A 115,343-nucleotide genomic window follows, 5' to 3' on the forward strand; every position below is an offset into this window, starting at 1 on the left:
CCGTCATTACCACCATTACATTTAACATTTGTTACAGAAGGAGTGATTACAGCATTATTTGGTTGACTAATTGTAAAGGAACTATTCTTTGAGCATCCTTTAGCGTCTGTCACAGTAACAGAATAAGTATTTGCAGGAACTCCTGAAATATTTTGAGTAGTAGCCCCATTAGACCAAAGAAAAGTATAAGGCGCCGTGCCACCAGACACAGAAATATTTACAGCTCCATTATTAGTTGCATTACAATCTGTATTAATTACTGATCCGGTAACATTGATTAATGATGGATCTGTAATTGAGAATGATGAAGTTTGTGTACAGCCATTTGCATCTGTTATTTGAACTGAATAGCTTCCTGATGGTACTCCAGATAAATTTTGTGAAGTTGAACCGTTAGACCAAAGGAATGTATATGGCGGTGTAGCACCTGATAATGAAATGTTAACAGCTCCGTCATTTCCTCCATTACAGGAAGGCGAAATTGGTGTACCCGTTAATGCAAAATTACTCGGTTCAGTTACCGAGTATGAAGCTGTTTTTTTACAATTTTTACTGTCTGTAATTGTGACTGAATAATTACCTGCCGAGACCCCTGTAAGATTTTGATTAGTGGATCCATCACTCCATAAATAGGAATATGGAGGAGTGCCTCCGGTCACATTTAAATTAACTCCACCATCATTAGTACCTTTGCATTTAGGAGGGATTAATGTCCCTGTCATTACAATGTTTGTAGGAGCTGTTATTTTAATGCTGGGATATGCACAGGTTATTGTCGTATCGCCATCTTCATTAAGCTCAGGTAGTATAAATTGAATAACTACAAAATATGTTGTTCCTGCTGCGAGGTTAGAAAATGTATATTGGTTAGATGTTGAAGATGCTGTAATAGGAAGTGGTAACGGTCCTCCTAATAATGTGTATATATAACCAGGATAGCCAGGGGCACCTGATACAGTTATAGATCCAGTTTTTGAACCAAAACAGTCTATATTCTGTTTGGTAATGACCACCGATTCACATTGAGAATAAGATTTAATACTTATTAAAGTGAATAAAAAAACTATCCAGATCCTGATATTTTTAATAAATGTTCCCATTGGTAGTCTCATTTATTGTACGAAATTCTAACTGATTGCTGAGTGATATTTTCAGTACTATCCTTTATTACAAATAAGAAAGAACCAGGACGTAAATCTTTTAATTCTAGATTATAAATATTCTCTTTGAATTCTTGAATAAGTGGATCTCTAAAAATGCTAACATCATAGGGAGGTACACCACCCGTAATGCTTAGTTGTATATAACCATCACTAGCATCTTTAGCAGACGCATCTTTTGTTTTTACAGAAACGGACAAATCCGATTGGTCTTTAGAAACTACCTGAGCAGAAGCCTTATTGAGGCAGGCAAATGCACTAGTTAGTGTAAAAATCATGTAAAAATAAAAGCGTAACATGTTTAGAGTATATCTTAGTATTAGTGTGTTTATTTCTCTCTTTTACGCTACTGATTAATATAGGGTTTGATTTTTTAGCACTTTTGGGGGGAATTGTTCGTAACTTTTAATTTTACGCGTGGAATATAAAACTGGGTAATAATTCGTTAGGGCGTGATCAAAATTTAATGGATTTTTCAATAATTAATTACTCTATGTTTATATAGGGGTTTTTTGGTATTATTCTTTTTGTAAATTTGTCTTAACAGGGTGGCCAAGCAAGATGCAACTGCCCAGATTATATTTTGCAATTCATGCAGGTTGGTAAAGAATAAGGTGGTATTGCCAGCGACTGTTTTATAAATCCGCCTTTAACATTGAAAATACTTCTATTATGAACACTTATAAGGATTACATCAAGGAGATCGAAGAAAGAAAAGGTCAGGGACTTCATCCGAAGCCGATTGATGGTGCTGAATTACTTAGCGAAATCATTGCACAAATTAAAGATTCAGGTAACGTATATCGGGAAGATTCTCTTAAATTCTTTATTTACAATGTTTTACCTGGTACTACAAGTGCTGCTGGTGTGAAAGCTAAGTTTTTAAAGGAAATTATTCTTGGTAAATCCTTAGTAAAAGAGATCACACCTGCTTTTGCCTTTGAGCTATTATCCCACATGAAAGGTGGACCTTCAATTGAGGTTCTGCTTGATCTGGCCTTGGGTAATGATGACTCAATTGCGAAAGAAGCTGCAAACGTTCTAAAGACACAGGTTTTTCTATACGAGGCTGATACAGACCGTCTAAAGGAATCATTCAAAAGCGGTAACAAAATAGCTAAAGATATTATTGAAAGTTACGCAAAGGCTGAATTTTTCACTAAACTACCAGAAGTACCAGAAGAAATTAAAGTAGTTACTTTTATTGCTGGTGAAGGTGATATTTCGACTGACTTACTTTCTCCGGGCAATCAGGCTCACTCACGTTCAGACCGTGAACTTCACGGCAAATGTATGATTTCTCCTCAGGCACAAGAGGAAATCAAGGCATTGCAAGCAAAACACCCAGACAAAAGTGTGATGTTAATTGCTGAGAAGGGCACCATGGGAGTGGGTTCATCAAGAATGTCAGGTGTAAACAACGTGGCTCTTTGGACTGGTAAACAAGCAAGCCCATACGTTCCATTTGTTAATATTGCTCCGATCGTTGGAGGTACAAATGGTATTTCTCCTATTTTCCTCACAACTGTTGACGTTACTGGTGGTATTGGAATTGACCTAAAAAACTGGGTGAAAAAGCTGGATGCAAATGGTAAGCCTGTTCTCAATGAAAATGGTGAGCCGGTTCTCGAGCAAGCATACTCTGTAGCTACTGGTACTGTTCTTACGATCAATACGAAAAAGAAGAAACTTTATAATGGCGACAAAGAGCTGATTGACATTTCTAAGGCATTCACTCCTCAGAAAATGGAATTTATAAAGGCAGGAGGGTCATACGCAATTGTATTCGGTAAAAAGATCCAGACATTCGCCGCAAAGATACTAGGTGTCTCTATTCCTCCTGTATTTGCTCCATCAAAAGAGGTTTCTAATGAAGGACAAGGTCTTACTGCAGTAGAGAAAATATTCAATAGAAATGCTGTTGGTACGACTCCTGGGAAAGTATTGCATGCTGGTTCAGACGTTCGTGTAACAGTTAACATCGTAGGATCTCAAGACACGACTGGTCTTATGACTGCTCAGGAATTGGAATCTATGGCTGCTACAGTAATTTCTCCAATCGTTGATGGTGCATACCAATCAGGCTGTCATACGGCTTCAGTTTGGGATAAAAAAGCTCAGGCAAACATTCCAAAACTAATGAAGTTTATGAACGAATTCGGTCTAATCACTGCCCGTGATCCGAAAGGCGTTTATCATTCAATGACTGATGTAATTCACAAGGTTCTTAACGATATTACAGTGGATGAGTGGGCTATCATCATCGGTGGTGACTCGCATACAAGAATGTCTAAAGGTGTTGCTTTCGGTGCTGACTCAGGCACTGTTGCTCTTGCATTAGCTACAGGTGAAGCTTCAATGCCAATTCCTGAATCAGTGAAGGTAACATTCAAAGGAAACATGAAGGGGTATATGGATTTTCGTGATGTAGTTCATGCTACACAAGCCCAGATGCTTCAGAAGTTTGCCGGAGAAAACGTATTCCAAGGCAGAGTTATTGAAGTTCATATTGGAACTCTTACCGCTGACCAGGCATTTACATTTACAGACTGGACTGCAGAGATGAAAGCAAAAGCTTCTATCTGTATTTCTGAGGATGCTACATTAATTGAATCACTGGAGATCGCTAAGAGCAGAATCCAAATCATGATCGACAAGGGCATGGATAACAAGAACCAAGTTCTTCAGGGGTTGATTGATAAAGCTAATAAGAGAATCGCTGAGATTAAATCAGGTGAGAAACCAGCATTAACTCCGGATGCAAATGCTAAGTATTATGCTGAAGTTGTTGTTGATCTTGATCTGATCTCAGAGCCAATGATCGCTGACCCTGATGTTAATAACGCAGATGTTTCTAAACGTTATACTCACGATACAATCAGACCTCTATCATTCTATGGAGGAGATAAAAAAGTAGATCTTGGATTTATAGGTTCCTGCATGGTTCACAAAGGCGATATGAAAATTCTTGCCCAAATGCTAAAGAACTTAGAAGCACTAAAAGGTAAAGTTGAGTTTCAGGCACCCCTTGTTGTTGCTCCTCCTACTTATAACATTGTAGATGAATTGAAGGCTGAAGGTGATTGGGAAGTATTGCAGAAATACTCCGGTTTTGAATTTGATGATAATGCTCCTAAATCTGCTGCACGTACAAAATACGAGAATATGTTGTATCTAGAGCGTCCGGGATGTAACCTATGTATGGGTAACCAGGAAAAAGCAGAAAAAGGAGATACTGTAATGGCAACTTCTACTCGTCTTTTCCAAGGAAGGGTGGTTGAAGATGCTGATGGCAAGAAAGGTGAATCCTTGCTTTCGTCTACGCCTGTTGTAGTGCTTTCTACAGTTCTTGGTAGAACTCCTACAATTGATGAATATAAAGCCGCAGTGCAAGGAATCAATCTGACTAAATTTGCACCATCTAATAAGCAGTTAGTAAACTAGTTTTTACCAACTACCTTTAATAAAAACAAAAAACCATCCTGCAAAACAGGATGGTTTTTTGTTTATAGCATATCTTACTTCAAAATTTTGCTATAAGATTGTTGTTTTTAATAACTCTGTTTTAGTATTTTAACTTTTAGTGTGTTCAATTGTTAACCCTATTAGATATACGGAAATTATGGCTTTCGATTTAGAAATGATTAAAGCTGTTTACGCTCGTTTTGAAGAACGTATTGAAGCAGCAAAAAAGGTTGTAGGCAGACCACTCACATTGACAGAGAAAATTCTATATTCTCACCTTTATGACGGTAAAGCAGGTCAAGCTTTTGAAAGGGGGAAATCTTATGTAGATTTTGCTCCAGACCGCGTAGCGATGCAAGATGCTACAGCTCAGATGGCATTGCTTCAATTTATGTCTGCAGGTAAAAAGAAAGTCGCAGTTCCTTCAACTGTTCACTGTGATCACCTAATCCAGGCTGAAATAGGAGCTAAGAAGGATCTTGAAACTGCCAATAAAGTCAATAAGGAAGTTTATGATTTCCTTGCATCAGTTTCTAATAAATATGGAATTGGATTTTGGAAACCGGGTGCTGGTATTATTCATCAGGTTGTAATCGAAAATTATGCATTTCCCGGTGGAATGATGATAGGAACGGATTCTCATACTCCGAATGCGGGAGGACTAGGGATGATAGCAATCGGAGTCGGGGGAGCAGATGCTGTAGATGTTATGGCTGGTATGCCATGGGAACTGAAATTTCCTAAATTAATAGGAGTGAAGCTTACCGGAAAACTTAATGGTTGGACTTCTGCAAAAGACGTAATTCTTAAAGTTGCCGGTATTCTTACTGTAAGTGGTGGTACAGGTGCAATTCTTGAATATTTCGGAGAAGGTGCTGAAAGCTTAAGCTGTACAGGTAAAGGTACTATCTGTAATATGGGTGCTGAAATAGGAGCGACTACTTCTGTTTTTGGTTATGATGGAAAAATGAAAGCATATCTTGAGGCTACCGGTAGAAAAGATATAGCTTCGGAAGCTGATAAAATTGCGAAATATTTAAGAGCTGATGACGAAGTTTATCAAAATCCTTCAAAATTCTTTGATCAACTAATTGAAATCAATCTTTCAGAATTGGAGCCACATGTGAACGGTCCTTTCACCCCCGATTTAGCATGGCCACTTTCTAAATTCTCTGAAGCTGTTAAAGAAAAAGGATGGCCTGCGAAATTAGATGTAGGTTTGATAGGTAGCTGCACAAATTCTTCTTATGAAGATATTACCAGGGCAGCTTCTATTGCAAAACAGGCCGCTACCAAAAAATTGAAAACTAAATCTGAATACACTGTGACGCCTGGTTCTGAGTTGGTTAGGTATACCACTGAAAGAGATGGCCTCCTTAAAGTATTTGAAGATATAGGAGGTGTTGTATTGGCAAATGCTTGCGGCCCTTGTATCGGACAATGGGCAAGACATACCAATGATCCTAACAAGAAAAACTCTATCATTACTTCTTTCAACAGAAATTTTGCTAAGAGAAATGACGGAAACCCCAATACTCACGCATTTGTCGCATCTCCTGAAATTGTTACAGCACTTGCAATTGCAGGTGATCTTACTTTCAATCCCTTGAAAGATAAGTTGAAAAATGAAAATGGTGAAGAGGTAATGCTTGACGAGCCGCAAGGAATTGAACTTCCTATTAAAGGTTTTGCTGTTGAAGATGCCGGTTATATTGCTCCAGCATCTGATGGAGATAAAGTTCAAGTAATTGTTGATCCAAAATCTGACCGTCTTCAACTTCTTGATCCATTCTCAGCATGGGAAGGAACCGATCTTAAAGGATTGAAACTTCTTATTAAAGCAAAAGGAAAATGTACTACTGACCATATCTCTATGGCAGGTCCTTGGTTAAAATACAGAGGTCATTTAGATAATATATCCAATAACATGCTTATTGGAGCACTTAACTTTTTCAATGAAGCAACCAATAAAGTTAAAAATCAGTTAACTGGTCAATTTGGAGAGGTTCCCGCAACAGCTAGAGCATATAAAGCAAAAGGAATTGGTTCAATAGTAATTGGCGATAATAATTATGGTGAAGGTTCATCCAGAGAACATGCTGCAATGGAGCCACGTTTTCTTGGTGTTCGTGCAATCCTTGTAAAATCATTTGCCAGAATTCACGAAACAAACCTTAAAAAGCAAGGAATGCTAGGTTTGACTTTTGCAAATTCTGCAGATTATGATAAGGTCAGAGAAGATGATAACATTGATATTCTAGGATTACAAACATTTACTCCAGGAGTGCCTTTGACAATTGTATTAAATCACTCTGATGGTACAAAAGACGAATTTAAAGTTAACCATACTTATAATGAATCTCAGATCGAGTGGTTCAAAGCTGGTTCAGCATTAAATCTTATCGGTTTGAAAGAGAAAAGTGGTAAATAATTTCTGGAACGAAATAAATTAAAAGAGGCAATTCTTAGGAATGGCCTCTTTTGTATAATTATTGATTTAGTTGAATAACTGCAAAAGGAGCAACTATTTCATTTTATTCCGCTTAATAAGATAATTAATTAAAATCTGATCAAAGCCATTATTGATATCAGCTTTTATAAAATCAATTTTATACTGTCCTGCTTTTAATTTTATATCTTCAAAATATTGCTTAGTAGCTGAAAGATAAGCATCCTTAACTTGCGACGGATTGATTTTTATTTTTTGCCCTTTTTCAATATCTATAAACTCATATGGCCTTTCTTCAAAGTTAAATTCTTCTTCTGTTTTTGAATCAATTACATGGAAAAGTAAAACCTCATGATTGTTGTGTTTTAAATGTTGCAGAGCAGGGAAGATGCTATCTTTATCCTCTCTGTTTTCCAGCATATCGCTGAATATTATTACCAAAGATCTCTTGTTAATTTTATCAGCTATCTGGTGGACTACATTAGCCACTCCTGATTTTTTTTCATTGCGATTTTCCTTCAGAAGGTTTTCTAATTGAAGGAAGATAGAGTGAAGGTGACTAGGGGTTGATTTTATTGGGGTTAGAATTTCTATGTCTTCAGAAAAGGTACAAAGGCCTACCGCGTCTCTTTGATTTTGAAGTAAATACGCAAGGCAGGCTGCGGCCATAGTACTAAAAGTGATTTTACCTAAGTTTTTCTCTGGGTAAAACATTGAGGAAGATGTATCAATTAAGAGAAGACATCTTAAATTGGTCTCTTCTTCATATCTTTTTGTATATAAACGGTCTGTTTTTCCATAGACTTTCCAGTCGATATGTCGGGTGCTTTCTCCAGTATTATATAGTCTGTGTTCTGCAAATTCAACTGAAAAACCATGATAAGGAGATTTGTGTAAGCCAGTAATAAACCCTTCAACCATCTGTTTAGCCAGGAACTCAATATTCCCAAATTGCCTTATTGCATTTAAATCTAACTTCATTTATTAATAACTTTTTAAAAATCCCGAGATCCCATTTTTCTGAAGCGCAGCTATTTCAGCTTCTCCCTTCTTTTTTTCGTAAGGACCTATAAGTAGTCTGTTTATAATAGTGTTTTTGACTTTAATAACTTCAATATAAATATTATTTGGATCAATTTTTTCCTGAAGCCGGTTAATTTCTTCCGATAAAACTTCGGAATCTTTGTAGGCTCCTGTTTGAATATAATATCCCTTTAATTCAGTTTTATTAAAGTTAAAATCATATGATCCAGGAGAAGAAGGAATCGCCTTTTCAGCTTTATCTAGGATAGCTGTATTAGATTTAGAAACTGTATCCTGAATAATTAAACTGTCACTCAATATTTCAATTTTTACCTTAGTTACACCTTTTTTGATAAAATTTAGCTCCTTAGCAGCACAATAAGAAAGATCAATTATTTTTCCTTTCCCATAAGGTCCCCTATCATTAATGGTGACAATTACTGAACTGTCGTTAGATAGGTTTGTTACTTTAACTTTGGTGTGAAAGGGGAGGGTTCTGTGAGCTGCTGTAAGTTTATTTTTGTGATATTTATCTCCCGAAGCTGTCCTTCGACCATGAAATTTGTCAGCATAATAGCTGGCTAATCCTTCTTCAGAAGAATTAGTTTGGGCAAACAATACTACTTTCCAAGTGAAAAACAGAAAAAAGAAGAGTCGTTTTTTCATACAGCGGTTATAACGATCTGTTCTGTTAAAAATATACAAAAAAATAATAATGTAATTTTTTTTGTAGAATTTCACTTTTTTTTTTGAAAGAAAAGGAAAGTTTTATATTTTTACTTGTAAGTAAACAAAATTATCCAAGGACTGTGGAAGAGAATAAGGATCAAGAAAAAGTAGAAATTTACTCTCAGAGAGTAAGAGCAGGGAAAAGAACGTATTTCTTTGACATTAAGTCAACACGTTCAAACGATTATTATCTTACAATCACTGAGAGTAAGAGGAGGTTTAAAGATGATGGGTATTTTTATGAGAAACACAAAATTTTCCTTTACAAAGAAGATTTTGATAAGTTTCTTGAAGCTTTAAAAGGTACCATTGATCATGTGAAAACTGAATTAATGCCTGATGTGGATTTTTCAAAATTCGAAGATAACGGAGAGAGAGACAGGGACGAGGAAGGATCTACTCCTCCAAGTGATGAATTAACTTGGGATTAAATTAAAAGCTAAAACGATATTTTAGCTCCTTAATTATAAATTAAGGAGCTTTTTTTGTTTTTGGAACCTCCAAAAATGCATTTTGTTTATATATTTGCAATAAAAATAAATTTAAGATGGGACTTCAGTGTGGTATTGTAGGATTGCCCAATGTAGGGAAATCAACTTTGTTCAACGCACTTTCAAATGCTAAAGCAGAAGCGGCTAATTATCCTTTTTGTACAATTGAGCCAAATGTTGGGGTGATTACTGTTCCTGATGAACGTTTAATTGCGCTGGAACAACTAGTCAATCCGGAAAAGGTATTACCAACAGTAATAGAGTTTGTTGATATTGCAGGTCTTGTGAAAGGTGCAAGCAAAGGAGAGGGGTTGGGAAATAAATTTCTTGCCAATATCAGAGAGGTTGATGCTATTATTCACGTTGTCAGATGTTTTGAAGATGAGAACATAGTGCACGTTGGTGGTAAAGTGGATCCAATTTCTGATAAAGAAATTATAGATACAGAGCTTCAACTTAAAGATCTGGAATCGGTAGATAAAAAAATCCTTAAAGTAGAAAAAATAGCTAAAGCTGGTGATGCAAAAGCTAAAAAAGAATTAGCTATCCTAAATCTATTTAAACAAACTCTGGAGAGCGGAAAAAATGCAAGAAGTCTCCAATTAAACAGTGAAGATGAGCTAGAGGCCGTTGCTGATTTGCATTTGCTGACGATTAAGCCTGTTATTTATGTTGCAAATGTAGATGAGGGGTCTGTTATCAAAGGCAATAAATTTGTGGATACATTAAAAAATGGCGTAGCTGAAGAAAATGCTCAGGTAATCGTTGTTTGTGCAGCTATTGAATCTCAAATTGCTGAATTACAGGAAGCTGAAGAAAAGCAGATGTTTCTTCAGGAATATGGTCTTGATGAATCAGGTTTGAATAAACTAATTAAAGCTTCTTATAAATTACTCAATTTAATTACCTATTTTACAGCGGGTGTAAAAGAAGTGAGGGCTTGGACGATAAAGAGTGGTTGGAAAGCTCCTCAGGCAGCGGGTGTTATCCACTCTGATTTTGAAAAAGGATTTATTAAGGCTGAAGTAATTAAAATGTCTGATTACGAGAAGTTTAAAACGGAGTTGGCGTGTAAAGAAGCAGGTAAAATTTCAATTGAAGGAAAAGAATATGTGGTCGAAGACGGTGATATTATGCACTTCCGATTTAATGTTTAAAACAATTTTCCTTAACTTAGTGTTGTATCCAGGTAAAATAAAAAGTTTTTTATTAAACGATTTTTTAAAATTATTAAGATTTGAGAGTAAGAATAGTTTTCGGCTTAACAAACAAAGGGGCTTCGGTACCCTTTCACCATCAGTTTTTACTATCCGGGTTAGTAAATTCTGTGATGGACAGACACAGGATTGAGTTTCCTGATTTCGACTTATATAATTTCTCGGGCTTAAAAGGACAAACTAAAGTTGGTAAAGAAGGCTTGCACTTCTATTCTAACAAAGTGACTCTTGTCTTTTCAAGTCCAAATGAAAAATATATAGATGTTTTCGTCAAGGCGTTATTTAAAATGCCTCAGGTTGAAATCGGTAAGTTATTACTCGTTCCTCTCACCGTAGAAAGAGAAGCAGAACCTCAGCTTAGCACAGAGGTGAAGTTTATCTGTATTTCTCCATTGGTAATTATCAATCCGGAGGAAAAAGGAAGTGATCCTAAAAAATTCATTAGTCCTTCTACAGATATGTTTTCTGATATGCTTTATGAAAGTACGATGAGTAGAATGGAAAAATCTAAAAGATTTACTCCTGAAGAAATAGCGTCTTTCTACAAATTCCAGATTGTTCCAGATAAAGACTATCTTACAAAGATAAGAGAGGAAGAAAAGAAATTTGCACGTATTTTCCCTGTTTTTCATAAAGCTGAAAAATACGAAGTAAGAGGATATACGTTCCCTTTTACGTTATATGCAGATCCTAAAGTACAGCAGTTTGTATTTGATTGCGGTTTAGGATTCTATGCCTTTAAGGGCTTTGGAATGTTGGATATCGCTAATGCAGATCCGAACCAAAGAACTACTCCCTTCAATGTTAGTAATGATTAGTAATATAAACGGGAGAAATTACTTTCTTCCGTTTATATTAATTGATTTATAACCTACCACAACATCAGATCTCGCTCCCGGTGGTCTATAATAGACTATAAAATCGTACAAATTCTGGGTCGCGAAATGAGATCCTTCAAAAAAAACTTCATCACTGATTTTGCTTCCTTGTGGTACAAAAGCATATCTGTAATTGTAATAGCCTTGTTTTAATAAGGTTTTCAATTGATATGTGTTTGTTTCACTATTAAATAATAATTCAGAACCAGGCCCTAAGTCATAATTATTAAATGATCCTACCACAAATACCTTACCCGGTACAGGTTCTTTGGTATCCAGTAAGAAATTTGTAAATATATAATCAGGTTCCACTTCTTTTGTCTTTGTTTCGTAAAGCTCCACAACAAAACGCCCGTCAATATCAGGATAAAGTGCGTAAGCTTGGTTATTTGTGCTAAGATCTCTCTTTAAAAAAGCTTCCGCAAAATCTGGCTGAATAGATATTTTATCTACATTAATATCATTAAACTTTACACTCCTAGTACTGAATGTCCTGAATTCGTTTCCGCCAGGAAAATTATTTTCTAGGTTAAAGAAATTGTAATCAAGTTTATGGATATCCTCTTGGACATATAAGGGTTGCAAATTGTCTATTACTTTATCCCATCTATTGTTTTGCCGAATAACTACTTTTACAGAACCTCTGGGATTTATAATTTCCATATTAGGGTACAATATATTAAAATCCAGTTGTTGGTGGGTGAAGCGTTGATTAATTCCTGTAGAAGGTTTTTGCTCAGCTACTATAGCTACTTTGCTATCAAAAACAATAAACCTCTTGGTTAAAATTAAATCTGATTCATCACCACTTCTATAGATGACCGCAAGGTAATTGCCTGTTACTTTTACTTTAGGTAACGTTGTTTTGTAATGAGTATAAGGAATTCGTGTTCCTATTGATGACTTTCTATCCTCAATAAAATTTTCATTGTAGCCATCAAGGTATTGAACTGTGCTAAGGCTAGAGATCGTCCAGTCTGCATTGCAGTGAATGATTTTCAGGTATAAGCTCGATGTATTTTCTCCTAATTCATCAAATTCTAAAATCAGCGGCACATTCTGAATTAAAGGTACTATGGGAGTATTCAATTCATCATTGGTTCCTGAATTAGCAGGATATAGCAATACCGTTTTAAACGTTTCTTCATATACACAATCACGTGTAACTAGGGCTTTGTCTTGTGATTTTAAATTACTACTAAAAATCAGTTGGATAATGCCCGAAATAAATAGGAGACTAGAAAGTCTCCTTAAAAATTTAGATTTTATCATATTATTTTTTCTCTTCAAGCTCTTGGATTTTTTCTGCATATGCATCCCATTTCTGCTGTTCTTCTTCCAGTTGCTGACGAAGCTGCTCATATTTAGAGTTAATATCTGCAAGTTTTTGAACATTACTATAAACGTCAGGCTTTGCCAATTCTTCTTCTACTTTTACTTTTTTATTTTCCAGTTCCGTTATTCTTGCTTCAGTTTTATCCAGTTGATTTTGGAGGCTCTTTAGTTCTTTTTGGATATCCTTTCCTGGTTCAATATTATTTTTAACAGGCTTTTCTTCAGATTTCTTAGGTGAAGGGCTTGCAGGTGCAGCTGTCGGATTTTTAACTCTTTGTTCCTGCCAGTAACAGTATTCTTCGTAGGTTCCGGGATACTCTTTTATTTCATTGTCTTCTATAAACCAGATTTTATTAGCTACCTGAGACACAAAATGTCTGTCGTGCGAAATTACAATATAGGTTCCTTCATATTGTTGAAGAGCCTGTATCAGAATATTCACAGAGACAATATCCAGGTGGTTTGTTGGCTCATCCAGCAACAGAAAATTGGCTTCTGAAATCAGTGTTTTGGCAAGTGCTACTCTTGATTTTTCTCCTCCTGATAATACTTTGATTTTTTTGAAAACATCATCATTTGAAAAGAGGAAACAGCCCAGTACTGAGCGAAGCTCTAACTCTGATTTGTCGCTGCCAGCTTCTTTAAGCTCATCCAGCATAGAGTTGTTAACGTTTAGAGATTCAAGCTGGTGCTGTGCAAAAAATCCTTGAAGAACATTGTGTCCTTCTGTTCTTTCTCCTTCTATATTTTCAGTACCTGCTATGATTCTTAAAAGAGTAGATTTTCCTTTACCATTCGCGCCAATCAGGGCTATTTTATCTCCTCTTTCAATGATTGCATGTGTATTCCTTAAAATATTAAGGTCTGCATAAGACTTTGAAATATTTTTTAACGAGAGAATTGTTCTTCCTGGATTTTTGCTAAACTTAAATCTGAAGTTAACCCTTGCATTTTCCTCCACTACATCCTCAATCATATCCATACGTTCTAAAGATTTTACACGTGATTGGACTTGGCGTGCTTTAGATGCTTTTGCTTTGAAACGGTCTATAAAACGCTCCGTTTGGCGGATTTTGGATTGCTGATTTTCAAAGGCTCCTTTCTGAATCTCGGCCCTAAGGGCCTTTTCTTCAAGGTAAAATTGATAGTTACCAGCATATATGTGAAGATTCTGCTGAGTTACTTCCACAACCGTTTTTACAGTATTATCAAGAAAATACCGGTCGTGAGAAACTACAATAATAGCACCTTCATAACTTTCTAGATATTTCTCTATCCATTGAATGGATGGAAGGTCAAGGTGGTTGGTAGGCTCATCAAGAAGAAGGAGCGATGGTTTTGCTAAAAGGAGTTTAGCAAGCATCACCCGCATTCTCCATCCTCCGGAAAATGTTTTTAAAGGTTTCTCCAGATCTCTAGTGGAAAAGCCAAGTCCCTCTAGTATTTCTTCTGCTTTGGATTGAATCGAATAACCATCCAATGCTTCAAATCTTTCTTGTAGTTTAGTTAGTTTGTCAACTAGTGAGTCTTTATAATCGACCTCCATTTCTTTTAGAACTTCATCGATTTTCTTTTGAAGGGCCATTGCTTCTTCAAAAGCCTGCATCGCTACATGGAGTATGCTCTCCTGAGAATCATAGGAGAGAAGATCCTGATTAAGAAAACCAATAGTACATTCTCCGCTTCTGGAAATATCTCCTTTGTCTGGCTTATACTCTCCTGTAATAAGGCGAAGCAGCGTTGATTTGCCTGTTCCATTGGCACCTATTAGTCCAATTCTGTCTTTAGGCTTTATATGTAGGGAAACATCTTCGTAAAGTGGACGACTACCAAAATAGAAAGACAGATTGTTTATTGAGAGCATAATTTTAGAATAATAAAATAAAAGGCAAATTTAACCAATTAAGAGGAGTATGGAAAGTTTTATCAAATAATGAAGGCCAGGGAGTAAAAGTTCAATGCTATTTAATTAATTTTGGGTTAAAAATACTCCTATGCATAAACCCGCTTTTGATGATATTTATATGGAACTGGCTGTAAATCTTTCCAAAAGATCTCACTGTGTAAAAAGACAAGTAGGAGCAGTACTTACCAAAGATACCAGAATTATTTCAATTGGTTATAATGGACCTCCTGCTGGTACTCATAATTGCGATGAAGAATGGCCAGGAGAGGGGTGCCCGCGGGATTCAAAAGGAAGCTGTTCTCTTGCCTTGCATGCTGAACAAAATGCCATTATCTATGCAATAGATAATGGTGCAATAATTAAGGGATCAACTATATATGTTACACTCTCCCCCTGTATTGCCTGCGCCAGAGTTATTTTCAGTCTTGGAATTTCAAAAGTAATTTTCCTTCATTCATATGCTGAATATAAAGGTATTGCGAGTGATGAAGGCGTAGACTTTTTAAGGAAGTTTGGTGTCGAAGTTGAAAAATACAAGGGTGAGTTACCTCATTTTACCCCTAATGATGTAAGTCGAGGTTAATATTATAAAATATTAACCTCTGTTTCCAGCTCAATCCCGAATTTTTCAGTTACGGATTTTTTAATTTCTAAAGAAAGATTTTTGATTTCTTCTCCACTGGCTTTACCACAATTAATTAAAACCAGGGCCTGATTTTTATGAACACCTGCATTGCCGATAACTTTTCCTTTCCAGCCACACTGTTCATTTAACCAACCTGCCGGAACCTTTACCTTTCCAGGTTCGCAGGGGAAAAAAGGTATAGTCGGGTATTGAAGCTTTAGTTTTGCAAATTGCTCTTCCGGAATTTCAGGATTTTTAAAGAAACTTCCTGCGTTGCCAATTACCGAAGGATCAGGAAGTTTTGATTTTCTGATATGAATAACAGCATCACTTACATCTTTAACGGTTGGTTTAAATACATTCATCTCTTTTAATGTATCTGTAATAGCTCCATAGGAAATATTGAGATGAGGGTTTTTTTCCAGTTTAAAAAATACATTGGTGATGACAAATTTTCCTTTAAAGTGCTGTTTAAAAATGCTGTCTCTGTATCCGAATAAACAATCTTGGTTTGTAAATACAGCCTTATCACCAGTTGCAATATGGATAGCTTCAAGGCTTTCCATGCAATCTTTAATTTCTACTCCATAAGCTCCTATATTTTGGACTGGGGCAGCACCTACAGAACCGGGAATTAGAGATAAATTTTCTAACCCTCCAAAACCTCGAGTTACTGTATACAATACAAGATCATGCCATAGCTCTCCTGCACCTGCTTTGATGTAGACAGAAGTGTCATTTTGTCCAATAATTTCAATACCTTTTATTTGGTTATGCATGACAAGCCCATCAAAATCTTTTGTAAATAGGATGTTGCTGCCGCCACCAAGCACTAGTTTGGGTAAATTTTTATATTCTTCATTATTCAATATTTCTAATAACTCGCTCTCATTTTTAAACTGAGTATACCCTTTTGTATTGACATCTATCCCAAAAGTGTTGTATTTCTTTAAACTTACGTCTGATTTAATTTCCATTTAATATAAAAATTCTCCTATAAAAACCCCAAGTATTTTAATTCTGTTCAAAGTTAACTTTTCAAAAAAAGAAAAAGATGACGAAGATCAAATTTTACATTTTGAGCTAAAAAAACTTATTCACATTTTTTTAGAATCATGTAAGGAATAGGTAAGATTTTGAAGATGTTAACATCTGAAGTTAAAAATCATAATAGGTTGAAATCATGAGGTTTAGTTATTAAAAGTACTTGTTTTGGGGTAATTATTTGATTTATAAACTTTTAAAATGAATTGTCCACAAAGTTTAGTATTTTTTGTGGAAAAAAGTTATTTAAAATCATTCTAAATTATGACCATTTTTTGGGTTTTTAAAATGTAATTAATTGATATTCAGTGGTATTTTATTGGAAAGCTTGGTAAGGTTATATTTTCCCTAAAATTGCTCTAAAAACATTTTTGATAAATTCAATTCCCATACTAGATTTGTGCGACTTTATAAAGAGTATGCCCAAATTAACGGATAAAACTAATTTTAACATGTCCTTAACCAATACCATCAATCGCTCGGCGATTACTTTGTTATTACTTTTTCTTTCACTTTTTGTCAGTTTGCCATCGAATGGTCAGGAGAAACCGGCTGCGGGCGCAGCAGGAGCCGATCCAGCAAAGGTAGCTGAAGGTGCAAAGTTGTTTGAAGCAAATTGTAAGGCTTGTCACGCTGTCAATGACGTAGTTGTTGGGCCTGCGCTGAAAGATGTGAACAAAAGAAGACCAATCGCCTGGATTGTAAACTTCGTTCACAATTCACAGAAAGTAATTGCAAGTGGAGATCCGTATGCTGTTGAGCTTTTCAACAAATACAACAAAACTGAAATGAAATCTTTCCCTGAACTTTCAGAGGATCAGATTAAAAGTATTGTAGCATATATTGTAGATGAAGGTGGAAAAGCTAAAGTTACCCCTGGGCCAACGACAACTACAGATCCAAATCAGCCAGAGGATAAATCTAAAGGAGAAGGCGAATATTCTGGCATAATCCTTATCCTTATCATCATCGTTCTAGTTCTAGTTCTTGTAATGTTAGTTGTATTTCTTTCGGTATTGAAAAGATACCTGAAAGACAAAGAAGAAAAACTTGCAGAATCTGACAGAGAAATAGTAAATCAAAAATTTGATATACTAAAAGTAATAAAAAGCAAAGGATTCCTTTCTATAGTAGGTATCATCTTTGTTTCCTTAGCACTCAGAGCTTGCTGGAACAACATGTTCTATGTAGGTGTAGATCAAGGCTATGCTCCAATACAGCCAATACCATTCTCTCATAAACTTCACGCTGGTCAGTACAAAATCGATTGTAACTATTGCCACACTGGAGTAACTAAAGGTAAACAAGCAAACATCCCATCTTTGAATATCTGTATGAACTGCCACTCTCAAATTAAGAGCGGTCCAAGATTCGGTCAGGATGGAATTGCAAAAGTTATTGACGCTTACAATTCAAATAAGCCTGTGAAATGGGTAAGAGTACACAACCTTCCTGATCTTGCTTACTTCAACCATGCCCAACACGTGAAAGTGGGTGGTATAGAATGTAAGACATGTCACGGTCAGATCGATACCATGGAAGTTGTAAGACAGCACTCACCTTTAACAATGGGATGGTGCATCAATTGCCACAGAGAGACTGCGGTGAACGGAAAAGACAATGCTTATTATGACAAGCTCCTTGAGCTTCATTCTAAGAAAGGTCCGTTGAAAGTTGCTGAAAACGGAGGTCTTGAGTGTGCAAAATGTCACTATTAATCAATTTAGAAGCCTAATTCATTTTATATAGATTCTTATGAAAGATAACAATAAAAAATACTGGAAAGGAATTGAGGAATTATCCAACGATCCAGAATTTTTAAAGCATGCGCATAATGAGTTCCCTGAATTTTTATCTGTAAAGGAAAAAGGAAGCAGTGATGCTTCTGATGCTCCTGACAGAAGAGATTTTTTGAAACTATTAGGCTTTAGTGTTGCTGCAGTTTCCCTTGCTGCTTGCGAGGCTCCTGTAAAAAAAGTTATTCCATATGTAAATAAGCCTGTTGACGTTGATCCAGGAATAGCAAACTGGTATGCTTCTACATACCAAGAAGGTGGCGAATATTGCAGCATCTTAGTAAAAACAAGAGAAGGCAGACCTATTAAAATTGAAGGAAACAAACTTTCTCCAGTTACAATGGGCGGAACAAGTGCCAGAGTACAGGCTTCTGTTCTAAGTTTATACGATACTGAAAGATTAGAATTCTTTGTTGAGAATGGCAAAGCTGTAAAAGTTAAGTCTATAGCAGAATATGCTCCTCTTGACAGAAAAATAAAAGATAAATTAGCTGCAGCTCAGGCTTCAGGTAAATCAATTAAAATTGTATCTCAGACAATTTTAAGCCCTACAACTAAAAAAGTAATCGAAGAATTTAAGGCAAAATACCCTGCAACTGAACATGTTATGTATGATGTTCTTTCTGCAGAAGGTATCCTTAAAGCAAATGAAATATCTCTTGGTCAGAGAATAATCCCTTCTTATAATTTTGCTGCGGCAGATGTAATAGTAAGCTTTGGCGCCGATTTCCTTGGATCATGGATTTCTCCGATAGAATATGCTAAGCAATATTCTAAAACAAGAAAATTAAGTGCTCATAAGAAAACAATGAGTAAGCATTATCAAATCGAAAGCAATTTATCGCTTACCGGTTGTAATGCTGATACAAGATTACCTATCAAACCTTCTGAAGAAGGACTATATGTTGCAGCTTTATACAATGCACTTGGATTTGGTGGATTAAGCACTAAAGCTCCAAACCATGAAGTAATTAAAAAAGCAGCGGCAGATCTTTTAAAGGCAAAAGGAAAATCATTAGTTGTAAGCGGATCAAACGATCCATATGTGCAGCTTTTGGTAAATAAAATCAATAGTGAATTAGGCAATTACGGTAAAACTATTGATGTAACTACTCCATCTTTCCAAAAACAAGGAAGCGATGAAGCAATCCTTAAGTTTATTGATGATGCTAAATCAGGTCAAGTTGGAGCAGTTATTTTCTATGGAGCTAACCCTGTTTATGATCATCCAAAAGGAGAGGAGCTAAAAGAAGCATTAAAGAAAATTTCATTGAAAATTTCTTTTAATGATCGTATGGATGAGACTTCATCTGAAGTTGACTACGTTTGTCCAGATCTTCATTTCCTTGAGTCATGGAATGATGCTGAACCTAAAAAAGGATTTTTTAGCTTGACTCAGCCTACAATTACTCCGATATTCAAAGGTAACAGAGCTGCTCAGGAGTCGCTTCTGATCTGGTCAGGTAACAAAACGGATTACTATACTTACCTTGAAAATAGCTGGAAATCAAGATTAACAGGAGGCAACTTCCAGGAATTGTGGGATAAAACCTTACATGATGGTTTATATTCTGCAGGAAAAACTTCTGAATTGCATGTTACACCTGGTCATAGTGAAACAGAAGCTTATGCAGCTATCTCTGATACTGCAGCTGTCGGAGCATTTCACACAGGAGGATCATCTACTCCTAATGTTAATCTCAGTGAAGTAGAAGATAATATCAACAGAACTTATAAAACTAATTCAGGCATAGAGCTTAGTCTTTATTATAAAGTAGGATTAGGATCAGGTTCACTCTCAGCAGGAAATAATCCATGGCTACATGAATTACCGGATCCTGTTTCTAAAGCAACTTGGGATAACTATCTAGCCATTCCTAAAAAGATGGCTAACGAGATGGATATTACTCAAGGCGATGTAGTCGCACTTACAGTTGATGGAAAGAATACAGGAATTGAAGTTCCAGTATTGATTCAACCAGGTCAGGCAAACAATACTGCTTCTTTAGCTCTGGGATATGGAAGAACTAAAGCTGGAAAATGTGGAAACGAAGTAGGAAAGAATGCTTATCCTTTAATTAAAGTTAAAGGTGGCAGACTTGATTTGAATGCAGGTGTAGTAACATTCGCTAAAACCGGTGATGAGAGAAAAATAGCTCAAACCCAGACTCACCATACAGTTATGGCCCGTCCAATTATTCAGGACGCTAGCTTAGCTGAATATCAAAAAGATGCTGGTGCGGGAAGATTCAAGCCGATGATTCATACAAACCTGTATGGAGAAAAGAAACCTACCGAAATTACTACATGGTATGAGCATGAGAAGCCTAACCATTTATGGGGAATGAGTATTGACCTCAACTCATGTATTGGTTGTGGAGCTTGCGTTGTAGCTTGTCAGTCTGAAAATAACGTTCCTGTAGTTGGTAGAAAAGAGGTGTTGAACAGGAGAGAGATGCACTGGATTCGTATCGATCGTTACTACAGCAGTGATGCAGAAACAGATAAAACAGGTGAGTATTTTGAAAGTGAATCAGGAGTTAAAGACCTTGAAATAGCTGCCGAGAATCCGACTGTAACATTCCAGCCAATGTTATGTCAGCAGTGTAACCACGCACCTTGCGAGTCAGTTTGCCCTGTTGCTGCAACAACCCACAGCAGCGAAGGTCTGAATCAAATGACCTACAACAGATGTATCGGAACCAGATACTGTGCAAATAACTGCCCATATAAAGTAAGAAGATTTAACTGGTTTAAATATTTTGAAAACGAGGATTTTGACAAGAACGTCAGCATGAACAACTTCCTTGGTAGAATGGTGTTGAATCCTGATGTAACTGTAAGATCAAGAGGAGTTATGGAAAAATGCTCTTTCTGTGTACAGAGAATTCAAGAAGGAAAGCTTAAAGCTAAGATGGAGAAGAGAAGACCAATTGATGGAGAAATCGTTACTGCTTGTGCTTCAGCATGTCCTACAGATGCAATTATATTTGGAGACAGAAATGATTCTGAAAGCAGACTTCACAAAGACAATGTTGTGGAGAATGCAGAAAGATCATATGCAGTCCTTGAAGAGCTTAATGTTCAACCCAACATTTTGTATCTAACTAAAATCAGAAACTCTTAATTTAGAACCTATTACAGATTTTTAATATAAAAAATATGCAAGTTACTTCGCCCGTAAGACCGCCTCTGGTAACAGGGGGCAAAACTGTCTCTGATGTTACTCAGGATATAAGCAGGCACGTAGAAAATAAACCTACAAAATTGTGGATCATGGCGTTCACACTTTCTGTTATCACACTTTGTTATGGTTCATATTGTTTATGGACGACCTGGTATGAAGGAATTGGAATGTGGGGATTGAACAAAACTATTGGTTGGGCTTGGGATATCACCAACTTCGTATGGTGGGTTGGTATTGGTCACGCAGGAACATTGATTTCCGCGATCCTTTTGTTATTCAGACAAAAATGGAGAACCTCAATTAACAGAGCAGCAGAAGCTATGACAATTTTTGCAGTTATTTGTGCTGCAAGTTTTATTGTAGCGCACATGGGTAGACCATGGCTTGCATATTGGGCACTTCCTCTGCCTAATGCTTTTGGATCACTATGGGTAAACTTTAACTCACCACTTGTATGGGACGTGTTTGCAATCAGTACATATTTCACTGTTTCGCTTGTATTCTGGTACATCGGTCTGGTTCCTGATTTTGCTACAATCAGAGAAAGAGCAACAGGAGTTAGAAGAGTTGCTTATGGTGCTCTAAGTTTAGGATGGGACGGTTCTGCAAAAGCATGGCAAAGATATGAGGCTGTCAGCTTAGTGCTTGCAGGTTGTTCTACTCCGCTTGTATTATCGGTTCACACAATCGTTAGTATGGACTTTGCAACTTCAGTAATACCTGGTTGGCACGCAACAATTTTCCCTCCTTACTTCGTTGCTGGTGCAATCTTTTCAGGATTTGCAATGGTATTGACCCTTATGTTAATTACAAGAGTGGTATTCAGACTTGAAGATTACATTACTGTTGAGCATATGGAGTCAATGAATAAAGTTATTGTATTGACTGGATCAATCGTGGGTATTGCATATTTATCTGAGTTTTTTATTGCATGGTATTCTCACGTTCCATACGAAAGTTATACATTCATCAACAGAGCGTTCGGGGATGACTATTGGTGGGCATACTGGTCAATGATGACTTGTAACGTAATTTCTCCTCAGCTTTTCTGGTTCAGAACAGTAAGAAGAAGTATCGCATGGACATTCCTTCTCTCAATAGTAGTAAATATTGGAATGTGGTTCGAGCGTTTTGTAATCATAGCGACTTCACTCTCAAGAGACTTCATACCTTCTAGCTGGGCATATTTTTCACCTACTCTTTATGATATCGGTGATTACTTGTTCACTTTTGGTCTGTTCTTTACACTCTTCTTGTTATTTGCTAAGTTTTTCCCTGTTGTAAACATGGCTGAGGTAAAGGCAATAATTAAATCATCATCTGCAAAAAAAGATACTAAATAAGGAATATGTCAAAAAGCACAAACTATATAATAGGAGTATTTAACGACGAGGATGTACTGATGGATGCGGTTGGCACATTAAGATCATCTGGAGTTAAAATTCAGGAGGCTTATACACCATTTCCTGTACACGGTTTGGATGATGCTTTAGGTTATAAGCCATCTAACCTTCCGATTGCAGCGTTTCTATTTGGATTAACCGGAACAATCTGCGCTTTATTACTAACTATTGGAACTATGGGCTATGACTGGCCTATGGATATCGGAGGTAAACCATATATTCCACTTCCTCACTTTATACCAGTTACTTTTGAGCTAACAATACTTTTAGCATCATTAGGAATGGTAGCAACTTTCTTGATTATCAGCAATCTTAAACCTTGGGGGCATGACCCGTTCATGTTTGACGGAAGAAGTACAGATGATAAATTTCTTATTGTTATTGATCTGGATAAAAATAAGATGGATAAAGTCGCTCTTACCAATTTATTCAAACAGACAGGAGCATCTGAAGTAAATTCTAAAATTGTTGAAAATCATTAATATTATTTTCGGACATGAGAAACGCTTATAAATACACATATATATTTTTAATTCTTACTGTTATCTTCTCTTCTTGCGTTGATCAGAAGAAGTTTGAGAACATAGGAACGCATGAGAAACCCAATGTTGAGTTTGCACCAAACATGTATCATTCACTTGCTTATGAACCATTAACTCAGATCACTGATACCGAGGCTGGTTTATGGTTAAACTCTAATGATAGTGATACAGGAGAGTTTTTTAACTCTAACCCTTATAATCCTCATAAAATGAACATGAGAGACCCAGCTGCTCATACAGTTAGGTTTAATAATGATGGTTTTTTACCGTATCGTCTTCCTAAAGATTGTCTTGATTATGCTGCAAGGACACTTGTGAATCCATTAAAGGTTAATGATAAAACAATTGAAGACGGAAAAATTCTTTACGCTAAATTTTGCGCTCACTGTCATGGAGAAACAGGGCAGGGGGATGGACCTGTAAATGATGCTTTCAAAGGTGTAGCTAATTTAACTACGGGGTCTGTAAAGGATGCAACTCCAGGACACATTTTCCATGTGATCACTTGGGGTAAAGGTAGAATGGGAGCTCACGGTAGTCAGTTAAACCAGGAAGAACGTTGGAAAATTGTTTCTTACGTAAAAGAAAATTTACAAAAAGCTGAAGCGCAACAATAAACACATTAAATTTTTAACTCATGGTAGTCGAAGAAAAATTTGAATTTACAAGCGGGGCTAAAAAGAAAATTATAACAACCTTTGTGGTCGGTCTTGTATTGGCCCTAATAGGAATATTTGTAATAGGCTCAAGAAATCACGGGCATGAAGAAGCTCATGGAGCCAATCATTCTAAAGAAACAGTAGCAGCTTCAGCTCAACAGCATGGTGGACATGAAGCAACTGCACATGACCAAGCAGGAGCTGAGCATCATGAAGGTGGCGAGCATGCAGAAGGTGGACATCACGGTGCAACTGGTATTGCATTAAGAGTAATTAAAAACCTTTGGCATAACAGTGTTTTCTTTACTGGTATCGCTGTTATAGGTGTATTCTTTATCGCATTTAATTATATAGCTCAGGCGGGCTGGTCTGCAGCAATAAAGAGGGTTCCAGAGGCATTCGGATATTATATTCCATTTGCTGCAATATCTACAATTACTCTTTTCTTTTTATTCAAACAAGACTTGTTTCACTGGTATCATGATGGATTGTATAATCCTTTTTTAGCAGATGGTAAGACTCCAAATCCAGAGTATGATCCTATCATTGCAAGTAAAACCTGGTATTTAGGAAAAGGATTTTATATTTTCAGATTATTCGCATACTTCATTCTTTGGTTTTTAGTATGGTTTAAATTAAGAACTAATTCTTTAAATGAAGATTTAAATGCTGATTTGAAATATCATGACAGCAGTATATTCTGGTCTGCAATATTCCTTATCATCTGGGGAGTAACTTCATCAACTTCTGCTTGGGATTGGGTTATGTCTGCTGATCCTCACTTCTTCAGCACAATGTTTGGATGGTATGTACTTGCCAGCTGGTTTGTGACAGGTCTTGCCTTCATTACCTACATTACTGTATCGCTTAAAGAAGCGGGTTACCTATCATTCGTAAATGAAAATCATTTCCATGATTTAGGTAAGTTCATGTTTGCTTTCAGTATTTTCTGGACATATATCTGGTTCGCTCAGTTCTTGCTCATTTATTATGCAAACATTCCAGAAGAATCATATTATTATGTTGAAAGATTAAAGAATGATATTTATAGTCCTATATTCTTTATCAATTTAATAGTTAATTTCCTTTTCCCTTTCCTTGTTTTAATGACGAGAGATGCAAAAAGACAAAGGATAATACTAAAGGTAGTTGCAGTAGCAATTATTATAGGTCATTGGTTGGATTTCTATATAATGTTAACTCCTCCAATTTTAAAACATGAGGGTGGTTTGGATGCAAATTTCTTGTTTATAGAATTAGGATTGGCATTAGTATTCGGAAGTATATTTATTTTCTTGATAATGACTGGATTGTCAAAAGCATCGTTAGTTGCCAAAAACCATCCAATGCTTGAAGAAAGTATTCACCATCACGTAGTTTAATTAGGAATTTAACTGTAATTAATAAATTAAGATAAAATGTTAGGATTATATATAAGCATAGCTGCGGTTCTTATCCTTGCTATTCTTTTCCTGGTCTTCAGGATTCAGACCTTCATTGATATTGTCAGGGGAGCTAATTCCAGGAGAGTAGGAACAAGCAATAAAGTTAATGCATTTTTACTACTTGCTTTCTTCGTGGTTTCTACAGCATTGTTTATCTGGTATTCTGTACCAGCATCAAAGTTCTTCCTTCCAAAGGCAGTTTCTGAACATGGTGTAAGAACAGACCAAATGTTCTGGATTACAATGGCTATTCTGATAATTGCTTTTATTGGTACAAATATTTTCTTGTTTTCTTTTGTATTTAAATACCAATTCAAAGAAGAGAGAAAAGCATATTTCTATCCAGATAATCACAAATTAGAAATTATTTGGACTGTAATTCCTGCTATAGTAATGGCTATCCTGGTTTATTTTGGATGGAAAGAGTGGTCTTCAATTACAAGACCTGCACCTGAAAATGCAGAGGTGGTTGAAATCATGGGAAAACAATTTGCATGGCAAGTAAGGTATCCTGGTAAGGATAAAAAGTTTGGGGGTTACAATTTTAAATTAATAGATGCTACCAATGAAATGGGAATGAATTTGAATGATCCTAATACAAAGGATGATTTTTTACCGAGTGAAATTCATATTCCAAAAGGACAGCCAGTATTGTTTAAAATTAGAGCAAGAGATGTTATTCATAGTGTTTTTGCTCCACACTTTAGATTAAAAATGGATGCTGTTCCAGGGCTTCCGACTAAATTTTGGTTCACTCCAACTAAAACAACTCAGGAAATGAGGGATGAGCTTGGAAACCCTAAATTCAATTATGAAATCGCATGTACTGAGGTATGTGGAAGAGGCCACTTTGCAATGAGATATATTATTGTTGTAGAGGAGCCTGAGGAATATGAGACATGGTTTGCAGCTCAGAAGCCATGGTCTGAATCTAATCTTGAGTATATTTTAACCAAGGTTGATGAAAAAAGCAAAGGATTATATCCTGCACCTCCAGTACCTGCTGCTGCACCAAAAGCAGATACCACCTCTACTCCAGCTCCAGCTGCAGCAGATACAGTATCTAACAATACTAGCGTTTCATTAAATTCTCACTAAAATCGAAAAATATTTTCTAATAATATGTCTGTAGCCGAAAGTCATTTGCACGACCATCATGATGATCACGAACATGATCACCATGATTTACCTTGGATTAAAAAGTATGTATTTAGCGAAGATCACAAGGTTATTGCCAAACAATATCTGATTTCAGGTATTATCTGGGCAATTATCGGAGGCGGTTTATCATTACTTTTCAGACTTCAGTTAGCTTATCCGGATGCTAATTTTGACTGGTTGAAGCCTTTATTGGGCGGATGGATCCAAAATGGAAAATTAGACCCTGAATTCTACCTGGCACTTGTTACAATGCACGGAACTATAATGGTATTCTTTGTATTGACTGCAGGTTTGAGTGGTACTTTCAGTAACTTCCTTATTCCATTACAAATAGGAGCAAGAGATATGGCTTCAGGATTCCTGAACATGTTATCTTACTGGTTCTTCTTTGTTTCTGGTGTTATAATGTTGCTAAGTTTATTTATAGAAACTGGTCCTGCTGGTGGAGGATGGACTGTATATCCTCCTTTGAGTGCATTACCTCAGGCAATTTCTGGTTCTGGGCTTGGTATGACAATGTGGTTGATCAGTATGGCATTGTTTATAGTTTCAACTTTATTAGGAGGTTTGAACTATATCACAACTGTCATTAACTTAAGAACTAATGGTATGTCATTTTTAAGAATGCCGCTTACTATCTGGGCATTTTTCATTACTGCAATCATTGGTTTGTTATCTTTTCCTGTATTATTTTCTGCAGCTTTATTATTGATTTTCGATAGAACTTTCGGTACAAGCTTCTTCCTTTCTGATATTTATATTGCCGGTCAGGCTTTGTCTTTTGAAGGTGGTAGTCCTGTATTGTTCCAGCATTTATTCTGGTTCCTAGGTCACCCTGAAGTTTATATAGTATTGCTTCCGGCACTTGGTATCACTTCTGAGATTGTAGCTACAAATTCTAGAAAACCAATTTTCGGATATAAAGCTATGATTGGTTCTATGTTGGCTATCGCCTTCTTATCATTCATCGTTTGGGCACACCACATGTTTATTTCAGGTATGAATCCATTCCTGGGATCAATATTCATGTTCCTTACACTGATTATTGCAGTTCCTTCTGCAGTAAAGGCTTTTAACTATATTACAACACTTTGGAGAGGTAATATCATATTCACTCCTGCAATGTTGTTCTCAATTGGTCTGGTGTCATTCTTTATTTCCGGAGGTTTGACTGGTATTGTTTTAGGTAACTCTGCAGCAGATATTCAATTACACGATACTTATTTCGTAGTAGCTCACTTTCACATTGTAATGGGTAGCGCTTCTTTCTTTGGTATGCTAGCTGGTGTTTATCACTGGTTCCCTAAAATGTTCGGAAGAATGATGGATGAGAAACTAGGATATGTGCATTTCTGGATTACATTTATTGGTGTTTACATGGTGTTTTTCCCAATGCACTACATTGGTATTGCAGGTTTCCCAAGAAGATACTATTCATTCACTGGATTTGATTTTACTCAGAGCTTTACTGACTTGACTCAGATTATTACTATTGCTGCAATTGTAACTTTTGCGGCTCAGTTTATATTCTTATTCAATTTCTTCTTCAGCATATTCAAAGGTAGAAGAGCCACTGAAAATCCTTGGAGATCTAATACGCTTGAGTGGACTACACCGGTTGAACCAGGTCACGGTAACTGGCCAGGGGCTATACCTACAGTTTACAGATGGGCATACGATTATAGTAAGCCTGGAGCTGAAGATGATTTCATACCTCAGAACGTGCCATTCTCAGAAACAAAGGGATCTAATTTCCCTCATGAGAATGAGCAAATGGTAGCTGAGGCTGGGATTACCCATGGAAAATAATTCAGATTATAAAAGATTCGGTAAGGTAACTTTGGTTACTTTAATCTCGGTCTATTTATTGATATTGGCTGGAGGAATAGTGAGAAGTACAGGTTCAGGTATGGGATGTCCCGACTGGCCCAAATGTTTTGGAAATTATATTCCTCCAACCCATATCAGTGAACTTCCCTTAGATTATAAGGAGCGTTATAAAGTTCACGGTTTTGAAGCAGAGTTTAATCCGGTTAAAACCTGGATTGAGTATATAAATAGGCTAATGGGTGCTGTAGTTGGCTTTTTGATGCTGTTGGTTGTTAGCTTTTCTGTTCCATTGATAAAAAAAGACTGGAGCCTGTTTGCATTAAGTTTGTTGACCCTATTTCTGATCGGTTTCGAAGCCTGGCTCGGAAAGATGGTAGTATCATCAAATTTAGCTCCGATAATGGTTACAATACATATGGGCGGTTCTTTGATTATTGTAGGCTTACTGATTTGGATTTTAATAAAAACATTTCCACAACGCTTTACCTACTTTAAAGGTCCTGTACATTCCAAATTTAATTTTCTGGTTGTGTTTCTTTTGATTTTGACATTCCTACAGATTTCAGTAGGTACTCAGGTTAGAGAAGAAATTGATCTGATTATTGTGAAAAATAACAATTCGAATAGAGAACTTTGGATTGATAGTTTAGGGAAGGTGTTTTTGTTCCATAGAGTCATCGGTTATGTATTATTGCTCTTGTCAGCATATTTGTTCTTTGGATTTAAAAAGATTATTGAGAATAAAGTGATTATTAAGTCTGTGTCTGTGGTATTCTACTGTTTACTGGTAGAGACACTTGCAGGTATAGCATTAGCTGTTTTCAGCTTACCACCATACCTTCAACCATTACATTTATTATTAGCGACAATAGTTTTCGGTATACTGTTTTTCGTATTTACAATAATAAATGTGAATCTGGAAGGTTTTAAGATGAAAACGAAATTGAATTATTAAAATGCAGTCAGTAAGTAGATTAAATATTCTTCACCTGGTGGGATTTAAGTCTAAAGAATATTTTAGATTATTAAAATTCCGTCTTTCCCTTACAGTAGTTTTTTCTGCTGGTATGGGGTACATATTGGGTGGAGGAAAATCGATCGATTGGTCATTATTTGGGATATTTGCCCTTGCAGGAATGTGTCTTACAGGAGCAAGTAATATTCTGAATCAGGTCTATGAGAAGGACTCTGACAAATTAATGGATCGTACCAAAAGTCGTCCAGTCCCTACTGGTAATGTAAGTGTTCCTGAAGCAATATTTCTAGCATCAGTTTTGGGTGCCTTGTCAATTTTCCTCTTTAGTGAATTCTTCAATTTTAAAACCGCTATTTTAGGTTTTTCTTCATTAGTATTATATGCCTTTGCTTATACTCCTTTAAAAACTAAAACCCCACTTGCTGTTTTTGTTGGTGCCATTCCTGGAGCATTGCCTCCAATGATTGGCTGGATTGCAGCAACGGATAAGTTTGGTTGGGAGCCAGGCATCTTATTTGGAATTCAGTTTTTCTGGCAACTTCCACATTACTGGGCCATTGCCTGGGTTTTGGATGAAGATTATCAGAAAGCAGGTATCAGATTATTACCAAATGCAGGAGGAAGAACATCCGAGACTGCATTTCAAATAATGATTTATACTTTATTCTTAATCCCGTTAGGGTTTATGCCTTATTTTTTAGGTATGACTGGAATAACTTCAGCAATTGTAACTTTAATTGCGGGAATCTTATTTCTGGCTCAAACCTTTTATTTAATGAAGGAGTGTACCAAAAAAGCAGCATTGCTGATTATGTTTGGATCTTTCCTTTATTTGCCAATAGTACAAATTGCTTTTGTTTTGGATAAGGTATAGTTAAAAATATGAGTCAACACGAATTAAATTTACAATCGAGCGAGCCTCAGAAGCCGCTGTCAATGAATCCGAAAAAGTTCGCTTTCTGGCTTTTCCTTGTGACGGTATTGATGATATTCGCTGCATTAACAAGCGCGTATATTGTGAGGAGGGCAGATGGAGGTTGGTTGGAGTTTCAACTCCCTTCAATTTTCTGGCTTAACTCTGTTATTATAGTAGTTAGTTCAATAACAATGCAGTTTGCATATTTTGCTGCTAAAAAAGATAGCCTTGAGAATACTAAGTTATACTTGTTAATTACCAGTCTTTTAGGATTAGCCTTTTTGGTAGGCCAGTTTTATGCCTGGGGAGATCTAGTAGAAATTAATGTTTTCTTCGGAGGAAAGGGCAGTAACCCTTCTGGTTCATTTCTGTATGTATTGACAGGTTTGCATGGTTTGCACCTGATTTCTGCAGTAATCTTCCTTTGGGTTGTGTTTGCTCAAAGTTTCAAATATAAAGTTCATTCAAAGAGCATGCTTGTAATAGAATGCTGTACAACGTATTGGCATTTCCTTGGTGGACTTTGGATATATTTGTTTGGATTTTTATTACTTAACCATTAATTTTTCATAAAAATAACAACATGGCAACAACAGCAGTCATTGACGAAAAAGAAAAAAGAAGTTTGTGGGGTGGAGGTGCTGAACCCCTTAGAGCAAGTTACGGAAAGCTGATGATGTGGTTTTTCCTCCTTTCTGATGCTTTAAGCTTTTCAGGATTATTAATTACTTACGGTTTAAGTAGGTTTGCACATAATGCTTATACTGGGAAAATAGCTGATTTCGTACCATCAGGAAGTTATTGGCCAGTACCTGAAAAAGTGTTTACGCACATTCCTTTTACTCATAATCCATATCCTCTAGTATTTGTGGGAATTATGACATTTATCCTCATCATGAGTAGTGTTACAATGGTTCTTGCTGTTGAAGCTGGTCATAGAATGGATAAAGAAGAAGTATTAAAATGGATGCTTTGGACAATTATAGGTGGTGCTGCCTTTTTAGGTTGCCAGGCTTGGGAGTGGACAATTTTCATAGTTGGTGACAAAGGTAGAATGTTAGCAGACGGAACTACGTTCTTCGGAGCTAATCTTCACCATAACGAATATGGCCCTACTTTATTCGCTGATTTATTCTTCTTTATTACAGGCTTCCACGGTACTCACGTATTGAGCGGTGTTATCATCAATATGATAGTATTCTATAATGTGGCTATTGGAACTTATGAAAGAGTTGGACATTACGAAATGGTTGAGAAAGTTGGTCTTTACTGGCACTTTGTAGACCTTGTTTGGGTGTTTGTATTTACTTTCTTCTATCTGGTTTAATTTAAATATTTAAGTTGATATAAAATTATGGGACACGGTCATCATACTACAGCACATGCTCCTCAGGTTCTTCCAAAGGATAAAGAGAAAATCAAGAAAATCTGGATGACGGCTCTTATCCTTGCGGTTGTAACGGCTATAGAATTCTTACTGGCATTTACAATGGAAAGAGGTTCATTGCTTACTTCAATATTCGTTCTATTAACATTCGTAAAATCTTTCTACATCGTAGGAGAATTTATGCACCTTAAATATGAAGCGAAAACTTTAATCTGGTCAATTGTAATACCAACGCTTTTTATCGTTTGGTTAGTAGTAGCTCTATTAGTTGAAGGAAATGCAATATTGTATTTCAGAAATCTTTGGCAATGGTACGCTGGTTTAGCTAAATAATCAGATAATGAATAAAATTATTAAAACCGGTATACTAGTTTTACTTCTGGTAATACCGGTTTTTCTTTTTCAGTATTTTAAGTTCTTTGGGAAAAATCATTATAAACTACCTGTTTTTTTTGCAACAGACTCTGTTTTAAATGATAAAGGACAATATACTATAACAGAAGCGCATGAAATTCCTGATTTTTCATTTAGAAATCAGGATGGAGTGGAAATTAAAAGAGAGAAATTCAAAGGAAAGATTCTTGTTGTGGATTTTTTCTTTTCAAGGTGCCCTGGAATTTGCCCTCAAATGACCAACCAGTTGATCAGGGTTCAGGAAAAATTTAAACAAGAACCTCAATTTCAGATTCTATCCCTTACTGTAGATCCTGAATATGATACTGTATCTGTATTGAAGTCTTATGCACTGAAATATGGAGCAATTCCTGAAAAATGGAATTTCCTTACCGGACGTAAAGATTCTATTTATGCACTCGCTCAAAAGGGCTTTTTCATTACGGCTATGGAAGACCGAGACAGACCTCTTGAATTTATTCACAGTGAGAAACTCGTGCTGGTAGATAAAGATGGAAGGATCAGGGGCTATTATGATGGAACGGATTCTGAAGAAGTTGACCGCTTAATTACTGAAATACAAGTTCTGCAATATGAATACTCAAATTAATCCAGTTATTGAAAAAAAAGATAATCTCTATTTGATTATCATAGGCATATTGTCAGTAGCCGTACCTGTATTGGTTTCTGTGCTATTTTACCTACCCCAAACAGGTAAGCTGGGAGATTTGGATGTTTCTTTTTTACCCCACCTTAATGCAGTTTTAAACACTTGCACCACTATTGCTCTCTTATCAGGGTTTTACTTTATCAAATTTAAAAAAGATGCAAGGCTACACAGAATGGCGATGATGGTGGCATTTTGTCTTTCAAGTCTTTTTCTTATTTCGTATGTAATTTATCATTACCAAGGGCCTCATACTATTTATGGAGATATTAACCATGATGGTGTTTTGGATATTGCTGAAAAGTCTGCTGTAGGTATTTGGAGAACTATTTATATACTGATTCTTGTTCCTCATATTATATTGGCAGCTGTAGTTGTGCCCTTTGTTTTATTTGCTATATACTTTGGAATATCCAATCAGTTTTCAAAACATGTGAAAGTTGTAAAATGGACATTTCCAATCTGGTTGTATGTAGCAGTTACTGGGGTTATAGTTTATTTAATGATTAGTCCTTATTATGGAGCTTAATAATTCTGTCAATATGAAAAAGGTGATCTTTGTTTTGATGCTTGTTTTTGTAGTAATAATGGCCGGATCAACTGATCTATTGGCTCAATGTGCTATGTGTAAAGCTACAATTAAAGATAATGTGGAATCCGGACAAGGGATAGGGCAGGGATTGAATAAAGGAATTTTATACCTGATGAGTGTTCCATACATTATCGGAAGTTTTATCGCTTTTTTCTGGTATAAAAACAGCAAAAAGAATAGCGAAAAGCAGCAGTTACTTGACAAAATCAAATCAAAATTTGCCAAATAAATCTTCGTTATTTTAATGTATACCTCTTACGATTGATACCTTGAAAAATCTTTTAAGAAAGAACATATTTCTATTTTTATCCCTCCTGTTTTTTCTATTATCATTAGTAACCTGGAATTTTTTTAACAATAGCAGTGAAACAATCAACAAAAAGAAGATTGTAAAAGCTATTTCCGGACAAATTGATCTTTTCCTACAGAAGAACCAAAAATCATCAGAGCTGCTATTTAAAACACTTGAGAATAAGTCGAGATATTCATTTTCGAGCTTAAATATACCATCTGATTACCCTTATTACATTTTCAAAAATAAGCAACTTATTTACTGGTCTGACTTTAGGTTTGTTCCTGAATATGATCACGTGAAAGGGGAGTATTCGGAAAAAGTGTTATTTCAAAAGACAGGGAAATACCTTGTCTCACAAAAGAAATTAGTAACGGAAAAGGATGTTTTTGAAGTTTATTTTTTAACTCCTGTAAGGGCATATATCAATCAACCGGCGACATTCAATGATATGGTTGCATTTAAACCTATCATCAATGATAATAATGTCCGTGTTCTCGCAAATCCTGCCAGCGACCCTGATCTGAATATACATTCTCCTCAGAAAGAATTCCTGTTTTCTATTGAGTTTTTTGAAATCAATAAAATCAAGAGTAGTTCACTTTTATTTACGTATATAGTCCTTAGCTTTCTGGCTTTGGCTTCGCTTGTTACTGCCATTTACCGGGTGGCATTAAAAATTTCGGAAAAAAATTTTGATATTGCTACGATAATTCTTGTCTTCAACCTATTGGTGATAAGAATTGCAATGCTATTCTTAAATTATCCTTCATTTTTGTCGGATTTTGGCCTGTTCAATCCAAAGTACTTCGCTTCATCTATTTTGTCTCCTTCACTTGGTGACTTATTGCTGAATTTTATTTTCCTTTTTCTGACCGGGCTTTTTGTATTTATAAACTACCATCGTTCAAGATTTTTACAAAAGGCAAATAACCTTTCCGGAATTTTCAGAAAAGCATTTTCAGTAATATTAATCTTTATTGCATTATTGATTCAGCATCAGTTTTTTTTCATTTTAAGAGCAATATCATTGAACTCAACATGGTCGATTGATATTACTACAGATATTAATTTTGGCTTTTTCAGGATATCATCGATAGTTGCTTTCGTTTTTGCTTCGATAAACCTGTTTTTATTGCTGCATTTGCTTGTAAGGATATTACAGTTCTTCTGCGATAATCAGCTTTTGAAAATTATATGGGCTAGTATCATTGCCTGGGTTCTATTTTCAGTATTTTCCTATTTCATTCTTGGTGGGGTTTCTATATCGGTAAGCCTTGCTTGTCTAGTCTATATATTAGTTATTTCATTCCTTAAGTTACCAAGGCAATTTATCAGATTCCGTTACGGAACTTATATCTATCTGATATTTGCCGGATTGCTGTCTGCCTTTACTGCTGCAGTTTCTATCTATGTGACTCAGGAAGAGAAAGAGGTAATAAGAAAACAGAAATTTGCATCCCAGTTGGTCATAGATAATGATGTATTGGGTGAGTACCTTTTGTCAGATGCATCTAAAAAAATAAAGGAAGATATCTTTATCAAAAGCAGGCTTGTTACCCCTTTTTCCTCTAAAGAAATTATTGAGCAAAAGATCAAGAAGATCTACCTGTCCAATTATTTTGATAAATATGATGTATCAGTTTCTGTATTCGATGCGTCCGGCGACGTCTTTGAGAAAAAATCATATTATGCCAACTACTTTGAAGTGTTATCCGAATTGAAAAAAGGTCAGCACCGAACAGAGTACAAGAATATTTATTTTCAAAAGGAAAATCTGAAGGATGGGTTCAGAAGGTATATATGCTTTAATGAAATTGAGAAAAATGATATCATCATTGGGTATATCATTATTGAATTAAAGCACAGAAGGATCATTCCCAATAGCGTGTATCCTGAGCTTTTCCTTGACAAAAAAGTCTTTGAAAACTTTGATAACAAGAACTATCATTATGCGGTATTTTCTGACAGTGCCTTGTTATATAGTTCCGGTAATTTTAATTATGATAAAAACCTCTCTGTAATTAACCTTTCGAATAAAAGAATTTATAACGAGGGTGTTAAGCTAAAAGGCTTCCACCATTTGGCGTTCAGGCCGGGTAACGGAAAGATCATAGTGGTCTCTTCTCCGGAATATGCATATGCAGATATATTCTCTAATTTTTCATTTCTGTTCCTTACGCTTATTGTAAGTATACTTCTATTTATAGTGGGATATGCTGTTCTGTTCAGGTTTAAGAAAGATACCATGAGTTTATCGGCAAAAATCCAGATTTACCTGAATATTGCCTTTTTCCTGCCACTGTTTATTGTGAGTGTTATTACACTGAGTATTATCAGTAATACCTACAGAGAAAATCTTAATAAAGCTTTTATCAAAAAAGCTGAAAGCATAAGTGGTAATATTTCAGTTTACCTAGAGGGGTATAAAAAGGATATTTCAAAAAAGGAAAAACTGGAGAGTACTGTGCTACAGGTAGGTCAGTTTACTGAGTCTGATATCAATATTTTTAATAACGGGGGAAAATTACTTATATCCAGTCAGCCCGCTATCTATAATGCCGGAATTGTTTCTGAAATGATGAATCCGAAAGCGTATTCAGGAATCATAGAAACCAGGAAAAATGTGGTAATGCTTACTGAATCCGTCGGAAAGCTTAACTATAAAAATGTATATGTAGCTATCCGTTCTTTTGAAACCGGAAATTTATTGGGAATTCTGAGTATACCTTTCTTTGAATCAAAAGCAGAGTTAGAGAAGCAGGTAATTGAAGTATTGACAACTACTATCAACATATTTGTTACAATCTTTATTGTCTTTATTGCATTATCCTATTTCGTAAGCCACATTCTGACAAATCCTTTGAAAATTATTACGCACAGAATTCGTCGTACATCTTTTGGTGAAGAAAATGAACCTCTGGAATGGAAATCCAAGGATGAAATTGGTCTCCTGGTTGGTGAGTATAATGAAATGCTAGTAAAGCTGGAAGACAGTAAACGTTTACTTTCCAGAAGTGAAAAAGAGTCTGCCTGGAGAGAAATGGCAAAGCAGGTTGCACATGAAATTAAAAATCCGCTTACTCCAATGAAGCTTACGATTCAGCATCTTCAAAGGATGCTGAAGGATGAGGCGGATAATGGGAAGGCTGTTACACAGAAAAGTCTAAACACCCTTTTGGATCAGATAAACAATCTGAATGAAATAGCTACTTCATTTTCTTCATTTGCTAAAATGCCTAATCCTAAATCAGAAAGGATTGAAGTGTTCGGAATTGCAGAAAGTGTGGTAAACCTGTACAACAATAGCAAAGATGCCGTCGTTGAAATTTTTAAGGAGGCAGGGAAATACTATGTCATAGGTGATGAACAGGCAATGAATAGTATTTTTACTAACTTGATTCTGAATGGAATTCAGTCTGTGCCTTATGAGCGTAAACCTCATATTAAAGTGATTTTCAGTGAGGAGGATTCAAATCTTTTAATTGAAATCCGTGATAACGGTTCCGGAATTCCTGAATCTGTGAGAAGTAAAGTATTTATACCTAACTTTAGCACTAAATTCAGTGGATCGGGTATCGGTCTTGCGGTTGCAAAAAAAGGAGTCGAACATGCAGGAGGCAAAATCTGGTTTACAACTGAGGACGGAGTCGGGACTTCATTTTTTATTGAATTGCCATTAATTCATTGATCTGAAATTTTCAAGAGCATAGCTAACATGTTAATCAGTTTTGTAAGTTTGGTTAACTTTACATCAAGGTATATTCATTTGTCTCAAACATCATTTGAATAGCCAGGTGGAATGAATTATCAATACAGGATACTGGTACTTTATTTTTTTTTACTGTCAACTTCTGCTTTTAGTCAAATAGATAACAAAAGGTGCAAGTGGATCAAGTTCACGTCAGATCCTTTTGTGCTGGATTCATCAGCAATTTTTCCCGGATCGTTAAGAGTCGTTTATCCGGCAACCGGAACTGTCATAAGTTCGGAAGGGGAGGCTGTAAAGCTGCGATCGGACAATGCTCCCGACTCTGTATACATTTGTTATCAGATTTTTCCTTTCAGCATTAATAAGCCAGCATATAAAAGAGATCGAAACACATATGATTCGGGACTTTATTATCGGGAAGATTTTACCTATAAATATGGTGCCCCTCAGACAAAAGAAGAATTATTCTCATCTCCAGGTCTGAATAAATCCGGTAATATTAGCAGGGGGATATCTTTCGGAAATAATCAGAGTGTTTTTGTAAATTCTGTTTTGAACCTTCAGCTCGAAGGAAAGCTTTCTGAAGATGTATCTATCACAGCTGTGATATCGGATCAGAATATACCTTTTCAGCCAGATGGTAATACTCAGCAGATTCAGGAGTTCGACAAGGTGTATGTTCAACTTCAAAGCAAAAACGCCTCTCTCATTGCCGGTGATGTGGTAATGAAAAATAAAAATTCCAATTTCTTGCGGTACTACAGAAACGTACAGGGTGTGCAGGGAGATCTGTTTTATAAAAAGGATTCCACAAGTTCTTCGGTCACTTCTGTTGGGGCTGCACTTTCCAAAGGAAAGTTTGCCAGTATGCAGTTTGGTTATGGCTTGCCCAATGAGCTTTTGGAAGGAGTTCAGGGACCTTACAGGTTAAGAGGTCCCAATGGAGAAAGGTTCATTGTAATTATGGCCAACTCTGAAAGGATTTATCTGGATGGTAAATTACTTACCAGAGGGTTTGATTTCGATTATATCATAGATTATAATCAGGCTGAAATCACTTTTACCAATAACATTCTTATTACAAAGTTTTCGCGCATCAGGGTTGACTTTGAGTATTCTGATAAAAACTATTCCAGAAGTATCATCAATGCCAGCCACCATCAAACTTACAAGAAGGCTGATGTTTACTTTAATTTTTATCAGGAAAAAGACAATCCTCAAAAGCCGATCAATTATGAACTCTCTAATCAGGATAAATACTTTCTAAGTTTGATTGGCGATTCAATCAATAAATCCTTTATTCCAGGAGTAGATACTGTCTCTGAGTTCAGCACAACTAAAGTACTCTATAAAAATATAGGCACCCAGACTAATCCTGTTTATGCCTATAGCACAAATCCAGACAGTGCATTGTATCAGTTGAGTTTTACACAGGTGCCTACCGGTGCTGGTAGCTATGTGCAGGACATCAATACGGTAAATGGCAGAGTTTATAAGTATGTTGGAGTGGGCAATGGTACTTATGAACCTGTTTTATTGGTTGTAACTCCCAAGTTGAAGAATATGGCTACTATTGGTGGTGGTTATGCTATAACTAAAACGGATTATGTCTTCGGTGAGATTGGTTTTTCGAAAAGTGATCTTAATTTATATTCTCCATTGAATAGTGAAGATGATAAAGGAAAAGCCTACAAGATAGGCTATATCAATAAAGGCAGGACTTTTTCCGGATTACCATCCTACAAGCTTTCCGGAACAATAGATTACGAATATGATGAACAAGACTTCGCATTCATAGATAGAGTCAGAACAACAGATTTTGACAGGGACTGGAATGCTAATTCAGATCTGAAATCTTCAGATCATATATTCAACACTTTCTGGTCTTTGGCCAAAGATCCTGCAAATGCATTTACCTATAAATTCAGTCATAGAGACAGAGGGGGAGATGTAAAGGGAAGTCAGCATACAGCATCGGCAAACAAATCTTTTGGAAAACTGCAGCTGATGTCCAATGTCTTTTATATGAATAACAATACGGCTTCAAAAGAAGCTAATTGGAGAAGATTTAATCTGAATACTTTCTACACAACCAAATATTTTGTTCCTGGAATTTCCTATACAGAAGACAAGAATATCATTAAAGATACTACGGGCAGAATTATAGCTTCCAACATGTATTACGATGAACTGAAGATGTATGTTAAAAGCAGTGATACAACAAAGGTTACCTACTATGTTGATTATAGCGTCCGTAATAATGAAAGAAATTCAGACGGGCAACTTTACAGGGATAGTAAGTCTCAGACTACTAATGCGGGCCTTTCAGCAAGAATCAATGATAACAATCAGGTAAATCTTGTTTCTACATACAGGTATCTGAACAACTACATGGTAAGTGGTGTCAGGCTTCCTAATGAAGAAACGGTAATGGGCAGGCTAGACTGGAACTCTGATATATTGCAAAGACACATTCGTTCCGAACTGACTATTACCACTGGTACAGGACGGGAATTAAAAAGAGAGATAGCCTTTATTCCGGTTGTAACAGGGCAAGGAACACATGTTTGGGTAGATTTGAACAGCGATAAAATTCAGGATCTGAATGAGTTTTTTGAAAAGAAGTTTGATGATCCAAATGGAGAATTTATCAAGACTTTTGTACCTACAGATGAATATATAAAAGCTTATACCAATACATTCAACTATCGCCTTGATGCCAGTGCTCCAAGGAAATGGGCATCTAATCCCCATAAAGTAAAACAGTTTTTCTCCAGGTTCTCAAGCTTTTCCTCCTGGACTGTCAATAAAAAAATAACTGATGGTGATTTGATGAGAAGGTTCATTCCTGTAAGCAATAACATAGAGGATCAGAATATACTGAGTATCCAGGAAGCTATCCGCTCTACGTTGTTTTATAACAGATCGAATCCCAAATATGGTTTGGACCTGAGTTATCTCGTCAATGATAACAAACAATTTTTAGTGCAGGGTTTTGAACGTAAACAAAACTATGAATTGAAATTTGGTTCAAGAGTAAACATCAACAGTTTCTCAAGCTTTAAAATGCAGGCTGGATATGGTTTAAAGAAAAACAATTCAGATTTTCTCGCAAATAGAAATTATGAAATTCAGTCTTTCAAGATCAGTCCGGAAGCAGCTTATCAGCCTAAGAATAGTCTAAGGCTAACCGCTCTTTTGGGGTATACAAATAAAATGAACGTATTCTCTGAATCTCCGGGAGAAAATGTGCTGATCTATGAATCAGGTCTGGATGTCAGGTTTAACAAGGTATCCAAAAGGACTATCAATGCAGTGGTTAAATATCTGAATATAAAGAGTGATTTTAAATCCACAACAATGAATTCTCCATTGGGGTATGAAATGCTGGAGGCTTTGCAACCCGGAAATAACTTTACCTGGACTTTCAATTGGCAGGAACGTCTGGCAAATGGATTGCAACTATCTTTTAACTATGAGGGAAGAAAGGCAGGAGAAAATAAAATGGTACATATAGGCAGAATGCAGATTTCTGCCTTGTTTTGATTTGAAGAAAGACTATTTGTCTTTCTTCGCTTTCATATCTCTGATCAGTTTATTCGCAAAAATAAAATCCTGAAGTTCTTTTACTTCTGTGTCCAGAATATCTTTATTGCTTCCTTCCCAAATTTTCTGCCCTTTGTAAATGAACATAATACGTTCACCTATTTCAAGTACAGAGTTCATATCATGGGTTACAACAACTGTGGTGGTGTTATATTCTTCAGTAATATCTTTAATCAGGTTGTCAATCTTAATGCTGGTCTGAGGGTCAAGACCAGAATTTGGTTCATCACAAAAAAGGTATCTTGAGTTCATCACAATAGCTCTCGCGATCCCCACTCTTTTTTGCATTCCTCCGCTTATTTCTGATGGAAACAGTTTGTTTGCATTTTCCAGGCCCACTCTTTTAAGACATTCATTTGCCCTGTCCAGCTTTTCGTCACGTCTCATAGTAGTAAGCATGTCAAGGGGAAACATGACATTTTCCTCCACGGTTTTAGAATCAAACAGAGCACTTCCCTGAAAAAGCATTCCTATTTCTCTTCTTATGGATTGCTTTAATTCTGAGTCTGCCTGAGTAAAATCACGTCCGTCAAAAGCAATACTTCCTTCATCCGGTTTTACCAACCCAACTATACATTTAAGCAAAACGCTTTTACCCGTACCACTGGCTCCGATAATAAGATTGGTTTTACCCTTTTCGAATTGCCCGTTGACATCAAGAAGAACCTGTTTGTTATTAAAGGACTTTGATATATTATTTATTTCAATCATGATTTAAAGTAAAAGTTGAGCAAGAAGATAATCAGCACAAAGGACGGCAATACAGCTGTTTGTTACGGCTTCCGTGCTGGATTGTCCTACTTCCAGTGCTCCACCTTTGGTAAAGAATCCCTGATAAGATGAAATTGATGAGATTAGAAATGCAAATACCAATGATTTGATAATTGCAAAGGTGATGTTGTATCCGGAAAACTGATAACGAATTCCGTAGATATATTCTTTTTCGGTGATTACACCTGTTAGTACACCTGCAAGGTATCCTCCATATATGGATAGGAAGGCTGCCATAATCACCAGTAAAGGAAAGGTTAATATAGCAGCAATGATTTTAGGGAGAATTAGGTAAGAGGCTGAATTAATTCCCATAACCTCTAAAGCGTCCACTTGCTCAGTGATTCTCATTGTTCCCAATCCGCCTGCAATATTGGATCCCACTTTCCCGGCCAGAACCACGCATGTGATAGTAGGTGCCAGTTCAAGAACTGTCATGTCTCTAACGATAGTTCCGATAATATAAAGTGGAATAAGTGGGCTAACGAGATTGTAAGCAGTCTGAACCGCGGTAACTGCACCAATGAAAGTGGAGACAATTACGACTATAAATACAGAATCAATACCGATGAGAATGGCCTCATCTACAATTCTTTTAACATAAACATTAAAGCGCTCCCGGTTTACTAAAAGAGTGCTCAATAAAATAAGGTATTTGCCGAAGCTTTTCATCAGAAGCTTAATTTAGCCACGAAATTAATTATATTTCAAAAAAATAGTATAAAAAGCATAATTATAATATAAGTTGGATTATATGAAAAAGGTTATTGTGGTCTCTGGCGGGACCCGGGGAATAGGAAAAGCGATCGTTTTCAAATTTGCAGAAGAGGGGTTTGATGTCATTACTTGTTCACGTAAAGCAGATCAGCTTCAAACACTTGAAGCTGAGTTTGTAAAGAAATTTCCGGGTAGCAAATTGACTGGAGTACAAGCTGATTTATCTAAAAAAGAAGATGTGACTTCTTTTGTCAAAAAGATTAACGAAGTAACTAAAAGATTTGATGTACTCGTCAATAATACCGGCGTATTTCTTCCAGGACAAATACACAAGGAAGAAGAAGGAGCTCTTGAATTTCAGATTGAAACGAACCTTTATAGTGCCTATAACCTGACTCGAGGTCTTGTTCAGCGAATGATCAATGAAAAAAGTGGCTATATTTTTAATATTTGCTCCACTGCAAGTATCACAGCATATACAAATGGAGGTTCTTATTGCATTTCAAAATTTGCTATGTATGGAATGACAAAAGTGCTGAGAGAGGAAATGAAACCATACGGTATTAAAGTTACTGCTGTGTTGCCTGGAGCGACATTAACTTCCAGTTGGGAAGGAGCAGGGCTACCTGATGAACGTTTTATGAAACCAGAGGATGTTGCTGATGCGATCTTTTCAACCTACAGTTTATCGAAAAATACAGTAGTGGAAGAAATTCTTTTACGCCCTCAGGAAGGTGATATTGGATAGTAATTTACGATTGTAAATCTTTCTTTAATTTTATTTAGGGGAATAGTGATCTGAAATCAGATAGTTATTCCCCTTTACTTTTTACCTGTTTAAAATTGTAAATTCATTAAAGTAGATGAAGGATGGATTGTTTATTAATATATTGATTAACAGGTTAAATGTCAGATTTAGTTAACTTGCTCAAGAAGATAGTTTACAATTCTGAATAGGTGACATTTGTAAATCTTTACAATTGTAAATCGTGATAGTATTTAAATTATCCAATTATTACTTTTGAACTGGGATTTATGGGATTAGAGGATAGACAGAATTATCTTCCATTAATCCAGTCTATCCTAAACCTCGATTCTTACTTTTTCTATGAAGGATAATTCCTAAGGTTAGGTAACTATTTTTTATATTTGTCTTAAGCCGAAAACTGAATACGAAAAGCTTAAAGAAAAAAGTTTAAAGAGTAGACTTTTTGGAGTGAAATAGGCTGCGATAATTTTCCTGAGCTTGCGAAGGAAAATTGGAGTTCTGAACTCGAAAATTGGAGTTCTGAACTCGAAAATTGGAGTTCTGAACTCGAAAATTGGAGTTCTGAACTCGAAAATTGGAGTTCTGAACTCGAAAATTGGAGTTCTGAACTCGAAAATTGGAGTTCTGAACTCGAAAATTGGAGTTCTGAACTCGAAAATATAAACTCAAAGCACGGAAGCTTGAGCAAAAAGCTCGGAGGATTGAGCAAAAAGCTCGGAAGTTTAAGTTAATAGCTCGGGGATTTGAGTCAAAAGCTCGGATGGTCGAGATAAGAAGCTCGGAGGTTTGAGCAAAAAGCTCGAAGGTTTGAGCTAAAGAGCTCGGAAGTTTGAGTTGAAAGCTTCAAAATTGGAGATCCGCTCCCCGGCCTGTGTCTCACAGGACGGAATCTTTATAAGAGAGCGAGAAAGAAATTTTCAGAATAAAAATTAAATAAAACCACCGCCCCCAAGTCCTTCTCCTTCAGGAGAAGGATTTAGGATGAGGTAAAAATCATAAAAAATAAACATACATTCTCTCAATGGGATCAATTGCTCCTTTAATTAAAGCCGGTTCTTACAAATACAATGACAATCTGACCCAGTATTCGCGTCGAAAAACTATCGAGGTGAATATTGGCGATGTCCCGATGGGGGGAAACAACCCTATCCGAATCCAATCCATGACGACAGTCGATACAATGGATACTATGGGTTCGGTAGAACAGGCCATCCGAATGATCAACTCAGGATGTGAATACATCCGGATTACCGCTCCAAGCGTGAAGGAAGCCCAGAACCTGGAAAATATCAAAAAGGAGTTGAACCGCAGAGGATTTTTTGCGCCCATCGTTGCTGACATCCACTTTACTCCGAATGCAGCAGAACTAGCTGCCCGCATTGTAGAAAAGGTAAGGATCAACCCGGGTAATTATGCTGATAAAAAGAAGTTTGAGACTATCGAGTACAGCGAGACTTCTTACCAGGCAGAACTGGAGAGAATCAGAGAAAAATTCATTCCCCTTGTAAATATCTGCAAAGAGTATGGAACTGCTATGAGAGTTGGTACGAATCACGGTTCTCTTTCAGACAGAATCCTAAGCCGTTACGGAGATACCCCTCTGGGAATGGTGGAATCTGCTCTTGAGTTTGTGAGAATTTGCGAAGAGTTAAACTATTATAATATCGTCCTGTCCATGAAGGCCAGCAACACTCAGGTAATGGTGCAGGCGTATCGCCTTCTGGTGCAGAAGTTGAATGAAGAAGGTCTGAAACCTTACCCGCTTCATCTTGGAGTAACGGAAGCAGGTGAAGGAGAAGATGGAAGAATAAAATCTGCTGTTGGAATCGGTACATTGTTGGAAGATGGACTAGGAGACACTGTCAGAGTTTCTCTTACTGAAGATCCTGAATTTGAGGCACCAGTTGCCAAAATGCTTGTTGACCGATACAATATCAGAGCAGGACACAATTCGATTAAGCCGATTGCGCATGATGAAAGTCCTGTCAATCCATACATGTATCAGAGAAGAGATACAAGGGAAGTGATGAACATCGGTGGTGGCAATGTGCCAAGAGTGATCATTGATTTCAGCAAAGTCTCTGACAAGAAAATGGATGATTTAAAATCCATCGGGCATTTTTATATGCCTTTGCTGGATAAATGGAATATGAATGATCAGGGTGCAGATTTCATTTATACAGGAAATAACAAAGTGCCATTCATGCTGCCTAACGGTCTGAAAGAAATCCTGAACCACTCTGTATGGTTGAGAATGGACGACAGAACGAATATATTCCCGTTGATCACGTTGAAGGATTACTTCTCAGCAAAGCCAAAACATAAAACGCTGAATTTTATTCAGCTTACCATAGAAGACCTTGACGATGAGGTGATGGATAAACTGCGAGATGACCTTACTGCTGTTCTGATCATTGATACATTTAACCTCCACGCCCTTCCTGAGCAAAGAAGAGCCATATTCGAACTGATGATCAATGAGGTACCGGTGCCTGTGATCATTATGAGAAAATATCCATCTATGGAAGATGAGCAGTTGCAGTTATATGCAGCAACAGACTGCGGCGGATTATTGATCGATGGTCTTGGTGACGGAATTTTATTGAGTACAGAACTTGTTAATGTAAAGAGCAAGGATCTGCATCTGAAGCTTCTTAAAACACTTAATACTACTTCTTTCGGAATTCTTCAGGCGGCAAGAACCAGAATGTCGAAGACGGAATACATTTCTTGTCCATCTTGCGGAAGAACGCTTTTTGACCTTCAGGAAACAACAGCAATGATCCGTAAAAGAACAGATCACCTTAAAGGAATCAAGATCGGAATCATGGGCTGTATTGTAAATGGTCCTGGTGAAATGGCGGATGCAGATTACGGTTATGTAGGAGTAGGGAAAGGCAAGATCGCCTTGTACAGAGGACAAAATGTAATCAAGAAATCTGTGCCTTCTGAAAATGCAGTAGACGAGCTTATTGAATTGATCAGAGAAGATGGAAAATGGCTTGAGCCAAACGCAACAATATTAGAGTAGAATCATGAAATTAAAAGACTATTTTGCTTTGGGAGCAGTGTTTGGATATTTCTTCAGAAAGAAAGATCCGAACCGTCCGAAGAACTTCAACATAAAAGCAATGCATGCCGTCAACAGACTGGCCATGCTGATGTTCCTCATTTGTGTGATTGTAATTATCTGGAGAGCTTTATTCAGACAATAAGTGAATATAGAAGATTTCAGATCGTATTGCCTTGCCAAGAAAGGCGTCACAGAAGAGTTTCCTTTTGGGGGAGAGACGTTGGTATTTAAGGTAATGGGCAAAATGTTTGCTTTGACAGACGTAGATCTTTTTGCAGGTGTGAATCTGAAATGCGATCCTGAAGAGGCAGAGCAATTGAGAGAATCATATCCTGCCATTCAGCCGGGTTATCATATGAATAAAAAACATTGGAACACAGTAGACATGGATGGATCACTGGATGATAAATTCATATGCGGACTGATAGACCAATCCTACGACCTGGTGGTAAAAGGCCTTACCAAAACTCAGAAAGAATTATTAACTAAGCTTTGATAAATTTTAAGAAATGAAGAGAAGTACTCTTTTTTTAGCTGTTGGACTGCTTTTTTCACTTGCTGGCAACGCTCAACCGATTCCATTTAAACAAGGAGATAAATACGGATACAAAAATAAAGCAACTGGTCAGGTGGTGATCAATCCTATTTACGACAGGGTAGTGCCATTTTCAGAAGACAGAGCTTTGGTAAGAAGACAAAGCAAAAACTACTTCATAGATCAGGATGGTAAAATCAAAATTGTATTGGAGTATGATTCTGTACTTTCATTTTCTGAAGGCTTTGCAGCTGTAAAGAAAAATGGTACTTGGGGATATATAGATAAACTTGGTTTGGTGAAAATCAAATTGGAGTTTCCGGAAGCATCATCCTTCAGTCAGGGAATGGCAGTTGTGAAAAAGGAAGGCAGATACGGATATATTGACAAAACAGGAAAAGTTGTAATCGCTCCTGAATATGGCAATGCATTTGAATTCTCTAATGATCTCGCAGCTGTAAGTAAAGATGGCAAGTTCGGCTACATCAATCAGAAAGGAAAAGTGGTAATACCATATGCTTATCAGGAAGCCGGTAACTTTATGGAAGGTGCTGCTATAGTTAAGAAAGGCGATGCTTACGGAATGATTGATAAGACTGGGAAAACAATATTACCAGTAGAATACGAATGGGCTTCTGTATTCTCAGACGGATTGGTAAGAGTGCAGAAAAACAAGAAGTGGGGTTTTGCTGATAAGACTGGCTCAGTAGTAATTCCTCTGAACTTTGATTGGGCATCTGACTTCACAGACGGACTCGCTAAAGTGAAAGTCGGCAACAAATACGGCTTCATTAACAAAACCGGAGCAGAAGTGATCAAGCCAATCTATGATTGGGCGGAAGACTTTGATGGTAATGTAGTGATGGTGGTAAAGAACGGAACCTGGGGCGCACTGAATAAAACAGGAGAGACAGTATCTCCATTCAAATACAGAATTGTAAGACCATTCTCTGAAGAAAGAGCCATCGTTATTGAAGGTGGTAAATATGGTTATATAGACAACAAAGGAAAGCTTGTTATTCCTGCGGAGTATGACTATGCTTATGACTTTGTAAATGGTTGGGCAGAGGTAGTAAAAGATGGTAAGTCGACCTTCATAGATTTGAAGGGTACTTGTGTGAAGTATTGTAAGTAAGTTTAAAGTTAAAAGTAGAAAGCTCAAAGTTTTTTTAAAGATAGAAAGGCTTTGGGCTTTTTTTTATATAATAAAAGTTCTTTAAAAGAATGCAACAGTTTAAATCGCAATATTTTGAGAAGAGTTTCTTTCCCTTTTTACTCAAAGCATGGAGATGGAGATTGCTACTGATGGCAATATTATCAGTTATTTTTGTTGCTGGCTTTGTTAGTAAGTCGGGGAGAAAAGGATTTTGGTTGAATGGATTAAAGGGATTGGAGAACTATGGAATTACTCAGTTCTTCATTTCTCTTTTAGTATTCATAGTAATATGTTTTATTGCTTATACCATATTATACTATGATCAAAGAAGTCAGAAGGTGCTGGTAGGGATTGAAATAGATGAGAAGAAAGGAGTAGTAAAGTTTATAAGCAAGGATCTGTCAGATAAAAAATATATGAAAACTTCAAGGTTTTCTGATTTAGTATTGGAAGCAGAAGTTCAAAAAGATGTAATGTTGGAAAAAGAATTTGAATGTTATGTTTTCAAACGAAAAGGTGAAGATATAGGACGCTTTTTTCGTAATCATTTTACATGGGAAAATGAGGAAGCAATTAATGAAATTCGAAAAAGAGTTTAGGTGTAAGCTTTAATCGCATGGCAGGACTGTCGATTTTTCCTTGGTGTCAGGTCTTTCGACTTGACACAATAGCTCTTAAAACATGTCGGGTTGAAAGGCCCGAGACCCCAGAAAATTCAATTAAATTATAGCCTAGCTTAAAATGACTATATGCTTGTTTTAATATTTTTACCTTATTTAACTTAGTTGTTTACGGACTCTTGTCGTTGAAATTTTTAAACAGATATAAATGGACTTTTTATTTTATTTACCCGATTAGATTGATTTATCCATTTGTTCGAGATCTAACCATGAGGACTTCTGAATGTATTCGTACTGATTATGTTGAGTCAACTTGTGGATGTGCTTGGGATGTAACTTATTTTATTTATGACTTATACATATTAGCTATTGTATTAATCATTCAGGCTTTATTCAATAACTATTTGGGTAGGTTTATAAATGGAATAATCAGTAGATTACGTTACGATGGTCTTACTTGAAATTCTCTAGTGTAAGACTGTAATTAAAAATTAAAAAAATGCTCATCAAAGTTTTTCATTTTTTCATAGGTGTAATATTATCAATTGTTATCATAATTGGTGGTTTATTATTAACCAAATTGATTGAACATGGAGTAGGTATATTCATTTCAATTGTATTGGTTCCTATTATTGGATATTTGTTTTATATCGATAACTATAAAGCTATCGGGCTTGGAATGTTTATCAGTACAGTACCAATTATCATTGCTGGTATACTTTTTATGATATTGAGTAGTTTGCATTAAAATCAATGCACCTTTGATATTTGAAGTTATTTTCCACAAACAAGTTAAGAATATAATATATGGCCGCTTATGCAAGTTATTTCATTCACTTTAAAAACGGAGCACCTTCTTTTAAAGAGATTCAGTCCCGATTTTTTGATCAAACAGGTTTATGGATGACTATATCTGCAACATTAAATATTAATAGGATAGATCAGCCTTATGAACAGATGATTTCCCAAATTTTTCATGATGCAAAGCAATATTCAAATCTTGCTACTGAGTATAGGGCTTTATCTGACATTTATGCCAGAAAACACAGAAAGGAAGTGGATGAGATGCTTCAACAGATTCAAGAGAAGCAGGAGAATTTGAATCATATTGCTGAAATAAGATTTAGCATTGTAGGATTTTATGAAATTGAGATCGACTTCGGGTGTGAATTCATTGAAATTTTAGATCGCCCCGGATATTATGGCGTAAATTCTTTGATAAAGACTCTTATAGACTTAGGAGGTGAGTTCGAAGATGATAAAAAAAAGTATTCAGAAGAGTGGAAAGGATTGAAACATTGGCATAGCTATAAATGGTATAACAGGCCAAGGAAATGAGAGTGAAAAGGCTTCCTAATATCGAGATCAGCGAGTCTTACGTTTGTAACGCAATTTAATTGTGATAGACAGATATGAAATGACCAAATAAAACAATATGTCAAATATTAACTTAATTATATTTATCCTCTTGTTACCCTTTTCTCCAAATGTAATCGAAACGTATACAGGCAATATAATTGAGTTTGAATACGGATCAGATATTTTAACTCAAGAAAGCAAAGTCACACTGGATAGTATTGTTAGTTGGTTAAATAAGAATCCAAAAGAGCACTCCATTTAACCAGCTTGGCTGCGTTTGCTTGTTGTGTCAGGTCTTTCCTAACACTGGGCTATCGCGCGATTGTATCGCGTGAAATCTGTGATAGAGGAACTATTTAGATTGTTTAGATGCATGTTGTATAAAGCGCATTCGCATTTGTAATGCGAGTGTTTGAGAAAAGATATAGAAGTAGCCAGTTATTGGAGGAGCAGGCTATTTTTTTAAATAATATGAGTAATGAGGGTTGTTGTAGAAGACAGTGCAGTGGGACACGCGTTTTGAAAACGCGCGCCAGCCAGTTATCTGGCTCTATGATGACAATCTTAGGTCTAGTTGTCAGGATAGCGAGTCTGGTAAAATTACCTGAAGAATATTCTTATTCAAGCGCTATGTTTTATAACTGTAATAAACAACCTGGACTAACAATTTCTGATTATAAGATTTATTTTTAGTCAAGAGGTAATATAAAATGTGTCGGGTCGAAAGACACGACACCACATAAAATCTAGTTTCTTATGAGTAAATGTTTAATATCGCTTATTGTAGCATTTTCGACAATAATAATACCCGCCATTTTATTGGCGACATCTATGAAAAGGTATAAATGTGACGGTAATTCTTATTCTTTATATAGAGCAAAGAAATCTGTAATTTTAATAATTGGAGGAATTATAATTTTGTTATGTATGTGGTTGGGAGTTTGGGATGTCTAGGTTTAGATAACCAGCTTGGCTGCGTTTGCTCGTTGTGTCAGGTCTTTCCTGACACTCTATCTCTTAAAAAGTGTCGTGTCGAAAGATCCGACACCACAGGAATTGTCCAGTAAACCTTCCCTCCATTTTTACCCCATTTCCTTATTTATCTTTAAGTTTTTTAATAAATTCATGTTTATTAATTGAATTCAGTATTTTGAAAACTAGCCTAGAACACCTGCCGGAGCACAAAAGAGAAGAGTTAAAGCTCATCACGGATCATATTGCAGCGCAAATGCAGCCTGATTATGTTTTGCTGTTTGGCTCATATGCCCGTGGTAACTGGGTAGAGGATGAGTATACAGAAGATGGTATTCTTTATGGATATAAGAGTGACTATGATATTCTTGTCATAACTGAAACCAAGCTTGATAATGCCTTGTCGAATAAGTGGAGAGAGCTTGAAAAATATGTTGCTCAGTTACATACTACTGCTCCTGTAAATCTTATTCAGCATAGTTGGGGATATCTCAAAAGTGAACTTGCTCACGGAAGCTATTTTTTTACAGATGTTGTGAAAGATGGTGTCATCCTATATGATAACGGAAGAAATGTTGATTATCCCATAGCCGTTCCCGAGTTTATTGATCCTGAAAAAGTAAAGGCAAGAGCTAAGGAAGAGTATGATTTGTGGTTTGAAAGTGCCAATGATTTTTTGGAGACATTTAGATTCAATTTTGAAAAAGAGAAATATAAAATAGCTGCATTTCAGCTCCATCAGGCAACAGAAAGATATTATACTGCTCTGTTATTAGTCTTCACAGGATACAAAGAAAAGATTCACGACATAGAAGAACTCGGCAGTCAGGTAGAAGCTATAAATGCTGACTTTAAGAAAGTATTTCCTCGTCAATCACCTGAACAAGATGAACGATTTAAACTGCTCAAGAAAGCTTACATAGATGCCAGATATAAAAAGACATTTTCGATAAGCAAAGAAGACCTGGAGTATTTGAGTGAAAGAGTAGAGATGTTGCGAGATATGGTGAAGACAAAATGTGAGGAGAGGATTGGGGAGTAAAGAGTTAATGGAATGGTGGAATGTATTATAAACTGCATATAAGGAGGATATTATTGAGTTCGATAGCTTCATGCTATATTGTAACAGATCCTGTTATGAACTCTTTCAGAATGATTAATTTAATACACCAAAGTTTTGGCCAAAAAGCAAGTTTAAAATGATTGAAGTACTACTGGACCATATAAGTAAATATACTAAACTCAACAACGAAGCTACAGAGGAGATTGCGAAGTCGTTTGGTACATTTGAGCTACATAAAAGAAGACTTATACTTTCAGAAGGAGAATTGTGTTCCCGCATTTATTTTGTTGCAAAAGGATGTTTACGAATGTTTTATTTGGATGAAAAAGGAACAGAACAAACTATCCAATTTGCTCTTGAAAATTGGTGGATGACTGATATAGATGCTTTTAACAGAAAAGGCATTGCGACTTTTTCTATTCAGGCCGTGGAAAACACTACAGTATTGGGTATAAATAAAGATGATTGGGATTTATTACTGGAAAAGCATCCTGGTTTAGAAAAATATTTTCGGATTATCTACGAGAGAGCTTATGCTGCTTCATTGACCCGAATGAAGTTTTTTAGATTACCCAAAGACGAATTCTATAAGTTTTTTAGTTTGAAATATCCAGCATTTATTCAAAGAATACCTCAGAAGTTATTGGCTTCCTTTTTAGGTTTTACTCCGGAATATTTGAGTGAATTGCGGAAGAAGAAATAGCAGAAAAATTATAGTTACTTAAATATGGCAGATCAATTACTCAATCATATTATCAAACTAGTTCCTTCGTTTGAAAACGAGGTTAAAGGAGTACTTAGCTATTTTGAAAAGAAAAGATATCCTAAAGGTCACAATTTAATAGTTGAACAAACCTCAATAGACAGTTTTTATTTTGTCAATACCGGTTGTCTCCATCTTTATTATACAGATGAATCAGGCGGTCAGCATACCATTCATTTTGCTTTAGAAAATTGGTGGATTACTGAGTATAACTCTTTTTTGGGGCGTTCCTCTGCTCAGTTTGGTATAACTTCTTTGGAAGAAACAGAAGTTATGGTCATTAGTAAAACACAATTTGATAGATTGTTACTGGAATACCCTTTTATGGGAATATATTATAACTTGATTCATATGAAGGCATATGGAGCATCTTTGCTAAAGCAGAAAACATTTGCAACAATAAGTAAAAGAGACTTTTATAGTTATTTCACAAAGCAATATCCGGAATTGATAAAGCGAATTCCACATCAGATTTTAGCTTCTTATATTGGGGTTTCACCTGAAGAGCTCACTTTTTTCAAAGAACAAATACTTTCTTAAGCCAGCTTAAGTTTTTTTGACTGTACAATCCTGAATTTTGTAGTGTAGTTATTTTATAAAACTTTAAAATTCAGAGAAATGGGAAATCGAATTAAAATTCAGGATGTACAACCTGCTGCATGGAAAGCAATGTATAATTTGTCAGGATATCTTGGCAGCACTCAATTGACAAAATCTCAAATGGAGTTGATTAAAATCAGAGCTTCTCAAATCAATGGCTGTGCTTTTTGTATCGATATGCATACAAAGGATGCCTTAAAAAGCGGTGAAACAGGTCAACGCATATTTTTATTAAATGCCTGGAGAGAAACAGATATATTTTCAGAAGAAGAGAAAGTTCTATTGGCCATTACCGAAGAGATTACCTTAATAAGTCAACATGGTTTAACAGACGCAACTTATAAAAAAGCGAAAAACTTCTTTTCTGAAGAATTAATTGCTCAGGCAATTATGGCAGTTGTGATTATCAATGCCTGGAACCGTATCGCTATCAGCACTCAGATGCCTGTGGCCGGATAGTTTTAAGAGAGATAGAGGTAATGTAATTTTAAATCCCTTGTAGAGACGCCATGCATGGCGTCTCCTTTTTTATAATGTGTCAGAAAGACCTGACCACCACTATAAAATTGAAGCAGTTTATTTACTTGCCAACTCAAGCAAAACACCTGTTTCAAGTCCTATTCGATTGCTTTTAATATTATTACCAATCGTATAGGTAGAAGCTATGTTCTGAGAAAAACTTCCGCATATAAATACATTCAAAGATTTATTTAATGCATAGGATGCTCTTGTTTCGAAGATCAATATACCCTTAATCGACTTTAGCTGATTCTTACTTAATATGTTTAATTTACCTTCCTTCGAAATTGTTGCCCCTTCTGCTTTCAAAGGAATGGCAATGGAGTAGCTTACAATTGGAGTTAATGACCACTTTTTAAATTTAAAAGCATAACCCAATTTTAATCCGGCTTGCGTGTAGAGAATTTTATTGGTGAAATTGCCAGGTGTATAAGAAAAAGAAGTGTCAGATTCATTAATGATACGTTCTTTAATAACATATTTTGGCTCGGGAATTCCTGTGGTTTCATTTTCTATGAAATAGATATCAACCGTGTCCTTTTTGGTAATCTGATAAGTCTTTATTTGTAGGTCTGAAGCAGTATACCGGTATTTTTGTTTCAGATAAATCATTCCTGCATTAATCCCCCAAAGCCATTTATTGTTCTCCCTTTCTAATAGAATATGAAATGAAGTGGCGGGAGAGATTCGTGATTCTACTTCATGCATTTTTTCGGAGGGGATCTCGTTCACCAATGCAAGGCCATATCCGGCGCTGCCTCCAAGTTTATAACTTATGGACCTTTTAATGGGAGAGGGTGTTATAAAATATTCTTTACGAACTACATTTACTTTCCTATAGGTAATGATGGTATCCATCAATGAAGGATCAAGTTCATTTGGTTTATATATTGTATCCACCTTGTACTCCATTGATGTTTGTTTGTCACCTTGGGCATACAGAAATGAAGAAAGAATTAAACTGTAAAATAAAAAAATGAATCTCAACATTTCTTATCTCTTATTTTTTTTAGGCTTTTTGTTTGTTCGGATAGTATCTACTACGGTTACAACAGTATCGTCTGCAAAGATAATAATTTTTTTTCCTGATGGTTCTTTCACCACCTTTTGTTCAGGTGGCTTGATATGAGTAGCAGTTGTATCTGTTATCATACTTACAGAGTCTGCTTTATCGACGTTAGTATATATGTTATTATTATTGTTAAAATCATTGGTATTATTTGATGATGAATTTGCAATAGCCGGCTCATGACTGTCTGGTATTATTGTAGAATTATCTGAATTTACTGGTATTTGGTTTTGGTCCTTTCTAAGCTGTACATCTGCTGTATTAGTGAATTGGGTTGAAGGAGAATCAACCCTTTGTTCTTTTATTACCTGAGGGGAAGATGAAGATGTATCGTAGAATAGAAATAAGACAATTCCAGCCGCAATGATAGCTGAAAAGGTTAAATAAAAGACATTCCAATGAGACCAGCTAAATTTCCAAAAGCTTTTCACAAGCTTTACAGAAAGCACTTCCCAGGAAGTTTGAACAGGTGCTTCTGCCTGGCTCAGCCCTTCAAATAACTGGGTTAGTTGTTTTTCTTCTGAATCTTTCATTTTAGAAAATTTATTGACTTACTTTTTTAATACTTCTTTTATATAGTTCGGCCTGAATTTTTTTTCGGGCTCTTAGTAATCGCGTTCTCGAAGTGTTTTCATCGATTTGCAACATGGAGGCAATTTCAGCATGCTTAAAGTTGTCTATGAAATACAGGTTAAAGATTACCCTGAAGATTTCGTCCAGAGAAGAAACACAGGACAAAAGTTCTTCCTGGGTAAAATCTGCTTTTAAGATAATGTTGAAATCAATTTTATCCGGATTAATATCAGAGTAATCGATTTCTTCTTCCACCGGATGATCTTCATCTGCACACAAGTCTTCATGAATCGTGCTCATAGGAGAATTTTCATTTTTTCTCTTTTTCTCACGCAAAGCCATCAGTGCTATATTTACAAATATTCTCCTTATCCATCCATCAAATACTCCCCGTGCTTCATAAGTGTCGATACTTGCAAATACTTTAATAAATCCTTCCTGAACTGCATCTTCCGCATCTTCATTGCTGGAAAGATAGCGCAGGCAAACATATTTCATTTTGCCTGCGTAAAGATTGAAAAGCATCTTCTGATATTTTATATCTTTTTGCTTACAACCTTTTATTATTTTTTCTAACTCAGTCAAGTTGTTATTTTTTTAATATTTAATAATCTTGAGAGTCTTGTCTCCCTTGGTGTTGAGAAGGTAGATGCCGGAGTCAAGATGTTCCAGGTTAATTTCATTTTTCCCCTTAGAGAGTGTGAATTCATCAACCTTTTGTCCGATAAAATTATATAGTTCTGCCTGAAAATCAAATTGACAATCTATGATTATCTCTTGTTGAAATGGATTAGGATATACCTTGTATTCCACCTCTTCAGCTGGCGCAATCCCGGTTAGTAAAAAATTATTTGTTAATTCATCAGGGACACGTCCGAAGCTTGCTATTAAGAGCTGCTCATTTCCCGGGTCAGAAAAAGTATAATTATTATTCGCATCCATTTTTGTCCAGTCCACTATTTCGCCTCTATTATTGGTGAGAAAAATAATGGAAGGGAGAGTACCATGGAAAGATTCGAACAATGACTGATATTGAAGGGTCTTGCTGTCTTTTGGGAAAGATCCGTTTATCACTGAAGCAGGCGGCATAACTGAACGGCTATCAAGCATAAAATTTATTCCGGTTACATTTCCTGTTACAGGGATAGTATTCGCATTCGTCCTTAAACCTTCATCAAAATAATAAGCGGCTTTATAGGCTGATGTTGAAGGAATACCCAAAAGGACATAATTACCTTTTGCAAGATTTTCTATTTTGAATGAACCATTAGCATCTACAGTGTCTCTTCCTGCAGGATAGTAATTACCATCTTTGATAAGATAAGCGATAACTTCTCCATTAATACCTTTTCTTAAATCGTTTTCAAGAACTCCGGAAATAGAATAGAGACTTTCAGGAGAAACAGTTATCGTTGAGCAAGCTTTAGAGAAACATTCTTCTGTTCCACGAATCTGAAGACATATTTCCTGATTAGAACCTGGACCGTTATGACTGATGACAGGGTTCATCTCATTACTTGTAAGTGGGTTTAAAATACCATAGGTCCAGGTATACTTGCTGTTGGCAGATGAGTTATCAGGTTGAAGCTGATAAACCATAGGTATTCCTGGTACATCGTTTACGGTAAAGGTAGCATCTTCGGTATAAACCTCTCCAGGATATGCCAACTGTCTATTGCGATTATGAGTGGCGACAACAGCAGATCTCCCTTTTTTAAGTATTCTAAAATGTAAGAAATATAATGTGTCTCCAGGTTCATAAACGTTTTGATTGAGAACATTGTCTGATGCATACAATGTATTCATATTCTGTATTTGTACGGAAAATGCTTCCACTTTTTTACCTGGAATAACTTGTATAGGGAATAAAATTGTACTGTCAAAATTAATGAGACTAGCATAATTAGTCATATTATACTCGTTTGTAAGACCTTTAAATGTCGCTGGGAGAATAACTGTATCGCCTACACATCCTTGTACGGATCCGATTGATATACCTTCTTCATTTTTAACAGTGAATGTCCCTGATAACGGAATGATTCTTCCGTCGTGAAGGAATACCCTGCATTGACGTGTATAGGTTCCCGGAACTGTAAATCCGTAAGTTGAACCAGATTGATAGTAATTTCCATTATACCATGTGTATATTTCTGTATCCGTTTTCCATTCAGTGCCAAAGAATGGGGAATTAGGTTCATCTGTTTTCCATTGAACGCTGTCGAGCTGTTCCTGACCAGGCAATACAAATTCATAAAACTGAGAATCGTTATAGGCATATACAGAATTCAATATAACCATACCTTGTGCAGAAGAAGGAGCAACTTCAATATTACGGGTAAGGGAAGAAATAAATTTTCTATTCTGGTCTTTTAATGTAAATGTTACCTGGTATTTCCCCGGAGTAGATGCTTCAAGTGAATACGTTACTCTATCAGCATGGCTTACCTCTTTGACAAAAGAAGATGCCGAGCCTGAAATTTCAACCATATATCCTGAAAGGCTTTGGCTATTGTCTCCCAAAATTTCCAAAGTTTTTGGTTTGGTGGCAAATGCGTGGAGAGTTACTTCTTTTGTGTTTACAAGCATCGGGACTATATCGGTTTGGACGATATGCTGTTGAAGTATAATGCTAGTGCCATTTGCATCTGTAATCTTACAGAATATCTCAAATTCTTGTGAAGTAGCCGCTGTGCTTTTTACCAGAAGATAGCTATTAGATCTTGTCAGGTTTATATCAGAAGGAATGCTATACCAGCTGTAGGTATAGCCACTTGCTGGTTTTATACCTCCAAAGGCAACAGGTCTCAAAGTTCTGGTTTCTCCCTTTTCTAGAAAAATGGTGTCTCCTCCAGGTATAAAGCCTGATAGCGGAGTTTGTGCTATTGCTTTTAGATTTATAAGCAATAAGAGTAAAAAAAACAGGTATAATGGAGTCTTTTTCATATATAAGTTGGTAAAGTTAAACATTACCAAGGCGCCTTGTTGCTCTATAGATGCAGAATTCTTAAAACGTTCCCCAGGTTTTTAAAAGATTTTATAAATTTAATTTTGTCAACATTATGTTCTGTGAGCCACATTTTATCTTCTGCTAATGAGCTTTTTCTCTAAGCCAACTTCCTTTTTCCCTAAATCAAACTCCCTCTTCACTAAGTTGACCTTTTCCTGTCTGTATCTTTTTTCAATAATGGTATTATGATATTATACCATTATATCCTTCGTATGAATAAATTCGTAATTTTCTCTATACTGTTTTTTTTATGTTCCTTTTCTGGTCATGAAAATTCTCCTCTTGATATGAAGATGTATGATACAGTAAAAACAAATGTTCAGTCTCAAAGAAAGAAATTTAAAGCACGATATGAAGCGGTTACTTTGGCAGAAAAGAAGAAGGTACTTTCTGAAGCTGGAAAATATTTGCATAAAAGTTTAACGGATACTATTTTTTACTATTGGTATGGCACCAAATGGGATTTTAATGGCTACACTGATAAACCCGGAGAGGGCATTATTGCTTGTGGATATTTTGTGTCTACTCCGCTTAAGCATTGCGGATTTAATTTAAACCGGTTTAAGCTTGCTCAGCAATATTCTTTGGAGATTGTAAAGAGAATAAGTAGTGGCGATTCTGTTCTGACTTATAGAGGAATGAATGCGCAGCAATTTCTTCAGAGTACTAAAGGAAAAATAAAAGAGGGACTATATGTTGTAGGCCTCGACAACCATGTTGGATTTCTGAACTACGATGGTCTGGAAGTTTATTTTATTCATTCCAGTTATTTTGATCCTGGAACTGTTGTGCGCGAAAAAGCATCTGAATCAAAAGCCCTTGCAACCTCAAGGACGTTTGTGATGTGTAACATCAGCAGCAATGAAAAGCTTATAAAAAAATGGATATTGGGAGAGGAGATAGGTTAAATAATATCATTAAATCTACCAGATTCTTGAAATAATCTATTTCAATCGATCTTTGTAAAGAGGTTGCCATAAAAGCAACCTTTTTTTATTTTTATAGGGTAGAAGTATTGTTATAATAAACCTGAGTTCACAAGCCTGTTTAGGATAGATGGAGCTACAAAGCTTGTCAAAAATGTGAGTAGTATTTTAGAACTAAAGAAAATTTTAACCATCTGAAAAAATACAATGGTAACTATAAATGCTTTCAGAAAGTTAGCTCTTTCGTTTCCGGAGGTTACAGAAGAACCGCACTTTGAGAAAACATCTTTCAGAATTAAAAAGAAAATTTTTGCAACGTTTGATGAAAGAAATAAAAGAGCGATTATCAAATTATCGGAAATTGACCAGAATGTTTTTTCTACAGCTGCCAAATCCATAATCTATCCTGTTGACAATAAATGGGGCAAGCAAGGCTGGACTATTATTGAAATGGAAAAAGTAAACAGAAAATTATTTGATGATGCTTTGACTGTAGCTTATTGTACTGTTGCTCCTCAAAAACTTGCAGAGTTAGTAAATCGAAATAATAAAGATTATTAAAAAAGAATTTCATTTACTAAAAATCTAGATACTATTGTCCAAATTAAGATTTTTTTTGAATTGTAATTGCACATTCCTTTAAATTGTAACATAAAATAGGACAATACAAAATGCATTTATAAAATAGATTGAATGCGAGACCTTTCCATAGCTTTACAAAATATCCTAAATTAGGAGAAAAAATAGCCTATCCGGAGAGGTTCATGGAGTGCAAACATCTCCAACTTCCATTATTTAACCTTCAAATGAAAAATAAAAAGACATCAAATTATCAGACTAAACCAGTTAAATCATTAGCATTTAAGGTAACAGCGGAAACCGAACTTATGAAGTTCCTGATTGAAATGTTACCACATAAAAGCAGAACACACATCAAATCTTTGTTAACGCACAAACAGGTTTTTATTGATGGAAAGCCGGTAAGCCAGTTTAATAAGTCTTTAACTATCGGTCAGGAGGTAACCATTGGCAAGGGAAATAACAGAACAGAGGTCGATCTTCCAGGTATAAAAATTATGTATGAAGACAAAGACCTTATAGTAATCAATAAAGCAGAAGGACTTTTATCGATAGCTACGGAAAACGGCACTGATGATACTGCCTATAGTTTATTAAGCAAATACTTGAAGGCGCAGCATTACAGCAATCGTATTTTTGTGGTACATCGTCTTGATCGTGATACTTCAGGAGTAATGATGTATGCCAAAAGTCAGCAAGTACAGGAGCTGTTGCAGGAAGCCTGGAACACCAATGTAACAGAACGAACCTATCTTGCCATTGTGCATGGGGTTCCTGAAAAAGAAAAGGATACAATAAGCTCCTATTTGAGAGAAAGCAAAGCATATAAGGTTCACTCAAGCAAAGTTTCTGTTCCTGGTGGGGAAAAGGCTGTCACACACTATGAGACACTTATGAGTACAGCGGATTATAGCCTGGTTAAAGTGAATCTGGAAACAGGTAAAAAGAATCAAATCAGAGTCCATTTGCAGGATATTGGTCATCCTATTATAGGAGATAAAAAATATGGCTCAACTCTAAACCCAATCAAGCGGTTGGGGCTTCATGCATGGGTGCTGGCTTTTACTCATCCGATTACAAAAAAGGAATTGAGGTTTCAAACAGAACTTCCGGGAAAGTTTAGAAAAATTTTCCCAAATGCATTGAAAGATCAGGATCAACCCAAGGAGTAAGGTCTTAATAACTCAGGCGGGGCGGGGCCTATAGTCAGGCCCCTTGACTTAATAAAATTTAAGGATTCCTGCTACATTCTGTAAAAGAATGTCTGATAATTTTTTATAAAGTTAGAGCGCCATTTTACTTTTATTTATAGGAAATCAATTACTTAGATAATAAATGATAGAGGCTTCTTTTTATAAAAAAATCACAGTCGTTTAATTTTATGCTATACCTGGTGTCAAAGGATTTAAATATTTTCTTAACTCTTCTTCTATTATGCTGCAAGGCACAAAAAATGGCTTATCTGTTATTTCAAAAACCACAGCTCCTGTAATTACTTTATAGTTACCTTCTATTGCTCCTAACTTTGTTTGTATAGCGTAACTTCCACTCAATGTATCACCTGTAAATGTTCCCCCTTTTGCTGTAATACCCGTCCTTGCTTTTTCTATCAGACCTTCAATCAGTTCATTGAATTCAATATTAAAATTACACTTTGCCATGTTTTAATCTTTATAGTTTAGCCTTTACTAAAACATTCATGAATATGTCGAATGTTTTTACAAATTTAAGTATCTCTTTCTTTTTTGTATTATTTAAGTTGAAAATCAATAAAGTATCTTTCACAATTTAAAATTCTTTCAAAAGACTAAAAGACCTATAATTTTTGAATGAAGACAGAAGTATAATACTTCAATTACAAAACAAAGTTATTAGGGGGATTGGATGGAAATGGATAAATCACTTTATCGTACAACTATTTCAAAAGGATCATTAGCACTTTAATCATACAGATCTGTAGAAAAAGAGTGTAAATCCGAGAAGGGTTAAATAAAAAAGAAAATGATTCAACAAGTCTTGGTAATACCGGATCGAGTTAATCGCTTGAGAAAGCAGAGGCCCAAGAATTTGAACTTACAGTCTTATATCCATATACTTACTTAAAAATTTAATCAGTAAAAGGTCTCTAAACTTATTTTATTGTGGTTGTAAGGTTAAGAAAAAAATTAAGGGAAAATGACTTTCTGGAGGGGTAAAATACACTAATTCCCAAATACAAAGGTTATATTGTGGTAATTTTGTAATCCAAAGACTGAGAGGGTAAATTTTTTCAAGGTCTTTTTAAAAAAAATATTCATGGTAAATGTAGAAACTCCAAAAGCTGTCAGCAAGGAAAAATTGTGTTTTAGTAATATTTCGCGACCGGTTTTATTGGAGCTCAGAAAACAAACAAAGGGATACTTTGATGAAACAGGTAAGGAAACGACAGGCAATTCTGGATTATATTTAAAAGCCTTTTCATTTCTTGCAGTCTTTTTTATTTGCTATTTAACTATACTTTTCAGATCCAATTCATTTGGAGTAGCTCTATCCCTTTATGCAATAATGGGTTTTGCAGCCGCTGCTCTTGGTTTTAATCTCATGCATGATGGTGCACATGGAAGCTTCTCAAAAAAGAAATGGCTGAATACTCTTGCTGCTTATAGTATAAATCTTCTGGGAGGAGACGCTGTGCTATGGAAAAATAAACACAATATGATCCATCATACTTATACAAACATTGAAGGGTATGATCAGGATATTGCACAGATGCCAGTTTTCAGATTGAATACATTACAGAAAAAATCATACCTTCACAGATTTCAGCATTGGTATAGTTTTTTTATCTACGGACTTTCTTCTCTGCTTTGGGTATTCCTGCTTGATTATCAAAAATATTTTAGTGGTAAAATTGGTAATCTGAAAATCAGCAATTTTAAAACATCAGATCACATTGTTTTCTGGATTACAAAGGTGGGTTATTTAGTTGCGTACTTAATTGTACCTGCTATTTTTAATGGCTGGTTAATGACTCTGACAGGCTTTTTGGTATTTCATTTTGTGCTGGGTTTGGTGCTTTCAGTTGTATTTCAGTTAGCGCATGTAGTTGAAAACACTGAATTTTCAGAGCCTCCTACAGAAGGTAAAGTTGAAGATGAATGGGCAGTTCACCAATTAAAAACAACCTCTAACTTTGCAACCCGCAATAAATTTGTTACCTGGTATACCGGTGGTTTAAATTTCCAGGTAGAACATCATCTTTTTCCAAACATTAGCCATGTCCATTATCCGGAATTGAATAAAATTGTTAAGCGTGTCTGTTTTGAGCTTGATGTGCCTTATAATGAATTCCCATCTTTCTCATCAGCATTAGGATCTCATCTAGCGCATCTTAAAGAGACAGGCAGAGCATAACAGCCTGTCGGTAATGCATGATGATGATGGCAATTACTGCAAAGAAGAAATAGTATAAGAAATAAAAAGTTTAAAAGCCCGGAGGTAAGTAATACCTTCGGGCTTTTTTGTTTTGTTGGAACGGTTTGAATGTCAGTTTGAAAAGTAAACTGTGGTTTACCATGGCAATGTACTATCATGCATTTGTTAATGGGCGATCAAGCTATCTTCAAAACCACCTGAAAGAATAAAAATTTCACTTTTTAACCTTATTAAAGATTTGTGACCCATAGAAATGGAAAATCTGTAAACAACAAGAAGAAAACATTGTGTTTCGCCACCGGTTAATTAAGGGCACTTTGTACTTAAATGAAAAGTCCATGAAGAAATTTTACAATTTCAATTATCTGCCCATTTTAATATCTACTGTTTTATTTTTTCTTATTCTACCCGATAGTAAAGCGCAGTCTCCAATAAATGATGATTGCTCTGGTGCAATTAATCTTACAGTTGATGCACCTTTTGTAAGCGGCAATGTTCAGGGGGCCACTCAATCAATGTCGGGTTGCGTTGCTACTGCTGGACAGGCTGGTGGAAGCGCTAATGATGATGTATGGTATAAATTTCAGGCTCCCTCTCCATACCTTGTCATAGCAGCACAGGGATCAGAACAATTTAATGCCGTAGTTCAGGTGTTTTCAGGAGGATGCTCAAATCTGACACCAATGGATTGTGCCAGCGAGGGAAAAATAGGAAAAGTAGAAAAACTTCCGCTTAATTATTATACGCCAGGGAACACTTATTATGTGAGAGTCTATGATTTAGGTGTTGGAATGCCAGCAACAACAGACTTTCAAATAAGGGTTTATACTGCCATTCCTCCTGCCAATGATAATTGTGCCACAGCTAAACCAGTAACAGTAGGTGACCATTGCATGAATAGTACCGAAAATCAGGAGGGCGCTACTGGCTCTGGCATTACCCCAACCTGCGCCAATGGAGCGGCAAATAACGATGACATCTGGTATTCATTCCAGCCTACGAGCCAAAATGTCATTATTAGCGCCCATGCTTCTCACAATTATAGAGCAGTGATGGAAGTATATGACGGATGCGGTGGAAATGCTATCGGTTGCACTACGACAGTTAAACACAATCAGAAGCTGAAACTGGCCTTTCATAATTTAAATCCTGCCAATACTTATTATTTCAGAGTTTTTAACTACTACCAACCATTGTCTAAAAGCGAAACTTTCCAGCTTTGCGTTTATGATCCTCCTGCTCCTTCAAATGATGATTGTAATGGAGCAATAGAAATTGTCGGGAATGACACTATAAACGGAACAGTGGATGGTGCTACAGCCTCAATTGGTTACCCGGCTCCTTGTTCAGGCTACCCTGATGACGATCTCTGGTATAAATTTACTGCAGGTTCCAGTCAGGAAGCATTCAGTCTTTTCCCAACTCCTTATTTTGATGGAGTAATACAAGCCTTTGATGCTTGTAATGGTCAGGTAATCGGATGTGCTAATGCAGGCGGAAGAAATAAGGTGGAAACACTATCATTAAACAATCTTACTGCAGGGCAACAATATTTGATAAGAGTTTTTACGAGCGAAGATGTAGCATCAGTAACAGCAGATTTCAAAATTGCTCGTACATCAGGACCAACTGCAATTTCAAACGATGACTGTGCATATGCAATAAATATTCCTGTATCAGAGACTGTAAATAGTATGACAGGCTCTCTTGAAAATGCATCTCAATCCAAAGGACCTTGCAATGGGGAAGGGGAAGCAAATGATGTCTGGTATAAATTCATAGCTGCTTCAAATACTGGCACAGTTAAATTAACTCCATTGGATGGTGCTGATCTCGTTTTAAATATCGTTTCTGATTGTGCTGGTAATACGATTGCTTGCGTTGATGATAGTGGTGAAGGAGATGAGGAAATATGGCAAGCTGATAATCTGATAATACATCAGCCTTATTTTATCAGAATATATGATTCTAACGGAGGTAACCATAATTCTAATTTTATTGTAAGCTTTGAAAGTGATCTGGAGGTGCAGGCAATTAATGATAAAGATAAAGAAAGAGGCTTGCTTGTCTTCCCGATTCCAGTAGAAGACATTTTAAATATTCAGGTTAATAATATTCAAAAAGGAAATTTAACCTTATGTGATTTGCAAGGAAATGTTTTACTCAGTGAAAGTGGTGATTTGAAAAGTAACTACGATATATCAGCAATTAAACCTGGTGCATATATTCTAAAAATTATTTCTGATGACAGGGTAGATGCAATCAAGATCATCAAAAGATAGGATGCCTTTATAAATATTAAAGATTACATATAAAAACATGAGCCCCCCGACATGTCGGGGGGCTCATGTTTTTAGCTATGATAAAAAGGCTTCATATTATTTTTGCTTGTTGAAATCTGAACCTAATGAGTAGCACTGCCATTTCACACCGCCATCTGCCGTGTCACTGCAATCTTTATAATATCAGAAAACTCACTAGCCTGATCGTCTTTGGTTTTGTATATTATTAAAGACCTCACCCTAAATCCCTCTCCTGAAGGAGAGGGACTTTAGTGAGCATGTTAATATTTGGTTTTGTAGGTAAATTTATATTTAAATTATATATATATTATTGTTGGAGACTGTTCCCTTCTCCTTCAGGAGAAGGGCTAGGGATGAGGTATTTTTTTATACTCTCTAATACTTTGTCTATTTGAAGCTTGACATCATCGTTTGAAAACCTCAATACAGTTAAATTGTGTTCTTCAATTTCAAAAGTTCTTCCGGAATCATAATCCATTTGTTCTAATTCTGCATGATATTCACCATCAATCTCAATTATCAGACTACATTCATGGCAATAGAAATCTGCTATATAATTCTTTAAGGGGTGTTGTCTCCTGAATTTAAATCCTAATTGATTGTTTCTAAGTTTTTGCCATAACATTTCCTCTGTCGGGGTTTGTTTTAGCCTGTTTTGTTTAGCATACTCAAATAATTTTGAGGAGGCCCCTTTGTGTAAATTTTTGTCCATTTGCTTGCTGGTTGTTCATCTCACTTATATCGTTCCCTGAATAGAGGGATTTTAATGAGTATGTTAAATTTTGTTTTGTAGTTAAATTTATATCTATATCAAAATTACATATTTTATCTTTCGTAGACTGTTCCCTTCTCCTTCAGGAGAAGGGTTAGGGATGAGGTCCTTTAACCACCTCACACCGCCACCTGCCGTGTTACAACAATTTCTATAATATCAGAAAACTCACCCACCTGCTCATCTTTGATTCTGTAGATAGCTTTATAGGCCCATACAACCGTTCCTTTTTCTTCCGGAATAGGATTGGTATCTATATAATCAGGAGTATAGTCATTGGCAAGGAAAATGAATCCTTTGCCATCATTCCTGTCAACATAAATGTCTATAGAATCTGCGTGGCCCTTTTTCCATTTGATAAGAGGACGTCCGGCATCAAGTCCGCCGCTTAGTTTAGGCTTTAGGCTCATTTTATTATTAGTTGTTTTGGGAGCGATGATCCCCAGATCTCTTCCGATTGATTCATTGTAGTTGGGGTGAAACTTAATCCTTTGAACCAGTTTGGCAAGCCGTTTAAATATTCCGGGTTTTACTGGAATAGGAGGTTTGGTGATTACCGGAGTAATCTGAGGATAGGCCAATGGAGCGGTTCCATCTCCGGTTCCAAGTAACTTTTTAAAAGCCACATTTTGAGCTAGTGAACTTTTTAGGTTTTCCACCGCCTGAATTGAATAAATAAAAGAAGCTGCATCATTGGAAGTGCCTAAAATTTCATCAGGTAGTATACCAACATTTTCCCCATGGACTGCTAGTTTTAATGTGAAGTTTTTAAGCCAAATGGCCTTTTCATTATCTGTTCTTGGTAGATACTTATTATTGTTTTTCATAGCTGTTAAAAGTTTGAGAAGAAAAATGTCTTAATGGATTCAATATTAGTGTTTTGTAAAGTGTAAGGCAAGTTTTGCCAATTAATTTAGAGAGATACATTCAAAACTGTATTTGCGGTCCGGTAAATCGAATCTGGCGAACGGCAAAGTGAATTTGCTGAATGATTACTTAAAATTGCCGGTCTTCCGATTGAGTTATTTGTGCGGCAAATTGAATTTGCCGCACAAATAACTCAATTTGTCGAATGGCTAATTCAACGTTTCAATTAGATAATTTAGTTTGCCGTAAAGCTAATTCAATTCGCCAATTGGCAATTAAGATTCGCTATTCGGACAATTCAATTTGCTATATGGAAAACTGAATTTGTGGTTCGGCAAACTTCATAAGCCGGTGGGCGAATGAAATTATGCAAGCGGCAAATTGGAAAAGCGGACATACAATTGACATTGCAGAGCAGTAAATTGGATTTTCTGGTGTGTCGGATCTTTTGACAATACCTCTTATGGATATCATCTTCTTTTTAAACCAATAATATGGATATCATCTAACATTTGATATTGGCACTATTGGGCTCTTGTTGTTAATCTGTTAGAAAAAAATAATATTATGTTTAAAACTCATTCATCCCAATTACTACGGAGGTTTATAACCCAGTTTATTGCAAAGTATCTTTCAAAAACAATTCCTTGATTGAGCTCAATGACATTTAAATTATTGGTTTGTGACTGGTAGAAGGCCCAGTTAATTCTAAAGAGAAGGTCGGCCTGGTCCAGTATTTCGGAGGTAGGGCGAAGGGTTGCAGAAGTGATAAAGTCTTCTGTGTTATTCATAAATGGAGGAAGGTGTTCAAATATAGCATTGAAATTTACCTCCTTATTTGAAAAAATCAGTTGATCTGCTTTGTTTATTGCCCACAGTAACAACCATATTGATTCTGCTCGCCAAGCTATAATGGTTATATCATCTTCATTAAGTTCGGACTTTTCAAAAAATAATTTTTCCTGTGGAGATATTTTTTCCCATAATCCTTCTCCTTTCAGGAAGTCAGTTATATTATTCCTCAGGTCAGGATCAAAGGCCATACAATTCAAATAGGAGAGGATTAGAATGCGTTCTGCAATTTCCTGAGGTGTCCTTAGAGAAATTTCGTTTTCTTCTTCTAAAGGCGGCAAATTATCGAAAACAGGAAGCCCTTGATTGCTAAGGATATTCTCTGTATGTTTTTTTCTTTCTGATGCTGTCATCTTTATATACCTGAGAACTTTCTAATGGAACGGGATTTTCACTGGCAAGTTTTCCCATTAAGGCTTTTTTGATAATTTCAGGTAGATAATCTGAATACAGCATTGGGATCCATTTCAAGCAATTGCCTGGACTTAAAAATTTAATGATTATAAAATGAAGCTTAATACCATGCCATATATCAATTACGAAAAAGACTTGCCTCAGGAAGGTAACTTCATACTTGGACAAGTAAAGGAATCTTCCATTATCGTGTATCAGGCATTTAATGACAGGATCGCTAATTATGCAATAGCCAACCAGAAGTTTGGTGGTGCAGATTACAGCTTTTCAAGAATGACCTGGATTAAGCCTAATTTCCTTTGGATGATGTACAGAAGCGGTTGGGCCGAAAAGGAAAATCAAAACAGGATATTAGCTATTGAAATATCTATGGATGGATTTTCGGAATTGTTAGAGCTCGGGGTTGTCACCAGTTATGATAGTCGGTATGGTAATGAGCAGTCATGGAGAGAACAATTGAATAACAGTGAAGTAAGAATTCAATGGGATCCAGATCATGGTCCAAATGGAGATAAGCTCAAAAGACGTGCGGTTCAGATCGGAATGAAAGGAACTGCACTCGAAAGGTTTAATAATACCTTTATCAAATCTATTACTGATATCACTGATTTTGTAAAAGAACAAAAAGCTAACCTGGATCAGAATAAAGAATTTTTTTATGTGATGCATGAAAGTGTTGTAGAAGTAAGTGAGTCATTAAAGCAGAAATATTCTATACCAGGAGCATTTGCGAAGGGTAGGTTTTAATAAAAAGGATAAAAGCTTCAGTTATTTATTGAGATATGTCTTGACCGTTTTGAGCTAGGTACCTCATATAATTGATTGTTTCATTCCATCATTTGGATCTCCTTGTTCATAATGGCTTCCTGAATGCCGAATTTAAAATGTATATTCGATTATATAATAACTTTATTCTATTGCTATAAGGGAGTAAACTCAGTTTAGTATGTCTTCAGAAAAAACTCAAAAGGTCCCCGCTCTTCAAAGAAGTCATAACAATACTTCCCGTCCAACTCTGAGTTCAATGGAGTATGGATCACTAGCCAACACTGGATTGGAGCATTTACAGAATAATGGATATGGCAATAATGTAATGCAATCTATGAGTTTTCCTCAGGGAAACATTCAGATGAAGAAAGAAGAGGAGGAAGAAAACATACAGTTAAAGGAAAACAAGAATTTAACAAAAGAAAATAACACAGGTATGCCGGATAACCTAAAGTCCGGAATAGAAAATCTTTCAGGCATATCTATGAATGATGTGAAGGTTCATTACAATTCAGACAAACCCGCGCAGATGCAAGCTCATGCCTATGCTCAGGGGACAGACATTCACATGGCTCCCGGTCAGGAAAAACATTTGCCGCATGAGGCCTGGCATGTAGTGCAGCAGAAGCAGGGAAGGGTGCAGCCTACAATTCAGATGAAGGAAAAAGTGAGTATTAATGACGATAAGGGGTTGGAACAGGAAGCAGATGAAATGGGTATGAAAGCTTTACAAATTTCGAATGAAAGTGAGTTGCCAGTTCAACGGAAAAATAAAGATGTTCATTCAAATATTGTCCAGAGGAATGAAAAATCAGCTCAGGTGCTCAGTAGTAAAAACATGGCTGCACCAAAAGTAGGACAACAGGACATTAAACTGGCAAAAAATATTGAAAGCGATCTCGAAAAAATCTATAAGAAGGTAATGAAGATAGATAAGATGGATGATGTGAACAGGATGAAATATAATGCTGCTGTATGTCTTGGAGGCATTGTACTGCCCCCGTTACAGGGGTTTAAGAATTTAAAGGAACTCATCAACAGCTGTAATTTTGTGAACCTTGGAAAAGGAGCAGTAGGTTTCGGGATTTACGAATTATTAGGAAAAGATCTGAAGAGAAATATAATTGCTAATACTTTGAGTACTATGGAAGCTGCGGGGCAGTTTGATTATTTGGAGGAAAGTGATTTTGCGAACGGTGGCAATTCTGCCTGGAAAGTTGTGGTAGAAGTACATTATTATAGAGAAAGGTCTACCTTAGATAATGTTTTTCATAAAGACACGCTTGGAACAACGCTGTTTGTAAATTTAAATTATCTTAATGAAAAGAAGGTTATAGGACCAGAGTATGTTGTAAATCCAATGGAAAATGCAAAGCATATGTCGGACATTGCCAAAAGTTTGCCGGAAGAGTTTCTTCAGGATAGAAAGACAGTAATGGATCAGTTGAGAGAGCCGCAAATAATAGATGTTGTTGAGATTCCCCGATATGGTTTTGTTTCATTTGTGGATGAAGCGATCAATCACTCATCTCCTACAACAAGACATAGAAGGGCTCAAGGATTCGAAATACATGATTACCTGAAGGAAAAGGATAAAAAGAATTATTTTAAATATATAGAACGATTTGAGGCTCTGGATAAAGAAGAGGGAAAATCTGAAAGTATGCCAAATAAAGAGGAGGAGAAATCTGAAATTAAACCAAAGATTTCGAATAGAGGAAAGCGCTGGTTTAAGTTTTTTGAGAAAATTTCAAATGGAGGAAAGAGGTATGATAGAAATATGATGAGAGAAGCAGATCCCGGGAAAAAAATATTGACGGACGCTGATATAGACCTTTTGGTGCATAAAGGAGATCATGATGGTTTTGGAGTGGTTTCAATACCTAAGGCAGGTGGAAAAAGTAATATGACATCCGATGATCGGCCATTGCAACGAAGAATGAGCATGCTCCTGGATCAGAAAGATAATGATCTGTCATTGGATAAGGAAAGTGACGGGAAAAGATCATTTTTGAGAACTTGGGTACGTGCTGAAAAAGCAGAGACTGTAGATACTGACATTGTTAAAGATAGATGGGATTGGGAAGAAGGAAGAGTAAAACCAAATAATTTAGTTGGAATGGATGGAAAGAAAAAGGATACTCTTTGAGTACCTGGATAAAGTGGGAATGACTTGTGCTAAATAAAACGAGTACAAATAAAAGATCCTTCCATTATTGTATAAGCTAAATAAATACCATAAAATATGTCATTTGATCAAATACTTGCAGATAGAGTCAGGATTTATCTTTCCGAAGTTCCAGGGTTAAAAATTGAAGAAAAGAATATGTTTAGAGGATTGGCATTTATGATCAATGATAAGATGTGTGTAAATGTGAGTGGAGAAAATCTGATGTGCAGATTTGATCCTGAAAGGCAGAAGGAAATTGAAACGAAGGCGGGCTATTTACCATTGGTAATGAGAGGGAAAGAGCTTAAGGGATACTGCTATGTTAGTCCTAAAGGTATCCAAAAGGAGAAAGATTTTGAATTCTGGATCAAGCTGTGTTTGGAATTCAACAGCAAGGCTAAGGCTTCAAAAAAGAAGAAAAAGTAAAATGGCAATTATATTTTTTTTAATAAACCATATGCTTTCAGACAATTGGTGAAGTAAATTCTACTTTTGCTTATTTCCCAACAAGAACTCCATAAGCCACAGGAATTCTAATGCCTTTAAAGTAATCGGTCATTCCAGAAAAGATTAGAATTGTCACGAGAAGCCCCAGACCTAGTATTGCTCCAGCTTGCCCTTTCGGGCTAAGGCTCAGAAAATCACTTTTCATCCTTTTATTATGAGCAGCTGCAATATGCCCGAAGAAGGATAGTATTGCAAGTCCGTAGTAAGGCACAAAGAATAAGTTGAAAGGAAAGGTATTAATACCTGCTGCGCCGAAATAAAAATTGGTATCAAGATGAAGCAGATATCTTCCTGTCATAACAGCGCTGATATGGAAAAAAAAGAATACGGCAAGATAAAGCCCCGACCAGACCTGAATTCTTTCAAATGGAGTTTCGACTGTTTTTATTTTTGTCCTGAATAGTTTTAGACCAGAAATAGTCTGGAAAAGGATAGCTCCCAGTAGAATAGTTTCTATGAAAATATTTCGGTAAAGAAGCCTAAATGTTTCCATCAATTTGATGTGCTCCGGCACACCAGCCAAGCTTATGAGGTGGTTTAGTAAATGTATTGTAACAAAAACAGCTATGAATATTCCTGATAAGTAGTGTCCCTTTTTCATCTGATTGTAATTTTACCAAAGGTGAAATTACTTTTCCGATATTCATTTGATATAAATCAAATTCGGTTTTTAGGATTCCGGATTCTGCTAAGGGTTTCCAGCGTAATACCCAGATAAGATGCGATATGGGTAAGCGGTACCCTTTGGGTAATGTCCGGAGTGATTTTTAGAAGGTTCTCAAATTTTTGATGAGCAGTCTCAAACTGAATTGATACAATGCGCTGTTGCAGTTGAAGTAAAGTTTTGACTACTACTTTATTGATGAGTTTTTCAAAATCATGGTATTGATCGGATAGGGATTGTATATGGTCTCTTGAAAGTTCCAGTAATACAGCTGGTTCCAATGTTTCTATAGCATGTGGACTGGGTATATTTAAAAAGAAGCTGTTGATTGAACATATGAAATCACCTTCAAATGCGAACCAGTCTGAAATATCTTTTCCGTCCTTTAGATAAAAAGCCCTTGCACAACCTTTAATCAGGAAATATGCTTTGTCCGCAAATTGGCCTTCTTTAACAAGGATAGCAGGCTTTTCCAGTATTAAAACTTTGGCTTTTTTCTGGATATCAGTTTTGCAAGATTCAGAAAGGGGAGAGTAGTTTTCGCTGATAGCATTTATGATAGGGGTGATATCGGAAAGAGTATTCATATGAATCAATTATATAAGATGTCAAGGGATAACTTTGACGATGCCTAAGGTAACAATCAATATTATTGAGGGCAAATTATATTTTATTAGGATTTGAATAGATCAAATTTTTATCAGATATGAAAATATTTATACTTTCTGTTTACCAAGTCTTGATTGATGAGGATTTTTTTATCAGCCTAATGACACAATTTTCATATTGTTCTTACAGAGTAAAGTTAAGTTAATCTTCATTCATCAGTCTTCATCTCTGTTCTTCTAAACCCCTTATTACTTAATCAATTTCTTTCGTCTTTTACCTTTTGGTTTTTGGCTTTTAAACAATATTTTTTCTCTCCCCGTTAGTCTAATAAATGATTTACTAACTAATCGAAATGAATAAAATGGAAAAGGTAGTACAGAGAAGGGGATTACTTTCAAATCTAAAAGGAGTAGTAAAGTCAGTTGTGTTTTCAGGTCTGGTATTTCTAGGTCTGCAAAATGCAGATGCACAGGTGACTTTTTCTTTAGGTCCTAAAGGAGGAGCAACATTCTCGCATTTGTCAAAGGATAAAAGTAATCAGGATTCCAGAAAGGGATTCGTAGCCGGTGGTTTTGCTAACATCGGACTTGCACGTATAGTCGCTATTCAACCAGAGGTACTTTATAACCAATTTGGTACCAGAGGAGAGTTTGGTGGTACTAATACCAGACTTAATAGCAGTTACATTCAGGTGCCGGTGCTGTTAAAGCTAAGATTACCTCTTGGAGCAGTTTATCCTAATATTTTTGCAGGTCCATCTTGGGGATTTAGAAATAAAGCCAGCTATACTGTCAATAATACTGAAACAGGTGAGTCAATTGGATATGGCACTACAGCAATCAAAAAGCATGATTTCGGTGGAGTGGTAGGTGCAGGTATTGATATCAATGCCGGTCCTGTCTTCTTCACTGTTGACGGAAGATATGGGTTTGGATTTGATGAAATCAACAACGATATCTACGGGCTGAATGCTAAGAACCGTCAGTGGGCTGTTTCAGCTGGTATTGGTTTCTTGTTAGGCAAAAATAAGAGCTACTAAGACCTGAAGACGTTTAAATTAAAAAAGGCTGTCCGGTAAAGACAGCCTTTTTATTTTTATACATAGTGCAATTTTTATATTACAAGATTCACAATCTTGTTTGGTACTACGATTACTTTTTTAGGAGCCTTGCCTTCAAGCCATTTCTGTACTTGGTCATTGGAAAGTACCGTTTCTTCTATCTGCTGACTGGTAAGGTCAAGAGGAAGATCAAGTTTAACTCTCATTTTTCCATTGATGGAAATAGGATATTCAAAACTCGCCTCAGTCAGATATTCCTGTTTGAATGCAGGATATGTAGCTTTAAGTATACTATCCTTATTGCCGAACTCAGACCATAGCTCTTCTGCGATATGAGGTGCATAAGGAGAGAGGACTATAAGAAGATCACTAAGGATTTTCTTTTTGTTACATTTCAATGAACCAAGCTCATTTACACAAATCATGAAAGTACTTACAGAAGTATTGAATGAGAAGCGTTCAATATCTTCTTCTACTTTCTTAATTGTTTTATGAAGCGCTTTATATTCTTCCTTGGTTGGCTCGGCTTGTGAAATATTAAGCTTACCATTCTCATCATGACAAAGATTCCAAAGCTTTCTCAGGAATTTAAATACTCCTTCGATACCATTTGTATTCCATGGCTTGAATTGTTCCAAAGGTCCAAGAAACATTTCATATAAACGAAGTGTATCAGCTCCATATTTGGCAACAATGTCATCAGGGTTTACAACGTTGAACAACGACTTCGACATTTTTTCTACTTCGCTTCCGCAGATGTATTTACCATCTTCAAGAATAAATTCAGCTTCGGCAAAGTCTGGTCTCCATGCTTTAAATGCATCAGTATCGAGTACATCATTATTAACGATGTTTACGTCCACGTGCAATGGAGTTGTATCGTATTGCTTTCTTAGATTATAAGATACATATTTTTGGGTTCCCTTAACCCTGTACACAAAGTTCGATCTTCCCTGGATCATTCCCTGGTTGATAAGCTTTGCAAAAGGCTCTTCGCTGCTAACGTATCCGATATCTTTTAAGAACTTGTTCCAGAACCTTGAGTATAACAAGTGTCCCGTTGCATGTTCTGCACCACCAATATATAAATCTACCTGATTCCAGTATTTTTCTTCTTCTTTGCCTACCAGTCTATCGGAATTTTTAGGATCCATGTAACGCAGATAATACCAGCTTGACCCTGCCCAACCAGGCATTGTGCTTAGCTCAATATTCTTCGCAACAAAATCTTTGTTCCTTCCCAGCGGAGGATCACCGGCTTCTGTAGGTCTATATTCGTCAATAGGAGGGAGAATTAATGGTAATTCTGAATCTTTGAATATTACAGGCATTCCATCACTATCATAAGATACAGGAATTGGCTCGCCCCAATACCTTTGTCTTCCGAAAATAGAATCCCTCATTTTAAAGTTGATCTTGGCTTTGCCAATACCTTTTTGCTCGATGAATTCAATAGCTTTCTTAATTGCCTCAGGTACTGTAAGGCCATTCAGAAATGCACTGTTAATCATTGTACCTTTTTTCGGATCAAAATCATCTTTGGTAATATCCGAACCTTCACCTTCCTGAACAGGTATGATTGGCAAGTTGAAATGTTTTGCAAATCCGAAGTCTCTCGTATCTGAAGAAGGAACAGCCATTACAACTCCGGTACCATATCCGGAAAGTACATAGTCAGCTATATAAATTGGAATACGCTCTTCATTAAAAGGGTTGATCACATAGCTTCCTGTAAATTGTCCGGAAACAGTTTTTACATCGCTCATACGATCTCTTTCTGATCTGTTCTTAGCTGTTTCCACATACTTTTCTACTTCTGCCTTTTGATCAGGAGTAGTAAGCTCAGGGATTAGCTCATGCTCTGGAGCTATGGAAACAAAGGTTACACCGAATGTGGTATCAATCCTTGTGGTGAAAACTTTTAACTCAAGGTCCTTACCTTCTACTTTAAAAGTAAGTTCAGCGCCCAGAGATTTTCCAATCCAGTTACGCTGCATTTCTTTCATTGGCTCAGGCCAGTCAATGGTATCAAGTCCTGCAAGTAAACGTTCTGCATAAGCAGTGATACGCATGCTCCACTGAAGCATCTTTTTTCTGATTACAGGATATCCTCCGCGTTCAGAAACTCCATCCTTTACCTCTTCATTAGCAAGCACAGTTCCAAGCTCAGGACACCAGTTTACCATAGTTTCGGATAGATAAGTAAGACGATATTTCAAAAGCATCTCCTGCTTTGCCCTTTCTGAAAGTTTCTTCCAGTCTTCTGCAGTGAAAACAGGAGTATCTTCATCCCGAACCGCATTCACAGACTTGTTTCCTGAAGTTTCAAAGATCTTTACCAAATCTTCTATGGATTCAGCTTTTTCCTTGTCTTTGTTATACCAGTGCTTGAAAAGCTGGGTAAATATCCATTGAGTCCATTTGTAATAATCAGCGTTGCTGGTTCTTACTTCTCTTGACCAATCGTAAGAAAAGCCTATCTTTTTTAGCTGTTCTTTGTATCTTGTTATATTCTGTTCAGTTGTAATGGCAGGATGCTGGCCTGTTTGCATAGCATATTGTTCCGCAGGAAGACCGAAGGAGTCAAATCCCATTGGGTGCAATACGTTAAAGCCTTTGATTCTTTTGTATCTGGCAACAATATCTGTGGCAATGTAACCCAGTGGATGTCCAACGTGAAGTCCAGCCCCTGAAGGATAAGGGAACATGTCGAGGGCATAGTATTTTGGTTTACTCTGGTTGGTGTCCGCTTCGAAGATTTTGGAAGTCTCCCACTTATCCTGCCACTTTTTTTCTATCTCCTGAAAGTTATAATCTGCCATGGTAGTTATATCATTATTTTTTTGGACTGCAAAAATAGTTTTTTTAAGCAGTATTTTTCAATAACAGCTTACTGAAGTTTAAAATTCTACAAGAGAGCAACATAGGAATTATTCAATTAGGAGAAAATGCAACAGCAAAAATTGTATTCGGGAAAACTCAAATGATATTATACCGTATCATGCAGTGGTATTTAAAAATCTTATTATTTGGAATTGAATCAATATTTTTTTATATTTATCTAATATCTCTTGTTTTAAACCTTAATAATTGAAATTTTAATCTTATGAAAAAAGTAATTTTCAGCGTAATATTCTCAGTTCTTGTTGCTTTCGGTACTTCTTTCGCAGCAGTTGTAACAGATTCAAATATTTCTGTTGTCGTAAAGGATAAAGACAAGGATAAAAAGAAAAAGAAGAAAGAATGCGCTTCTAAATCAGGCTGTTCTTCTTCTAAAAAATCATGCTGCGCTTCAAAAGGAGCAGAAAATGCAGCTCCGGCTGAGCAGAAAGCTGCTGAGTAGTTTTTAAGACAAAAAGAATATTTAATTTAAAAAGGTCCCTTTTGGGACCTTTTTTTTGTATTTTCGGGGTAGCGACAAATAAAAGTTATGAAGCAGTATCATGAATTGATGACCCACATTCTTGAAAAAGGAGTGAGAAAGGAAGATAGAACCGGAACCGGAACAATCAGTGTATTTGGGTATCAGATGAGGTTTGATTTATCGGAAGGATTTCCAGTAGTGACGACTAAAAAGCTTCATCTAAAATCGATTATTCATGAGTTGCTTTGGTTTCTGAAAGGAGATACCAATATTAAATACCTAAAAGAAAATGGTGTAAGCATCTGGGACGAATGGGCTGACGAAAAGGGGAATCTTGGCCCTGTATATGGGTGTCAGTGGAGAAGCTGGCCAACTCCTGACGGCGGACACATCGATCAGATTTCAAAGGTGATTGAACAAATCAAAAAAACACCAGATTCAAGAAGACTTATCGTGAGTGCCTGGAATGTTTCTGATGTAGATAAAATGAAGTTGCCGCCTTGTCATGCATTTTTTCAGTTTTATGTAGCAGAAGGCAAGCTTTCATGCCAATTGTATCAGCGAAGTGCAGATGTTTTTCTAGGTGTGCCTTTTAATATCGCTTCATATGCATTGCTGACTTTGATGGTTGCGCAGGTTTGTGGCTTAGAACCGGGAGATTTTGTACATACATTGGGTGACGCTCATTTGTATTCAAATCACCTTGAGCAGACTAAGCTTCAGCTTTCAAGAGAATTAAGACCTCTTCCTCAGATGAAAATTAATCCTGCTGTAAAATCTATTTTTGATTTTACATATGAAGATTTTATTCTGGAAAATTATAATCCTCATCCTGCAATAAAGGCGGATGTAGCGGTTTAAGTATTAAGTTGTAAGTAATAAGTATTAAGTAAATTTTTAAATAAAATAGGCTTAAGTATTTTTAGCCTTGTTAAGAAACATCCTTTGAATATGATTCAATCAATTGATCATACAAAGGATGTTTTTCTTTAAACTGCTTTCCTTCAATACAAGCCAGCTGACTTATTCCTGCTGTGTTTGTAGTGAATACAAAGTCAGCATGTAATAGTTCTTCTTTAAAGTACTGGCCTTCCACAACTTTTATATGATGTTGTCTTGCGTAAGCCAAAATCTGTTTTCTAACAATTCCTTCAATGCAGCCTGTTTCAAGAGAAGGAGTACATAACGTTTCTCCTTTTAGCCAGAAGATGTTTGAAGCTGTGCATTCGGATACAAATCCATCAGTGTTAAATAAAATCATTTCATCAGCCTCAAGCTCCTTTCTTTTGATACTGGCAAGAATGTATGGGAGTGCATTACAGGTTTTATATCTGGAAATGGATGAATATGCTAAAGGAACTTCTTCAAAGAAAAAGCAGGATCTTTTCAATGAAGGAGCTACTGTAAATTCTGAGGCATTAATTAAATATTGAACTGAATTATCTGTCGGGGTGAACAATCCTCCGGGAGCGCGCCATAGTTGTATTCGTATCCTGGCTATTGGTAAAGAATTTTGTTCAGCAAGGTTAATAATCGAATCTCTTAAGTTATCCTCAGTTATTTTTGAACAATCCAGGGATAAAGCTTTTGCCCCGTTGACCATTCGATTGTAATGGTCTTCCCAGAATAACAAATTTTTATTCTGAAGCTTAATAGTTTCAAAAATTCCATCACCATATAAAAAAGCTCTGTTGCTAGTGGATAAAAGCTGGTTGCTATCTGTTGGGTAATATTCTCCGTTTAGAATGAGTTGGCTCATGGTAAGATTTTAATCAGTCAATAAAAATTATTTTGCTAATTTAGCAGGAATTTAAATTTAAAAAACTACATGGAAAAGCAGTTATCAGTTGCTGTAATAGGAGGGGGAAGCTGGGCTACAGCACTTGTGAAGATTCTGTCAGAGCAAAATATACTGATTCATTGGTGGGTAAGAAAGGAGGAGGATGTAGAACACATTCTCGCATATGAGTCAAATCCACGATATGCAAGCGATATTCATATTAATCTTACGAAAGTAAAGCCTATTTCAGACCTTAAAAGAGCTGTTGAATTATCTTCTGTCTTGATCCTTGCAGTTCCATCTGCTTTTGTAAAAGAAGTCCTTCTTTCGCTCGATAAAGAGAGTTATCAGAATAAAATCATTGTATCAGGAATAAAAGGGATGATTCCCCATGAAAATAAGCTCATCACTGATTTCCTTTCTTCTGAATTTGGAGTTAAACCTGAAAAGCTTTGCATCATTGCTGGTCCATGTCATTCTGAAGAAGTTGCCATGGAAAAGAAATCTTATCTTACTATTGGTGCATCAGATCTGGAAACCGGAAAGACAGTTGCCGGGCTCTTGTCTTGTCGATTTGTAAAATCATCTGTTTCTCTTGATCTGTATGGAATAGAGTATGCTGCAATTATGAAAAATATAATAGCTATTGCATGTGGCATAACTCATGGCTTAAATTATGGAGATAATTTTCAGGCAGTTTTGGTATCAAATGCAATGCAGGAAATCTCCAGATTTGTAAATGCTTTACATCCTTCTGACCATAGAATAGTTTGTTCTTCTGCATTTTTAGGCGATTTACTTGTAACTTCCTATTCTCAGTTTAGCAGGAACCGTACTTTTGGAAATATGATAGGAAGAGGATATTCTGTGAAATCTGCTCAGATAGAAATGAATATGGTTGCTGAAGGATATTATGCAGTGAAGGGGATCAATGAGATTAACAAAGATTTATCTATTGATATGCCCATTATAAAAGCTGTTTATAATATTCTTTATGAAAAAACTTCTCCTGTTACAGAAATAAGAATAATGGAAAGTAAACTTACTTAAATTCTTTAAGGCATTCATAAACTCTGTGAATCGGAAGTCCCATCACATTGAAGTATGAACCTTCAATCCCCGTAATTCCGATAAGTCCTATCCATTCCTGGATACCATAGCTTCCTGCTTTGTCAAATGGTTTGTAGGTCTCCACATAATGTTGAATTTCAGCTTCGGAAAGCTCTTTAAAATAGACTTTAGTGGTATCGGAAAATGATATTTTTTTGTCTTTATATAATAGACAGACCCCAGTAATTACCTCATGGTATTTTCCAGATAATTCCTTAAGCATTCTAGTTGCATCAGATTGATTAACAGGTTTCTCAAGGATCTTTCCATCTACGAGCACTGTTGTATCGGCAGCTATTATTAGGCTGTCTTTTGATTCATCACAAAATGATTCTGCTTTTTTTTCGGCAAGGTATTCAGAGATACTTCTTTTGGGTAGATCAGAAGGGTAATCTTCGGGAATATTTTTACTTTTTACCAAAAAAATAATCCCTGCTTCCTTAAGTATTTGTTGCCTTCTTGGCGAGTTGGAAGCAAGGATTATATTTAAATTCTTATTCAAATCTTACTGATATTTATTATTTGATCAGGTTTGGAGTGTTTCTGCCACAAACGCTTTTAATCATTTCTGTAGCTCTTACATCTCCAAGTTGTTCCGCTTGTTTCAGGTCAAGGCAGGCTTCGGAGTTTTTATTTAATTGAGCATAAGCAATCCCTCTGAAATAATAAGCTTCTTTATCTTTGGGATTTAACTCGATTGCTTTTGTTAAATCAGTAATAGCTTCTTTGCTTTTGTCTATTTCAGTAAGATAAGCACCTCTATTGAAATATGCGTCTTTGTGGTTAGGGAATAGTTCTACTGCTTTGTTGAATTTTTCCATTGCAGCTTTTGTGTTTCCGCTTGTTGCAAAAACCTCTGCCCACTGATAATATGCTTCTTCAAATTTAGGATCGATCTCTGTTGCTTTTTGATAATCTTTATCTGCACCATCAAAGTCCATCACCTGAAGCTTAGAATAGCCTCTGTTGTAATAAGAGAACTTATCATTTGGGTCCAGTTCAATTACTTTTGTATAATCTTCAATGGCACCTTTGTAGTCATCAATATGATTTTTTGCAAAACCTCTGTAGAAGTATGCATAGTTGTATTTAGGATATAATTCTATAACCCTTGAAAAATCAGCGATTGCTTCTTTAAATCTTCCATATTCATTACGAGCCAGACCTCTTTTGTAAAATGCCTCAAAGTTATTTGGCTGCGCAAGTTCAATTAGAGTTGTGTAATCTTTTATAGATCCTGCATAATCACTTAGAAGATATTTAATATTAGCTCTGTGGGATAGTGCGTCAGGATCTTTTGGAGAGTGAACCAAAGCTTTTGAGAAGTCATCGATTGCTCCTTTTTGATCGCCAAGTTGCTCTTTGGCAATCCCTCTTTTTATGAATGCCTTATAATGATTGTGGTTAAGTTCAAGTACATTGTTAAAGTCTTCTATAGCTGACTCATTATCTCCAATCTCAGTCCTGCATATTCCTCTATTAAAATACGCTTCTACATTCTTAGGATCTTTTGCCAATACTTTATCAAACTCTTCAATAGCGCCAAGAAAATCACCTTTTTTGTATTTTACATTTCCCTTTTCAAAGAAAGAGGTGTCAGCAGCGATTTCTGCAGAGGCATTTCCCACGAAGGAAACAAATGCCATCAGTAATAGCAATGATTTGAGAACAATATAGTTTTTCATATGACCTGAATGTATCGTAAAGATTTGTAAGTGTTTTCAATTTTGATCGATAAGGTCGTAAAAGACCAAACCAGCAAGCATTTTAGGGTAAAAGAATGTAGATTTCTCAGGCAATATTGAATTATTTAATACTGTTTTCCTGAGTGTTTTCATACTTACTCCTTTTAATATTAATCCAAAATCTGCATCTCCAGACTGCACTTTTTTAGTTAATTTAGTAAAGTTATAAGAAAATTTTAGATTAAACCAGTTTTTAGGTTGTTCTTTTTTGAAATTTTCTAAGTATTTTAATACTAAATAGTCAATTAGTGCCATTTTTTGTCCGGCCTCATTATAAGCGTTATTATTAATAAAATGTTTAACTTTTTCATTAATCGGCTTAAGAATAAATGATTGAGACTTCAGAATTAATCCCCATTCTCCCTCATCTTCCTGAGAGGTGAATGCCTCTACGTTTTCTGAGGAAACAGGTTGCAATTGAAAAAAACTCTTCAAAATCTTGAGTAATTTTTCTTCCTTAAATTCACTTAATTTTATTAATCTATGAAAGGGTAAAATAGTCGGGGGTTCATTCTCCATTAAACTAATATAAGCCGGAATAAGTGCATTTTGACCATACTTTTTATTATAAAGTATCATTGTCTGGTACCTATGATGACCATCTGCCAGGAATAGTGGATTGTTTTTGAACAGGCTGGTAATGTCCTTAATAGCATTCTCTTCAAATTTTTCAAGTTGATGAGTGGTCCCAAACGTATCCGTGAATTTTGCAACTAAATCAGTGGGATTTTTCAGATAGTTTTGAAGTGATTTTTCCGGATCAGAGTAAAGCAGATGAATAGGAGATGAATTAACTTGATATTTTTCAAGAAATTGAATCCCTTGCTCAACTACCTCTGAATTGATCCCTTCATGGGGCAATACACTTTCAGGTCCCCAGTCGTCTACTTTTAAAGCGGCCATTATTCCTATGCGTTTGAAGAGTTTTCCGCTTACTGGATGATTATATTCCTGAGTGTATTTATATACAGTTGGTTTTTCTTTTTTCAATACTCCATTTTTTTTCCATTCCTGAAAAGGGGAATCATCTTCCTGTGAAGTTTTGGGATAAGTAAGTAAAATACTATGGAATGGTATATTATACAGAGATTCCAAATCATTGCTGAACTCTTCCTTGGGCATTAGCGGAAAAGAAAGATTAGGAAGTGACTGTAAATCATTATACATATACACTTCCAAAGGAAACACTTCGGCCATAAAAAATTAACTGTATCTTCTTTTCCAAACTGAGTTTCCGGAAGTGCTTTGAAATTCTGACAAGGGTTGGGTATTATTTTTTTCGGTAAAAAACTTTCCTGCGAAGGCCATGGCAATTTCTTCAGTATCTTTATCCAAGTTGGTTTTTAAATTTTCTGGAGAAAAATGTTTTTTTACAAAATGGGTATCAAATCTGCCAGAAATAAATTCCTCGTGGTCCATCACATAGGCACCAAAAGGCAGAGTAGTCATAATTCCTGAAATTTTGTATTCCGAAATTGCCCTCTTCATTCTTTGAATGGCTTCAGTCCTGTTACTTCCATAGGCGATCAATTTAGCAATCATAGGATCATAGAATACAGGTATTTCCATTGATTCTTCAAAACCATCATCAACTCTTATTCCAGGGCCTTGAGGTCTTCTGTACGTTATTAGTTTTCCGATATCAGGAAGAAAGTTATTCGCTGGGTCTTCTGCATAAACCCTTAATTCAATTGCATGGCCTCTGATAGAGATATCTTCTTGTCTGAACGAAAGTGAATTACCCTCTGCTATATTAACCTGTTCCTTTACCAGATCTATTCCTGTAATCATTTCCGTAACGGGATGTTCTACTTGTAGCCTGGTATTCATTTCAAGAAAATAAAAGTTAAGCTGTTCATCTACAATAAACTCAACAGTGCCTGCCCCGTAGTAGTTACAAGACTTAGCTACTTTGACTGCTGCTTCTCCTATCGCCATTCTTTTCTCATGGTTTAAAACAGGAGAGGGGGCCTCTTCAACCACTTTCTGATAACGCCTCTGAATCGAGCATTCTCTTTCAAAAAGATGGATTAAATTACCGTGTTGATCTCCAAGAACCTGAACTTCTATGTGTTTAGGTGATGCAATGTATTTTTCAATAAAGACAGAACCATCGCCAAAGGCAGATTTGGCCTCGCTTGAAGCTCTTTCTAGTTGTTCCGCAAATTCTTCTGGATTTTCTACAATACGCATTCCTTTTCCTCCTCCTCCGGCACTTGCTTTAATAAGAACAGGATAGCCAATTTCCGAAGTTACTCTAAGCGCTTCATTAATATCGGTTACCGGTTTGTTTATTCCTGGCACCATTGGGATATTATAGGCAGATGCAGCATCTTTAGCTGCCAGTTTACTTCCCATTATTTTTATGGAATTGGCAGAAGGTCCTATAAAAATCAAACCTGATTCTTCCACCTGACGAGCAAAGGTCTCATTTTCACTTAGAAACCCATATCCTGGGTGTATTGCATCAGCTTTTAGTTTTAGAGCAGTTTCAATTATTTTCGAACTATTTAAATAGGAGGCGGAAGAAGGAGCAGGACCAATGCAAACAGCTTCATCAGAATACTGAACATGAGGAGAAAGGCGGTCTGCCTCACTAAAAACAGCAACAGTTTTTATGCCCATTTCTTTTAGCGATCTCATGATTCTCAAAGCAATTTCACCCCTGTTTGCTACCAATACCTTTTTGATTTTTTGCATTTTTCTGATCCTTAGTATGTGTCAATAATAAATAATTAAATCCATTAATTTTATTCTTTTTTTAAGAATATAGGAGGTATTTTATCGAAAACCATATTCAGGATCTGATTTTAATGATTACATTTGTACGATTTTTGGATCTGGATTTGATCAGAATAAGGTTTTGATTTGATTATTTTAAAAATTTACTACCTTGGATTTATTTGATAAATTAACAAATGACAAAGGACCGTTAGGAAAACACTCTTCGGTCGCACATGGATATTTTGCATTCCCAAAACTAGAAGGCGAAATTGGCCCCAGAATGAAGTTCAGAGGAAAAGAAGTTTTGAACTGGAGCTTAAATAATTACATTGGACTTGCAAATCATCCTGAAGTTCGTAAAGCTGATGCCGAAGGTGCTGCAAAATATGGTTTGGCTTTCCCAATGGGAGCAAGAATGATGTCTGGAAATTCAAATCTAATTGAAGAGTTCGAGTCTCAGATATCTGATTTTGTGAAAAAAGAAGATACAATGCTTCTTAACTTCGGATACCAAGGAATGGTGTCCATTATAGATGCAGTACTTTCCCGCCATGATGTAGTAATCTATGATAGTGAATCTCACGCTTGTATTGTTGACGGTGTAAGACTACACCAGGGAAAAAGATTTGTATTTCCTCACAACGATATTGAAAATCTTAAAAAACAACTTGAAAGAGCTACTAAAATAGTTCAGGAAACTAAAGGTGGAATCCTTGTAATTACTGAAGGTGTATTCGGTATGGCAGGTGACCTTGGTAAATTGAGAGAAATAGTAGATCTGAAAAAACAGTATCAATTCAGATTGCTGGTTGACGATGCTCACGGTTTTGGAACTATGGGACCTACTGGAGCCGGTGCAGGAGAGCATCTTGGAGTTCAGGATGGTATTGATATTTACTTCTCAACATTTGCCAAATCTATGGCAAGTATTGGTGCATTTGTTTCAAGTACAGAACAAGTGATAGGTTTTTTAAGATATAATACCAGATCTCAGATTTTTGCTAAAACATTACCAATGGCTTTGGTAGTGGGAGGGATGAAAAGACTTGAATTGCTTAGATCTCAGCCTCAATTAAGAGAAAACCTTTGGAATGTAGTTCGTAATTTACAACAAGGTTTGAAAGATGCAGGATTTGATATTGGTAAAACGGAATCTCCTGTAACTCCTGTTTATCTGAAAGGTGACGAGAGTGAGGCTGCTCAGCTGATAATAGATTTAAGAGAAAACTACAGCATTTTCTGTTCTATAGTTATTTATCCGGTAGTACCGAAAGGGGTTCTTGAACTTAGAATTATCCCTACTGCGATGCACACTTTTGAGGATGTTAAGCAGACAATCAAAGCTTTCCAGGAAGTTGCTTATAAACTTCAGAATAAGCTTTATACACAGAAACTGTCAAACATTTCAATTTAATCAAGCAAGATAAGAGTAAGGTTTTCTAATAATATAGAAAGAAAATCTTACTTTTCTTTTGAGTAGTATTTTTTAATTTATTAATTTAGAACGTTTTAATAACCTAAATTTTTATAATAATGAACAGATTCGAACAACTGAAAAATCTTGTGATGTCGCTGGAAGGTGATTTTGCGAAATTTTATGAAAAAGAAAATGCAGCAGCAGGGACCCGTGTAAGGAAAGGTATGCAGGATCTTAAAAATTTAGCTCAGGAGATTAGAGTTGAGGTTCAGGATAAGAAGAATACTGAAGAACAATAACAAAAAAAGAGGCTGAAATTCAGCCTCTTTTTTTGTTATTTATTAGTTAACTTCGTTTATCGCCTGTAAAATACGGTCTCTGAGATTTTGAGAAGCTTTTACCAACGGCAGTCTTACATTACTTTTGCAGATACCCTTACGCTCCAATACTTCTTTAATTCCTACTGGATTCCCTTCTTCATACATCAAAGGATTAATTTTCCCAAGTTTAGCAATCACTGCTTCAGCTTCGGTATGTTTCCCTTCAGAGGTATACTGAATTGATTTTTTGAAATGTGCTGGAAATGCATTGGCTAGCACTGAAATAACTCCAACACCACCAATGGCGCCGAAACTTGCTGTTGTCATATCATCACCGCTAATAAGCAGGAAGCCTTTAATGCTTTTATTAGCTATTTCTTCAGCTTGTTTCAAATCGCTGTTAGCCTCTTTGATCCCAATTACATTTTTAACATTGGAAAGTCTGATAGTTGTTTCCGCTGTCATATTGATTCCTGTTCTGCCAGGAACATTATAAAGAATTACTGGTACAGGAGATGCCTCAGCTATTTTTTTATAATGCTGATATATTCCTTCCTGAGAAGGTTTATTGTAATAAGGACAAACTGATAGGATCGCGCTAATTCCCTCGAAATTCGTATTCTTTATTCTCTCAAGAACTTCTTTAGTATTATTACCACCTATGCCGAAGACAACTGGAAGCTTGCCCTTGTTTTCTTTGAGTACAAAATCTAAGATTTGTTTTTTTTCATCCTGACTGGTTGTTGGAGATTCACCTGTGGTGCCATTTACCACTAAATAGTCTCCTCCATTCTGACTTACGTGATCGAGTAGTTTTTTTAATCCGTTAAAATCAATACTATCGTCATCACTAAACGGCGTTACAAGTGCTACTCCGGTCCCCGAAAAAATACTCATTTTTTAACTCCTGAATTTTTTTGTACAAACTTCCATTAATCTGATCAATGCTTCAATGCCTTCTCCTTTTTTTAATTCGGCCATTACTTCCAGAATATTTTTATTGTTTTCTGAAAAGATTCCGAACCGGCATTTTGCTTTGCTTGCAGATAAAATATTTTCGAAAGGCAAAAATGGTGAAATATTAATAGAATATAAATAGTCGAATTCGGTTTTTATAAAATTATTTATTTTCTCGTCCCGATAAGTACCATTCCATTTTATTTCACTAAATGAAATTCTTGTAAAAGGAAAATCAAAGGCACAATTATTGGTCATTGAATTGCAGATGATTACTACTTTTTTCCCCTCTTTAATCAGACTTTTCACAAATTGAGATATCAGCTCATTGCCTTTGGGGTTTTCGTTGCTGATAAGAATCCCGACCGTTGAAGATTCTTCATAACTCAGACTTTCCCTTTTGGCTTTGTTATTTTTTCTGTTGTAATAAGTTCTAACTCTTAAAAAAAGCTTTTTAATCATCTTTAACTATTTTAACATGTTTGTAAATTCATCTTCGGAAATCATTTGAATACCAAGTTTTTGTGCTTTTTCAAGCTTGGACGGCCCCATATTCTCTCCGGCAATCAGGAAGTTTAGCTTGGCTGAAATACTGGAGACTACCTTGCCACCATTTTTTTCTACTTTTTCCTTAATGCTGTCCCGGCTGAAATTTTGGAAGACTCCTGAAATAACAAATGTTTTTCCTTCAAAAATATTGCTTTCGAATTCAATTACTTTCTTTTGAGCTTCCATCTGAAGTCCGGCTTTTTTTAACCTTTCGATAAAAAGTCGGTGTTCTTCCTGTGCAAAATATTCTACTACTCCTTGTGCAATTTTCTCTCCTATTTCAGGAACTGCTCTCAGCTCTTCAAAAGAGGCATTTGCCAGTGCATCAATATTACTAAAATGATCTGCAAGTTTTTCCGCGACAGTATTCCCTACATATCTGATACCTATTCCAAACAATACGTTTTTGAAAGGAACTGTTTTGGATGTTTCTAAGCCTTTTATAATATTATTAGCAGACTTTTCACCAAATCTCTCAAGACTGCAAAGTTTTTCAAATGTTAAATCATATAAGTCTGCAGGATCCTTCACTAAGCCTTTGGCATAAAGCTGATCCACAGTCTCAGATCCAATCCCTTCTATATTCAGAGCTTTTCGTTGAATAAAATGTTCAAGTTTACCTTTAATCTGAGGAGAACATCCTTTCTCATTAGGACAGTAATGTACTGCTTCTCCTTCTTTTCTGATAAGTGGTGTACCGCATTCTGGGCAATTATTAATATATTCAATAGGGATACTATTTTCTGGCCTTAAACCCAGGTTTACTCCTGTAATCTTAGGTATAATTTCCCCACCTTTTTCTACAAATACGGTATCGCCGATGCGTAGATCAAGTCTTTTAATTTCATTGGCATTGTGTACTGAAGCTCTCTTTACTTTTGTACCTGCCAATTGTACGGGAAGTAGGTTCGCAACCGGCGTAACGGCTCCTGTTCTTCCCACCTGATATTCTATGGATTCAAGCAATGTACTTGCGGTATCTGCCTTATACTTATATGCTATTGCCCATCGCGGACTCTTTGCAGTGTAACCAAGTATCTCTTGCTGTTTATAATCATTTACTTTTATAACAATACCATCAGTGCCAAGCGGAAGTTTGAATCTTTCTTTTTCCCACTTGTTTATATAATTCATTACCTCGCCGATGTCTTTACAACGGGCATAAGAATCTGATACATTGAATCCCCATTCCTTAATTCTTATTAAGGCGTCGTGGTGAGATTTTATATTCAGATTTTCTCCTAATAAGCCATATACGAAACAGTCCAATTTTCTTTGCGCGACAACAGTTGAATCTTGCATTTTGATTGTACCTGAGGCTGCATTTCTGGGGTTTGCAAGTAGAGGTTCTCCAATATCTTCTCGCTCTTTATTGATTTTATTAAAGGAGTCAAGAGGAAGGAATACCTCACCTCGAACTTCAAAAAGGGGAGGTATATTGTCACCTTTTATTTTTAACGGAATGCTTCTTATTGTTTTAACATTGGCAGTAACGTCATCTCCACGAACTCCGTCTCCTCTTGTAGTTGCTTGTTTAAGGATGCCGTTTTCGTAAGTTATACTCATTGCCACTCCATCAAATTTAAGCTCAGCTATATATTCGAAATTTGTACCAATTGTCTTCTTGACCCTGTTATCAAATTCAATAAGTTCTTCCTCAGAATAGGTATTGCCTAAGGAGAGCATTGGATAAACATGGTAAACAGTTTTGAATTCTTTGGTAATAGTACCACCAACTCTTTGGCTGGGCGAATCTTCTTTTTTAAATTCGGGATGTAAATCCTCTAGTTTAATTAACTCTTCAAGTAATTTGTCAAATTCAAAATCTGAAATCGCAGAGGTGCTTTGCTGATAATATAAATCATTATAGTAATTGATCTTTTCTGTAAGCTCTTCTATTCGTAGTTTGGCTTCTTCTCTGGTCATCTATTATTAAATGAATTGTTTTTAAATTTTTCTAAGTTATAATTATACAAAAATAAACCGGGAATAGGCATTTTAAAAAAATATCACTGTTAATCAACTAATAGTTTTTCAGATAAGTAATTGATTATAGTGATTTAAAGGATTTTCAATGGTAATTGATATAATTAATATAAATAAAGTTACATTTTAAAATTTATTGTGATGGGAAATATTAAAGTACACGAGCTGATAGAAAATCGTTGGAGTCCAAGAGCTTATCTATCAAAAGAGGTGGAGAATGAAAAACTTCAAAGGATCTTTGAAGCTTCCAGGAGAGCGCCTTCGGCAATGAACGAACAGCCTTGGAGGTATGTCGTCGGATTAAAAAAAGATGTCAATGTATGGAAAAGCATAGCAGATAGTTTGAATGAAAGCAATCAGATTTGGGCTCAACATGCTCCGGTTTTAATTCTGACTTTAGTCAAAAAACATTATACCCGAAATGGTTCTGAAAATACCAGCAGACATTATGATCTTGGGCAATCAGTGGCATATCTTTCTATTCAGGCGACAAACGAAGGCCTATTTTTACATCAGATGGGAGGTTTTTCCCGTGAAAAAGCAATTGAAAATTTACAGATTCCAGAAGAATTCGAACCTGTGACTGTAATTGCTTTGGGCTATAAGGGAGATCTTAATTCTTTGCCTCCAAATTTGCAGGAACGTGAAAAGCAAATGGTAAATAGGTTTCCTATCAATGAGTTAGTCTTTTCCGGATGGGGCGAAAAGCTTTTTGAATAGGGAAGGCGGTTAACAAAATTAAAATCTCTCTTGTTATATTTTAAAAGTTCTTAAACAAAATCACAGGAGGGTAACGATGATTTTCGATATAAAGCATGATGGGAAGAGTCAGAAATTCTTTATCGTTATAAATGGAAAGGAATGCAATTTAAAGTATGAAAAACTTTCCGATCAGATTTTTGAGGTCAAACAAATGTTTGTTCCAAAAAATTTGAGAGGCCAGGGAATTGCAGGTAGAATTGTGGAATTTTCTCTAAATTTTGCCAAAAAAAATTTTATTAAGATAAGAACGTCTTGTTCCTATATTCACAATTTCATAGAAAAAAGAAGAGAGTTTAAGGAGTTGTTGGTAACAGCGTCCAAAGAGCCTGCCGTAATTTAATAACCCTGGTTAATCTTCAAAAATCAATCAACTTCATCCTGATTTTTCAATTCAGAAAATATTTATTAGTAATTTCGTTTAGATTACTAAAATATGGATTGACAAATCCGGATGAAGATGTTTTGGAAAAAGTGTGTTAGAATAATTAAACTGACTGTGATTTTTTTTCTGGTCAGTACCTTGTTTTCTGTTATTATGTTAAGATTTATTCCCCCAATAGCAACACCATTAATGATCATCAGGTGTGGTGAACAGATCTGGAATGGTAAATCTCTAAAACTTAAAAAAGACTGGGTATCTTTTGATCAAATCTCTCCTAATTTAAAAAGGGCTGTAATTGCATCAGAAGATCAGCGATTTATGGATCATTTTGGATTTGACTTTGATGCTATAAAAAAGGCTATGAAGTACAATAAAAAAGGGAAGAAAAAAGTAGTAGGTGCCAGTACAATTAGTCAGCAGGTTGCAAAAAATGTTTTTCTCTGGCCTTCCAGATCATGGTTAAGAAAAGGGTTTGAAGTTTATTTCACTGTTCTTATAGAAATATTCTGGAGTAAGGAAAGAATACTTGAAGTTTACCTTAATATTGTAGAGCTGGGTAATGGAATTTATGGCGCAGAGGCAGCTTCAAAATACTATTACAGTATCAATGCAAAAAAACTTTCAAAAGATCAGGCGGCCTTATTAGCAGCAATATTACCAAATCCCTTAAAATGGTCTCCAACCAAGCCTTCAATGTATATTTTAAAGAGAAGAAATTGGATTAGACAGAATATGGCAAGAATGGGAAAGGTCGAGTTTTCCTGATATAATGGCAAAATTCCTTTCAATAAAAAGGGTTCGAATATTTATCCGAACCCTTTTTTTTATTTTAGTATTTAATATCAATCTATTTTTTTCATAACCAAAGCTGTTCTGTTGGTCAGGTAAATACTTAATGACTGGAATTCATCAGTTTCATGGATAAAATCCGTATCAACTCTTCCAAATCCACCAAATTCCTTTTCATCTGAATTTAGGATGATTTTATACTTACCCATTTCTGGAGCTCTGAACCGATAACCAAAAATAGAATTTCCAATACTGAAGTTAAATATAAATACAAGGTTATTTCTTTCGAATATGATGACCTTATTCGCAGAGTCCATATTGATTTGTCTTCCGTTTAAAGCGGAAACAATATGGTTTTCTTTTATGCAATGAACCATTGCCCTATCAAAGTTTGCAAGGTATTGGTATTTCAGATTTTTGCTGTCAACCAATGTCCATTGTCTGCGAGCGTATTTGTAACTCCAGTTGTTTCCTTGTCTAGGAAAATCTATCCATTCTGGGTGACCGAATTCATTTCCCATAAAGTTGAGATATCCTTCTCCTCCCAATGATATGGTGAATAAACGGATCATTTTATGAAGGGCAATCCCTCTGTCAATAACTACATTAGGATCATCAACCAGCATATGGAAGTACATCTCCTTGTCCATAAGCCAGAATGCAAGTGTTTTGTCACCAACAAGCGCCTGATCATGAGATTCTGCATAAGCAATTGTTTTTTCCTTCCATCTACGGTTGCTTAATACTGACCACATTTCATTAATGTCCCAGTCTTCGTCAGATTTCTCCTTTAATATTTTTATCCAGTAATCCGGAATACCCATTGCAAGTCTGTAATCAAAACCAAGGCCACCTTCTTCTACTGTTCTGCAAAGGCCAGGCATTCCACTCACATCTTCTGCTATAGAAATTGCATTCGGATTTACTTCTTTAATTAATTCATTAGCTAGCTGCAGATAGGTGATGGCATCCCATTCTACATCATTTTTAAAATATTTGTCATAATGATCGAAGGAGGTAGAGCCATGATGAAAGTATAGCATTGATGTAACGCCATCAAATCTAAACCCATCAAACTTGTATTCTTCCAGCCAGAATTTAACATTGCTTAGCAGAAATTGCTTCACTTCCCATTTTCCATAATCAAAGATTTTGGAGTCCCATCCTTCATGATAACCTCTTCCTCCGGAATGGAAATACTGATGATCCGTTCCGTCGAATTCATTAAGTCCTTCAGAAAGATTTTTTACTGCATGAGAATGAACAATGTCCATAATAACGGCAATTCCCAACTCATGTGCTTTACCAATAAGGTATTTTAGATCCTCAGGATTTCCAAAGCGAGAGGAAGCTGCAAAAAAGTTAGATACGTGGTAGCCGAAAGACCCATAGTATGGGTGTTCCATTACTGCCATCAACTGAATTGCATTGTATCCATAGTCCTTAATTCTAGGAAGCACTTCATCGGCAAATTCGATATAAGTCCCAAGCCCTTCTTTTTCCTGAGCCATTCCTACATGGGCCTCGTAGATTAAAGGTTCATTGAGAACATCCTGAAGATTCAGGTTGTATGGCCCCCATTGGAATGGAAAAGACTCAAACCAAAGCTGTCCGCTAAAGTCATAAGTCTGGGGATCCTGAATGACCTTTTGCATATAGGCAGGAATTCTGTCCATCGCGCCATTATTGGCTACTATGTGAACTTTAATCCTGCTTCCATGAACAAAAGTATCTTTATATTGATCATAAGGAAGAAAAATTTCCCAATCTCCTCTAGGATTCCTAGTAAGAGAATGAGAACCTCTGTTCCAATGATTAAAGTCTCCGGTTAAGAACAGCTGATGAGCTTTAGGGGCCCATTCTCTGTACCACCATCCGTTTTTTTCATTATCAAAGTTAACCCCATAGTATTTATGAGCGTCAGCAAAATTGCTAAGGCTACCGTATGCCTTTTGAATTTCACTCAAAGCATTATGAAATCGTTCAAGACGAGCTTCAACGTCATGATTATAGGGTTCCAACCAGGGATCGTCCTGGATAAGAGGCAGTTTTTCTTTTTCCTTCACTGTGATATAAAAAAGTTATGTTAGCTTAATAATACACGCTATAACTCTAATATAAAAATTATTGTTTAGAGAATTTGATAACTTCTTTAATCAATAATATTTAACTCATCTTCTGAGGTGCCAATTCTAGCAATAAGTAATTGTTGAGTAATTGCTGAAGAAGCTACTAATGGTCTCTTGTGAAGATTGATAGATTTTCTGATATATCGGATATCTACCTTTTTGGTTGTCTCTTTATCTACGGTTTTTACACTGTCTGCATTCAGAGAGTCTTTTGGAGTAGGGTCTGGTATGGATCTTGAACTTAATGTGTCTGTTTTTTTCTCAGGCAATGGCCTGTTCACTTTATCTGTTTGTCCATTATATGGACTGCAGGCAAATACATTTCCCAAAAAGAAAATTAAAATGAAGATATTCAATTTAATATGTGACATAATTCCCTCCTTGAAATGGTGCTGTATTAGTTTAAAACAAAAACTATGCAGTTTGTTTAATCAAAAAGGGTTTCGAAAAATGCAAGTTGGATTTAACTAATATTTAATTAGGAAAATCAGTAAGTTATGTTAAGTGGTAATGAAATAATCAGTGAAAAAAATTATTCTACATCTTCAGATAAATTATTTAGGTGAAGCTCATTTACTGAAAGTGTCTCTGAATCTACATCCATTACAAAAGACTTGTATTTACCGTCTTGTTGTTTAAATCGAATAAGACAACGTTGGTTTGTTTCCCATTCAAAGTTGACAGTCTTTTCGTTTAGATCAGAAGAATAAATTTCAGTGGACGGAGCTTCAGATAATTCCATTCCTTTCAAACCAAAGCGCACCGTGAAAGGATCAACAAGATTGGGCTTTATACCTGAAATAAAAATAGAAAGCGAGCCATCGGGAGAGGATGAATAAATACTCATTTCTTTCTTGCCTGTGCAGGAATAAAGCGCAAGTGAGACTAGAAAAGAAATAAGAATCTGTTTCATTTAAGGAGGTGTGTAAATTGATAATCAAACCTAAATAAAATGGTAGTTAAACACAAGAATATAATAAAAAAAAAGATATGCATATCACTTACTTTCAGTGGTTAAATTTAGAATATAAAGATTGGGATAGTGAAGCTTCATTTTAAAGATAACTTCATTCAGATTTTGTTTTATCATCCTGGACTGTATCTTTAAATTTTAGAGATGAAAATGAACTTATTGGACACAAACCTTATTTAAATTCAAGTGCTATGAAAAAGATATTTTGGGTATTATTCTTTCCTGTCGTCCTTTTGTCAAGCTTCAAGCCAAAGGAAACGACTTTGGAAACTAACAAAGGAGTTAAGGAGGCGGCACCTGATTTTACCCTTACTGATATTAATGGTAAGAAAGTTTCATTGAGCGACTTTAAAGGAAAAGTAGTTTACATGGATGTCTGGGCTACCTGGTGCGGTCCTTGTATGGAGGCAATTGCGTTGTCACATGAGCCTAAACAGGAATTCCTCGAGAATCCCGATGTAGTTTTTTTGTATATTTCTATTGATCGTGAAAAAGATAAATGGAAAAAAGTCGTTAAGAGAAAAGGAATTGAAGGAATTCACGTTCATTCTTATGAAGGAAACGAGGGGGAAATCATTGCTAAATATGGAGTTGTTTCAATTCCCCGCTTTATCCTGATTGATAAAAATGGAAATATTGCGGATCCGAATGCCAAAGCTCCTTTCGAAGACGGTTGGTCAGAGGATATTAAAAAATTACTTACACAATAGTATTGGTATTGACTAAAAGACATTTTAAATTGGGTTCTTTTTAGAACCCTTTTTTGTATGATTAGCTTTAAAGACAAAAAGATTAAATTCCTTTGGGTAGGATTTTGGAGCTTGGCTCTATTCATTGCATTATTCATTTTCTCTATTTCCATAAACCTTTTCGGTTTGTTTGGTAAAATTCCTTCTCTGGAAATTCTTGAAAATCCAAAAAGTGATCTGTCATCAGAAGTTTATACTGAAGACCATGTGCTGATGGGAAAGTATTTTAAGTTTAATAGATCAAACGCAGATTACAAAGATCTTCCTGTTGATTTGGTTAATGCTCTGATTGCTACGGAAGACGTTCGTTTTTACAAGCATTCTGGGGTCGATTTTAAAGGTACTTTTGCTATTTTTCTCTATGCAGTTACATTTCAGAAAAGGGGCTCGAGCACTTTGAGTCAGCAGTTGGCCAAAAATCTTTTCCAAATGAGGCAGTCAAAAGAATATCAGGGCCCTCTGAGCAAGTTTATGCCAGTGGTGAAATTCAAAGAAATTATCACCGCGACCAGACTTGAAAGAGCCTACACAAAGCAGGAGATTTTGAATATGTATCTTAATACTGTGGAATTCGGCAATGGGACTTATGGAATTACATCTGCTGCTAAAAAGTATTTCAATAAAAAAACATCTAAACTTAAAACCGAAGAAGCAGCCATGCTTATAGGTTTGCTTAAAGGACCAAGTGTTTATGATCCAATCAGAAAGGAGGAAAAAGCACTGAATAGAAGGAATACGGTTCTAAGTCAGATGGTAAAATACAATTATCTAAGTAAGGATCAGTTTGAAAAGCTTAAGCAGACCCCTCTTGCATTAGATATTACCTATGAAAACCAGAATACTGGTCTCGCGCCATACTTCAGAGACTATGTAGAGGATTATCTCGTTAATTGGTGCGATGAGCACGGGTATAATCTGTATGCTGATGGTTTGAAAATTTATACTACCATTAATTCAAAAATGCAGACCTATGCAGAAGATGCTGTTTCAAATCATATGACAGCACTTCAAAAGGAGTTTTTTGCAGAATGGAAAGGCAAAACTCCCTGGGCTTCAAATAAACTTGATGATAAAAAGTTTGTAGAGAGATTTGCTAAAAGATCTGAAAGATATAGAGTTTTGAAAGCAGAGCTGGGTAATAATCCAGAGCTGATTTTCAAAGAAATGAACAAGAAGGTTAAAATGAAAATCTATACACTTAAAGGAACTCGGGATACTACTATGAGCCCAATGGATTCTGTTAGGTATTATCTTCATTTCCTTCATACAGGAATGGTTAGTATGGATCCTCATAACGGTCAGGTTAAAGCCTGGGTAGGAGATGTTAACTTCAGATATTTTAAATATGACCATGTTAAAAAAGGAGCAAGACAACCAGGTTCTACATTTAAGCCACTACTTTATGCCTATGCGATAGAGGAAAAGGGGTTAACTCCTTGCTCTAAAGTGCTGGACACACAGGTTCCATTCACAATGCCCGATGGAAAAGTATGGATTCCCAAAAACAGCAATAACAATTATTCTAATGACTATATGACTTTGCGTCTTGGAATGGCAAGGTCTGTAAATACTATCGCTGCATATCTTATGAAACTAAGCGGTCCGGATTCTATTGTTGCTTTTGCGAAACGTCTTGGTATATCTTCTCAATTGGAAGCAGTTCCTACACTTGCACTTGGAACTAGCGACGTATCTGTTTTTGATATGACTCAGGCCTATTGCGCTTTCGTAAATAATGGCTATAGATATGAACCATTGATGATTACGAGAATTGAAGATAAATATGGCAATGTTCTGGAAGAATTCAGAAATATTCCGCAGCAAGTTATATCTTCTGAAACCGCAGCCTCTATGGTTTATATGCTTAAGGGATCAGCTGAAGAAGATGGAGGTACAGCTAGGGACCTTGTAAGGAAATTTAATATAACAAGTGAAGTAGGAGGAAAAACCGGTACCACTCAAAACTCTGCAGATGGCTGGTTTATGGGAGTATCACCGGATTTGGTCTCGGGTGTGTGGGTTGGCGCTGATGATAAAAATATTCACTTCCCTGATATGAGATTTGGACAAGGAGCAAGAATGGCATTACCAATCTGGGGACTTTATATGCAAAAAGTATTTGCAGATAAGAATCTTGGAGTAAAAACGAAGTTTGAAATCCCCGAATCTCTCAATGCTTCTTTTGATTGTGAATCTGCTACCGATGAGGTGGATTCCACGATAGTAGATTTACCGTCTTCCTTTGATTAACAGAAGCACGAAACACTTTATTCCTTTGTTTTCTTGATAAGATAAAGGAATAAAGTTATGCCGGAATTACCAGATGTTTCTATCTTCAGAGATTATTTTGATAAGACAACTCTTAATAAAAAGATTGAAAGAGTTGAAGTTTTTGAAAAGCGTATTCTTAAAGGAATCTCCGAAAAAGAATTAAACAAGACCCTGAAGGGCAAATCATTTAAAAATTCAGATAGGTACGGAAAACATCTCTTTACAGAAATTGGCCCTGAAACCGGTCTCGATATTCATTTCGGTATGACAGGTGACCTGGAACTCATTGATGATCTTTCTAAAATTCCTCCATATACAAGATTACTTTTTATTTTCCAGGACGGAGAAGGGTTAGCTTTTGAAGATCAAAGAAAATTCGGACACATAAGTCTTGTCCGTAGCCTTGACGACCTGATATCCCAAAATAATTTAGGAAAAGACGCCCTAAATATTAAATCTGAAGAGTTTCATGACATAATTCATAAGAGGAAAGGAAAGATCAAATCTATCCTGATGGACCAGTCATTGATTTCGGGAATTGGAAATGTATACGCAGATGAAATACTTTTTCAGGCTGGTATTCATCCGGAATCAAAAGGAAGTCGAATACCTGAAGATAAAATAAAGAAGTTGTTTTCTACAATGAATAAAGTCTTGAAGACAGCTATAAAATATGAGGCTCACAGAGAAGATTTTCCAACTAAGTTTTTAATCAATCATAGAAGAGAAAATGAAGATTGTCCGAGTAAATGCGGTAAAATTAATGTAATTAAAATAAATGGCCGAACTACTTATTTTTGCGAGGCTTGTCAAGAGCTTTATTAGGTAACTTTCTTTGAACAATTAAATATTCAAGATTGCCAAAAGAAAATGTATCTGGTTGCTCTATACTTATATCATTGATCTTTCCTGACCAAGTTTCTATAACATCATGTTGGGTATTGAAAGGTCCTTTATCAAAATCAACAGCTCGAATAGTTATTTTATCATCGGGTGCGCACATAAAATAATTTGATTGGAAGGCCTTTGTATATTGAGTTACATTTTTTATTTCCGGACTGTGATAAATATAGTCATCACCGCATTGAATATCCCAGAAAAGATCAGGAAACCCTGTACCTCCAAAGGCATAGTCATATTTGGAAGGATCACAAACATTCGTATTCAGTTTAAATTTTAATACTTCAATAGAAGTGTTAATGAGCTCAGGGGCATTTATTTGAAATTTAATTTTCTTTGATGCTACAGGTTTATGCGAAAAATACTCAACTTCTTTAAGATCGCTTTTCAGGCTATCTTGTTTAAACCGGACTGGAATAGCTTCAAATTTCAGGTTAAGTTCATGTATTCCTTTTGACAGTTCCAGAGATCTAAGAGGAATAGAGTAATTGAGAATTCTATTACCTTCTTTAACAAGCAGAAATTCATCATGCAAGCTTAGAAATTTTTCTGAATAATAATTTATTGGAGATGTGTATGTCTTTTTACCTGAGCACGATAAGGAAATGTATAGAGCTTCAATTCCTTGATTTTTTACTTCTTTCCAAAACTGATCTGATAAATCAACTTTGAAGTCAACTTCTATCACTTTAGCCTTTTCATTTGTAACAGTGTCTAAACTCTGGATAAAAAAAATGAGGCCATTTTCAAGAGAATCTATTGTAGAATATTTAATACCAGAGGATTTCAACTGTGCGGGTATCTGGTTATCATTAGATTCATGGTGAGAAGCTTCCTTACAAGAAGGGGATATGAAAATAAAAAGTAAAGCTGTTAGGTTAAGTATTAAATTTTGTTTCATTGAGTGTTCCACTCTCTTTTATTGGTTAATTACTAATTTATTTTTGCTAATAAATTAATTTTCTAGAAAATTTTACTAAAAATATTAGCTTAGTTTAGTTTTATGATGTTTATTTGCTAAAAAACATCGTATTTATGTTAGTCTCTGCTAAAAAGGGTTTTAAATTAAAATATTTTTTACGTAAACCCATACCCAATTCGAGATTCATCCAAGTGAATTACCTATTAGAAGATAATACGGGATTTTTCATTCATGGTGAAAAACTGATCGAAAATAAAAGCAGTTTGAGCAGAATGATTAGCAATGTATTACAGGATATCAATATTTTGATTTAATTAGTGGATATAATTTGAAAAAACATGACTCTGATCAGTGACAATATTAAGCATTTAAGAAAACAAAAAGGATTTACACAGGAGCAATTGGCTGAAAAAGTGGGAATAAAAAGGTCTTTATTAGGTGCTTATGAAGAAGGACGGGCAGAACCTGGTTTGTACAATCTCATCATGTTTTCTAAAATACTTGAAGTGTCGGTAGATGCCCTTATTAGTGGGGATTTAAAAGATCCGGAAAGCTATAAGCAAGTGATGCAGAAAGATATTGAAGCAAAAAAATTAAGGGTGCTTTCAATAACTGTAGATAAAAACGACAATGAATCAGTTCCTATGGTTCCTCAAAAAGCGGCTGCTGGATACCTCAATGGTTACGCTGATCCGGAATACATTGGAGATCTTCCCAATTTTTATCTCCCGAATTTTAAAAATGGGACCTTTCGTGCTTTTGAAATTTCAGGCGATTCAATGTTGCCCCTTGTCTCAGGTACCATTATTATAGGTCAATATGTTGATAACTGGAATTATGTCAAAGATGATCAGACTTATATTGTTGTGACTTCAAAAGAGGGTATCGTCTACAAAAGAGTCCTTAACCAATTAAAAACTAAAGAGGTATTTCTATTATCATCAGATAATCCTGTTTATAGTCCTTATGAAGTACATCCAGATGACATACTTGAAGTATGGGAGGCAAAAGCATTCATCAGTACGGAGTTTCCCAAACCTGATATGTCAATAGAAAAGCTTGCTCATATGGTTGTAAATATGAAAGAAGAGCTTAAAAATTTGAAGAAGTAAGGTACCTTACTTCTTCGATATTTTTTCAAACATTTCTATTAGTTTTGAGACACTTTTATCTTTATCTGAAAGATTGATTACTCCCTCATTTGCTTTGAACCAAATACCTTCTCCAATATTAATATAATACCCCTCAGCTTTGCCGGGAGTAGGAAGGCTGTTCTCATAAACGTATTCAGGGAGATAAACTGTTTGAAGCGTATTTTTGAGGTCTTCCCATTTCAATTCCACAACCTTTTTCTGATTGTTTTTTTCTATTTCGGCTATAAATTTTCGAGTTTTAAATTCGGGTTTAAGATTGACCGTGACTAGATCCTGGGGGAAGTTCTTTATAAAGTTAATTTCTAAATTGGCTTCCTTACCTGATGTTTCATAAATGGCTTGTGTCACTTCTTGAATGAAATAAGCCCATTCATCAATATTCTCAGGAGATCCTGATATGATTTTGGGAGCTTCAATCAGTACTTTTATTTCTGATTCCTCTTTAGCGAATGTGGATTTGTTGATTAGAGTCTGAATTGGAGCAATCCACGCGGAACTTAAACTGCCATTCCAGTTATAATCATCGTTCAAACTGAATCCTTCATCTAAAATTTCATCTTCTGCGAGTTCTTCACGTCCAATATATTTAATATTAAATTCAACTTTGAGCAGATTATTTGCGTTAATAAATTTCAAATTAATGGTGTTGGCGTAAGGGGGGTAAAGTTCAGAAGGTGTAAAATTTATTTCAAAACTGTGAAAGTTATTCATATTTGATTTGTTTTTTTAAATTTTATAAATATTTTTCAACGCAAATTAGTACAAACGTAAATAATGAAAGGTTTAAAAAGTATTATCTGTGATACAATATTAGGTGAAACAGGTATTAAGTTGACAGCCAAGGATTTGGGTATTAAGTTCGAAGCTGATGGTGTTATAGTGAAGCTTTGGGATTTCGAAGTGCTTAAAATGGCTATTCATGGCCACAAAGATACAGATACTGCTGAATTTGCTGAAGATTTATTAGATGCTCTTTTTGAAGAATATTATGACTTCAGAGAGAAGGTAATAGAATTAAAGCTGGAAGATTTGAATCAGCGTTGGAGACCTTTGATTATTGAAACAATTACCCCAATTTTAAAGAAGAACAAGGTAAGTCAAAGTGTACTGGATGTGTTGGATTATGAGTTTGTAGATATGGGTTATGTAAAAACCCCTTATTCTAACCCAGATGAAGAGGAGTGGGGGTTCCCAATTTTTGCTCTGAGAATTACGGATTTTGAAGATCTTGAATATTTGCACACTATTGATGCTTATTCTGATTTACAAAAATTTGACTTTGATGGTCTTGTGAAAGATTTTCTGAAAAAGATAAGATAATATTAGGGTACAATAAAACTAAATAAACCTGTTCTGTGTAATCGGGGCAGGTTTATTTGTTACATTTAACTGTCTTTAGCTTGTCAATTTTTCCTGATGCTGTGTATTCAAAATTTTGACAAAATTTTAAATACCTTGGAACTTCATATTTGGGCAATTCTTTTTGTAATAATTGAAGTATTTCTGATTTTGAACTTTCAAAGCCTTCATAATAAAAGGCCAAGGCTTCTCCCAGCTTTTCATCAGATTGTTTAGCTAAAAAGAAATTTCCTCCAAAATTTCTCTCTTTCAGGATTCTGTTAATTTTATCTTCAATGGATTCTATCTGAAGTTTAATTCCACCTGAATTTATAATATTATCAATCCTCCCAAGCCATGTGAATTCTCTTTCAGAATGAAATTGAACAAGATCATTGGTCGTAATCCATTGATTCTTGGTTACAATACCTTTAATTTCCAAACAGCCCCTCAAATCTAATCTGGTCTCTATATCTTCAAATACATTAAAATAATCTGATTGCTGTGGACCATTTAATAATTTTAAAGCTATATGGCTTACCGTTTCTGTCATCCCATAAGTACTGTATATAGGCACATTTAAGGTTTGAAGCCGGGCTTTCAATGTTTCTGAAACTGCAGCTCCACCTACAATAACAGCTTTTAACTTATTTAGCCTTGCTGAGCTTTCAGGATTGTTCAAAATTGTTTCCAGCTGGAGCGGAACTATGGCTGTAAAATCAAATTCAAAATTATTGGGAATTGATTTAAAGGGATCTGAAACAGGAGGAATAATATAGGAATTAAACCCTTCTACCAATGTTCGGACAAGCATCATTTTACCACCAATCATATTCGTATTGATGCAAACTAGGGCCCTGTCGCCGGATTTCAGTTTAAGTGCTTTTATTGTGGCCCTTGCACTTGCTTCCATTTGTACTCTGCTTATTTCAATGATTTTAGGCTCTGAGGTAGAGCCTGAAGTTTGAAGAAAAAATATATCTTTATTATCCCACCAGTCCCTTAAAAAAGAGATTGTTGTGGATTCATATTCATCGGAGGAGGTGAAAAGATCCAGCTTTTCTAATTCAATTTTTCGATTATTCAGATAGATATCCACTTTGTCAGTACTAAAGTTTTTTAAAAGGATCTTGTTTACAAGTCTTTCAGTATATCTAAAATAAAATACCCGTTGTAAGTCAAAAAAAATTACAAGTACTTACTTCCCATATTTCTCTTTAATCTTCTGCTTAAAGAAATTGAAAATTTTAGTATTGTTATCTATACTGGTTTCTATTTCTAAAATCTTTGATTTACCAGAACTCGCTAATAGCTTTGGCAAGGTAGTCTTCAGAGATTCACTGTCGTTGCTGTATAGGTATTCAAGATTAAATTCTTTTGCAATATTATCAGCTTTCAGAGTTTGATTGGTAATAAAATAGTCAGACGCTTCTTTCAGATTTTTAGGGCCATCAATCATGTTAAAGATACCGCCACCATGATTATTTAGTAAAACAATCCTTAAATTATCAGGCATGTAGTTATTCCAAAAGGCATTTCTGTCATAAAAAAAAGCAAGGTCTCCAGTTATAAGAAATACCAGCTTTTCAGTTCCTAAAGCATTGCCAACAGCAGTGCTGAGCACTCCATCTATTCCGCTTGTACCTCTGTTTGCTCTTACAATAGTTCCCGATTTGATAAAGCTTCCAAAGTAATTCGCATATCTAACAGGCATACTGTTGGATAAATGAAGAATATTTTCACGAGATAATTTTTTTATGACTTCAAAAGCTGCTTCAAATTCGGAAAATTCAGTTGGTGAATGAAAGAAGTTTTTAAGAAGGGTCAAACCTTTCTTATCCATATCAATCCAATTCTTCAGCCATTCATCGTTTTTCAGGTCAGCTTTAAATGTATGAAAAAAAGATTTCGGTTCAACAGGAATAATATGCGAAAGACTTTGATAGGTGTCAGCACCTTCCCCGGAAGGATCTATATGCCAATGATGTTTGGGTTTGTATTTTCTTAGAAAAGATTTCAGACTTTTAGATAGTACTGATTGTCCAAATGTGATAAGCAAATCTGGTGATAGCTTTTCTAATGCAGGTTCTCCTGAAAGAATTATATCAATGTTTTGTATTGCATTCTTACAATGAAGATTGGCAATAGGTTCAGCCCATAGGGGAATTCTATGATATTCTGTAAATTCAGATACTGCAGTATTCAGTTCTGTATCATTATTGTTTTGGCCGCTTAGCAATACTACTTTCTCACTTTGATTAAATAATTGTGTAAGTTGTTGCAGACCTAATATGTCAATTTCAGATTGAGCCTTTACTTTTTCAATTATTCTAACAGCAGAATATTTTACATCACTGCTGTTTTTAGGATAAAATGGCTCGCGTAAAGGTATATTAATATGTACAGGGCCTTTAGGATAGGACTCAGCTAAGTTTATAGCCTCAGAAATACTTCTTTGAATATGCCAGGCCGAATCAGGGTTTTGATGATCTGTTGGAAGCTGGAAGAATCTTTTTACATGGCTTCCATAAATATTTTGCTGTCTGATAGTCTGTCCGTCTTGCTGATCCACCCATTCCGGAGGTCTATCAGCAGTCAGTATTATCAACGGTATTTGTTGGTAAAAAGCTTCAGCTACAGCAGGGGAATAATTAAGTGAAGCAGTACCGCTTGTACATAAAAGCCCAACTGGTTTTTGGGTTTCAAGAGATAAGCCTAATGCAATAAATGCTGCCGATCTTTCATCTGTAATTGTCCTGCTAGTCAAGCCGGGGTGGTTGACTATGGCTACAGTAAGCGGAGCACAGCGAGAGCCGGGTGATAATATAAAGTTATTAAGACCTTTTTTAGAGCAGATTTCTGCAATATTATAAATTGATTCCACAAGTATTATTGAAGATGATCAAAAAGCGATTCTAAAGTGTACATTTTATGATTGGTTTCTTCCAATTCATTGGCAGCCACTGAATCTTTTGTAATACCGGCACCTGCAAAGAAGGTCACTTTCCCTGATTGAATTTTGCAGCATCGGATATTTACATAAATACTAGTTTCGTTATTTATTTTGATTGGTCCAAGAAACCCTGTAAATAGTTCTCTGTCATAATTTTCCACTTCTTTTATGAAATTCATGGCAGGCTCTTTGGGAGTGCCACATACAGCAGAAGTAGGGTGAAGTAGTTTTAACATGCTGAATAAAAGATCAGGGAACGGAACTTCATTGATATTAACAGTAAAATCTGTTCTCAGATGAAAAAGATTCCCCGCCTGAACAGTCCTTGGTCCTTCATCATCATATTCCCGTAGTCGGATAGATTTAAAACAATTGATGATGTACCGACTTACTATTGCCTGCTCTTCAATTTCCTTTTGTGTCCAGACAACTTCATTAAGTTTTTGAATGCTGGTTACAGGTTTGGTTGCAGCTAAAGCTATTGTTTTGAAGATATTATCTTTGGAAACACTGATAAGCAATTCAGGAGTGGCTCCAATCCATGTTCCCAATGTCGGATGACTTACCAGGGAAGTGAACGCCTGAGGATGTTTTTGGCAAAGCTGAAGATAGAATTGAAAAGGATTAAATCCAGCAGGAAGTTCTTTCTCTTTTGATCTGGAAAGGACAATTTTCTTAAATTGTTCTTTTTGAATTTCTTCAACAGCTTTTTCTACCTGTGTTTTGAATTCCTGAGGCTGACTTGTATGTGACCTTTTCGAGGTAAGTTTTTCCTGATGGATAGACGTAAACTCATTGTAATGATATTCGAATTTATCAGCCAGATCAATATTGGGAATATTATTTACTTGTATTTCGCTTTCAGAAGAATTGAAATAAATGTCAGGTCTGATCAGAATAGTTTCTTTTAAGTCCGGGTTGATAAATGGACTTAAAAGAAATCCAGGTTCAATGTTTTCATTAAACTCAACTTTATTAAGAGTTTCTGAAAAGTCAATGATGATGGAAATATCATTCCTCCCTGGTTCTCTCCATACAGCGACAGCAAGTCCAAGGTTAAAAGAAGCGGTGAATAATCGCTCCAGTGTTTCTTCAACCCGATCAAAACTTTGAATAAAGTCAGTGCGGGTACTCAATCCCTTCATCCGATAAGTGTATTTTACTTTTTTGGTACTATGGCAACAGTTAGTCTGCTGATACAAACTAATTCTTTTTTTTCATTTTCAATTCTGATATCCCAGATGTGTGTATTTTTCCCAAAGTGAATAAGAGATGCTCTGCCATATACATAGCCGCTACGAACGCTTTTAACATGGTTTGCGTTGATCTCCAGGCCAAATGGAGAAAATTGTTCAAGATTCACACATGATGCCGAACCGATGGATCCTAGTGTTTCAGCAAGTACAACTGACGCTCCTCCGTGCAGAAATCCCATTGGTTGATGGGTACGGTTATCTACGGGCATTTTGCCAATGATATAGTCTGCACCGACTTCAATGTATTCAATCCCTAAATACTCTACCATTGTATTTTTAGATAGATTATTAAGGTCTTGAACAGTAATGTTGGGATTAATCATTATTTTGCAATACTATATTAAGTACAAAAGTAGAAGAAAATTGAAAACGAAAAAAATTTACCTTTTAAGACATGGCCAGACAGATTATAATCTGAAAGGAATTGTTCAGGGGAGTGGAGTAGATACAGATCTGAATGAGACGGGCCATAATCAGGCAAAGGCATTTTATAATTCATATAGAAATGTTCCGTTTGATAAAATTTATATTTCTGCGTTAAAACGAACCAAACAATCCGTTCAACCATTTATAAATCTGGGTATTTCTTTTGAAACATTGAAAGGACTCAACGAAATCAACTGGGGCAATAAAGATGGCCAGATGATAAGTGTTGATGAAAATACACAATACTGGCAGCTGGTAAAAGGTTGGAACTCCGGAAATTTTGACCTCAAAATGGACGGTGGCGAAAGTCCTCGTGAAGTCGAGAAAAGACTTTTAGATGCATGGAATCACATTATTTCTAACGATAAAGAAGAAAATGTTTTAATATGCATGCACGGACGGGCTTTGAGGATTTTACTTGCATCCATACTGCACAATGATTTGAGTAAAATGGAAACATTTGAACATCATAATCTTGGCTTATATATCCTGACTTATTCCGGCGATACAGGGCTTGTGATTGAAAAATCAAATTGCATGGAACATTTGAAAAATTTATTTTGTTAAAAAAATCTGATATACATATATTTCCAAAATATGACTATTCGTTCATGTAATGTTTTTCATTCATGAATAGAATTTTTTCGTATTAGCAAAGAAAAGATTGAAATTATAATACCTAAATACCATAAATGTTAGCAAAAGTAAAATTCATCGACGTTAAGAAAACTGGTTTTTTTTCTACCGTCAGAGAAAGAGTAGATAATTATTTTACAGAGAATAATATCTCGAAGACAGGTAACACTGCAATGTATTTTAAAACAGTGTTTTTTTTGGGAGGGTTAATGCTTTTCTATGGATTAATAATCTCAAATCAATTCGGACTTATCACTATGTGGGTGCTTAGCGCACTGCTAGGGATGTTTGCTGCATTTATCGGATTTAATATTTGCCATGATGCCATTCATGGGTCTTATTCTACCAATACCACGCTTAATAAGGTTTTAGGTTATTTATTTAACCTCATAGGTGCCAATGCTTATTTGTGGAGTATAGCACACAATGTAGTGCATCATACCTATACCAATATTCACGGTCATGATGAAGATATCGAAATCGCTCCCGGCCTTATCAGATTAAATCCTGAAGAAAAAGCGAGTAAGATACAAAGATATCAGCATTACTATGCCTTTTTTCTTTATAGTCTTGCAAGTCTTTCATGGGTAATGAGAAAAGATTATATCAAATTCTTTAAAAAGAATATTGGAACTCACGTGAATGACCATCCCAAAAAAGAATATGTAAAGCTGTTTTTGTTTAAGTTTTTATATTATGTTGCCTTTATAGTTCTTCCACTTGTATTGGTTGATATTACGTGGTGGCAGTTCATTATAGGGTTCTTAACTATGCACTTTGCAGAAGGACTTGTACTAGGTCTTGTATTTCAACTTGCTCACGTGGTTGAATTAACAGAGTTCCCTGATCCAAATGAAGATGGAAATATTGAAGAAGCCTGGGCAGTTCATCAAATGCGTACAACTGCGAATTTTGCAAGAAAAAGCCCTATAGCTTCATTCTTGTGCGGTGGATTGAATATGCAGGTTGAGCATCATTTATTTCCTAAAATTTGTCATATTCATTATCCGATAATTTCTGAGATAGTTAGAGAAACAGCTATTGAATTCGGTATTCCTTATCACGAATATCCAACTTTTGGAGAAGCTTTGGTGTCACATTTTAAGGTTCTGAAACGATTTAGCAGGCCGGAAATGGAAACAGCGGTCTAAAAGAATGAGGTTAAATCCCTAAGAAATATTGATTTTAAGAAAAATATCCCCACTCCTTTATATTTTCAGGGTGGGGATAGTACTTTTTGCGTTTTATTTTTAAATTTGGTCCGTTAAAAACTTGTTTTGAAAGGTAGTTTTACCCTATAATTACAGTTTAAGTTAATTTCTAAGCATTAATTAAACAATTGCATTTAGTACAATGGCTGAAGTGATCAGAATGCCCAAGATGAGTGATACCATGACAGACGGTGTTATTGCTACGTGGCATAAAAAAGTAGGAGACAAAGTAAAGTCCGGAGACGTACTTGCTGAGGTTGAAACTGACAAGGCTACAATGGAGCTGGAATCTTACGAGGATGGTACACTTTTATTTATAGGTGTAAAAGAAAAAGAATCAGCTCCTGTGGATGGAGTAATTGCTATCATTGGAAAAGATGGAGAGAATATCGACGGGCTACTCAGCAGCGTGGGTAAAGGTGGTGCAGCTCCTGCATCAGCTCCTTCAGAAACAAAAACTGAGCCTGCTCCTCAGAAAGCAGCAGCTAAAGTTGATACATCAAATATTAATGCTGAAATAATCAGGATGCCTAAAATGAGTGATACCATGACAGAGGGTACCATCGTTGCTTGGCATAAAAAAGTAGGTGATAAAGTTAAATCCGGTGACCTACTTGCAGAGGTAGCTACAGATAAAGCTACAATGGAGTTGGAATCATATAATGACGGCATATTATTATATGTAGGCGTTAAAGATGGAGAAGCAGTTGTTGTTGATGGTGTACTTGCCATCATAGGAGAGCAGGGCGCTGATTATCAGACATTACTTTCAGCTTCGGCTTCAGGTGCATCTTCAGCTGCTCCTGCAGCAAAAGAAGAGAAGAAAGAGAGTGCAGCTCCTCAGGCAACAGCACAGACATCTTCAGTTTCCAGTGGAGATCACAGATTGAAAGCTTCTCCTTTGGCTAGAAAAATTGCAAAAGACAAAGGTATTGATCTTAAGCAGGTTCACGGTTCAGGAGAGTTTGGCAGAATAGTTAAAAAAGACATTGAGAGCTTTAAAACTCCTGCAGCTGCACCACAAGCTACAGAAACTAAAACTGTTTCTGCTCCTGCATATGTAGGTCAGGAAAGTTTTGATGAGGTTCCTGTTTCTCAAATGAGAAAAACGATAGCCAAGAGACTTGGCGAAAGTAAATTTGGTGCTCCTCACTTCTACCTGACCATGGAAGTAAACATGGATAAGGCTATCGAAGCCAGAGCAAGCATCAACGAAGTCGCTCCTGTTAAAATTTCCTTCAATGACATGGTAATTAAAGCTACGGCAGCGGCTTTAAGAAAACATCCTAAAGTAAATTCATCATGGTTAGGAGATAAAATAAGATACAATCACCATATTCATATTGGTGTTGCGGTTGCGGTAGAAGAAGGTCTTTTAGTACCTGTTCTAAGATTTGCGGATAATAAATCATTATCTCAAATTGGAACAGAAGTAAAAGAGTTAGGTGGAAAAGCTAAGAATAAAAAACTATCACCAGCTGAAATGTCTGGGAATACTTTCACTATTTCTAATCTGGGAATGTTTGGTATTGAAGAGTTTACAGCAATCATCAATCCTCCTGATGCAGCAATTTTAGCAGTAGGAGGTATTAAGCAACTTCCAATTGTTAAGAATGGTGAAATAAAAATTGGTAACGTGATGAAACTTACATTATCATGCGACCACAGAGCATTAGACGGAGCAGTTGGTTCTGCTTTCCTTCAAACTCTAAAAGAATTCTTAGAAGATCCGGTCAGAATTCTGGTTTAGTAAAAAATAATAGAATAAGCCTCTCAACAACCGGGAGGCTTATTTGTTTATAAGAGTGTAGTGCGTTTAAATTTTTTAAAGATTTTTAAGTAAAATGGAAAAAATTAAATCAACAACTGTAATTTCTGTAATTCATAAAGGGGAAGTTGCAATCGGAGCTGATGGACAGGCAACACTTGGTAATACAATAGCCAAAAGTAATGTTAAGAAAATCAGAAGGTTATTTGATGGAAAGATTGTTTGTGGCTTTGCAGGCAGCACTGCGGATGCTTTTACATTACTTGAAAGATTGGAGGAAAAGCTAAATTCCTATGGGGGAAATCTTAAAAGAGGGGCAATAGAGCTTGCAAAAGATTGGAGAACTGATAGATACCTTAGAAAATTAGAAGCAATGCTTATTGCAGCTGATAAAGATGAAATTTTGATTATCTCTGGAACTGGGGATGTAATTGAACCTGACAATCAGATTGCTGCAATTGGTTCAGGGGCAATGTATGCTCAATCTGCAGCATTGGCTTTAAAAAAACATGCTGCTCATTTATCTGCAGAGGAAATAGTAAGAGAAAGTCTGAATATTGCAGGTGATATTTGTATTTATACCAATCATAACTTAATAATCGAGACGATTAAGCAATGATTCAAATGTTGCACAATCCCAGATGTACCAAGAGCAGACAGGCTTTGACTATTCTAACTGAATCCGGTGAAAATCCTCAAATAATAGAATACCTGAAAAATCCTCCTACAATCGAGGAACTGCAGGATATTATAATCAAGCTTAAAATAAAACCTGAAGAGTTGATTAGAAAAAAGGAACCTCTTTATATTGAAAATTATAAAGGAAAGTCCTTCACCGATAAGCAGTGGATTAAAATTTTATCAGAAAACCCTGTCCTTATAGAGCGTCCAATTTTAATAAAAGGTAATAAAGCTGTGATCGGCAGGGAAGAAGCTAAAGTGAGAGAACTACTGTAAAATCTTTCATTCCATGCGATATCAAATGAGTTAATGTCTATATTAAATCCTCATTTTTTACTATATTCAGTAAAATTTGAGTATTAATGAGAGTACGCGTAGCATTGACAATTTTATGTCTTCTGTCATGTTTCAATACCTTTGGACAGATTGTCCCTCCCGAAAAAAAGAAATTTAATATAGGAATTTATGATGGAATAGGAGGCGTTAATTTTTCCCCTATTCCAGCTGCTGATTTTCATGCTTTCAATACTACTCTAAGATTGGCTCCTGGGAACGACTATTGGGCAATTGGTATTTATCAGGAAATTTTACCATTATCTAAAGTGTTTTACAACTGGAAATGGATTGTCAGTGCAGGGTATGGATCAAGAAAGGAAGAGGGGCTTTTCTATGGAGGAGGCCCAACAGTAATTTCTAAAGGTAATTCTCTTATTCTGCTTACAGGATTAAAGGCTTATATCGGATCCAGATTTTATTCCCAATTTCAGTTGGGATACATTAATACACACTATAAAACTGAAAATTTTCCTGATAAACGAGAAAATGGAATGTATTTCGAATTTGGACTTGGGGTAAACATTTTCAAAAGCTTTAAGAAAAAGGCTGTTTAAATGAATTTTCTAGGGCATTTATATTTGTCAAGGAGACATTCTGATGAAATTATTATAGGGAATTTTATCGCGGATGGAGTTAGGGGAAAGGAATTAAAAGGGCTCCCTCCCACGGTTTTTCAAGGTATAAAGCTTCACAGAAGTATTGATGACTTTACTGATAAGAATTTCTGGGTAAAAAAGAGCAAACAAAGACTTTACAGTGAGTATGGAAAATATTCTCCTGTAATTGTTGATATTTATTATGACCATTTTTTAGCAATAAGCTGGGAAAAGTATTCCCCCGAAATCTCCCTCAAAGACTTTGCTCAGGCTTCTTATGATTTGCTAGAAAGCTATCCTCAGTATCTGACGAATAATGTTAAATTCCTGCTGACTCATATGAGAAATCAAAACTGGCTTTACAATTATTCAGAAATAGAATCGCTAGAGAAAACTTTTGAGGGAATGTCCAGACGCGCCACATTTAAATCCAAGATGGAGACTGCCTGCAATGCTCTTGTAAAGGATTATGAATTTTATAAGGAAGAGTTTGCTGCTTTTTTTCCGGAGATTATAAGGTTTGTCGAAGAAATGGAAGTTCAGGAATAATACTGAATTTTTGAATGTTTAGAATTTTTTGAGTCAATATTTGTTTTACATCCATAACCGCTCATTTAAACCGGATCTTTCTGATCCAATTTAAATTAACCATTATGGGATTTCTTTTAAACACTTATTTATTCCTTACCGAATCAAAAGATATCATGGTAGGAAGTTTTATTGGCTCAAATGTAAAACCGAACAAAGTCGACAATTATGGGGCTGAGATTAGAAAAGGAATTCTATCAAATCATCTTATTACAAACTTTAAAAGGTCACATTTGAGTTACCTTGCGAGCCAAAAACGTTTAAGTCCCAAGTTTTCAAAATACACAGAGGATGTCGTGGATCTCTTGTATGACCACCTTCTAGCATCTACCTGGAAAGAAAGAAATGAATACCCTTTTGTTGATTTTATCCAAAATCTTTATCAGGATTTGCTGGAATTTCATTCTGTATTTCCTTATAAAATGAACAGGCTTTTGCCTTTCATAATCTCAAATAATCTATTTGGTCTACTTGAGACTATGAATGGGGTTCATAAATACATAAAACTAATGGCCAAACGAGATACGTTGAAAGGAAATTTCGAATATGCTATCACAGACTTTCTTGAAAACTATGTTGAATTCAGAAATGATTTTAAAGTTGTCTTGAATGACCTATCTGATTTTGTCCAGACAGATTGTAAAAAGAATCTTGAAGAGATTTTTCAGGGTAATACTCCTCAGTTTATCAAAACTTATAAGTAAAGGATACTATTCCTGTTTGGTTATAATATGTTGGAATGATAGAAATATTTGCGTCTTTCTTTCTTTTATGAATTTCCGGAATTAAAATTCCTAAGGCAACGCCAATTGGAAGGCCAGCAATAATATCAGTTGGGAAATGCTGACCGTTTTGGTATCTGAAGTATGCGACAAGTGCAGGAGGAATCGACGCTGCTGTCCATATGATCCATTCATTTTTCATATCAGGGTAATAATCATGAAGGACTTTTGCTGCAAAAAAAGTGGAAGCCGCCGCCGCCGCCGGATGTCCTGCAAAGAATGAGTTTAATGCACCTTTGCCTGTCCTTTTCTCCATTTCCACCTCTGAATTGTAAACATAAGGACGTTTTCTTCTAGTCTGACTGACTCCCCAGGTGTATATGACGCCCATTGCGCCCATTGTTTCAAGGTAGAGCGTTACTATTTTTAGTCCATCATGCCTTATATTTTTGTCTGCGAGTGTTAAAAAAGGAAGGGCTATAGCTGTATATAAAGCAGCATCTGAATATGTTCCAGCAATACTTTGATTGTTGCGTGCAGCTCCTCTGTCAAATGCATTGACATCTTCAGGACTAAGAGTAACCACATAAGCACTGTCCAGTCTTGGTTTGGCTCTCAACTCTTTTAATCCTAGATAGCTAAGTCCGCCTGCTACAGGAATTGAAATAACATCAATTGCTCTGACTCTGTAAGGACAGGTCTGTGAGAGGCAAACATTAAAAATATTTAATAATATAAGTATCCCGGTTAGTACTACCTTTATCATTTTCAAAAAACTTGCAGTGATTAAGATTTAACCTCTTTAGTATTGAAAATGTTAGTCCGGGTATTTATTCTTCATTAAAATTGATGTTTTTTCCTAAGGTACCTTTCCAACGTTTCCAGAAACTTTCTCTTTCGGTTATACTAATAAAATTTTGAACTTGAGCCGTTGAGTCTATGATCTTTGGATCAATTTTGTTGATCTGTTTTAGTGTGTCGAATACAATAGGAATATGGGCTACATCAAGTTTAAACTTCTTGCCAAACCTTCTTAATAGTTTATCCTGATAAGGATCTGTTGCCAGTGCTATTCTTTTAAACCCCATTTTTTTTGCCAATTTATAAGAGTAATAAAGATTTTCAGTACTATGCTCAGCTTTGGTTTCTGCAAAAATATTCTCTTTGGGAATACCAAGGGCTTCACCATATAGTGCCATGATTTTACTCTCTACATAGGGTGTGTATACAGCACTTCCAGAATAAATAATGTTTTTGGCGATACCTTTCTTGTAAAGATATTCAGACCAATAGACCCTTATTTTCATTACCGGGTGCCAATTGCCATTGTCATATGGATAGGGAATTCCAGGCACAATTATGACATCATATGGTTCTGATTTCATCGCCTGATTAAGGTATCTCTCAGGTTTTCGTGTTGCACAAGAAGTTAGAATTGCTAAAAAATATAATAAGCCTAATGGGAAAAAATACTTTTTCATAATAATAAGCA

At 35.9% G+C, this 115,343-nt stretch carries 106 protein-coding genes; 66 read left to right on the forward strand and 40 right to left on the reverse strand.

Translation table 11 applies throughout. The annotated features are described in order from the left end of the window. Nucleotides 1–1,100, reverse strand: a 1,100-nt coding sequence (locus K350_RS31425; RefSeq protein ID WP_028980915.1) for a SprB repeat-containing protein, incomplete at its 3' end; no start/stop codon positions are given. 8 nt (nt 1,101–1,108) lie between these two features. Then, nucleotides 1,109–1,438, reverse strand: coding sequence for a SprB repeat-containing protein (locus tag K350_RS0116910; protein WP_028980916.1), 330 nt, complete (start codon nt 1,436–1,438; stop codon nt 1,109–1,111). Between the two features lie 394 nt (nt 1,439–1,832). Between K350_RS0116910 and K350_RS0116915 the strand changes: the two genes are divergently transcribed. Both K350_RS0116915 and K350_RS0116920 read left to right on the forward strand, forming a co-directional pair. Beyond that, nucleotides 1,833–4,604, forward strand: coding sequence for a bifunctional aconitate hydratase 2/2-methylisocitrate dehydratase (locus K350_RS0116915; protein ID WP_028980917.1), 2,772 nt, complete (start codon nt 1,833–1,835; stop codon nt 4,602–4,604). A 178-nt stretch (nt 4,605–4,782) separates the two neighbouring features. Next, the gene (locus tag K350_RS0116920; RefSeq protein WP_028980918.1) at nt 4,783–7,056 is read left to right on the forward strand and encodes an aconitate hydratase; all 2,274 of its coding nucleotides are present in this window, start codon (nt 4,783–4,785) and stop codon (nt 7,054–7,056) included. A 93-nt stretch (nt 7,057–7,149) separates the two neighbouring features. On the opposite strand, the gene K350_RS0116925 is transcribed toward K350_RS0116920, so the two are convergent. Further along, on the reverse strand, nt 7,150–8,055 hold the full coding sequence (locus K350_RS0116925; protein WP_028980919.1) for a DUF58 domain-containing protein: 906 nt from the start codon (nt 8,053–8,055) through the stop codon (nt 7,150–7,152). Nucleotides 8,056–8,058: 3 nt separating this feature from the next. Next, on the reverse strand, nt 8,059–8,763 hold the full coding sequence (locus tag K350_RS31430) for a septal ring lytic transglycosylase RlpA family protein (protein ID WP_051313237.1): 705 nt from the start codon (nt 8,761–8,763) through the stop codon (nt 8,059–8,061). Between the two features lie 143 nt (nt 8,764–8,906). Here K350_RS31430 and K350_RS29280 point away from each other — a divergent pair, with 143 nt between their 5' ends. The 3 genes from K350_RS29280 (at nt 8,907) to cas6 (ending at nt 11,352) form a co-directional block, all read left to right on the forward strand. Next, nucleotides 8,907–9,257 (forward strand): DUF3276 family protein, encoded by a 351-nt coding sequence (locus tag K350_RS29280; protein ID WP_037576209.1) that lies wholly within the window; start codon nt 8,907–8,909, stop codon nt 9,255–9,257. Between the two features lie 116 nt (nt 9,258–9,373). Further along, nucleotides 9,374–10,474 carry a redox-regulated ATPase YchF gene (ychF, locus tag K350_RS0116940; RefSeq protein WP_028980920.1) on the forward strand — a complete coding sequence of 367 codons (1,101 nt, stop codon included), beginning with the start codon at nt 9,374–9,376 and terminating at the stop codon, nt 10,472–10,474. A gap of 80 nt (nt 10,475–10,554) precedes the next feature. After that, the gene (gene cas6, locus K350_RS0116945) at nt 10,555–11,352 is read left to right on the forward strand and encodes a CRISPR-associated endoribonuclease Cas6 (RefSeq protein ID WP_028980921.1); all 798 of its coding nucleotides are present in this window, start codon (nt 10,555–10,557) and stop codon (nt 11,350–11,352) included. 18 nt (nt 11,353–11,370) lie between these two features. Here cas6 and K350_RS0116950 read toward each other — a convergent pair whose 3' ends face one another. Together K350_RS0116950 and abc-f are read right to left on the reverse strand one after the other, a co-directional pair. Then, a complete protein-coding gene (locus tag K350_RS0116950) occupies nt 11,371–12,684 on the reverse strand; it encodes a type IX secretion system plug protein (RefSeq protein WP_037576211.1) in 1,314 nt (437 codons plus the stop codon). 1 nt (nt 12,685) lies between these two features. Next, complete coding sequence (abc-f, locus tag K350_RS0116955) at nt 12,686–14,611, reverse strand: ribosomal protection-like ABC-F family protein (RefSeq protein ID WP_028980923.1); 1,926 nt, start codon at nt 14,609–14,611, stop codon at nt 12,686–12,688. 130 nt (nt 14,612–14,741) lie between these two features. Between abc-f and K350_RS0116960 the strand changes: the two genes are divergently transcribed. Next, nucleotides 14,742–15,236, forward strand: a complete 495-nt coding sequence (locus K350_RS0116960) for a deoxycytidylate deaminase (protein ID WP_028980924.1) — start codon at nt 14,742–14,744, stop codon at nt 15,234–15,236. Between the two features lie 2 nt (nt 15,237–15,238). Here K350_RS0116960 and murB read toward each other — a convergent pair whose 3' ends face one another. Continuing rightward, complete coding sequence (gene murB, locus K350_RS0116965) at nt 15,239–16,255, reverse strand: UDP-N-acetylmuramate dehydrogenase (protein ID WP_028980925.1); 1,017 nt, start codon at nt 16,253–16,255, stop codon at nt 15,239–15,241. A 519-nt stretch (nt 16,256–16,774) separates the two neighbouring features. Between murB and K350_RS0116970 the strand changes: the two genes are divergently transcribed. The 18 genes from K350_RS0116970 (at nt 16,775) to K350_RS0117055 (ending at nt 40,826) form a co-directional block, all read left to right on the forward strand. Next, nucleotides 16,775–18,040, forward strand: a complete 1,266-nt coding sequence (locus tag K350_RS0116970; RefSeq protein WP_245598669.1) for a c-type cytochrome — start codon at nt 16,775–16,777, stop codon at nt 18,038–18,040. A 37-nt stretch (nt 18,041–18,077) separates the two neighbouring features. Then, the gene (locus K350_RS0116975; RefSeq protein WP_028980927.1) at nt 18,078–21,245 is read left to right on the forward strand and encodes a TAT-variant-translocated molybdopterin oxidoreductase; all 3,168 of its coding nucleotides are present in this window, start codon (nt 18,078–18,080) and stop codon (nt 21,243–21,245) included. A 35-nt stretch (nt 21,246–21,280) separates the two neighbouring features. Further along, nucleotides 21,281–22,648: an NrfD/PsrC family molybdoenzyme membrane anchor subunit gene (nrfD, locus tag K350_RS0116980; protein ID WP_028980928.1), complete on the forward strand. Its 1,368-nt coding sequence runs from the start codon at nt 21,281–21,283 to the stop codon at nt 22,646–22,648. Between the two features lie 5 nt (nt 22,649–22,653). Then, nucleotides 22,654–23,190 (forward strand): DUF3341 domain-containing protein, encoded by a 537-nt coding sequence (locus K350_RS0116985; protein WP_028980929.1) that lies wholly within the window; start codon nt 22,654–22,656, stop codon nt 23,188–23,190. A gap of 14 nt (nt 23,191–23,204) precedes the next feature. Then, entirely contained in the window at nt 23,205–23,867 is a 663-nt protein-coding gene (locus K350_RS29285; protein WP_081671047.1) for a c-type cytochrome, read from the forward strand. Between the two features lie 20 nt (nt 23,868–23,887). Then, the gene (locus tag K350_RS0116995; protein WP_028980930.1) at nt 23,888–25,291 is read left to right on the forward strand and encodes a DUF4779 domain-containing protein; all 1,404 of its coding nucleotides are present in this window, start codon (nt 23,888–23,890) and stop codon (nt 25,289–25,291) included. 36 nt (nt 25,292–25,327) lie between these two features. Continuing rightward, a complete protein-coding gene (locus K350_RS29290; protein ID WP_081671048.1) occupies nt 25,328–26,452 on the forward strand; it encodes a cytochrome c oxidase subunit II in 1,125 nt (374 codons plus the stop codon). A gap of 24 nt (nt 26,453–26,476) precedes the next feature. Beyond that, nucleotides 26,477–28,324, forward strand: a complete 1,848-nt coding sequence (locus tag K350_RS29295; RefSeq protein ID WP_037576188.1) for a cytochrome c oxidase subunit I — start codon at nt 26,477–26,479, stop codon at nt 28,322–28,324. Next, nucleotides 28,314–29,300, forward strand: coding sequence for a COX15/CtaA family protein (locus K350_RS29300; protein ID WP_051313241.1), 987 nt, complete (start codon nt 28,314–28,316; stop codon nt 29,298–29,300). The genes K350_RS29295 and K350_RS29300 overlap by 11 nt, the downstream gene beginning before the upstream one ends. 1 nt (nt 29,301) lies before the next feature. Further along, complete coding sequence (gene cyoE / locus K350_RS0117015) at nt 29,302–30,195, forward strand: heme o synthase (RefSeq protein ID WP_051313243.1); 894 nt, start codon at nt 29,302–29,304, stop codon at nt 30,193–30,195. A gap of 8 nt (nt 30,196–30,203) precedes the next feature. Next, nucleotides 30,204–30,800 carry a cytochrome c oxidase subunit 3 gene (locus K350_RS0117020; RefSeq protein ID WP_028980932.1) on the forward strand — a complete coding sequence of 199 codons (597 nt, stop codon included), beginning with the start codon at nt 30,204–30,206 and terminating at the stop codon, nt 30,798–30,800. A gap of 20 nt (nt 30,801–30,820) precedes the next feature. Further along, nucleotides 30,821–31,564 (forward strand): cytochrome c oxidase subunit 3, encoded by a 744-nt coding sequence (locus K350_RS0117025; protein ID WP_028980933.1) that lies wholly within the window; start codon nt 30,821–30,823, stop codon nt 31,562–31,564. A 27-nt stretch (nt 31,565–31,591) separates the two neighbouring features. Further along, on the forward strand, nt 31,592–31,957 hold the full coding sequence (locus K350_RS0117030; protein WP_028980934.1) for a cytochrome C oxidase subunit IV family protein: 366 nt from the start codon (nt 31,592–31,594) through the stop codon (nt 31,955–31,957). Nucleotides 31,958–31,964: 7 nt separating this feature from the next. Next, nucleotides 31,965–32,627 (forward strand): SCO family protein, encoded by a 663-nt coding sequence (locus tag K350_RS0117035; protein WP_028980935.1) that lies wholly within the window; start codon nt 31,965–31,967, stop codon nt 32,625–32,627. Further along, nucleotides 32,611–33,213, forward strand: a complete 603-nt coding sequence (locus K350_RS0117040) for a DUF420 domain-containing protein (protein WP_028980936.1) — start codon at nt 32,611–32,613, stop codon at nt 33,211–33,213. Before K350_RS0117035 ends, K350_RS0117040 begins: the two co-directional genes overlap by 17 nt. A gap of 13 nt (nt 33,214–33,226) precedes the next feature. Then, on the forward strand, nt 33,227–33,505 hold the full coding sequence (locus tag K350_RS29305; RefSeq protein WP_037576222.1) for a hypothetical protein: 279 nt from the start codon (nt 33,227–33,229) through the stop codon (nt 33,503–33,505). A 40-nt stretch (nt 33,506–33,545) separates the two neighbouring features. After that, nucleotides 33,546–37,259: a sensor histidine kinase gene (locus K350_RS29310; protein WP_028980937.1), complete on the forward strand. Its 3,714-nt coding sequence runs from the start codon at nt 33,546–33,548 to the stop codon at nt 37,257–37,259. A gap of 111 nt (nt 37,260–37,370) precedes the next feature. Further along, a complete protein-coding gene (locus K350_RS0117055) occupies nt 37,371–40,826 on the forward strand; it encodes a hypothetical protein (RefSeq protein ID WP_028980938.1) in 3,456 nt (1,151 codons plus the stop codon). 12 nt (nt 40,827–40,838) lie between these two features. On the opposite strand, the gene K350_RS0117060 is transcribed toward K350_RS0117055, so the two are convergent. Together K350_RS0117060 and K350_RS0117065 are read right to left on the reverse strand one after the other, a co-directional pair. Continuing rightward, nucleotides 40,839–41,597: an ABC transporter ATP-binding protein gene (locus K350_RS0117060; protein ID WP_028980939.1), complete on the reverse strand. Its 759-nt coding sequence runs from the start codon at nt 41,595–41,597 to the stop codon at nt 40,839–40,841. A 3-nt stretch (nt 41,598–41,600) separates the two neighbouring features. Beyond that, nucleotides 41,601–42,329 (reverse strand): MlaE family ABC transporter permease, encoded by a 729-nt coding sequence (locus tag K350_RS0117065; RefSeq protein WP_028980940.1) that lies wholly within the window; start codon nt 42,327–42,329, stop codon nt 41,601–41,603. An 82-nt stretch (nt 42,330–42,411) separates the two neighbouring features. Between K350_RS0117065 and K350_RS0117070 the strand changes: the two genes are divergently transcribed. The 12 genes from K350_RS0117070 to K350_RS0117130 all read left to right on the forward strand — a co-directional run bounded on the left by K350_RS0117070 (nt 42,412) and on the right by K350_RS0117130 (nt 53,743). Continuing rightward, the gene (locus tag K350_RS0117070) at nt 42,412–43,122 is read left to right on the forward strand and encodes an SDR family oxidoreductase (protein ID WP_028980941.1); all 711 of its coding nucleotides are present in this window, start codon (nt 42,412–42,414) and stop codon (nt 43,120–43,122) included. A gap of 1,042 nt (nt 43,123–44,164) precedes the next feature. Continuing rightward, nucleotides 44,165–46,174, forward strand: a complete 2,010-nt coding sequence (gene ispG / locus K350_RS0117080) for a (E)-4-hydroxy-3-methylbut-2-enyl-diphosphate synthase (protein ID WP_051313245.1) — start codon at nt 44,165–44,167, stop codon at nt 46,172–46,174. Nucleotides 46,175–46,178: 4 nt separating this feature from the next. Further along, a complete protein-coding gene (locus tag K350_RS0117085; protein ID WP_037576191.1) occupies nt 46,179–46,358 on the forward strand; it encodes a DUF6728 family protein in 180 nt (59 codons plus the stop codon). After that, a complete protein-coding gene (locus tag K350_RS0117090; protein ID WP_028980944.1) occupies nt 46,359–46,712 on the forward strand; it encodes an MmcQ/YjbR family DNA-binding protein in 354 nt (117 codons plus the stop codon). 13 nt (nt 46,713–46,725) lie between these two features. After that, entirely contained in the window at nt 46,726–47,886 is a 1,161-nt protein-coding gene (locus K350_RS29315; protein WP_051313247.1) for a WG repeat-containing protein, read from the forward strand. A gap of 89 nt (nt 47,887–47,975) precedes the next feature. After that, nucleotides 47,976–48,506: a hypothetical protein gene (locus K350_RS0117100; RefSeq protein WP_156027078.1), complete on the forward strand. Its 531-nt coding sequence runs from the start codon at nt 47,976–47,978 to the stop codon at nt 48,504–48,506. 520 nt (nt 48,507–49,026) lie between these two features. Continuing rightward, the gene (locus tag K350_RS0117105) at nt 49,027–49,275 is read left to right on the forward strand and encodes a hypothetical protein (RefSeq protein ID WP_028980946.1); all 249 of its coding nucleotides are present in this window, start codon (nt 49,027–49,029) and stop codon (nt 49,273–49,275) included. Nucleotides 49,276–49,334: 59 nt separating this feature from the next. Further along, a complete protein-coding gene (locus K350_RS0117110) occupies nt 49,335–49,865 on the forward strand; it encodes a hypothetical protein (protein WP_028980947.1) in 531 nt (176 codons plus the stop codon). Nucleotides 49,866–51,036: 1,171 nt separating this feature from the next. Beyond that, nucleotides 51,037–51,900 (forward strand): HEPN domain-containing protein, encoded by an 864-nt coding sequence (locus tag K350_RS29320; RefSeq protein ID WP_051313248.1) that lies wholly within the window; start codon nt 51,037–51,039, stop codon nt 51,898–51,900. Nucleotides 51,901–52,057: 157 nt separating this feature from the next. Then, nucleotides 52,058–52,624, forward strand: a complete 567-nt coding sequence (locus tag K350_RS0117120) for a Crp/Fnr family transcriptional regulator (protein ID WP_028980948.1) — start codon at nt 52,058–52,060, stop codon at nt 52,622–52,624. Between the two features lie 24 nt (nt 52,625–52,648). Beyond that, nucleotides 52,649–53,224, forward strand: a complete 576-nt coding sequence (locus tag K350_RS0117125; protein WP_028980949.1) for a Crp/Fnr family transcriptional regulator — start codon at nt 52,649–52,651, stop codon at nt 53,222–53,224. Nucleotides 53,225–53,302: 78 nt separating this feature from the next. After that, a complete protein-coding gene (locus tag K350_RS0117130) occupies nt 53,303–53,743 on the forward strand; it encodes a carboxymuconolactone decarboxylase family protein (protein WP_028980950.1) in 441 nt (146 codons plus the stop codon). Between the two features lie 117 nt (nt 53,744–53,860). Here K350_RS0117130 and K350_RS0117135 read toward each other — a convergent pair whose 3' ends face one another. The 4 genes from K350_RS0117135 to K350_RS0117150 form a co-directional block, all read right to left on the reverse strand. Continuing rightward, nucleotides 53,861–54,715, reverse strand: coding sequence for a hypothetical protein (locus K350_RS0117135; RefSeq protein ID WP_028980951.1), 855 nt, complete (start codon nt 54,713–54,715; stop codon nt 53,861–53,863). 81 nt (nt 54,716–54,796) lie between these two features. Continuing rightward, nucleotides 54,797–55,405 carry a hypothetical protein gene (locus tag K350_RS0117140; RefSeq protein WP_028980952.1) on the reverse strand — a complete coding sequence of 203 codons (609 nt, stop codon included), beginning with the start codon at nt 55,403–55,405 and terminating at the stop codon, nt 54,797–54,799. A 10-nt stretch (nt 55,406–55,415) separates the two neighbouring features. Continuing rightward, complete coding sequence (locus K350_RS0117145; RefSeq protein WP_028980953.1) at nt 55,416–56,030, reverse strand: RNA polymerase sigma factor; 615 nt, start codon at nt 56,028–56,030, stop codon at nt 55,416–55,418. Nucleotides 56,031–56,042: 12 nt separating this feature from the next. Further along, nucleotides 56,043–58,388 carry a T9SS type A sorting domain-containing protein gene (locus K350_RS0117150; RefSeq protein WP_028980954.1) on the reverse strand — a complete coding sequence of 782 codons (2,346 nt, stop codon included), beginning with the start codon at nt 58,386–58,388 and terminating at the stop codon, nt 56,043–56,045. A gap of 276 nt (nt 58,389–58,664) precedes the next feature. Here K350_RS0117150 and K350_RS31435 point away from each other — a divergent pair, with 276 nt between their 5' ends. From K350_RS31435 to K350_RS29330, 3 genes are all read left to right on the forward strand, one after another. Next, complete coding sequence (locus K350_RS31435; RefSeq protein WP_156027079.1) at nt 58,665–59,360, forward strand: hypothetical protein; 696 nt, start codon at nt 58,665–58,667, stop codon at nt 59,358–59,360. A 225-nt stretch (nt 59,361–59,585) separates the two neighbouring features. Continuing rightward, on the forward strand, nt 59,586–59,939 hold the full coding sequence (locus K350_RS0117160) for an MmcQ/YjbR family DNA-binding protein (RefSeq protein WP_028980955.1): 354 nt from the start codon (nt 59,586–59,588) through the stop codon (nt 59,937–59,939). Between the two features lie 245 nt (nt 59,940–60,184). Further along, on the forward strand, nt 60,185–61,129 hold the full coding sequence (locus K350_RS29330; RefSeq protein ID WP_051313270.1) for an RluA family pseudouridine synthase: 945 nt from the start codon (nt 60,185–60,187) through the stop codon (nt 61,127–61,129). Nucleotides 61,130–61,336: 207 nt separating this feature from the next. On the opposite strand, the gene K350_RS0117170 is transcribed toward K350_RS29330, so the two are convergent. Continuing rightward, nucleotides 61,337–61,618: a hypothetical protein gene (locus K350_RS0117170; RefSeq protein ID WP_028980956.1), complete on the reverse strand. Its 282-nt coding sequence runs from the start codon at nt 61,616–61,618 to the stop codon at nt 61,337–61,339. A gap of 634 nt (nt 61,619–62,252) precedes the next feature. Between K350_RS0117170 and K350_RS0117175 the strand changes: the two genes are divergently transcribed. Both K350_RS0117175 and K350_RS0117180 read left to right on the forward strand, forming a co-directional pair. After that, nucleotides 62,253–63,350, forward strand: a complete 1,098-nt coding sequence (locus K350_RS0117175; RefSeq protein WP_081671051.1) for a fatty acid desaturase family protein — start codon at nt 62,253–62,255, stop codon at nt 63,348–63,350. A 359-nt stretch (nt 63,351–63,709) separates the two neighbouring features. Further along, nucleotides 63,710–65,653 (forward strand): T9SS type A sorting domain-containing protein, encoded by a 1,944-nt coding sequence (locus tag K350_RS0117180; protein WP_028980958.1) that lies wholly within the window; start codon nt 63,710–63,712, stop codon nt 65,651–65,653. A gap of 328 nt (nt 65,654–65,981) precedes the next feature. On the opposite strand, the gene K350_RS29335 is transcribed toward K350_RS0117180, so the two are convergent. The 4 genes from K350_RS29335 to K350_RS32555 form a co-directional block, all read right to left on the reverse strand. Next, nucleotides 65,982–66,386, reverse strand: coding sequence for an endonuclease domain-containing protein (locus K350_RS29335; RefSeq protein ID WP_051313252.1), 405 nt, complete (start codon nt 66,384–66,386; stop codon nt 65,982–65,984). Between the two features lie 179 nt (nt 66,387–66,565). Further along, a complete protein-coding gene (locus tag K350_RS0117190; protein ID WP_028980959.1) occupies nt 66,566–67,273 on the reverse strand; it encodes a hypothetical protein in 708 nt (235 codons plus the stop codon). A 618-nt stretch (nt 67,274–67,891) separates the two neighbouring features. Continuing rightward, nucleotides 67,892–68,518: a DUF4272 domain-containing protein gene (locus tag K350_RS0117195; RefSeq protein ID WP_028980960.1), complete on the reverse strand. Its 627-nt coding sequence runs from the start codon at nt 68,516–68,518 to the stop codon at nt 67,892–67,894. Further along, nucleotides 68,475–68,621, reverse strand: coding sequence for a hypothetical protein (locus K350_RS32555; RefSeq protein WP_162144188.1), 147 nt, complete (start codon nt 68,619–68,621; stop codon nt 68,475–68,477). Before K350_RS32555 ends, K350_RS0117195 begins: the two co-directional genes overlap by 44 nt. 51 nt (nt 68,622–68,672) lie before the next feature. Here K350_RS32555 and K350_RS29340 point away from each other — a divergent pair, with 51 nt between their 5' ends. The 3 genes from K350_RS29340 to K350_RS0117215 all read left to right on the forward strand — a co-directional run bounded on the left by K350_RS29340 (nt 68,673) and on the right by K350_RS0117215 (nt 71,943). Then, entirely contained in the window at nt 68,673–69,326 is a 654-nt protein-coding gene (locus K350_RS29340; RefSeq protein ID WP_051313254.1) for a DUF4291 domain-containing protein, read from the forward strand. 199 nt (nt 69,327–69,525) lie between these two features. After that, nucleotides 69,526–71,496 carry an eCIS core domain-containing protein gene (locus K350_RS32050; RefSeq protein WP_156027080.1) on the forward strand — a complete coding sequence of 657 codons (1,971 nt, stop codon included), beginning with the start codon at nt 69,526–69,528 and terminating at the stop codon, nt 71,494–71,496. Between the two features lie 96 nt (nt 71,497–71,592). Next, complete coding sequence (locus K350_RS0117215) at nt 71,593–71,943, forward strand: TfoX/Sxy family protein (protein WP_028980961.1); 351 nt, start codon at nt 71,593–71,595, stop codon at nt 71,941–71,943. Nucleotides 71,944–72,013: 70 nt separating this feature from the next. Here the strand turns inward: K350_RS0117215 and K350_RS0117220 are convergent, their stop codons facing one another. Then, entirely contained in the window at nt 72,014–72,625 is a 612-nt protein-coding gene (locus K350_RS0117220; protein WP_028980962.1) for a hypothetical protein, read from the reverse strand. 56 nt (nt 72,626–72,681) lie between these two features. Then, a complete protein-coding gene (locus K350_RS0117225; protein WP_028980963.1) occupies nt 72,682–73,275 on the reverse strand; it encodes a Crp/Fnr family transcriptional regulator in 594 nt (197 codons plus the stop codon). Nucleotides 73,276–73,658: 383 nt separating this feature from the next. Here K350_RS0117225 and K350_RS31440 point away from each other — a divergent pair, with 383 nt between their 5' ends. Then, the gene (locus K350_RS31440; protein WP_162144189.1) at nt 73,659–74,336 is read left to right on the forward strand and encodes a porin family protein; all 678 of its coding nucleotides are present in this window, start codon (nt 73,659–73,661) and stop codon (nt 74,334–74,336) included. Between the two features lie 74 nt (nt 74,337–74,410). On the opposite strand, the gene leuS is transcribed toward K350_RS31440, so the two are convergent. Next, on the reverse strand, nt 74,411–77,179 hold the full coding sequence (leuS, locus tag K350_RS0117235) for a leucine--tRNA ligase (RefSeq protein WP_028980964.1): 2,769 nt from the start codon (nt 77,177–77,179) through the stop codon (nt 74,411–74,413). Between the two features lie 284 nt (nt 77,180–77,463). Here leuS and K350_RS0117240 point away from each other — a divergent pair, with 284 nt between their 5' ends. Beyond that, a complete protein-coding gene (locus K350_RS0117240; RefSeq protein WP_028980965.1) occupies nt 77,464–77,700 on the forward strand; it encodes a hypothetical protein in 237 nt (78 codons plus the stop codon). Nucleotides 77,701–77,787: 87 nt separating this feature from the next. Beyond that, on the forward strand, nt 77,788–78,582 hold the full coding sequence (locus K350_RS0117245; protein WP_028980966.1) for a thymidylate synthase: 795 nt from the start codon (nt 77,788–77,790) through the stop codon (nt 78,580–78,582). Between the two features lie 70 nt (nt 78,583–78,652). Here the strand turns inward: K350_RS0117245 and K350_RS0117250 are convergent, their stop codons facing one another. Further along, nucleotides 78,653–79,480: an aminotransferase class IV gene (locus K350_RS0117250; RefSeq protein ID WP_028980967.1), complete on the reverse strand. Its 828-nt coding sequence runs from the start codon at nt 79,478–79,480 to the stop codon at nt 78,653–78,655. 69 nt (nt 79,481–79,549) lie between these two features. Between K350_RS0117250 and K350_RS0117255 the strand changes: the two genes are divergently transcribed. Next, the gene (locus K350_RS0117255) at nt 79,550–80,551 is read left to right on the forward strand and encodes an NAD(P)H-dependent glycerol-3-phosphate dehydrogenase (RefSeq protein WP_028980968.1); all 1,002 of its coding nucleotides are present in this window, start codon (nt 79,550–79,552) and stop codon (nt 80,549–80,551) included. Here K350_RS0117255 and K350_RS0117260 read toward each other — a convergent pair. Genes K350_RS0117260 through accC form a run of 4 tightly spaced genes read right to left on the reverse strand, consistent with a single transcriptional unit; the run spans nt 80,544 to nt 85,056 of the window. Beyond that, entirely contained in the window at nt 80,544–81,113 is a 570-nt protein-coding gene (locus K350_RS0117260) for a Maf family nucleotide pyrophosphatase (protein WP_028980969.1), read from the reverse strand. The genes K350_RS0117255 and K350_RS0117260 overlap by 8 nt on opposite strands. 16 nt (nt 81,114–81,129) lie before the next feature. Continuing rightward, complete coding sequence (locus K350_RS29355; RefSeq protein ID WP_051313258.1) at nt 81,130–82,296, reverse strand: tetratricopeptide repeat protein; 1,167 nt, start codon at nt 82,294–82,296, stop codon at nt 81,130–81,132. 36 nt (nt 82,297–82,332) lie between these two features. Then, the gene (locus tag K350_RS0117270) at nt 82,333–83,553 is read right to left on the reverse strand and encodes a DUF1015 family protein (protein ID WP_028980970.1); all 1,221 of its coding nucleotides are present in this window, start codon (nt 83,551–83,553) and stop codon (nt 82,333–82,335) included. A 6-nt stretch (nt 83,554–83,559) separates the two neighbouring features. Next, nucleotides 83,560–85,056, reverse strand: coding sequence for an acetyl-CoA carboxylase biotin carboxylase subunit (gene accC / locus K350_RS0117275; protein ID WP_028980971.1), 1,497 nt, complete (start codon nt 85,054–85,056; stop codon nt 83,560–83,562). A 193-nt stretch (nt 85,057–85,249) separates the two neighbouring features. On the opposite strand from accC, the gene K350_RS0117280 reads away from it, so the two are divergent. Beyond that, the gene (locus K350_RS0117280; protein ID WP_028980972.1) at nt 85,250–86,494 is read left to right on the forward strand and encodes an aminotransferase class I/II-fold pyridoxal phosphate-dependent enzyme; all 1,245 of its coding nucleotides are present in this window, start codon (nt 85,250–85,252) and stop codon (nt 86,492–86,494) included. A 119-nt stretch (nt 86,495–86,613) separates the two neighbouring features. Next, on the forward strand, nt 86,614–86,796 hold the full coding sequence (locus tag K350_RS0117285) for a hypothetical protein (protein ID WP_028980973.1): 183 nt from the start codon (nt 86,614–86,616) through the stop codon (nt 86,794–86,796). Between the two features lie 42 nt (nt 86,797–86,838). Here the strand turns inward: K350_RS0117285 and dapA are convergent, their stop codons facing one another. The 3 genes from dapA to ligA are packed head-to-tail and all read right to left on the reverse strand — an operon-like array spanning nt 86,839 to nt 90,249. Further along, complete coding sequence (dapA, locus tag K350_RS0117290; protein WP_028980974.1) at nt 86,839–87,714, reverse strand: 4-hydroxy-tetrahydrodipicolinate synthase; 876 nt, start codon at nt 87,712–87,714, stop codon at nt 86,839–86,841. Between the two features lie 3 nt (nt 87,715–87,717). Next, entirely contained in the window at nt 87,718–88,236 is a 519-nt protein-coding gene (locus K350_RS0117295) for a DUF6913 domain-containing protein (RefSeq protein WP_028980975.1), read from the reverse strand. Between the two features lie 6 nt (nt 88,237–88,242). Then, nucleotides 88,243–90,249: an NAD-dependent DNA ligase LigA gene (gene ligA, locus K350_RS0117300; RefSeq protein WP_028980976.1), complete on the reverse strand. Its 2,007-nt coding sequence runs from the start codon at nt 90,247–90,249 to the stop codon at nt 88,243–88,245. 201 nt (nt 90,250–90,450) lie between these two features. Between ligA and K350_RS0117305 the strand changes: the two genes are divergently transcribed. The 3 genes from K350_RS0117305 to mtgA all read left to right on the forward strand — a co-directional run bounded on the left by K350_RS0117305 (nt 90,451) and on the right by mtgA (nt 92,218). Further along, a complete protein-coding gene (locus K350_RS0117305; protein WP_037576194.1) occupies nt 90,451–91,029 on the forward strand; it encodes a nitroreductase family protein in 579 nt (192 codons plus the stop codon). Between the two features lie 76 nt (nt 91,030–91,105). Beyond that, nucleotides 91,106–91,411: a GNAT family N-acetyltransferase gene (locus K350_RS0117310; protein WP_028980978.1), complete on the forward strand. Its 306-nt coding sequence runs from the start codon at nt 91,106–91,108 to the stop codon at nt 91,409–91,411. A gap of 117 nt (nt 91,412–91,528) precedes the next feature. After that, nucleotides 91,529–92,218 (forward strand): monofunctional biosynthetic peptidoglycan transglycosylase, encoded by a 690-nt coding sequence (gene mtgA, locus K350_RS0117315; protein WP_342665055.1) that lies wholly within the window; start codon nt 91,529–91,531, stop codon nt 92,216–92,218. 77 nt (nt 92,219–92,295) lie between these two features. On the opposite strand, the gene K350_RS0117320 is transcribed toward mtgA, so the two are convergent. The 3 genes from K350_RS0117320 to K350_RS0117330 all read right to left on the reverse strand — a co-directional run bounded on the left by K350_RS0117320 (nt 92,296) and on the right by K350_RS0117330 (nt 95,284). Further along, nucleotides 92,296–94,308: an alpha amylase C-terminal domain-containing protein gene (locus K350_RS0117320; protein WP_028980980.1), complete on the reverse strand. Its 2,013-nt coding sequence runs from the start codon at nt 94,306–94,308 to the stop codon at nt 92,296–92,298. Between the two features lie 86 nt (nt 94,309–94,394). Further along, entirely contained in the window at nt 94,395–94,742 is a 348-nt protein-coding gene (locus K350_RS0117325; protein WP_028980981.1) for a hypothetical protein, read from the reverse strand. Between the two features lie 161 nt (nt 94,743–94,903). Continuing rightward, nucleotides 94,904–95,284 (reverse strand): hypothetical protein, encoded by a 381-nt coding sequence (locus tag K350_RS0117330; RefSeq protein WP_028980982.1) that lies wholly within the window; start codon nt 95,282–95,284, stop codon nt 94,904–94,906. A 251-nt stretch (nt 95,285–95,535) separates the two neighbouring features. Here K350_RS0117330 and K350_RS0117335 point away from each other — a divergent pair, with 251 nt between their 5' ends. The 3 genes from K350_RS0117335 to K350_RS0117345 are packed head-to-tail and all read left to right on the forward strand — an operon-like array spanning nt 95,536 to nt 99,189. Next, nucleotides 95,536–96,054 carry a TlpA family protein disulfide reductase gene (locus K350_RS0117335; protein ID WP_028980983.1) on the forward strand — a complete coding sequence of 173 codons (519 nt, stop codon included), beginning with the start codon at nt 95,536–95,538 and terminating at the stop codon, nt 96,052–96,054. Between the two features lie 57 nt (nt 96,055–96,111). After that, nucleotides 96,112–98,343 carry a penicillin-binding protein 1A gene (locus K350_RS29360; protein ID WP_037576197.1) on the forward strand — a complete coding sequence of 744 codons (2,232 nt, stop codon included), beginning with the start codon at nt 96,112–96,114 and terminating at the stop codon, nt 98,341–98,343. A gap of 57 nt (nt 98,344–98,400) precedes the next feature. After that, entirely contained in the window at nt 98,401–99,189 is a 789-nt protein-coding gene (locus K350_RS0117345) for an Fpg/Nei family DNA glycosylase (protein WP_028980984.1), read from the forward strand. Here the strand turns inward: K350_RS0117345 and K350_RS0117350 are convergent. Then, nucleotides 99,152–100,165, reverse strand: a complete 1,014-nt coding sequence (locus tag K350_RS0117350; protein ID WP_028980985.1) for a hypothetical protein — start codon at nt 100,163–100,165, stop codon at nt 99,152–99,154. The two genes, K350_RS0117345 and K350_RS0117350, sit on opposite strands and share 38 nt — an antisense overlap. Before the next feature lie 359 nt (nt 100,166–100,524). Between K350_RS0117350 and K350_RS0117360 the strand changes: the two genes are divergently transcribed. Beyond that, nucleotides 100,525–101,298 carry an XRE family transcriptional regulator gene (locus K350_RS0117360; RefSeq protein WP_028980987.1) on the forward strand — a complete coding sequence of 258 codons (774 nt, stop codon included), beginning with the start codon at nt 100,525–100,527 and terminating at the stop codon, nt 101,296–101,298. Nucleotides 101,299–101,304: 6 nt separating this feature from the next. On the opposite strand, the gene K350_RS0117365 is transcribed toward K350_RS0117360, so the two are convergent. Further along, nucleotides 101,305–102,051: a hypothetical protein gene (locus tag K350_RS0117365; protein WP_028980988.1), complete on the reverse strand. Its 747-nt coding sequence runs from the start codon at nt 102,049–102,051 to the stop codon at nt 101,305–101,307. Nucleotides 102,052–102,114: 63 nt separating this feature from the next. On the opposite strand from K350_RS0117365, the gene K350_RS0117370 reads away from it, so the two are divergent. Next, on the forward strand, nt 102,115–102,660 hold the full coding sequence (locus K350_RS0117370) for a hypothetical protein (protein ID WP_028980989.1): 546 nt from the start codon (nt 102,115–102,117) through the stop codon (nt 102,658–102,660). A gap of 52 nt (nt 102,661–102,712) precedes the next feature. On the opposite strand, the gene K350_RS0117375 is transcribed toward K350_RS0117370, so the two are convergent. From K350_RS0117375 to K350_RS0117390, 4 genes are all read right to left on the reverse strand, one after another. Beyond that, nucleotides 102,713–103,777: an AMP-binding protein gene (locus tag K350_RS0117375; RefSeq protein WP_051313260.1), complete on the reverse strand. Its 1,065-nt coding sequence runs from the start codon at nt 103,775–103,777 to the stop codon at nt 102,713–102,715. 99 nt (nt 103,778–103,876) lie between these two features. Further along, entirely contained in the window at nt 103,877–105,562 is a 1,686-nt protein-coding gene (gene menD / locus K350_RS0117380; RefSeq protein WP_051313262.1) for a 2-succinyl-5-enolpyruvyl-6-hydroxy-3-cyclohexene-1-carboxylic-acid synthase, read from the reverse strand. 5 nt (nt 105,563–105,567) lie between these two features. Beyond that, entirely contained in the window at nt 105,568–106,776 is a 1,209-nt protein-coding gene (locus K350_RS29365; protein ID WP_051313264.1) for a chorismate-binding protein, read from the reverse strand. Nucleotides 106,777–106,790: 14 nt separating this feature from the next. Then, nucleotides 106,791–107,210, reverse strand: coding sequence for a hotdog fold thioesterase (locus K350_RS0117390; protein WP_028980992.1), 420 nt, complete (start codon nt 107,208–107,210; stop codon nt 106,791–106,793). Nucleotides 107,211–107,250: 40 nt separating this feature from the next. On the opposite strand from K350_RS0117390, the gene K350_RS0117395 reads away from it, so the two are divergent. The 8 genes from K350_RS0117395 to K350_RS0117430 all read left to right on the forward strand — a co-directional run bounded on the left by K350_RS0117395 (nt 107,251) and on the right by K350_RS0117430 (nt 113,833). Further along, nucleotides 107,251–107,880: a histidine phosphatase family protein gene (locus tag K350_RS0117395; protein WP_028980993.1), complete on the forward strand. Its 630-nt coding sequence runs from the start codon at nt 107,251–107,253 to the stop codon at nt 107,878–107,880. Nucleotides 107,881–108,005: 125 nt separating this feature from the next. Further along, entirely contained in the window at nt 108,006–109,100 is a 1,095-nt protein-coding gene (locus K350_RS0117400; protein ID WP_028980994.1) for a fatty acid desaturase family protein, read from the forward strand. Nucleotides 109,101–109,302: 202 nt separating this feature from the next. After that, the gene (locus K350_RS0117405; protein WP_028980995.1) at nt 109,303–110,910 is read left to right on the forward strand and encodes a pyruvate dehydrogenase complex dihydrolipoamide acetyltransferase; all 1,608 of its coding nucleotides are present in this window, start codon (nt 109,303–109,305) and stop codon (nt 110,908–110,910) included. 94 nt (nt 110,911–111,004) lie between these two features. Then, complete coding sequence (gene hslV / locus K350_RS0117410; protein WP_028980996.1) at nt 111,005–111,547, forward strand: ATP-dependent protease subunit HslV; 543 nt, start codon at nt 111,005–111,007, stop codon at nt 111,545–111,547. Nucleotides 111,548–111,552: 5 nt separating this feature from the next. Further along, on the forward strand, nt 111,553–111,885 hold the full coding sequence (gene arsC, locus K350_RS0117415; RefSeq protein ID WP_245598671.1) for an arsenate reductase (glutaredoxin): 333 nt from the start codon (nt 111,553–111,555) through the stop codon (nt 111,883–111,885). A gap of 86 nt (nt 111,886–111,971) precedes the next feature. Further along, complete coding sequence (locus tag K350_RS0117420; protein ID WP_028980998.1) at nt 111,972–112,499, forward strand: hypothetical protein; 528 nt, start codon at nt 111,972–111,974, stop codon at nt 112,497–112,499. Next, nucleotides 112,500–113,090 (forward strand): acyl carrier protein phosphodiesterase, encoded by a 591-nt coding sequence (locus K350_RS0117425; protein WP_028980999.1) that lies wholly within the window; start codon nt 112,500–112,502, stop codon nt 113,088–113,090. A gap of 104 nt (nt 113,091–113,194) precedes the next feature. Then, the gene (locus K350_RS0117430) at nt 113,195–113,833 is read left to right on the forward strand and encodes an ACP phosphodiesterase (protein ID WP_028981000.1); all 639 of its coding nucleotides are present in this window, start codon (nt 113,195–113,197) and stop codon (nt 113,831–113,833) included. On the opposite strand, the gene K350_RS29370 is transcribed toward K350_RS0117430, so the two are convergent. Both K350_RS29370 and K350_RS0117440 read right to left on the reverse strand, forming a co-directional pair. Beyond that, nucleotides 113,817–114,617 carry a phosphatase PAP2 family protein gene (locus K350_RS29370; protein ID WP_051313266.1) on the reverse strand — a complete coding sequence of 267 codons (801 nt, stop codon included), beginning with the start codon at nt 114,615–114,617 and terminating at the stop codon, nt 113,817–113,819. The genes K350_RS0117430 and K350_RS29370 overlap by 17 nt on opposite strands. Before the next feature lie 64 nt (nt 114,618–114,681). Continuing rightward, a complete protein-coding gene (locus tag K350_RS0117440; protein ID WP_037576258.1) occupies nt 114,682–115,332 on the reverse strand; it encodes a YdcF family protein in 651 nt (216 codons plus the stop codon). Nucleotides 115,333–115,343: the final 11 nt, after the last annotated feature.

This window comes from Sporocytophaga myxococcoides DSM 11118 (assembly GCF_000426725.1).
GTDB classification, from domain to species: Bacteria; Bacteroidota; Bacteroidia; order Cytophagales; family Cytophagaceae; genus Sporocytophaga; species Sporocytophaga myxococcoides.

Bases quoted from the DNA above. Each gene is read 5' to 3' on its own strand.
- K350_RS0116910 (WP_028980916.1), bottom strand. From the start codon at position 1,438: ATGATTTTTACACTAACTAGTGCATTTGCCTGCCTCAATAAGGCTTCT.
- K350_RS0116915 (WP_028980917.1), top strand. From the start codon at position 1,833: ATGAACACTTATAAGGATTACATCAAGGAGATCGAAGAAAGAAAAGGT.
- K350_RS0116920 (WP_028980918.1), top strand. From the start codon at position 4,783: ATGGCTTTCGATTTAGAAATGATTAAAGCTGTTTACGCTCGTTTTGAA.
- K350_RS0116925 (WP_028980919.1), bottom strand. From the start codon at position 8,055: ATGAAGTTAGATTTAAATGCAATAAGGCAATTTGGGAATATTGAGTTC.
- K350_RS31430 (WP_051313237.1), bottom strand. From the start codon at position 8,763: ATGAAAAAACGACTCTTCTTTTTTCTGTTTTTCACTTGGAAAGTAGTA.
- ychF (WP_028980920.1), top strand. From the start codon at position 9,374: ATGGGACTTCAGTGTGGTATTGTAGGATTGCCCAATGTAGGGAAATCA.
- K350_RS0116950 (WP_037576211.1), bottom strand. From the start codon at position 12,684: ATGATAAAATCTAAATTTTTAAGGAGACTTTCTAGTCTCCTATTTATT.
- abc-f (WP_028980923.1), bottom strand. From the start codon at position 14,611: ATGCTCTCAATAAACAATCTGTCTTTCTATTTTGGTAGTCGTCCACTT.
- K350_RS0116960 (WP_028980924.1), top strand. From the start codon at position 14,742: ATGCATAAACCCGCTTTTGATGATATTTATATGGAACTGGCTGTAAAT.
- murB (WP_028980925.1), bottom strand. From the start codon at position 16,255: ATGGAAATTAAATCAGACGTAAGTTTAAAGAAATACAACACTTTTGGG.
- K350_RS0116970 (WP_245598669.1), top strand. From the start codon at position 16,775: ATGTCCTTAACCAATACCATCAATCGCTCGGCGATTACTTTGTTATTA.
- K350_RS0116975 (WP_028980927.1), top strand. From the start codon at position 18,078: ATGAAAGATAACAATAAAAAATACTGGAAAGGAATTGAGGAATTATCC.
- nrfD (WP_028980928.1), top strand. From the start codon at position 21,281: ATGCAAGTTACTTCGCCCGTAAGACCGCCTCTGGTAACAGGGGGCAAA.
- K350_RS0116985 (WP_028980929.1), top strand. From the start codon at position 22,654: ATGTCAAAAAGCACAAACTATATAATAGGAGTATTTAACGACGAGGAT.
- K350_RS29285 (WP_081671047.1), top strand. From the start codon at position 23,205: ATGAGAAACGCTTATAAATACACATATATATTTTTAATTCTTACTGTT.
- K350_RS0116995 (WP_028980930.1), top strand. From the start codon at position 23,888: ATGGTAGTCGAAGAAAAATTTGAATTTACAAGCGGGGCTAAAAAGAAA.
- K350_RS29290 (WP_081671048.1), top strand. From the start codon at position 25,328: ATGTTAGGATTATATATAAGCATAGCTGCGGTTCTTATCCTTGCTATT.
- K350_RS29295 (WP_037576188.1), top strand. From the start codon at position 26,477: ATGTCTGTAGCCGAAAGTCATTTGCACGACCATCATGATGATCACGAA.
- K350_RS29300 (WP_051313241.1), top strand. From the start codon at position 28,314: ATGGAAAATAATTCAGATTATAAAAGATTCGGTAAGGTAACTTTGGTT.
- cyoE (WP_051313243.1), top strand. From the start codon at position 29,302: ATGCAGTCAGTAAGTAGATTAAATATTCTTCACCTGGTGGGATTTAAG.
- K350_RS0117020 (WP_028980932.1), top strand. From the start codon at position 30,204: ATGAGTCAACACGAATTAAATTTACAATCGAGCGAGCCTCAGAAGCCG.
- K350_RS0117025 (WP_028980933.1), top strand. From the start codon at position 30,821: ATGGCAACAACAGCAGTCATTGACGAAAAAGAAAAAAGAAGTTTGTGG.
- K350_RS0117030 (WP_028980934.1), top strand. From the start codon at position 31,592: ATGGGACACGGTCATCATACTACAGCACATGCTCCTCAGGTTCTTCCA.
- K350_RS0117035 (WP_028980935.1), top strand. From the start codon at position 31,965: ATGAATAAAATTATTAAAACCGGTATACTAGTTTTACTTCTGGTAATA.
- K350_RS0117040 (WP_028980936.1), top strand. From the start codon at position 32,611: ATGAATACTCAAATTAATCCAGTTATTGAAAAAAAAGATAATCTCTAT.
- K350_RS29305 (WP_037576222.1), top strand. From the start codon at position 33,227: ATGAAAAAGGTGATCTTTGTTTTGATGCTTGTTTTTGTAGTAATAATG.
- K350_RS0117055 (WP_028980938.1), top strand. From the start codon at position 37,371: ATGAATTATCAATACAGGATACTGGTACTTTATTTTTTTTTACTGTCA.
- K350_RS0117060 (WP_028980939.1), bottom strand. From the start codon at position 41,597: ATGATTGAAATAAATAATATATCAAAGTCCTTTAATAACAAACAGGTT.
- K350_RS0117065 (WP_028980940.1), bottom strand. From the start codon at position 42,329: ATGAAAAGCTTCGGCAAATACCTTATTTTATTGAGCACTCTTTTAGTA.
- K350_RS0117070 (WP_028980941.1), top strand. From the start codon at position 42,412: ATGAAAAAGGTTATTGTGGTCTCTGGCGGGACCCGGGGAATAGGAAAA.
- ispG (WP_051313245.1), top strand. From the start codon at position 44,165: ATGGGATCAATTGCTCCTTTAATTAAAGCCGGTTCTTACAAATACAAT.
- K350_RS0117085 (WP_037576191.1), top strand. From the start codon at position 46,179: ATGAAATTAAAAGACTATTTTGCTTTGGGAGCAGTGTTTGGATATTTC.
- K350_RS29315 (WP_051313247.1), top strand. From the start codon at position 46,726: ATGAAGAGAAGTACTCTTTTTTTAGCTGTTGGACTGCTTTTTTCACTT.
- K350_RS0117100 (WP_156027078.1), top strand. From the start codon at position 47,976: ATGCAACAGTTTAAATCGCAATATTTTGAGAAGAGTTTCTTTCCCTTT.
- K350_RS0117105 (WP_028980946.1), top strand. From the start codon at position 49,027: ATGCTCATCAAAGTTTTTCATTTTTTCATAGGTGTAATATTATCAATT.
- K350_RS0117110 (WP_028980947.1), top strand. From the start codon at position 49,335: ATGGCCGCTTATGCAAGTTATTTCATTCACTTTAAAAACGGAGCACCT.
- K350_RS0117120 (WP_028980948.1), top strand. From the start codon at position 52,058: ATGATTGAAGTACTACTGGACCATATAAGTAAATATACTAAACTCAAC.
- K350_RS0117125 (WP_028980949.1), top strand. From the start codon at position 52,649: ATGGCAGATCAATTACTCAATCATATTATCAAACTAGTTCCTTCGTTT.
- K350_RS0117130 (WP_028980950.1), top strand. From the start codon at position 53,303: ATGGGAAATCGAATTAAAATTCAGGATGTACAACCTGCTGCATGGAAA.
- K350_RS0117135 (WP_028980951.1), bottom strand. From the start codon at position 54,715: ATGGAGTACAAGGTGGATACAATATATAAACCAAATGAACTTGATCCT.
- K350_RS0117140 (WP_028980952.1), bottom strand. From the start codon at position 55,405: ATGAAAGATTCAGAAGAAAAACAACTAACCCAGTTATTTGAAGGGCTG.
- K350_RS0117150 (WP_028980954.1), bottom strand. From the start codon at position 58,388: ATGAAAAAGACTCCATTATACCTGTTTTTTTTACTCTTATTGCTTATA.
- K350_RS31435 (WP_156027079.1), top strand. From the start codon at position 58,665: ATGAATAAATTCGTAATTTTCTCTATACTGTTTTTTTTATGTTCCTTT.
- K350_RS0117160 (WP_028980955.1), top strand. From the start codon at position 59,586: ATGGTAACTATAAATGCTTTCAGAAAGTTAGCTCTTTCGTTTCCGGAG.
- K350_RS29330 (WP_051313270.1), top strand. From the start codon at position 60,185: ATGAAAAATAAAAAGACATCAAATTATCAGACTAAACCAGTTAAATCA.
- K350_RS0117170 (WP_028980956.1), bottom strand. From the start codon at position 61,618: ATGGCAAAGTGTAATTTTAATATTGAATTCAATGAACTGATTGAAGGT.
- K350_RS0117175 (WP_081671051.1), top strand. From the start codon at position 62,253: ATGGTAAATGTAGAAACTCCAAAAGCTGTCAGCAAGGAAAAATTGTGT.
- K350_RS0117180 (WP_028980958.1), top strand. From the start codon at position 63,710: ATGAAGAAATTTTACAATTTCAATTATCTGCCCATTTTAATATCTACT.
- K350_RS29335 (WP_051313252.1), bottom strand. From the start codon at position 66,386: ATGGACAAAAATTTACACAAAGGGGCCTCCTCAAAATTATTTGAGTAT.
- K350_RS0117190 (WP_028980959.1), bottom strand. From the start codon at position 67,273: ATGAAAAACAATAATAAGTATCTACCAAGAACAGATAATGAAAAGGCC.
- K350_RS0117195 (WP_028980960.1), bottom strand. From the start codon at position 68,518: ATGACAGCATCAGAAAGAAAAAAACATACAGAGAATATCCTTAGCAAT.
- K350_RS32555 (WP_162144188.1), bottom strand. From the start codon at position 68,621: ATGCTGTATTCAGATTATCTACCTGAAATTATCAAAAAAGCCTTAATG.
- K350_RS29340 (WP_051313254.1), top strand. From the start codon at position 68,673: ATGAAGCTTAATACCATGCCATATATCAATTACGAAAAAGACTTGCCT.
- K350_RS32050 (WP_156027080.1), top strand. From the start codon at position 69,526: ATGTCTTCAGAAAAAACTCAAAAGGTCCCCGCTCTTCAAAGAAGTCAT.
- K350_RS0117215 (WP_028980961.1), top strand. From the start codon at position 71,593: ATGTCATTTGATCAAATACTTGCAGATAGAGTCAGGATTTATCTTTCC.
- K350_RS0117220 (WP_028980962.1), bottom strand. From the start codon at position 72,625: ATGAAAAAGGGACACTACTTATCAGGAATATTCATAGCTGTTTTTGTT.
- K350_RS0117225 (WP_028980963.1), bottom strand. From the start codon at position 73,275: ATGAATACTCTTTCCGATATCACCCCTATCATAAATGCTATCAGCGAA.
- K350_RS31440 (WP_162144189.1), top strand. From the start codon at position 73,659: ATGGAAAAGGTAGTACAGAGAAGGGGATTACTTTCAAATCTAAAAGGA.
- leuS (WP_028980964.1), bottom strand. From the start codon at position 77,179: ATGGCAGATTATAACTTTCAGGAGATAGAAAAAAAGTGGCAGGATAAG.
- K350_RS0117240 (WP_028980965.1), top strand. From the start codon at position 77,464: ATGAAAAAAGTAATTTTCAGCGTAATATTCTCAGTTCTTGTTGCTTTC.
- K350_RS0117245 (WP_028980966.1), top strand. From the start codon at position 77,788: ATGAAGCAGTATCATGAATTGATGACCCACATTCTTGAAAAAGGAGTG.
- K350_RS0117250 (WP_028980967.1), bottom strand. From the start codon at position 79,480: ATGAGCCAACTCATTCTAAACGGAGAATATTACCCAACAGATAGCAAC.
- K350_RS0117255 (WP_028980968.1), top strand. From the start codon at position 79,550: ATGGAAAAGCAGTTATCAGTTGCTGTAATAGGAGGGGGAAGCTGGGCT.
- K350_RS29355 (WP_051313258.1), bottom strand. From the start codon at position 82,296: ATGAAAAACTATATTGTTCTCAAATCATTGCTATTACTGATGGCATTT.
- K350_RS0117270 (WP_028980970.1), bottom strand. From the start codon at position 83,553: ATGGCCGAAGTGTTTCCTTTGGAAGTGTATATGTATAATGATTTACAG.
- accC (WP_028980971.1), bottom strand. From the start codon at position 85,056: ATGCAAAAAATCAAAAAGGTATTGGTAGCAAACAGGGGTGAAATTGCT.
- K350_RS0117285 (WP_028980973.1), top strand. From the start codon at position 86,614: ATGAACAGATTCGAACAACTGAAAAATCTTGTGATGTCGCTGGAAGGT.
- dapA (WP_028980974.1), bottom strand. From the start codon at position 87,714: ATGAGTATTTTTTCGGGGACCGGAGTAGCACTTGTAACGCCGTTTAGT.
- K350_RS0117295 (WP_028980975.1), bottom strand. From the start codon at position 88,236: ATGATTAAAAAGCTTTTTTTAAGAGTTAGAACTTATTACAACAGAAAA.
- ligA (WP_028980976.1), bottom strand. From the start codon at position 90,249: ATGACCAGAGAAGAAGCCAAACTACGAATAGAAGAGCTTACAGAAAAG.
- K350_RS0117305 (WP_037576194.1), top strand. From the start codon at position 90,451: ATGGGAAATATTAAAGTACACGAGCTGATAGAAAATCGTTGGAGTCCA.
- K350_RS0117310 (WP_028980978.1), top strand. From the start codon at position 91,106: ATGATTTTCGATATAAAGCATGATGGGAAGAGTCAGAAATTCTTTATC.
- mtgA (WP_342665055.1), top strand. From the start codon at position 91,529: ATGTTTTGGAAAAAGTGTGTTAGAATAATTAAACTGACTGTGATTTTT.
- K350_RS0117325 (WP_028980981.1), bottom strand. From the start codon at position 94,742: ATGTCACATATTAAATTGAATATCTTCATTTTAATTTTCTTTTTGGGA.
- K350_RS0117330 (WP_028980982.1), bottom strand. From the start codon at position 95,284: ATGAAACAGATTCTTATTTCTTTTCTAGTCTCACTTGCGCTTTATTCC.
- K350_RS0117335 (WP_028980983.1), top strand. From the start codon at position 95,536: ATGAAAAAGATATTTTGGGTATTATTCTTTCCTGTCGTCCTTTTGTCA.
- K350_RS29360 (WP_037576197.1), top strand. From the start codon at position 96,112: ATGATTAGCTTTAAAGACAAAAAGATTAAATTCCTTTGGGTAGGATTT.
- K350_RS0117345 (WP_028980984.1), top strand. From the start codon at position 98,401: ATGCCGGAATTACCAGATGTTTCTATCTTCAGAGATTATTTTGATAAG.
- K350_RS0117350 (WP_028980985.1), bottom strand. From the start codon at position 100,165: ATGAAACAAAATTTAATACTTAACCTAACAGCTTTACTTTTTATTTTC.
- K350_RS0117360 (WP_028980987.1), top strand. From the start codon at position 100,525: ATGACTCTGATCAGTGACAATATTAAGCATTTAAGAAAACAAAAAGGA.
- K350_RS0117365 (WP_028980988.1), bottom strand. From the start codon at position 102,051: ATGAATAACTTTCACAGTTTTGAAATAAATTTTACACCTTCTGAACTT.
- K350_RS0117370 (WP_028980989.1), top strand. From the start codon at position 102,115: ATGAAAGGTTTAAAAAGTATTATCTGTGATACAATATTAGGTGAAACA.
- K350_RS29365 (WP_051313264.1), bottom strand. From the start codon at position 106,776: ATGAAGGGATTGAGTACCCGCACTGACTTTATTCAAAGTTTTGATCGG.
- K350_RS0117390 (WP_028980992.1), bottom strand. From the start codon at position 107,210: ATGATTAATCCCAACATTACTGTTCAAGACCTTAATAATCTATCTAAA.
- K350_RS0117400 (WP_028980994.1), top strand. From the start codon at position 108,006: ATGTTAGCAAAAGTAAAATTCATCGACGTTAAGAAAACTGGTTTTTTT.
- K350_RS0117405 (WP_028980995.1), top strand. From the start codon at position 109,303: ATGGCTGAAGTGATCAGAATGCCCAAGATGAGTGATACCATGACAGAC.
- hslV (WP_028980996.1), top strand. From the start codon at position 111,005: ATGGAAAAAATTAAATCAACAACTGTAATTTCTGTAATTCATAAAGGG.
- arsC (WP_245598671.1), top strand. From the start codon at position 111,553: ATGTTGCACAATCCCAGATGTACCAAGAGCAGACAGGCTTTGACTATT.
- K350_RS0117420 (WP_028980998.1), top strand. From the start codon at position 111,972: ATGAGAGTACGCGTAGCATTGACAATTTTATGTCTTCTGTCATGTTTC.
- K350_RS0117425 (WP_028980999.1), top strand. From the start codon at position 112,500: ATGAATTTTCTAGGGCATTTATATTTGTCAAGGAGACATTCTGATGAA.
- K350_RS0117430 (WP_028981000.1), top strand. From the start codon at position 113,195: ATGGGATTTCTTTTAAACACTTATTTATTCCTTACCGAATCAAAAGAT.
- K350_RS29370 (WP_051313266.1), bottom strand. From the start codon at position 114,617: ATGATAAAGGTAGTACTAACCGGGATACTTATATTATTAAATATTTTT.
- K350_RS0117440 (WP_037576258.1), bottom strand. From the start codon at position 115,332: ATGAAAAAGTATTTTTTCCCATTAGGCTTATTATATTTTTTAGCAATT.